The organism is Chelativorans xinjiangensis (assembly GCF_009812055.1).
Lineage (GTDB): Bacteria > Pseudomonadota > Alphaproteobacteria > Rhizobiales > Rhizobiaceae > Chelativorans > Chelativorans xinjiangense.
The window spans coordinates 112769-214446 of sequence record NZ_WQNH01000004.1 but is presented as its reverse complement, the minus strand read 5'-3'; the positions used below and the strand labels follow the sequence as shown (position 1 = coordinate 214446).

At 65.8% G+C, this 101678-nt stretch carries 98 protein-coding genes, 1 tRNA gene, 1 pseudogene and 1 riboswitch (1 of these 101 cut by a window edge); of the genes and pseudogenes, 44 read left to right on the top strand and 56 right to left on the bottom strand.

Going from position 1 to position 101678, the window contains the following annotated elements; all coding sequences use genetic code 11:
• The 6 genes and pseudogenes from GM910_RS05255 to GM910_RS05230 all read right to left on the bottom strand — a co-directional run.
• Nucleotides 1-100, bottom strand: a 100-nt coding sequence (locus GM910_RS05255; RefSeq protein ID WP_201285410.1) for an undecaprenyl diphosphate synthase family protein, incomplete at its 3' end; no start/stop codon positions are given.
• A 71-nt stretch (nucleotides 101-171) separates the two neighbouring features.
• A complete protein-coding gene (frr, locus tag GM910_RS05250; RefSeq protein ID WP_159586460.1) occupies nucleotides 172-732 on the bottom strand; it encodes a ribosome recycling factor in 561 nt (186 codons plus the stop codon).
• A gap of 11 nt (nucleotides 733-743) precedes the next feature.
• A complete protein-coding gene (gene pyrH, locus GM910_RS05245; RefSeq protein ID WP_159586459.1) occupies nucleotides 744-1493 on the bottom strand; it encodes a UMP kinase in 750 nt (249 codons plus the stop codon).
• 217 nt (nucleotides 1494-1710) lie between these two features.
• Complete coding sequence (gene tsf / locus GM910_RS05240) at nucleotides 1711-2631, bottom strand: translation elongation factor Ts (RefSeq protein ID WP_159586458.1); 921 nt, start codon at nucleotides 2629-2631, stop codon at nucleotides 1711-1713.
• Between the two features lie 266 nt (nucleotides 2632-2897).
• Nucleotides 2898-3695 (bottom strand): annotated as a pseudogene (gene rpsB, locus GM910_RS05235) (30S ribosomal protein S2); the annotation flags it as partial.
• 449 nt (nucleotides 3696-4144) lie between these two features.
• Entirely contained in the window at nucleotides 4145-4978 is an 834-nt protein-coding gene (locus GM910_RS05230) for a cell envelope integrity EipB family protein (protein WP_159586456.1), read from the bottom strand.
• 116 nt (nucleotides 4979-5094) lie between these two features.
• On the opposite strand from GM910_RS05230, the gene GM910_RS05225 reads away from it, so the two are divergent.
• The 5 genes from GM910_RS05225 (at nucleotide 5095) to GM910_RS05205 (ending at nucleotide 9418) form a co-directional block, all read left to right on the top strand.
• Complete coding sequence (locus tag GM910_RS05225; protein WP_159586455.1) at nucleotides 5095-5559, top strand: RidA family protein; 465 nt, start codon at nucleotides 5095-5097, stop codon at nucleotides 5557-5559.
• A gap of 11 nt (nucleotides 5560-5570) precedes the next feature.
• Nucleotides 5571-6281 (top strand): glycerophosphodiester phosphodiesterase, encoded by a 711-nt coding sequence (locus GM910_RS05220; RefSeq protein ID WP_159586454.1) that lies wholly within the window; start codon nucleotides 5571-5573, stop codon nucleotides 6279-6281.
• 159 nt (nucleotides 6282-6440) lie between these two features.
• Entirely contained in the window at nucleotides 6441-7625 is a 1185-nt protein-coding gene (locus tag GM910_RS05215; protein WP_159586453.1) for a GNAT family N-acetyltransferase, read from the top strand.
• Between the two features lie 72 nt (nucleotides 7626-7697).
• Nucleotides 7698-8138, top strand: coding sequence for an HIT family protein (locus GM910_RS05210; protein WP_159586452.1), 441 nt, complete (start codon nucleotides 7698-7700; stop codon nucleotides 8136-8138).
• Nucleotides 8135-9418 carry an O-antigen ligase family protein gene (locus tag GM910_RS05205; RefSeq protein ID WP_246225853.1) on the top strand — a complete coding sequence of 428 codons (1284 nt, stop codon included), beginning with the start codon at nucleotides 8135-8137 and terminating at the stop codon, nucleotides 9416-9418. Before GM910_RS05210 ends, GM910_RS05205 begins: the two co-directional genes overlap by 4 nt.
• A gap of 17 nt (nucleotides 9419-9435) precedes the next feature.
• Here GM910_RS05205 and GM910_RS05200 read toward each other — a convergent pair whose 3' ends face one another.
• From GM910_RS05200 to clpS, 4 genes are all read right to left on the bottom strand, one after another.
• Complete coding sequence (locus tag GM910_RS05200) at nucleotides 9436-9786, bottom strand: AzlD domain-containing protein (RefSeq protein WP_159586451.1); 351 nt, start codon at nucleotides 9784-9786, stop codon at nucleotides 9436-9438.
• Nucleotides 9783-10529 (bottom strand): AzlC family ABC transporter permease, encoded by a 747-nt coding sequence (locus GM910_RS05195; protein WP_159586450.1) that lies wholly within the window; start codon nucleotides 10527-10529, stop codon nucleotides 9783-9785. Before GM910_RS05195 ends, GM910_RS05200 begins: the two co-directional genes overlap by 4 nt.
• A 153-nt stretch (nucleotides 10530-10682) precedes the next feature.
• Nucleotides 10683-13121, bottom strand: coding sequence for an ATP-dependent Clp protease ATP-binding subunit ClpA (gene clpA, locus GM910_RS05190; protein WP_159586449.1), 2439 nt, complete (start codon nucleotides 13119-13121; stop codon nucleotides 10683-10685).
• 8 nt (nucleotides 13122-13129) lie between these two features.
• Nucleotides 13130-13474, bottom strand: coding sequence for an ATP-dependent Clp protease adapter ClpS (gene clpS / locus GM910_RS05185; protein WP_159586472.1), 345 nt, complete (start codon nucleotides 13472-13474; stop codon nucleotides 13130-13132).
• Between the two features lie 343 nt (nucleotides 13475-13817).
• Between clpS and GM910_RS05180 the strand changes: the two genes are divergently transcribed.
• The gene (locus GM910_RS05180) at nucleotides 13818-15149 is read left to right on the top strand and encodes a D-alanyl-D-alanine carboxypeptidase (RefSeq protein ID WP_159586448.1); all 1332 of its coding nucleotides are present in this window, start codon (nucleotides 13818-13820) and stop codon (nucleotides 15147-15149) included.
• A 34-nt stretch (nucleotides 15150-15183) separates the two neighbouring features.
• On the opposite strand, the gene GM910_RS05175 is transcribed toward GM910_RS05180, so the two are convergent.
• The 11 genes from GM910_RS05175 to GM910_RS05130 form a co-directional block, all read right to left on the bottom strand.
• Nucleotides 15184-15879 (bottom strand): DnaJ domain-containing protein, encoded by a 696-nt coding sequence (locus GM910_RS05175; protein WP_159586447.1) that lies wholly within the window; start codon nucleotides 15877-15879, stop codon nucleotides 15184-15186.
• Nucleotides 15876-16607 (bottom strand): VWA domain-containing protein, encoded by a 732-nt coding sequence (locus GM910_RS05170; RefSeq protein WP_159586446.1) that lies wholly within the window; start codon nucleotides 16605-16607, stop codon nucleotides 15876-15878. Before GM910_RS05170 ends, GM910_RS05175 begins: the two co-directional genes overlap by 4 nt.
• 48 nt (nucleotides 16608-16655) lie before the next feature.
• Nucleotides 16656-17090 (bottom strand): DUF1489 family protein, encoded by a 435-nt coding sequence (locus tag GM910_RS05165; RefSeq protein ID WP_159586445.1) that lies wholly within the window; start codon nucleotides 17088-17090, stop codon nucleotides 16656-16658.
• Between the two features lie 70 nt (nucleotides 17091-17160).
• Nucleotides 17161-17562 (bottom strand): GFA family protein, encoded by a 402-nt coding sequence (locus GM910_RS05160; protein WP_425482650.1) that lies wholly within the window; start codon nucleotides 17560-17562, stop codon nucleotides 17161-17163.
• A gap of 158 nt (nucleotides 17563-17720) precedes the next feature.
• Nucleotides 17721-19121, bottom strand: coding sequence for an L-serine ammonia-lyase (locus GM910_RS05155; protein WP_159586444.1), 1401 nt, complete (start codon nucleotides 19119-19121; stop codon nucleotides 17721-17723).
• A 159-nt stretch (nucleotides 19122-19280) separates the two neighbouring features.
• Nucleotides 19281-19409 carry a hypothetical protein gene (locus tag GM910_RS27570; protein ID WP_281354822.1) on the bottom strand — a complete coding sequence of 43 codons (129 nt, stop codon included), beginning with the start codon at nucleotides 19407-19409 and terminating at the stop codon, nucleotides 19281-19283.
• Nucleotides 19410-19661: 252 nt separating this feature from the next.
• Nucleotides 19662-20459, bottom strand: a complete 798-nt coding sequence (locus GM910_RS05150) for a YdcF family protein (RefSeq protein ID WP_159586443.1) — start codon at nucleotides 20457-20459, stop codon at nucleotides 19662-19664.
• 44 nt (nucleotides 20460-20503) lie between these two features.
• Complete coding sequence (gene gatA / locus GM910_RS05145) at nucleotides 20504-21991, bottom strand: Asp-tRNA(Asn)/Glu-tRNA(Gln) amidotransferase subunit GatA (protein WP_159586442.1); 1488 nt, start codon at nucleotides 21989-21991, stop codon at nucleotides 20504-20506.
• A complete protein-coding gene (locus GM910_RS05140; RefSeq protein ID WP_159586441.1) occupies nucleotides 21991-22473 on the bottom strand; it encodes a GNAT family N-acetyltransferase in 483 nt (160 codons plus the stop codon). The genes gatA and GM910_RS05140 overlap by 1 nt, the downstream gene beginning before the upstream one ends.
• A gap of 5 nt (nucleotides 22474-22478) precedes the next feature.
• Nucleotides 22479-22766 (bottom strand): Asp-tRNA(Asn)/Glu-tRNA(Gln) amidotransferase subunit GatC, encoded by a 288-nt coding sequence (gene gatC / locus GM910_RS05135; RefSeq protein WP_159586440.1) that lies wholly within the window; start codon nucleotides 22764-22766, stop codon nucleotides 22479-22481.
• Between the two features lie 117 nt (nucleotides 22767-22883).
• Nucleotides 22884-23591: a metal-dependent hydrolase gene (locus GM910_RS05130; protein ID WP_159586439.1), complete on the bottom strand. Its 708-nt coding sequence runs from the start codon at nucleotides 23589-23591 to the stop codon at nucleotides 22884-22886.
• 71 nt (nucleotides 23592-23662) lie between these two features.
• On the opposite strand from GM910_RS05130, the gene ruvX reads away from it, so the two are divergent.
• Nucleotides 23663-24148: a Holliday junction resolvase RuvX gene (gene ruvX, locus GM910_RS05125; RefSeq protein ID WP_159586438.1), complete on the top strand. Its 486-nt coding sequence runs from the start codon at nucleotides 23663-23665 to the stop codon at nucleotides 24146-24148.
• Here the strand turns inward: ruvX and GM910_RS05120 are convergent.
• Both GM910_RS05120 and GM910_RS05115 read right to left on the bottom strand, forming a co-directional pair.
• Entirely contained in the window at nucleotides 24115-24432 is a 318-nt protein-coding gene (locus GM910_RS05120) for a DUF6105 family protein (RefSeq protein ID WP_159586437.1), read from the bottom strand. The two genes, ruvX and GM910_RS05120, sit on opposite strands and share 34 nt — an antisense overlap.
• Nucleotides 24433-24552: 120 nt before the next feature.
• On the bottom strand, nucleotides 24553-26181 hold the full coding sequence (locus GM910_RS05115; RefSeq protein ID WP_159586436.1) for an acyl-CoA dehydrogenase family protein: 1629 nt from the start codon (nucleotides 26179-26181) through the stop codon (nucleotides 24553-24555).
• 163 nt (nucleotides 26182-26344) lie between these two features.
• On the opposite strand from GM910_RS05115, the gene GM910_RS05110 reads away from it, so the two are divergent.
• The 4 genes from GM910_RS05110 to dprA are packed head-to-tail and all read left to right on the top strand — an operon-like array spanning nucleotide 26345 to nucleotide 30346.
• The gene (locus GM910_RS05110; protein ID WP_159586435.1) at nucleotides 26345-27307 is read left to right on the top strand and encodes an aspartate carbamoyltransferase catalytic subunit; all 963 of its coding nucleotides are present in this window, start codon (nucleotides 26345-26347) and stop codon (nucleotides 27305-27307) included.
• On the top strand, nucleotides 27304-28590 hold the full coding sequence (locus tag GM910_RS05105) for a dihydroorotase (RefSeq protein ID WP_159586434.1): 1287 nt from the start codon (nucleotides 27304-27306) through the stop codon (nucleotides 28588-28590). The genes GM910_RS05110 and GM910_RS05105 overlap by 4 nt, the downstream gene beginning before the upstream one ends.
• Nucleotides 28591-28610: 20 nt before the next feature.
• Entirely contained in the window at nucleotides 28611-29225 is a 615-nt protein-coding gene (gene plsY / locus GM910_RS05100; RefSeq protein ID WP_159586433.1) for a glycerol-3-phosphate 1-O-acyltransferase PlsY, read from the top strand.
• The gene (gene dprA, locus GM910_RS05095; protein ID WP_159586432.1) at nucleotides 29222-30346 is read left to right on the top strand and encodes a DNA-processing protein DprA; all 1125 of its coding nucleotides are present in this window, start codon (nucleotides 29222-29224) and stop codon (nucleotides 30344-30346) included. The genes plsY and dprA overlap by 4 nt, the downstream gene beginning before the upstream one ends.
• Here dprA and GM910_RS05090 read toward each other — a convergent pair.
• On the bottom strand, nucleotides 30308-30538 hold the full coding sequence (locus GM910_RS05090; RefSeq protein WP_159586431.1) for a hypothetical protein: 231 nt from the start codon (nucleotides 30536-30538) through the stop codon (nucleotides 30308-30310). The two genes, dprA and GM910_RS05090, sit on opposite strands and share 39 nt — an antisense overlap.
• Before the next feature lie 302 nt (nucleotides 30539-30840).
• Between GM910_RS05090 and topA the strand changes: the two genes are divergently transcribed.
• The 5 genes from topA (at nucleotide 30841) to rpmG (ending at nucleotide 37191) form a co-directional block, all read left to right on the top strand.
• Nucleotides 30841-33387: a type I DNA topoisomerase gene (topA, locus tag GM910_RS05085; RefSeq protein ID WP_159586430.1), complete on the top strand. Its 2547-nt coding sequence runs from the start codon at nucleotides 30841-30843 to the stop codon at nucleotides 33385-33387.
• 4 nt (nucleotides 33388-33391) lie between these two features.
• Nucleotides 33392-35698 carry a ribonuclease R gene (rnr, locus tag GM910_RS05080; RefSeq protein WP_159586429.1) on the top strand — a complete coding sequence of 769 codons (2307 nt, stop codon included), beginning with the start codon at nucleotides 33392-33394 and terminating at the stop codon, nucleotides 35696-35698.
• On the top strand, nucleotides 35698-36129 hold the full coding sequence (locus GM910_RS05075; RefSeq protein WP_159586428.1) for a DUF983 domain-containing protein: 432 nt from the start codon (nucleotides 35698-35700) through the stop codon (nucleotides 36127-36129). The genes rnr and GM910_RS05075 overlap by 1 nt, the downstream gene beginning before the upstream one ends.
• Nucleotides 36130-36151: 22 nt before the next feature.
• Entirely contained in the window at nucleotides 36152-36892 is a 741-nt protein-coding gene (locus GM910_RS05070) for an NUDIX hydrolase (RefSeq protein WP_159586427.1), read from the top strand.
• A gap of 131 nt (nucleotides 36893-37023) precedes the next feature.
• Nucleotides 37024-37191, top strand: coding sequence for a 50S ribosomal protein L33 (gene rpmG / locus GM910_RS05065; RefSeq protein ID WP_159586426.1), 168 nt, complete (start codon nucleotides 37024-37026; stop codon nucleotides 37189-37191).
• 389 nt (nucleotides 37192-37580) lie between these two features.
• On the opposite strand, the gene GM910_RS05060 is transcribed toward rpmG, so the two are convergent.
• Together GM910_RS05060 and GM910_RS05055 are read right to left on the bottom strand one after the other, a co-directional pair.
• On the bottom strand, nucleotides 37581-38954 hold the full coding sequence (locus tag GM910_RS05060; RefSeq protein ID WP_159586425.1) for a PleD family two-component system response regulator: 1374 nt from the start codon (nucleotides 38952-38954) through the stop codon (nucleotides 37581-37583).
• 34 nt (nucleotides 38955-38988) lie between these two features.
• Nucleotides 38989-39360, bottom strand: coding sequence for a response regulator (locus GM910_RS05055; protein ID WP_159586424.1), 372 nt, complete (start codon nucleotides 39358-39360; stop codon nucleotides 38989-38991).
• Between the two features lie 227 nt (nucleotides 39361-39587).
• Between GM910_RS05055 and GM910_RS05050 the strand changes: the two genes are divergently transcribed.
• The gene (locus tag GM910_RS05050) at nucleotides 39588-39872 is read left to right on the top strand and encodes a DUF3572 domain-containing protein (protein ID WP_159586423.1); all 285 of its coding nucleotides are present in this window, start codon (nucleotides 39588-39590) and stop codon (nucleotides 39870-39872) included.
• Nucleotides 39873-39931: 59 nt separating this feature from the next.
• Here GM910_RS05050 and GM910_RS05045 read toward each other — a convergent pair whose 3' ends face one another.
• The gene (locus GM910_RS05045) at nucleotides 39932-40507 is read right to left on the bottom strand and encodes a GNAT family N-acetyltransferase (protein WP_159586422.1); all 576 of its coding nucleotides are present in this window, start codon (nucleotides 40505-40507) and stop codon (nucleotides 39932-39934) included.
• 75 nt (nucleotides 40508-40582) lie between these two features.
• Here GM910_RS05045 and GM910_RS05040 point away from each other — a divergent pair, with 75 nt between their 5' ends.
• On the top strand, nucleotides 40583-41893 hold the full coding sequence (locus GM910_RS05040; protein WP_159586421.1) for a DNA polymerase IV: 1311 nt from the start codon (nucleotides 40583-40585) through the stop codon (nucleotides 41891-41893).
• A gap of 187 nt (nucleotides 41894-42080) precedes the next feature.
• Here the strand turns inward: GM910_RS05040 and GM910_RS05035 are convergent, their stop codons facing one another.
• From GM910_RS05035 to GM910_RS05015, 5 genes are all read right to left on the bottom strand, one after another.
• Nucleotides 42081-42890 carry a hypothetical protein gene (locus GM910_RS05035; protein WP_159586420.1) on the bottom strand — a complete coding sequence of 270 codons (810 nt, stop codon included), beginning with the start codon at nucleotides 42888-42890 and terminating at the stop codon, nucleotides 42081-42083.
• Between the two features lie 137 nt (nucleotides 42891-43027).
• Nucleotides 43028-46546, bottom strand: coding sequence for a DNA polymerase III subunit alpha (gene dnaE / locus GM910_RS05030; RefSeq protein WP_159586419.1), 3519 nt, complete (start codon nucleotides 46544-46546; stop codon nucleotides 43028-43030).
• Between the two features lie 237 nt (nucleotides 46547-46783).
• Nucleotides 46784-47071, bottom strand: coding sequence for a GIY-YIG nuclease family protein (locus GM910_RS05025; protein WP_159586418.1), 288 nt, complete (start codon nucleotides 47069-47071; stop codon nucleotides 46784-46786).
• Between the two features lie 133 nt (nucleotides 47072-47204).
• Nucleotides 47205-47888, bottom strand: a complete 684-nt coding sequence (locus GM910_RS05020) for an HAD hydrolase-like protein (protein ID WP_159586417.1) — start codon at nucleotides 47886-47888, stop codon at nucleotides 47205-47207.
• 1 nt (nucleotide 47889) lies between these two features.
• Nucleotides 47890-49905 carry an acetyl-CoA carboxylase biotin carboxylase subunit gene (locus GM910_RS05015; RefSeq protein ID WP_159586416.1) on the bottom strand — a complete coding sequence of 672 codons (2016 nt, stop codon included), beginning with the start codon at nucleotides 49903-49905 and terminating at the stop codon, nucleotides 47890-47892.
• Nucleotides 49906-50065: 160 nt separating this feature from the next.
• On the opposite strand from GM910_RS05015, the gene GM910_RS05010 reads away from it, so the two are divergent.
• The 10 genes from GM910_RS05010 to parE all read left to right on the top strand — a co-directional run bounded on the left by GM910_RS05010 (nucleotide 50066) and on the right by parE (nucleotide 59717).
• Complete coding sequence (locus GM910_RS05010) at nucleotides 50066-50515, top strand: YaiI/YqxD family protein (RefSeq protein ID WP_159586415.1); 450 nt, start codon at nucleotides 50066-50068, stop codon at nucleotides 50513-50515.
• A 191-nt stretch (nucleotides 50516-50706) separates the two neighbouring features.
• A complete protein-coding gene (locus GM910_RS05005) occupies nucleotides 50707-51102 on the top strand; it encodes a helix-turn-helix domain-containing protein (RefSeq protein ID WP_159586414.1) in 396 nt (131 codons plus the stop codon).
• A 93-nt stretch (nucleotides 51103-51195) separates the two neighbouring features.
• Nucleotides 51196-51423, top strand: a complete 228-nt coding sequence (gene relB / locus GM910_RS05000) for a type II toxin-antitoxin system RelB family antitoxin (RefSeq protein ID WP_159586413.1) — start codon at nucleotides 51196-51198, stop codon at nucleotides 51421-51423.
• Nucleotides 51407-51676: a type II toxin-antitoxin system RelE family toxin gene (locus tag GM910_RS04995; RefSeq protein ID WP_159586412.1), complete on the top strand. Its 270-nt coding sequence runs from the start codon at nucleotides 51407-51409 to the stop codon at nucleotides 51674-51676. The genes relB and GM910_RS04995 overlap by 17 nt, the downstream gene beginning before the upstream one ends.
• A 122-nt stretch (nucleotides 51677-51798) precedes the next feature.
• Nucleotides 51799-51887: riboswitch (glycine riboswitch) on the top strand.
• 148 nt (nucleotides 51888-52035) lie between these two features.
• Entirely contained in the window at nucleotides 52036-53139 is a 1104-nt protein-coding gene (gene gcvT / locus GM910_RS04990; RefSeq protein ID WP_159586411.1) for a glycine cleavage system aminomethyltransferase GcvT, read from the top strand.
• A 5-nt stretch (nucleotides 53140-53144) separates the two neighbouring features.
• Complete coding sequence (gene gcvH / locus GM910_RS04985) at nucleotides 53145-53513, top strand: glycine cleavage system protein GcvH (protein WP_159586410.1); 369 nt, start codon at nucleotides 53145-53147, stop codon at nucleotides 53511-53513.
• Between the two features lie 17 nt (nucleotides 53514-53530).
• Nucleotides 53531-56323 carry an aminomethyl-transferring glycine dehydrogenase gene (gene gcvP, locus GM910_RS04980; protein ID WP_425482652.1) on the top strand — a complete coding sequence of 931 codons (2793 nt, stop codon included), beginning with the start codon at nucleotides 53531-53533 and terminating at the stop codon, nucleotides 56321-56323.
• Between the two features lie 149 nt (nucleotides 56324-56472).
• Nucleotides 56473-56814, top strand: coding sequence for a TfoX/Sxy family protein (locus GM910_RS04975; protein WP_159586408.1), 342 nt, complete (start codon nucleotides 56473-56475; stop codon nucleotides 56812-56814).
• Nucleotides 56815-56831: 17 nt separating this feature from the next.
• Nucleotides 56832-57497, top strand: a complete 666-nt coding sequence (locus GM910_RS04970) for a DUF2461 domain-containing protein (protein WP_159586407.1) — start codon at nucleotides 56832-56834, stop codon at nucleotides 57495-57497.
• A gap of 171 nt (nucleotides 57498-57668) precedes the next feature.
• Entirely contained in the window at nucleotides 57669-59717 is a 2049-nt protein-coding gene (gene parE / locus GM910_RS04965; RefSeq protein ID WP_159586406.1) for a DNA topoisomerase IV subunit B, read from the top strand.
• Between the two features lie 312 nt (nucleotides 59718-60029).
• Here parE and GM910_RS04960 read toward each other — a convergent pair whose 3' ends face one another.
• Nucleotides 60030-61169 (bottom strand): DUF2336 domain-containing protein, encoded by a 1140-nt coding sequence (locus GM910_RS04960; RefSeq protein WP_159586405.1) that lies wholly within the window; start codon nucleotides 61167-61169, stop codon nucleotides 60030-60032.
• 127 nt (nucleotides 61170-61296) lie between these two features.
• Here GM910_RS04960 and GM910_RS04955 point away from each other — a divergent pair, with 127 nt between their 5' ends.
• The 3 genes from GM910_RS04955 to GM910_RS04945 all read left to right on the top strand — a co-directional run bounded on the left by GM910_RS04955 (nucleotide 61297) and on the right by GM910_RS04945 (nucleotide 63796).
• Nucleotides 61297-61761: a MaoC family dehydratase gene (locus GM910_RS04955; protein WP_159586404.1), complete on the top strand. Its 465-nt coding sequence runs from the start codon at nucleotides 61297-61299 to the stop codon at nucleotides 61759-61761.
• The gene (locus GM910_RS04950; protein ID WP_159586403.1) at nucleotides 61761-62636 is read left to right on the top strand and encodes an HpcH/HpaI aldolase/citrate lyase family protein; all 876 of its coding nucleotides are present in this window, start codon (nucleotides 61761-61763) and stop codon (nucleotides 62634-62636) included. The genes GM910_RS04955 and GM910_RS04950 overlap by 1 nt, the downstream gene beginning before the upstream one ends.
• Before the next feature lie 98 nt (nucleotides 62637-62734).
• A complete protein-coding gene (locus tag GM910_RS04945) occupies nucleotides 62735-63796 on the top strand; it encodes an endonuclease/exonuclease/phosphatase family protein (protein ID WP_159586402.1) in 1062 nt (353 codons plus the stop codon).
• Nucleotides 63797-64042: 246 nt separating this feature from the next.
• Here GM910_RS04945 and GM910_RS04940 read toward each other — a convergent pair whose 3' ends face one another.
• Nucleotides 64043-64657 carry a flavin reductase family protein gene (locus tag GM910_RS04940; RefSeq protein WP_159586401.1) on the bottom strand — a complete coding sequence of 205 codons (615 nt, stop codon included), beginning with the start codon at nucleotides 64655-64657 and terminating at the stop codon, nucleotides 64043-64045.
• Nucleotides 64658-64662: 5 nt separating this feature from the next.
• A complete protein-coding gene (locus GM910_RS04935) occupies nucleotides 64663-65223 on the bottom strand; it encodes a nitroreductase family protein (protein WP_425482651.1) in 561 nt (186 codons plus the stop codon).
• Nucleotides 65224-65345: 122 nt separating this feature from the next.
• Between GM910_RS04935 and GM910_RS04930 the strand changes: the two genes are divergently transcribed.
• Nucleotides 65346-66305 carry a hypothetical protein gene (locus tag GM910_RS04930; protein WP_159586399.1) on the top strand — a complete coding sequence of 320 codons (960 nt, stop codon included), beginning with the start codon at nucleotides 65346-65348 and terminating at the stop codon, nucleotides 66303-66305.
• A 195-nt stretch (nucleotides 66306-66500) separates the two neighbouring features.
• Here GM910_RS04930 and thrS read toward each other — a convergent pair whose 3' ends face one another.
• The 4 genes from thrS to GM910_RS04910 form a co-directional block, all read right to left on the bottom strand.
• Entirely contained in the window at nucleotides 66501-68468 is a 1968-nt protein-coding gene (thrS, locus tag GM910_RS04925; RefSeq protein WP_159586470.1) for a threonine--tRNA ligase, read from the bottom strand.
• Nucleotides 68469-68655: 187 nt separating this feature from the next.
• Nucleotides 68656-68832, bottom strand: a complete 177-nt coding sequence (locus GM910_RS04920) for a YegP family protein (RefSeq protein ID WP_159586469.1) — start codon at nucleotides 68830-68832, stop codon at nucleotides 68656-68658.
• Between the two features lie 105 nt (nucleotides 68833-68937).
• Nucleotides 68938-69282, bottom strand: a complete 345-nt coding sequence (gene yidD, locus GM910_RS04915) for a membrane protein insertion efficiency factor YidD (protein ID WP_159586398.1) — start codon at nucleotides 69280-69282, stop codon at nucleotides 68938-68940.
• Between the two features lie 2 nt (nucleotides 69283-69284).
• Nucleotides 69285-69731: an iron-sulfur cluster assembly scaffold protein gene (locus GM910_RS04910; RefSeq protein WP_159586468.1), complete on the bottom strand. Its 447-nt coding sequence runs from the start codon at nucleotides 69729-69731 to the stop codon at nucleotides 69285-69287.
• Nucleotides 69732-69990: 259 nt separating this feature from the next.
• Between GM910_RS04910 and folE the strand changes: the two genes are divergently transcribed.
• The 3 genes from folE (at nucleotide 69991) to GM910_RS04895 (ending at nucleotide 72162) form a co-directional block, all read left to right on the top strand.
• Entirely contained in the window at nucleotides 69991-70656 is a 666-nt protein-coding gene (gene folE, locus GM910_RS04905) for a GTP cyclohydrolase I FolE (protein WP_159586397.1), read from the top strand.
• Nucleotides 70657-70659: 3 nt separating this feature from the next.
• Entirely contained in the window at nucleotides 70660-71073 is a 414-nt protein-coding gene (gene hisI / locus GM910_RS04900) for a phosphoribosyl-AMP cyclohydrolase (protein WP_159586396.1), read from the top strand.
• 105 nt (nucleotides 71074-71178) lie between these two features.
• A complete protein-coding gene (locus tag GM910_RS04895; RefSeq protein ID WP_159586395.1) occupies nucleotides 71179-72162 on the top strand; it encodes a patatin-like phospholipase family protein in 984 nt (327 codons plus the stop codon).
• Nucleotides 72163-72216: 54 nt separating this feature from the next.
• Here GM910_RS04895 and recJ read toward each other — a convergent pair whose 3' ends face one another.
• Nucleotides 72217-73998 (bottom strand): single-stranded-DNA-specific exonuclease RecJ, encoded by a 1782-nt coding sequence (recJ, locus tag GM910_RS04890; RefSeq protein WP_159586394.1) that lies wholly within the window; start codon nucleotides 73996-73998, stop codon nucleotides 72217-72219.
• Nucleotides 73999-74125: 127 nt separating this feature from the next.
• Nucleotides 74126-75103 carry a class II fructose-bisphosphatase gene (gene glpX / locus GM910_RS04885; RefSeq protein WP_159586467.1) on the bottom strand — a complete coding sequence of 326 codons (978 nt, stop codon included), beginning with the start codon at nucleotides 75101-75103 and terminating at the stop codon, nucleotides 74126-74128.
• A 222-nt stretch (nucleotides 75104-75325) separates the two neighbouring features.
• Here glpX and GM910_RS04880 point away from each other — a divergent pair, with 222 nt between their 5' ends.
• The gene (locus GM910_RS04880) at nucleotides 75326-75631 is read left to right on the top strand and encodes a type II toxin-antitoxin system RelE/ParE family toxin (RefSeq protein ID WP_159586393.1); all 306 of its coding nucleotides are present in this window, start codon (nucleotides 75326-75328) and stop codon (nucleotides 75629-75631) included.
• Nucleotides 75624-75911 carry an addiction module antidote protein gene (locus GM910_RS04875; protein ID WP_159586392.1) on the top strand — a complete coding sequence of 96 codons (288 nt, stop codon included), beginning with the start codon at nucleotides 75624-75626 and terminating at the stop codon, nucleotides 75909-75911. The genes GM910_RS04880 and GM910_RS04875 overlap by 8 nt, the downstream gene beginning before the upstream one ends.
• Nucleotides 75912-76194: 283 nt before the next feature.
• Here GM910_RS04875 and GM910_RS04870 read toward each other — a convergent pair whose 3' ends face one another.
• The 3 genes from GM910_RS04870 to GM910_RS04860 form a co-directional block, all read right to left on the bottom strand.
• On the bottom strand, nucleotides 76195-77505 hold the full coding sequence (locus GM910_RS04870; protein WP_159586391.1) for a homoserine dehydrogenase: 1311 nt from the start codon (nucleotides 77503-77505) through the stop codon (nucleotides 76195-76197).
• Nucleotides 77506-77550: 45 nt separating this feature from the next.
• Nucleotides 77551-78768 (bottom strand): LL-diaminopimelate aminotransferase, encoded by a 1218-nt coding sequence (locus GM910_RS04865; protein WP_159586390.1) that lies wholly within the window; start codon nucleotides 78766-78768, stop codon nucleotides 77551-77553.
• Nucleotides 78769-78894: 126 nt separating this feature from the next.
• Entirely contained in the window at nucleotides 78895-79290 is a 396-nt protein-coding gene (locus GM910_RS04860) for a hypothetical protein (protein WP_159586389.1), read from the bottom strand.
• Nucleotides 79291-79365: 75 nt separating this feature from the next.
• Between GM910_RS04860 and GM910_RS04855 the strand changes: the two genes are divergently transcribed.
• Nucleotides 79366-81198, top strand: a complete 1833-nt coding sequence (locus GM910_RS04855) for a PHA/PHB synthase family protein (protein ID WP_159586388.1) — start codon at nucleotides 79366-79368, stop codon at nucleotides 81196-81198.
• Between the two features lie 380 nt (nucleotides 81199-81578).
• Nucleotides 81579-82520, top strand: coding sequence for a YcbK family protein (locus GM910_RS04850; protein WP_159586387.1), 942 nt, complete (start codon nucleotides 81579-81581; stop codon nucleotides 82518-82520).
• A 233-nt stretch (nucleotides 82521-82753) separates the two neighbouring features.
• Here the strand turns inward: GM910_RS04850 and GM910_RS04845 are convergent.
• A tRNA-Glu gene (locus GM910_RS04845) sits at nucleotides 82754-82829 on the bottom strand.
• 159 nt (nucleotides 82830-82988) lie between these two features.
• On the opposite strand from GM910_RS04845, the gene GM910_RS04840 reads away from it, so the two are divergent.
• The 3 genes from GM910_RS04840 to sfsA all read left to right on the top strand — a co-directional run bounded on the left by GM910_RS04840 (nucleotide 82989) and on the right by sfsA (nucleotide 84621).
• Nucleotides 82989-83159, top strand: a complete 171-nt coding sequence (locus GM910_RS04840; protein WP_159586386.1) for a hypothetical protein — start codon at nucleotides 82989-82991, stop codon at nucleotides 83157-83159.
• Nucleotides 83160-83259: 100 nt separating this feature from the next.
• Entirely contained in the window at nucleotides 83260-83607 is a 348-nt protein-coding gene (locus GM910_RS04835; protein WP_159586385.1) for a hypothetical protein, read from the top strand.
• Between the two features lie 276 nt (nucleotides 83608-83883).
• Entirely contained in the window at nucleotides 83884-84621 is a 738-nt protein-coding gene (gene sfsA / locus GM910_RS04830) for a DNA/RNA nuclease SfsA (protein ID WP_159586384.1), read from the top strand.
• A 74-nt stretch (nucleotides 84622-84695) separates the two neighbouring features.
• Here the strand turns inward: sfsA and GM910_RS04825 are convergent, their stop codons facing one another.
• Entirely contained in the window at nucleotides 84696-85589 is an 894-nt protein-coding gene (locus GM910_RS04825) for a lipid kinase (protein WP_246225852.1), read from the bottom strand.
• A gap of 219 nt (nucleotides 85590-85808) precedes the next feature.
• Between GM910_RS04825 and map the strand changes: the two genes are divergently transcribed.
• The gene (gene map, locus GM910_RS04820; RefSeq protein ID WP_159586383.1) at nucleotides 85809-86636 is read left to right on the top strand and encodes a type I methionyl aminopeptidase; all 828 of its coding nucleotides are present in this window, start codon (nucleotides 85809-85811) and stop codon (nucleotides 86634-86636) included.
• 36 nt (nucleotides 86637-86672) lie between these two features.
• Nucleotides 86673-87431: a RadC family protein gene (gene radC / locus GM910_RS04815; protein WP_159586382.1), complete on the top strand. Its 759-nt coding sequence runs from the start codon at nucleotides 86673-86675 to the stop codon at nucleotides 87429-87431.
• 87 nt (nucleotides 87432-87518) lie between these two features.
• Here the strand turns inward: radC and GM910_RS04810 are convergent, their stop codons facing one another.
• The 10 genes from GM910_RS04810 to argE all read right to left on the bottom strand — a co-directional run.
• Entirely contained in the window at nucleotides 87519-90524 is a 3006-nt protein-coding gene (locus tag GM910_RS04810) for a nitrate reductase (RefSeq protein WP_159586381.1), read from the bottom strand.
• Nucleotides 90525-90533: 9 nt separating this feature from the next.
• Complete coding sequence (locus tag GM910_RS04805; protein ID WP_159586380.1) at nucleotides 90534-91385, bottom strand: formate/nitrite transporter family protein; 852 nt, start codon at nucleotides 91383-91385, stop codon at nucleotides 90534-90536.
• Between the two features lie 63 nt (nucleotides 91386-91448).
• Nucleotides 91449-91784 carry a nitrite reductase small subunit NirD gene (gene nirD, locus GM910_RS04800; RefSeq protein ID WP_159586379.1) on the bottom strand — a complete coding sequence of 112 codons (336 nt, stop codon included), beginning with the start codon at nucleotides 91782-91784 and terminating at the stop codon, nucleotides 91449-91451.
• Nucleotides 91785-91789: 5 nt separating this feature from the next.
• On the bottom strand, nucleotides 91790-94237 hold the full coding sequence (gene nirB / locus GM910_RS04795) for a nitrite reductase large subunit NirB (RefSeq protein WP_159586378.1): 2448 nt from the start codon (nucleotides 94235-94237) through the stop codon (nucleotides 91790-91792).
• Nucleotides 94238-94265: 28 nt separating this feature from the next.
• The gene (locus tag GM910_RS04790; protein ID WP_159586377.1) at nucleotides 94266-95540 is read right to left on the bottom strand and encodes an MFS transporter; all 1275 of its coding nucleotides are present in this window, start codon (nucleotides 95538-95540) and stop codon (nucleotides 94266-94268) included.
• Nucleotides 95541-96190: 650 nt separating this feature from the next.
• Complete coding sequence (locus GM910_RS04785) at nucleotides 96191-97429, bottom strand: CmpA/NrtA family ABC transporter substrate-binding protein (RefSeq protein ID WP_159586376.1); 1239 nt, start codon at nucleotides 97427-97429, stop codon at nucleotides 96191-96193.
• A gap of 8 nt (nucleotides 97430-97437) precedes the next feature.
• Nucleotides 97438-98028 (bottom strand): ANTAR domain-containing response regulator, encoded by a 591-nt coding sequence (locus GM910_RS04780; protein ID WP_159586375.1) that lies wholly within the window; start codon nucleotides 98026-98028, stop codon nucleotides 97438-97440.
• A gap of 205 nt (nucleotides 98029-98233) precedes the next feature.
• On the bottom strand, nucleotides 98234-100735 hold the full coding sequence (locus GM910_RS04775) for a heavy metal translocating P-type ATPase (RefSeq protein ID WP_159586374.1): 2502 nt from the start codon (nucleotides 100733-100735) through the stop codon (nucleotides 98234-98236).
• Between the two features lie 98 nt (nucleotides 100736-100833).
• Complete coding sequence (locus GM910_RS04770) at nucleotides 100834-101532, bottom strand: GntR family transcriptional regulator (protein WP_159586373.1); 699 nt, start codon at nucleotides 101530-101532, stop codon at nucleotides 100834-100836.
• Between the two features lie 7 nt (nucleotides 101533-101539).
• Nucleotides 101540-101678, bottom strand: the 3' end of a protein-coding gene (argE, locus tag GM910_RS04765) for an acetylornithine deacetylase (protein WP_159586372.1). 1019 nt of this gene lie beyond the right edge of the window; 139 of the gene's 1158 nt are visible here — the last part of the coding sequence; its start codon lies off the right edge, out of view — the gene reads right to left on this strand; it ends in the stop codon at nucleotides 101540-101542.

Here is a 101678-nt window from a genome sequence, read left to right as displayed (position 1 = left end):
CGGCGGCCCGCACGGTGCGGCGCAGCGCTTCGACGCCGGCGCGGTGGCCGGCCGTGCGCGGCAGGCCGCGGGCACGCGCCCAGCGGCCGTTGCCGTCCATGATGATCGCGATATGCGCCGGCTTCACCCGGTCTTCCCCCTTTTGGTTCCGATGGCCGCGCCAGGCGATCGTCAGACCTGCATGATTTCAGCTTCCTTGTCCTCCAGAAGCTTGTCGATCGTAGCGATCGTCTCGTCGGTCATCTTCTGCACGCGGTCGGACTGCGCGTGCATCTCATCCTGGCTGATGTCGCCATCCTTTTCGGCTTTTTTGAGGTGCTCCATGCCGTCGCGGCGTACATGGCGCGCCGCCACGCGCGCGCTCTCCGCATACTGATGGGCAATCTTCACCAGTTCCTTGCGCCGCTCCTCGTTGAGCTCGGGCAAGGGAATGCGCAGGGTGGTGCCCTCGACGATGGGGTTGAAGCCGAGGTTGGATTCGCGGATTGCCTTGTCCACCGCCTGCACCATCCCCTGGTCCCACACCGAGACCGAAATCATGCGCGGCTCGGGCACCGAAACCGTCGCCACCTGGTTGATCGGCATTGAGGTCCCGTACGCCTCGACCTGGACCGGATCGAGGAGATTGGCCGAGGCACGGCCGGTCCTGAGCGAGGCGATATCGTGCTTGAACGCGCTCACCGCGCCGTCCATGCGCCTGTGGAGATCCTTGAAATCAACACCCTCGGGCATAACTGCCTCCCTTACGCTTTGACCGCGTCGAGGCCTGCCGGATCGTTGTCGACGATCGTGCAGTGCCCCGCGCCCTTCAGAATGGCCGCGAACCCGCCTTCTTCGTGAATCGAGAAGACGATTATCGGTATGTTGTTCTCCCGTGCAAGGGCAATCGCCGCCGTGTCCATGATGCCGAGCCCCTCGCGCATGACGCGCTCGTGGCTCAGGCGCTCGTAGCGCACGGCGTTCTTGTCCTTGTGCGGATCGGCGGAATAGACCCCGTCGACCTGGGTTCCCTTGAAAAGCGCGTCTGCGCCGATCTCCGCCGCCCTGAGCGCTGCCGCCGAATCCGTGGTGAAGAACGGATTTCCCGTGCCGCCGGCGAAGATCACCACCTTGCCGGCGTTCATGTAGCTCGTCGCCTGGCGCTGCGAGAAGCTCTCGCACAATTCCGGCATGGCGATGGCCGATAATACCACCGCGTCGACGCCGATCTTGACCAGCGAGGTCCTGAGCGCCAGCGAGTTGATGACGGTGGCGAGCATGCCCATGTGGTCGCCGGTCACCCGGTCGCCGCCCTTGGAGGCCACCGCGACGCCGCGGAAGATGTTGCCGCCGCCGATGACGACGCCGACCTCGACACCGAGCGCGCGGGCCGCGGCGATGTCGGCGGCGATGCGGTCGACCACGGAGACGTCTATGCCGAAGCCCTGCTCTCCCATCAGGGCCTCGCCCGAGGCCTTCAGCACCACGCGGCGGTATAGGGGGGTCAAGCTCATCGTCTCCTCTTTACCATCCAGGCCGTGCCTGTCACCGGTTTCCTGTCGCCCTACACGAAGGGCACCGCGTTGTCACGCGGTGCCCTTGCAGTTCCGGACAACCGATCCCGTATCACCGGCCCGTCTGGGCGCTTGCGGAAAAGTCGCCTTCAGCGGTCAAACCCAGCGGTCAAACCCAGCGGTCAAACCCAGCGGTCAAACATTGCGACCGTCGGTATTACTTCTTCACCGCGGCCGCCACTTCGGCTGCAAAATCCGAGGTCTCGCGCTCGACGCCCTCACCCAGCGCGAAGCGCAGGAAGGCGGTGATCTTGGCGGGCGCCCCGATCTCCTTCTCCGCCTCTTTCAGCGCCTGCTCGACCGTCAGGTCGGGGTTGATGACGAAGGCCTGCTTCAGGAGGACGACCTCCTCGAAGTATTTGCGCAGCCGGCCTTCCACCATCTTCTCGATGATGTTCTCCGGCTTGCCGGACTGGCGCGCCTGGTCGGAGAAGATCTCCTTCTCGCGCGCCACCGCGGCCGGATCGACCTCGCCCTCCGTCAGCGCCGCCGGGTTGGTCGCCGCCACATGCATGGCCACCTGCCGGCCGAAGTTGCGCGCCGCCTCGGCGCTGCCCTCGGTCTCGATCGCCACGAGGACGCCGATCTTGCCGAGCCCGTCGGCCACCGCGTTGTGGACATAGGTCGCCACGGCGCCCTTGCCGACCGCAAGCTTGGCCGAACGGCGCAGCGTCATGTTCTCGCCGATGGTGGCGATGGCTTCCCTGATCGTGTCCTCCACGGATTTGCCGCCCGGATAGGCCGCCGCCGCAACCGCTTCGACGCTGCCGTCGGTACCAAGCGCCACCGTGGCGACATTGCGCACCAGGTCCTGGAAGGCGTCGTTGCGGGCCACGAAGTCCGTCTCGGAATTGACCTCGACCGCGACCGCGCTCGTGGCGTCGGAAGCGATGCCGATCAGCCCTTCGGCCGCCGTGCGGCCGGACTTCTTGTCGGCCTTGGAAATACCCTTCTTGCGCAGCCAGTCGACCGCCGCCTCGATGTCGCCGCCGGTCTCCGAGAGCGCCGTCTTGCAGTCCATCATGCCCGCGCCGGTCATCTCGCGCAATTGCTTGACCTGTGCTGCCGAAATGCTCATCGTTGCCTCTTCATATCCGAAATATGCGGCCGGGCCCGCAAAGGGCGCCGCGGCCGCCGTCACCGTCGGGGCCGACCGGCCCCAGGAATAGGAGAAGGGGTGAAGTCCCCTTCCCTCAGGATCGTCGCCCCTCAGGACTTGTCGGCGTCCTCTGCGGGCGCTTCCGCGGGCGCTTCGCTGGCCGCAGCCTCGTCCGCGGGCGCCTCCGCTGCCGGGGCCTCTTCCGCGGGCGCCTCTGCTGCCGGGGCCTCTTCCGCGGGCGCCTCTGCTGCCGGGGCCTCTTCCGCCGGGGCTTCGGGCTCGGCCGGCACCTCTTCCAGCACCCGCTCGGCCGGCGCTTCCACCGCTTCGCCGACATCCATGCCGAGCGCGCCCTGCTGGCGCTCGATGCCGTCGATGGCGGCCCTGGCGATCAGGTCGCAGTAAAGGGCGATGGCGCGCGAGGCGTCGTCATTGCCGGGGATCGGATAGTCCACCACCTCCGGGTCGCAGTTGGAATCGCTGATGGCGATCACCGGGATGCCGAGCCGGCGGGCTTCCTGCACGGCGATGGCTTCCTTGTTGGTGTCGATCACGAACATCATGTCCGGCGTCGAGCCCATGTCGCGGATGCCGCCGAGCGCGCGCTCCAGCTTGTCGCGCTCGCGCTCGAGGTTCAGCCGCTCCTTCTTGGTGAAGCCCTCGGCCTCACCCGACAGAAGCTCGTCGAGCCGGCGCAGACGCTGGATCGAGTTGGAGATCGTCTTCCAGTTGGTCAGCATGCCGCCGAGCCAGCGCGCGTTCACATAATACTGCGCGCAGCGCTTGGCCGAGTCGGCGACGATGTCGGAGGCCTGGCGCTTGGTGCCGACGAACAGCACGCGGCCGCCCTTGGCCACCGTGTCGGACACGGTCTTCAGCGCCTGATGCAGAAGCGGCACCGTCTGGCTCAAGTCGATGATGTGGATGTTGTTGCGGGCGCCGAAGATATAGGGGCCCATTTTCGGGTTCCAGCGGTGGGTCTGGTGTCCGAAGTGCACACCAGCTTCAAGAAGCTGGCGCATGCTGAAATCTGGCAGAGCCATTGTCGTTTTCCTTTCCGGTTAAGCCTCCGCGGACCGTCAGGCGGCAAGGCCGCCACCGGAGGTGTCAGCCGGATGTCTCCCGGACAGATACCTATTGGCCCGCGTGTGGAATGGGCGCGCATATAGAGGCATATGAAGACGAATGCAAGCGCCGGTGCGCCTTGGCTGCTCCTACTGGCTGTTCCTGACCGCGCGTCATCCCGGCCAAGGGAGCGTAAGCTCCCGCAGAGCCGGGATCCATTCCGGAACATGGAAGGGTCACGGAATGGGTTCCGGATAGCCTCCGCTTCGCTCCGGCTTCCGGGATGACGCACGCACCCTGGTGGCGGGATGGGATAATCGCCCCCGACGGCACACGGGCGCGTCCACCCCCACCCCTTACCCCTCCCCATCCTGAGCTTGTCGAAGGGGGGGGAGGGGAGCGCGAGCGCCGCGCCCGCCCCCGCGCCTCAATTGCCGCTTTCGCGAGCACACCCCTCATCCGGCTCGAAAAGCGCCAGATCGGCCAGCTTTGCCGTCATGGAATAATCGGCGTAGCGGATCATCATGTCGCGCTGGATGCCGCTCTCATGCAGCTTGAAGCTGACATTGTATTCGCTGACCTCCTCGCCGTCCGACGCCTCGCCGTCGAAATAGGCGGCCGTCACCGGCAAAAACGTATCCCGGGCAAGCGGCCCCAACGCCTTGCGTTCGGTATCGTCCTCGTCCACCGGTTTCGGTTCGCCGACCACGACCGAGACCATCACCGCATTGTCGGTGAATTCCGTTCCGTCGAAGACGGCGCTCTCGTAGAAGCGCTCGCCGGCCTTCGCTTTTTCCAGAAGCTCGCGCAACTGGCCTGTGGGAAAGAGCACCGGCGCGAACGACCGCTCGGTCTTTTCCGGCTGCTCGTATTCGACCACCGTGCCCGTGCCCTCCCGCCTGGCGGTGCCCTTCACTTCGTTGTCGAGCTCCTCGTCGATAAAGGACTTGGTGACGAAGCGGAAAGTCTCGCCCGCCGCGTCCTCGAAACTGGTCACCCGCTGGTCGATCAATCTCGACCCTTCCGTCATCTCAAAGCGCATGACAATACGGGACTTCAGGGTATAGCCTTCGCATGCCGATCCGGAGAATTCGAAAACCCAGCGGCCGGTAAGCGCTTCGATCTGCGCCTCATCGTCCGCCTCGGAAAGTGCGAGATCGTAGACGGCGCGATGCGGCAAAAGGGTCTGCGCGGCGGCCGCACCGGCAAAAGCGCACAGGAACGATGTGAGGAGCAGCACGGAAGCACGCGGTACACGCATGTGGAAATCTCCGTCATGGAACGGTTTTATGGTATCGCGCTTCTCAGCCACGGATGAACGCCTGTCGTGGCGAAAGAGAGGCGATTTTGCAAGGGCGAAGAGCGAGGAAAACATTCATGGCCACCACCATCGAGAAGCGGCTCCTGGAACTGGGCGTCGAACTGCCGGCGCCGGCGACGCCGGCCGCCAACTATGTGCCGTCCGTCAAGACGGGCAATCTGCTCGTGACCTCCGGCCAGCTTCCCATGAAAGACGGCAAGCTGATGGCCATGGGCCTTTTGGGCCGTGAGCTCGGCACTGAAGCCGGCAAACTGGCGGCCAAGTGGTGCGCCGTCAACGTTTTGGCCCAGGCGCGCGCCGCCCTTGGCGAATTGGAGCACATCAAGCGCATCGTCAAGATCACCGTCTTCGTCGCCTCGACGCCGGACTTCACCGAGCAGCACCTGGTCGCCAACGGCGCTTCCGATTTTCTCGTCGCCGCTCTTGGAGATGCCGGTCGCCACGCCCGCGCCGCCGTCGGCATGGCCTCCTTGCCGATGAACGCTCCGGTGGAAATCGAAGCCATTATCGAAATCGCTTGAGGCTCATCCGTATGCCCGACATCTCCTGGCTGACGGAACGGCCGATCGCCCACCGCGGTTTTCACGACATGAACGACAAGCGGTGGGAGAACACGCTTGCCGCCTTCGCGGCGGCGGCCGAGCGTGACTACGCGATCGAATGCGACGTGCACCTGGCCGCCGACGGCGTGCCGGTGATCTTCCACGACGAGGAGCTGGAACGGCTCACCGGGCAGGAAGGCAAGGTCTGGCAGCGCACGGCGGCCGAGCTTGCCGCCCTCAATATCGGCGGCACCAGTGAGCGGATGCCGACACTGGCGAAGGCGCTCGAGGCGATCGGCGGGCGCGTGCCCGTCGTCATCGAACTCAAGGGTGTCGCCGGGCATGACGCCGGTCTGGTGGAGAGCGTTCTTAACTGCCTTTCCACCTACTCCGGCCCGGCCGCCCTCATGTCCTTCAACCATTGGATCATCCGCGACCTCGGCAGGAACCCGGGGCAGTTCCCCGTCGGCCTCACCGCCTGCGGCCGGAGCACGGCCGACATGGAAGCACATTTCTCCATGCTGGCGCATGGTATCTCGTTCGCCTCCTACAGCGTGGACGATCTGCCCAACCCCTTCGTCTCCTTCCTGCGCGAGCGCCTTTCCCTGCCCGTCATCTCCTGGACGGTGCGCAACGAGGCGGGCGCGGAAAGGACCTTCCGCTACGCCGATCAAATGACCTTCGAGGGATTTGCAGCTTAGTGGTGCGATCCTGACAGATGGTACCCATCTGTCAGGACAAATCGCCCCACCCGATAAACAGCTTGTGGGCTGACTTTTCCAAACAGATGGGTACCATCTGTTTGGGTCAGACCACTAGGATCCGGTATCTATCTTGTGTGCAATGGCACGGGACACGACATGCACGACACCACCCCGGCAGCGACCCTGACCGTTGCACCCAGCCTCGATGCCTTCACGGCCGAGGAATGGGCCGGTCTTTCCGGCGCCGCGCGGGGGAACGAGGGCGTGCCCTACAATCCGTTCGTCTCCCACGCCTTCCTCAAGTCGCTGGAGGAAAGCGGCTGCACCACCCGCGAGACCGGGTGGCTCGGGCAGCACCTCAGGCTCGAAGACGCGAGCGGCGCGCTTCTGGGGGCCGTGCCGTGCTATCTGAAGTCCCACAGCCAGGGAGAATATGTCTTCGATCACGGCTGGGCCGACGCCTTCGAGCGGGCTGGCGGGCGATATTATCCGAAACTGCAGGTCTCCGTGCCCTTCACGCCCGCCACCGGGCCGCGCCTTTTGGTCGGACGAGGCGCCAATCCGCGCGCTGCGCGCCAGGCGCTGGCCGAAGGGCTGAAGACACTCACCGACCGGCTGGGCGTCTCCTCGCTCCATGTCACTTTCGCACGGGAAGAAGACGTTACCGCGCTGGAAGCGGCGGGCTTCCTGATGCGCACCGATCAGCAGTTCCACTTTTTCAACGAGGGCTACACGTCCTACGACGACTTCCTGGCCAGCCTCGCCTCGCGCAAGCGGAAGGCGCTGAGGAAGGAGCGGCGGGCAGCCTGCGAGGCGGGCATCGAGATCGACTGGCTGACGGGCAGCGACCTGACGGAGGCCGTGTGGGACGACTTCTTCGCCTTCTACATGGATACCGGCAGCCGCAAATGGGGCCGCCCCTATCTCAACCGGCGCTTCTTCTCGCTGATCGGCGAACGGATGGCCGGCGACATCCTGCTCGTCATGGCCAGGCGCGGAGGGCGCTATATCGCCGGCGCCATCAACTTCATCGGCGGGGATGCGCTTTACGGCCGCAACTGGGGCTGCGTCGAGCATCATCCCTTCCTGCATTTCGAGGTCTGCTATCATCAGGCGATCCAGTTCGCCATCGAGACGGGCCTGAAGCGCGTGGAAGCCGGCGCGCAGGGCGAGCACAAGCTGGCACGGGGTTATTTGCCGGTCATCACCCGCTCCGCCCACTATATCGCCCATCCCGGCCTGCGCCGCGCCATCGCCGACTATCTGGCGCGCGAGCGTGAGGATGTGGAGACGATGGGCGAGATTCTTGCAGAACATTCCCCATACAGAAAGGAAGCGTGAAAACCCGGGGCTTGACCGGCGCCCGCCCACGTCACAAAACATCGCGGCGGCTTAAAATAATCGAGGAACGCAATGACGACGAAGGCCTACGACGAGGACAATCCCTTCGCCAAGATCCTGCGCGGCGAGTTGCCTGCGCACAAGATCTACGAGGACGAGGAGACGTTTGCCTTCATGGATATCATGCCGCGCGGCGACGGCCATTGCCTGGCGATCCCCAAGCGCCCTGCCCGCAACATATTCGACGTCGGCCCCGACAGCCTCGCCGCCCTCATGCGCACCGTGCAGAAGGTGGCGCGCGCCGTCGTCGAGGCGCTCGGCGCCGACGGTGTGACGGTCCAGCAGTTCAACGAGCCGGCCGGCGGCCAGATCGTCTTCCACCTGCACGTCCACATCCTTCCCCGCTTCGAAGGCGTGGCGCTGCGCCCGCACACCGGTGAAATGGCGGACCAGGCGGTGCTGGCCGAGCAGGCGCAGAAGATCCGCGCCGCGCTGGAGGCCGGCGGGGCGTGAAGCTTTCCCGTGAGACGATCAGTGCAGTGTGGGCCGGAATGCGCTACCCGGTCCTCAACCGGCTTTTCACATTCGCCTGCTTCTCGGCCTCGCCGCCGCTGGGCTCGGTGGTCAGCTTCATCTGGCATGGCGGCGCGCTTTGGTGCACGTTCGAGATCGTATCCGGCCGCCGCAGGCTCAGTTCCGACCGCTATATGCTGCTGTCGGCGATCCTGCTCTATACCTATGTCGCGGCAGGCCTCCTGTCCTTCCTTCTCAACGATCCCCGCTGGGAGTATGCGCATACGCTCATTCCGCTGGCGACGTTCGTCTTCTTCCCCTTCTCCTATTCGATTTGGAGCATCTCGCATAAGGACGATCTGTCCTCCGCCGCCGCTCTTGCGGGTATGACGGCCGGCTACGGCGCCTTGGCGCTGGCGCTTATCCAGTACTTCATTCTCGGCATGCGGGTGGAAGGCGGGGCCGGCAATGCACTGGTTTTCGCCACGGTTACCTGCATGACCGGCTCCGTCAGCTTGGCCGGCGCGCTCATGCTGACGACGCGTTGGCAAATCCCCATGGCGGGGGGGTATCTGGCGGCGGTCCTGGCGGTGCTCCTGTCCGGCTCCCGATCGGTGTGGCTGGTCATGGCAGTCCTCTCGCTCGCCATCCTCTTTGTCTGCCACCGCCAACTGCGGACACTCTTGAAGGGCCATCTCGTCAAGACCATCGCTGCAATAGCCGTGATCGCTACTCTCTCCTCCGGCGTTCTTTTGAGTCGCGTCGAGAGTTTGTCCGCCAATTGGGCCGAGCTGGCGGAGAACGGGGAATACGATTCCTCCCTGGGCCTTCGCCTGGCGCTGTGGAAAGTGGGCGTGGATCGATTCTTCGAACGCCCCGTGCTGGGCAACGGGCCCCACCATACCCGTCAGCTCATCGAAGATGGGCTTGCCGACGATTTCGACCTGCGTGCCCAGTTCACCCACTTCCACAACGGCTTCCTGACGCTGCTGGTCGAAACCGGGCTCATCGGCGGAGGCGCGGTGATCGCGCTTTTCCTGCTGGTGGCATGGGTGACGGTACGCACGCTTGCCACCAGCAGTGAGGAAACCGCCCGGTTCGGGGCGATGATCCTGCTCGTCTTCTTCCTGAACTACGCTCTCGGCGGCAGCTTCAACCTGGTCATGGGGCACGACATCATCGACGCCATGTTCATGATCTTCCTGATTACCGGCTTGCTGCTGGCAAGCGGGACGTCGATGCAGGAAGGCAAGGTTATGGAAGCAGAAACAGAAGGTTAGGCGCAAAAGCGCAACGTTTACGAGAACACCAGCAAACCTATGCCGAGGGTAGCCTCGCCCACCAGGATGCCAACGATGACACGTTTGCCGGCGGCGAGATAGGCCAGAAATCCGGCTATGCCGGCACCGACGCGAAGAAGAAGCGGCGTGCCGGCGAGCGCGCCGCTGGGGAAGATCACGAGATTGGCGATGACGGCGGCCACCAGCGCCGTGGCGATGCAGCGCACCAGCACGATGAGTTCCGACTCCTCGGAAATCCGCCCGCCGAGATAGACCCCGAGAAAGCGCCAGAAATCGGTTGCCAGCCACCCGGCAACGAGGATGAAGACATAGGGCCACCACCAGGCGTCGATCGCGGTGAATGTCACGCCTGGTGCCTCCTCTTGCCGATAAGGTGAATGCCGAAGGCAGCGAGCCCCGCCACCATGCCTGCAGCAACGAGGTCGAAATCCGGCGTCAAAAGGTGGAAGACGGGACCGAGCGCGAGGCCGAGTATCATCGCCACCTGCCCTGCCCGCTCGCGCGCCGAACCCCACAGCGAAGTGAGGAAGTACATGGGCGTGAGGAAGAAAAGTGCGGCCGAGACGGCGGGCGGCAGCCGCCCGGCGATCAGGAATACCGCCGCCACCACCACCATGTTGCCGAGCACCAACGTGGAGCCCAGCCCTGCATAAAAGGAGGTGCGCATCGGCCGCGGCACATGCCGGAACCGATCCATCGCCAGTACCCAGGAGGTGACGGCGACGAAATGGGAAAGCGCGTAAAGCACCCACGTCGGCGTCCTGGCAGTGCGCATCTCCGGCGTCAGCGCCACCACCATGGGCGCCAAGCGCACCGACGACAGGGCTACGGCGAAGGCGGCCGCCGGCAGGCCGTTGCCGGCCAGAATGGCACCGACGAGCACCACCTTGCCCGGCAGCGCCCAAACGACGCCGGTCATGAAGACCGTCTCGGCCAACGTCAGCCCGGCGTCGCGCGCCAACCCGGCAAAGCCGACGAAAGCGCTTACCAGGATAAGGCCGGGAATGGAGAAGGCGGCGCGGGCACCGCGCCTGAACCAGACGGCGCGCCCTTCATGACCGCCGGATTGGGCAATTTCGAAATCGTGCATGGAACCGCCGAATAGCATAGCCGCCGGCATCATGCGACAAGCCTGCCTCGCTTCTCTTGGCTCACGGACGGCTCTCGGCTTGCACCAGCTAGGCAAACAAAAAGGCGCGGATCCAAAAGACCCGCGCCCGTTGTCCAGAAAGCCTACGCGGCGTCAGCCCTTGCGCGGCAGCTGCGGCACCAGGCTGCGCTTGGGCGGTTCCTTGCGCGCCGGCGGGCGCTTTGCCTTGGGCTTGGCTTTCGCCACGCCCGGCTTCCTCTTCTTCGCCGGCGCCGTCTCGCGTTTCGGCTTCACAGGCGCGTCGTCCGGGATCGCGTCGAGCTTCAGCGCTGCCTTGTCCTCATCCAGCGTCACGCGCACGGTACCGCCGCGCTTCAACTTGCCGAACAGAACTTCCTCGGCGAGCGGCTTCTTGATGTGCTCCTGGATGACGCGGCCGAGCGGACGGGCGCCCATGCGCTCGTCGTAGCCCTTCTCGGCAAGCCAGGCGACAGCCTCGTCGGACAGATCGAAAGTGACGCGCCGCTCGGCAAGCTGCGCCTCGAGCTGCATGACGAACTTCTGCACCACCTGATGCACCACCGGAACAGGCAGCGAACCGAACGGGATGATGGCGTCGAGCCGGTTGCGGAACTCCGGCGAGAAGAGCCGGTTGATCGCCTCCATGTCGTCGCCTTCGCGCTTCGACGAGCCGAAGCCGATGGCAGGCTTGGCCATGTCCGCCGCCCCCGCATTGGTGGTCATGATCAAGATGACGTTGCGGAAGTCGATGCGCTTGCCGTTGTGGTCGGTCAGCTTGCCATGGTCCATGACCTGCAACAGGATGTTGAACAGGTCCGGATGCGCCTTCTCGACCTCGTCGAGCAAGAGCACGCAGTGCGGGTGCTGGTCGACGCCGTCGGTCAACAGCCCGCCCTGGTCGAAGCCGACATAGCCCGGAGGCGCGCCGATCAGCCGCGAGACGGTGTGACGCTCCATGTACTCGGACATGTCGAAGCGCAGGAGCTCCACGCCGAGCGAGGCGGCGAGCTGGCGGGCAACCTCGGTCTTGCCGACGCCGGTGGGGCCGGAGAAGAGGTAGGAGCCGATCGGCTTTTCCGGCTCGCGCAGACCGGCGCGAGCGAGCTTGATCGATGAAGCGAGCGCCCCGATGGCCTCGTCCTGGCCGTAGACCACGCGCTTCAACTCAGTCTCGAGGCCCGAGAGCACCTTCTCGTCATCGGCCGAAACGGTCTTCGGCGGGATACGCGCCATGGTGGCGATGGTGTTCTCGATCTCCTTGACGCTGATCGTTTTGCGCCGCTTGGACTCGGGCAGAAGCTTCTGCGAAGCGCCGGTCTCGTCGATGACGTCGATGGCCTTGTCGGGCAGCTTGCGGTCGTTGATATAACGCGCCGAGAGCTCCACCGCCGCCTTGACGGCATCGTTGGTATATTTGACCCTGTGGAAGTCCTCGAAATAGGGTTTCAGGCCCTTCATGATCTCGATGGCATCGTTCACCGTCGGCTCGTTGACGTCGATCTTCTGGAAGCGGCGCACCAGCGCCCGGTCCTTCTCGAAGAACTGGCGGAACTCCTTATAGGTCGTCGAGCCGATGCAGCGGATGGCGCCCGCCGACAGCGCCGGCTTCAACAGGTTGGACGCGTCCATGGCGCCGCCGGAGGTGGCACCGGCGCCGATCACCGTGTGGATCTCGTCGATGAACAGGATGGCGCCGGGGAAGTCCTCCAACTCCTTGACGACCTGCTTCAGCCGCTCCTCGAAATCGCCGCGATAGCGCGTGCCGGCGAGCAGCGTTCCCATGTCGAGCGCGAAGATGGTGGAATCGAGCAGCACCTCCGGCACGTCGCCCTCGACGATGCGCTTGGCGAGCCCCTCGGCGATCGCCGTCTTGCCGACGCCGGGATCACCCACATAGAGCGGGTTGTTCTTGGAGCGGCGGCACAGGATCTGGATCGTGCGGCTGATCTCCGGCTCGCGACCGATCAGCGGGTCGATGCGTCCCGCCCGCGCCTTGGCATTGAGGTTGACACAATAGGCCGACAGCGCGTCCTGCTGCTGCTTCTTCTTCGCTCCCTCTTCGGTCTCCGCACCGGGCGCCCCCGCCTGATCCTCGTCGGCACCGCGCGGCGTGCGCGTCTCCGAAGCGCCGGGGCGCTTGGCAATGCCATGGCTGATGTAGTTGACCGCATCGTAGCGGGTCATCTGCTGTTCCTGCAGGAAATAGGCGGCATGGCTCTCGCGCTCGGCGAAGATGGCAACGAGCACATTGGCACCCGACACTTCCTCCCTGCCGGAGGACTGCACATGGATGACGGCGCGCTGGATGACGCGCTGGAAGCCCGCTGTCGGCTTTGAATCCTCGTCATAGCCGGTGACGAGATTGTCCAACTCGCCATCGATATAGTCGAGCACCGTGCGCCTCAACTCGTCGAGATCGACGCTGCAGGCCCGCATGACGGCGGCTGCATCGCCATCATCGATCAATGCCAACAGAAGATGCTCCAGCGTCGCATATTCGTGATGGCGTTCATTGGCATAGGTCAGCGCCTGATGCAGCGCGCGTTCCAGGCCTTGCGAGAAAGCCGGCATTCAATACCTCATTTCTTTTCCATCACGCACTGCAGCGGGTGCTGATGCTGACGGGCGAAATCCATGACCTGGGCCACCTTGGTCTCGGCCACTTCGAATGTATAGACGCCGCATTCACCGACGCCGTGGTTGTGAACGTGCAGCATGATCGTAGTGGCGGCTTCCCGGTCCTTCTGAAAGAAGCGCTCCAGAACATGGATGACAAACTCCATCGGCGTGTAGTCGTCATTCAAGAGCAGCACGCGATAGAGGCTCGGCTTCTTGGTCTTCGTCCGGGTCCGGGTAATGACCGCCGTGCCGCGCCCGGTGCCGTTGCCGTCCTCACGGGCCATCCGCAAAGCGTCGCCTGGCATCTTGCTCTCGCCGATCGTCACTGGTCCCATGCTTTCCGCCGCGCCTCTCCGTGAGGAGCGACATGTAAGTACTCGATCGACGATTTTAAGCCCTTCTGCCGTGCTGACAATACGGATTGCGCGCACCCTGTCGCAATTTTTCGAAACACGGCGCTTGCGGCCGCCTATAAGGGGCGCCAAGCTCCGCCTTTGAGTCTGGACCCGTTCAAATCCATTTCAAATACGTTTCGAATTGGAAAATTTTATGCAGGATTTAAGACACCATAAACGAATTGGTAACGGCCCCACCCTACCGTCGATAAAAATGGGTCGATCGGTTGAGGCCCTCAACGAAGATCATACAATGGGTGCGGTCGTGCGTCAGGCGCTTGCAGCTTTCGCGGGGGTTTTTCGGCTTTCCTCCAGTTTCGCCATAGCGGCGATCGCCGCCGCAGCATTGATGCTTGCGGCAGCTCCGCCTGCCGCTGCGAATTCGAAATATGCAGGCATCGTCATCGACACCAAGACGGGCAAGGTGCTCTACGAGGACAGTGCCGACGCTCCGCGCTACCCCGCTTCGCTCACCAAGATGATGACGCTCTACCTCGTCTTCGAGGCGCTGGAGAGCGGCAGGATCTCCAAAAACTCGCGCATCACCTTCTCGCGCAACGCCGCCGCGGAGCCGCCGACCAAGCTCGGCGTGCCGGCCGGCCAGAGCATTGTCGTGGAGCAGGCTATCCATGCGCTCGTCACGCGATCGGCCAACGACGTCTCTACGGCCGTCGCCGAATTCCTCGGCGGCTCGGAGGCGAAATTCGCTGCGATGATGACGAACAAGGCGCGCCAGTTGGGCATGTCCTCCACCACCTTCAAGAACGCCCACGGCCTGCCCAACAGCGCACAAAGGACGACGGCGCGCGACATGGCGCGGCTCGGCATCGCGCTGCGTGAGCACTTCCCGCAATATTACGACTATTTCTCCACCCGCTCGTTCACCTATGGCGGCCGCCGCATCAGCACGCACAACAACCTGCTCGGTCGCGTGAAAGGTGTCGACGGCATCAAGACCGGATATATCCGCGCTTCCGGCTTCAACCTCGTCTCATCCGTCTCGACGGGCGGAAAGAGCATCGTCGCCGTGGTGATGGGCGGCAAGACCGCGCGTTCGCGTGACGCACATATGGTCAACCTCATCCAGCGCACCCTGCCGAAAGCCTCGGGAGGCGGCGACCGCATCCTGATCGCCAGGGGCGCAGCCACACAGACCGTCGCCGCGGCCATGCTGCCGCGCAGCGCGCCCGTGCCGGTGGACCGCCCCGAGGAAATCCCCGTCACGGCTTATGCCGAGGAACAGGGTTCGGCGACCGCCGCTGCCGCCGCCTTCCCGGAGGCCGTCGCCCCCAGGCCGCGGGCCGAAGTCGATCCGGTGTCGACAGCTTCGACCGCCATGCAAGGATGGGTGATCCAGGTTGCCTCGATGCCCAGCGAAGACGAGGCCAAGCGCCGCCTTGCCGAGACGAGCCAGCATGCATCGACCGTGCTGGCCGACGCCACGCCCTTCACCGAGGTCTTCCAGAAGGATGGCAGGACCTATTACCGCGCCCGCTTCGGCGGCTTTTCGGGCAAGTCGGACGCGTGGCGCGCCTGCGAAACGCTCAAGAAGAGGAACGTCGCCTGTTACGCGGTGGAAAACTGATCGCTCTGCTTGGTAGGTATCTGCGTCCAGGGAGTTACTCGTGATCGGACAGGAGAACATCTCGCGCTTCGTTGATGCGCGCAGCAAGAAAGGACGAGCCGCCCATATCGGGATGCAGACGTTGCATCAGGCGGCGATGAGCCTTGCGGATTTCCGCCGCGGGCGCACCAGCCTCAAGACCAAGGACCTCGTAGGCCTCCTCCTTGGTCATGCGGCCCGCACCGCGCGCGCCTCCATGCCGCCCGCCCTCGTGCGCATCCGCGCCTTCGCGCCAGACGGGAAAGCGGCTGTCAAGATACGTTTCCAATAGCTGCAGGCTCTCGCCGTCGCCGCCAAGCTCGGCCCTGAGCGCCAAAAGCTCCTCAAGCCTCATATCGGCAAGACGCCGCCCCTCGTAGCGGCCGGCGAGCACCGTTCCCTCAAGGGCGCCCGTGTCATGGTCGAGCTCCATTTCGAGCGCGGCTGAACGGACGGTCGAGCGCTGCCCTCCCGCCCGTCTGATGTTGCCGCGCAGCCGGCTGGAGCCGAGCCACGCAGCCGCCCCGGAAAGAAGCATGCCGCCGAGCCCTGCCCTGCCGGTAAACAGCATCACCAGCCCCGCAATGCCGAGCGCGAGGGGCCCAGCCAGCCGCAGCGCGCCGGCAATCGCCGTCGGGCTGGCGCGCGTAAAGGCGAGTGCGGCCAGAAGCAGCACCAGCAAGAGCGCAAACGCAACGAAGGGAACGGTCATCGCCTCCTGCCGCTCAGATGCTCGATCATGAGCCGGTCTTCCGCGCTGCCGCGTGCTTCGAGCGCGGCAAGGCCCCCGGTGGCGAAAACAGCAACCGAGGAGAGCAGCCTGGCCAGCGTGTCGGCAGCGCTGCGGTCGAAGCGGAACCAAGCCCCCTTGGACAGCCGGGCGATCTCGCGGAAAGCGCCGGTAGCCGCCGGATCGGACCCTTCCTGGAACAGGAAGACCGGCACGCCCTTCAACCCCAACTGCCCCGCCCGCTCGGCCAACTCGTCGACATTCTCCTCCATCGCATCGCCGATGAAGACCAGCGCGTTCACCTTGCCGCGCTCGTGCTCCTTCAAGGCATGCGATAGCACCTTGCCGATCTGCGTGCGGCCGCCGCGGCAGTCGATGCGCGTCATCAGCCTCTTGAGCGCAGCCGTATCGGTCACGAAACGCGAGGCGGCGCACTCGCCGAAGCCGCGGTAATAGACGAGCTGCACGTTGAGCGCACCCGCCTTGCCCACGGCGTCGAACATCTTCGCCTGTATCTCGCAGGCAAGGTCCCAGGTGGGTTGGCGGCTCATGGTGGCATCGAGTGCGAGGATGAGGCGCCCGGCTCCTTTGCCCGGCATGGCGAGCGCCCTTGCCTGGCGCACGAAGGCCTCGACCGCGCCTGTATCCGAGCGCGGCTTTGAGACGTCCGCCCTTCGGCCGGTTTCGACCGGCGTCTTCTTGTCGCTCATGAGAACAAGATGTGGTGAGCGAGCGCCGCTGGCAAGCCCTTCGCCGCCTTACAGGAGACCAAGCTCGGTCAGTTCGCGGCGCAGGTGGTCCGGCATCTCGTCCGCACGCTCTCCGGAGCGGATGTCCAGCGGCGCATCCTCGGGCTTGAGATAGCGCCAGCCCTGGAACGGACGTTTCGGCTGCCATTCCGTGCGCACGACTTGCCGATCCAGCACGAGACGGCAGCGCGAAATCCCCTCCCCATCCGTGAAGGGGCGGATATCGAGAAGCGGCTGCCGGCACTGCACCATGCCCTTGACCACCCAGTAGAGCGATCCGCCGTCGGTAAGCTCCGCCATGCGCTTGGGCATCATGCGCGTGGTGTGGAAATGCTCGACCGGCTCACCGCGCCGCCTCTTCTCCTCAAGGCGCATTGCGATCCATGCCTCCAGGTCTTCCGGGCTGTCGCAGCCGACACAGAGTTTTATGAGATGAAGCGCCATAGGGCGTTTTAGGACGGCAGATTGGCGGAAGGAAGGCTTATCGGGAAGCGTTCCACAGCTCCGGCCCCGATCAGCCGATGGGATCCTCGACCCACGGATGCCGGTGCTCGGCATAGACGGCCTGCACTGGCGCCGGGAAAGCCGGATCGGCGAACGCGCCGACGGCGACGGCGATCAGCTCCGGCTTGCGCTGTGGCTCCCAGAAAACCGTCGAACCGCACGAGGGGCAGAAATGAAACCTCACCGGAAAACCGCTGTCGGACGGGCGCGTGTAACATCGGCTCGACCCCTCCACCCGAACAGCTTCCCGATGGAAGAAGGCGGCGATACCAAAGACGCTGCCTGTCCGCCGTTGGCAGGCGAAACAGTGGCACAGCGACACTTTTTGGGGCTCGTCCGCGCAGGTTGCGCGGAGGTTACCGCAAATGCAGGTCGCAATTCTTGCCACGCCTATTCCCTTCTGCTTCGACACGCTGCATCCCGCCCTCGCCCTTCGACAAGCTCAGGATGAGGGCTGGTGTTTGCACCCTTCCGCCTTCATCGAAGCTTGCGGTGACGTGGCCTTGCCTTCACCCTCATCCTGAGCTTGTCGAAGGGCGAGGGTGAAGGCACTCGCAGCCGTTTCCTCCGCTAGCATTCCACCACATTCACCGCCAGACCGCCAAGGCTGGTCTCCTTGTAGCGCTCGTTCATGTCGAGCCCGGTCTGGCGCATGGTCTCCACCGCCGCGTCCAGTGAGACGAAGTGCTTGCCGTCTCCCTTCACCGCAAGCGAGGCGGCGGTGACGGCCTTCACCGCGCCCAGCGCGTTGCGCTCGATGCAGGGCACCTGCACGAGGCCGGCCACCGGGTCGCAGGTCATGCCCAGATGGTGCTCCAGCGCGATCTCGGCGGCGTTTTCCACCTGCTCGGGCGTGCCGCCCAGGACCGCGGCCAGCCCGGCAGCCGCCATGGCCGAGGCCGAGCCCACCTCGCCCTGGCAGCCGACCTCGGCGCCGGAGATGGAGGCATTGTGCTTTACGATGCCGCCGACGGCCGCCGCCGTCAGCAGGAAGTCGCGGATGCCCCTTTGGTCGGCATCGACGTGGAAGCGCAGCCAGTAGCGCAGCACTGCCGGCACGACGCCGGCTGCACCATTGGTCGGCGCGGTGACGACGCGCCCGCCGCCGGCATTCTCCTCGTTCACCGCCATGGCGTAGACGGACAGCCAGTCGTTGGCGGCAAGCGGGTTGGGCCGGTTCTGCCGCCATTCCTCCTCCAGCTTCTCGTGAAGCTGACGCGCGCGGCGGCGCACCTTCAGCCCGCCCGGCATGACGCCGTCCTGCGACAGCCCGCGCTCGATGCAGCCGTGCATGGCCTGCCAGATGCGGTCGAGGCCGGCATCGAGCTCCGCGGCGTCCATGCGCGTTTCCTCGTTCGCGCGCTTCATCTCGGCTATGGAGAGCCCGCTCTTCGCCGCCATCTCCAGCATCTCGCGCGCATTGGCGAAGGGATATGGCACATTTCGGTCGACCGCCGGCTTCTTCTCGGCCTTCAGCGCCTGCAGTTCCTCTTCGGAGACCACAAAGCCGCCGCCCACCGAGTAATAGATGCGCCTGAGCAGCAGCCGGTCGTCGGCGTCGAAGGCATTGAAGGCCATGCCGTTGGCGTGGCCGGGCAACGGCGCCTTCCTGTCGAAGATGACGTCGCTCTCGGGATCGAACCGGTATTCGGGATGGCCCGGCGGGCTGAGGTGCCGCGTCTGCCTGATCTTGCCCAGAACCTCGTCCGCCTTGTCCGGGTCCACCGTCAGCGGCGTCAGGCCTTCCAGCCCGAGGATCACCGCCCTGTCCGTTGCATGCCCGACGCCCGTGAAGGCAAGCGAGCCGTGCAGGCTGACCGACAGTCGCGCAACTTGCGCGCCCACCGGCCGCGGCCACTCGCCTTCCGCGATCTCGTGCAGGAAACGCTCCGCCGCCACCATAGGCCCCATGGTGTGGGAACTCGACGGGCCGATGCCGATCTTGAAGAGATCGAACACGGAAAGAAACATGCTCCAACTCCGGGCTGCACGGGAACGCTGCACTCTTCCATGCGCGTACCCGCCTGTATATGCGTGTCAGGAAATGACATGGTAAGGCAAGCTCAAAAACGAAAGGGCGCAGCCGAACGGCTGCGCCCTGTTGTTCGAAGTGAACCGGTTCTGTTGCTCTCAGCTCGCCGCGATTACGGCAAGAGATTCGCTTCCTGCGAAGAGCCAAGCCAGCAGGATGATGCCGGCAAGTCCAATCACTGCCTTGGCGGTGACGCCCCAGCAGGATTTCTGAACGCTTTCGTCCATTTAATTCCCGTTTAGCCGTTGTTCTTGCGTCGGCCCAAACGCCCCCGTGGCCGACCGCTTCAGCCGGGAGATACTCCGCTCGATGCTGCGATGCAACCGGAAAAGCGGCAAGATGTGGGCGCCGGACCATCACCCACCGCTGTGGCGCGTGTACCAATACAGTTATTTCAACAGCTTATGCGGATGGCGGCGTTCGCAAATTTTCAATAAATAAGGCGAAACACAGGCGCTATCCACAGGCCCCAAACGGTCTCAGCCCGGCGCGGGCAACAGGCGGTCGATTCGTCCCGTCAACCGATAGGCCAGAAGCCCCACCCATTCGCGCATTGCCGTTGTCGTGTTGCGCAGCGAATCGAGCACGTTGTCGGCGGCGAGGCCGAAACGCTCCGTGCCCGATGTCTTGTAGTCGACCGGCCAGGGCAGAACAGGGAAATCCGCTTGTCGGAAAGCGCCTACAGCGCGCGGCATGTGAAACGCGGAGGTCACGAGCAGCCAGGTCTCGCCGGGCCGTGGTGCGACGAGCCGTTTCGAGAACTGCGCGTTCTCGTAGGTATCGCGCGAGCGGTTCTCCATCTCGATCCGCCCCGGCGCCACGCCGAGCGCGGTGAGAAGCCGCGGCGCCGTGTCGGCATCGCCCTCGCCCGCCAGGAAGACCGAGCCGGAGCCGCCGGAGACGACGAGGCGGGCATCCGGATACCGGAGCGCCAGGATCGCCGCCTCGACAAAACGGTCGCCGCTGGCGTTCAACTCGTAGCCGCCGCGCGCCAGGTTGATCGCGCCCTCGAAACCGCCACCCAGCACAATGATGCCGTCAACATCCTCAAGCGGCCCGGCCGGCTGCTGGAAGCGGTTCTCCAAAGGATGCAGGAAGAGCGCCCCGAGCGTCGTCCAGCCCGACAGGCCAAGCACCAACAGACCCAATAAGCCGAAGGAGATCGACAGCCGGCGCCACCGCAGAAACGCTGCCGTCAGCGACGCCGCGACCAGCAGCCCCGTCAGATTGACCGGCTGGATCAGCGTCCAGAAGACGGCCGAAGCGAGATGGAACATGGCGTCCGCCTCCCTGCCATCAGACGCGGCGGCGGACCATCATCCTACCACCAGCGCTTCGGCGCGAACCTGCCCGCCGCCTGCTCGATGACGTGGCCGGTGCGGAAGAGGGTTTCTTCGTCGAAGGGCCGGCCGATGAGCTGCAGGCCGAGCGGCAGACCCTTGCCGTCGAGCCCGGCCGGCACGGCAATACCCGGCAGGCCGGCCATGTTCACCGTGACGGTGAAGATGTCGTTGAGGTACATCTTCACGGGGTCGGCATCCATATCCTGCTCGGCGATGCCGAAGGCGGCCGACGGCGTGGCCGGTGTCAGGATGGCATCCACCCCGGCGGCGAACGCTTCCTCGAAATCCCGCTTGATGAGCGTGCGCACCTTTTGCGCCCTGAGATAGTAGGCATCGTAGTAGCCGGCCGACAGCACATAGGTGCCGATCATGACGCGCCGCTTCACCTCGCGGCCGAAGCCTTCGGCACGCGTCTTCTCGTACATCTGCGTCACGTCGCCGCCGGGAACGCGCAGGCCGTAGCGCACGCCGTCATAGCGGGCAAGGTTGGACGATGCCTCCGCCGGCGCGACGATGTAATAGGCAGGCAGCGCATATTTCGTGTGCGGCAGGGAGATGTCGACGATCTCGGCGCCGGCTTCGCGCATCCATTCGACGCCCTTCTGCCACAACGCCTCGATCTCGTCGGGCATACCGTCGATGCGGTATTCCTTGGGAATGCCGATCTTGAGCCCCTTGACCGACTGGCCGACCGCCGCCTCGTAGTCCGGCACCGGCCGGTCGACGGAGGTGGTGTCCCTGGGATCGACCGAGGCCATGGATTTCAGAAGGATCGCCGCGTCGCGCACGTCGCGGGCGATCGGCCCGGCCTGGTCGAGCGAGGAGGCAAAGGCCACAATCCCCCAGCGCGAGCAGCGGCCGTAAGTAGGCTTGATGCCGACGGTGGCGGTGAAGGCGGCGGGCTGGCGGATGGAGCCGCCCGTGTCTGTCGCCGTCGCGCCCGCGCACAGCCATGCGGCGACCGCGGCAGCCGAGCCGCCGGACGAGCCGCCCGGCACCAGCGCCTTGTTGTCGCCTTCGGCGCGCCAGGGATTGACCACCGGGCCGTAGTAGGACGTCTCGTTGGACGAGCCCATGGCGAACTCGTCCATGTTGAGCTTACCCAGCATCACCGCGCCGTCCGCCCACAGATTGGCGGTGACGGTGGATTCGTAGCGCGGCTCGAAGCCGTCGAGGATATGGCTGGCCGCCTGGGTGTGCACGCCTTCTGTCGCGAACAGGTCCTTGACGCCGAGCGGAATGCCCTCCAACGCGCCGGCCTCGCCCTTGGCGATGCGGGCGTCGGACGCCCTGGCCATCTCGCGCGCCTTGTCCGGCGTCACCACGATATAAGCGTTGAGCGCTTCATTCGCCGCCTCGATGGCCGCCAGATAGGCCTCGGTCAGCTCAAGCGCGGAAACCTCGCGCGCCGCAAGTTTCTCGCGGGCTTGGGCGATGGTCAGTTGGGTCAGGCTGGGATCGGTCATCAGGCCGCTTTTTCTTCAATAAGGAGTTTCTCGTAGAACCGGGAATATTCCGTGTCCGGGTAGTCCAGGAACGCGCCGCAACGGCGGAACCCGCCCGCCTCGTAGAACCGCCAGACGGCGGTGAAGCCATCCGTCCCGCCGGTCTCGAGCGCCAGGCGATGGATCCCCTTCTCCCGCCCAAGGGCTTCCACCGCTTGCAGCAAGAACCGGCCCACCCCGCTGCCGCGCACCGCAGGCCGCGTCCACATGCGTTTCACTTCGGCCAACCCCGCGTTGTGCACCTTGAGGGAACCCATGCCCATGGCCGCACTGTCCTCGCCGCGCGCTACGAAAACTGTGGTATGCGGCTCCGCCATCTGCTCGGCCGTCATCTGGAACTGATATTCGGGCGGCGACAGCGGGCAGAGGTGTGTATTCAACTCCTCCACCATCGACCGAACGTCGTCCTGCAACGGGGTTTCGACGGCGATCGCGATTGCCATCGCCGCTACTCCACCACCTTCGGCACGACGAAGAAATTGTCGTCGCCGGCTGGCGCGTTGGCGACGACATCCTCGGCCTTGCTGCCGTCCGTCACTTCGTCCTGGCGCATCTTTATTGCCGTGGGGATGACGGAGGTCATCGGCTCCACGTCGGCGACATCCACCCCGCCCAACTGCTCCACGAAGCCGAGAATGGCGTTGAGCTCGCCGGTCATGCGGGCCGCCTCCTCGTCGTCGACGGCAATTCTGGCAAGCTTTGCCACGCGCTTCACGGTCTCGATATCGACGGACATGCTGCTCTTCCTTGCCAGGGGAAACAATGGCACAGGCCTATAGTCGCGCCCGGCGCGGGGCGCAACAACCATCGCCGAAAAAGCCGCAGTCTAAAGCTTCCTGGCTAAAGCTCCTGCCTAAAGCTCCACCGGCTTGCCGCGCTCTGGCGTCAGCACCTTGGTCTCTGTCCCCTTCATGCCCTCGATAATCTTTTCAGCCGACTGGTCGATGATGGGGAAGGAGGCGTAGTGGCACGGAATGACCGTCTCGAACTGGAAGAAGCGCCGGCAGGCGAGCGCGGCCACCGCACCGCCCATGGTGAAGCGGTCGCCGATGGGCACGATGCCGATATCCGGCCGGTGCAGTTCCTGAATCAGCGCCATGTCGCCGAAAATGTCCGTGTCGCCCATGTGGTAGAGCGTCTTTTCTTGGCGGAAGTGCAGGACGAGGCCGGCGGGATTGCCGAGATAGACGTTGGTCCCATCATCCATGGAAAAGGACGAGGAATGATGCGCCTGCACGAATGTGGTGGTGAAGCCGCCGCAATCGACCGTGCCGCCAAGATTGCCGGGGTTGATCCTCTCCTGACTGACGCCCTGCCCGACGAGATACATGCACACCTCGAAATTGGCGACCAGCATGGCGCCCGTCTTCTCCAGGATGGCAAGCGAATCGCCCAGATGGTCGCTGTGCCCATGGGTAAGCAGCACATGGGTGATGCCCTTTGCCGGGTCCTCCCAGCCGCCGTCCCACGACGGATTGCCGCTCAGGAAGGGGTCGATCAGGATTTTCGCGCCACCCGCCTCGACCCTGAAGGCTGAATGGCCGTACCAGGTGATTTTCATTCCACGCTCCTCGCTTGATTTGGCTTTGAAGGATAGAACGGGGAGAAGGCAAGTCAAAGACAGGGTTACGCGTGGGCGTCGTTTCGATTGAAGAGTTCGAGAAAGTCAGAGCCATTGGTCGGCCGCTGGCCGGGCTTGACCTCGGCACCAAGACCATCGGCGTGGCCATCTCCGATCTCGGCCTGTCCTTCGCTACTCCGCGGGAGGTGATCAGGCGGAAGAAGTTCTCGCAGGACGCCCAAGCCCTGCTCCATCTGCTCTCGCGCGAAAATGTCGGCGGCGTGATCATCGGGCTGCCGATCAACATGGACGGCAGCGAGGGGCCGCGCGCGCAGTCGACGCGTGCCTTCGCGCGCAACCTGTCGGCGATGACAGACCTGCCCTTCGCCTTCTGGGACGAGCGGCTGTCGACGGTGGCCGCCGAGCGGGCGCTGATCGAGATGGACGTCTCGCGGGCGAAGCGCGCCGGCCGTATCGATTCGGCGGCAGCCGCCTTCATCCTGCAAGGGGCGCTGGACCGGCTTCAGACGCTGCGGGCGGCGTCCTCGCGCGAATAGCCTGGCCGCCCCCGCCGCTCGGCAATCCACGCGCGGATGGCGCGGCGGCGGCGGAAAGCGAGAATCGCCATGAGAATGACCGTATCGACCACGCAGGCCCGCACGAGCAGCGGCGGCAGGGCCGATGGCTCGATGCCCAGGATCTGCCCGTAGATCTCGAAGACGAGATCGTGCACCTGCCGGGTGAGCATCACGAAGCCGAAATTGATGTCGTTGAGGGACAGGAAATACCAACCCCAGATAAGGCTCATCGGCAGCGCCCAGAAAATCAGGATGTAGCGCATAAAGCCCCTCCGTTGCCGCATTCCGGCGTGGAATCGACACTGGCCCCCCGGCACGCCGAGCGCAACGCTTACCATTCGTTAGGGTTAATACCGGCAGCACTGAGGCTCTACCGGCGGGCTCTACCCCGCATCCGGATACAGCATCTCCACGATCGCCGCTGCATCATGGCGCGCGTCGAGCATGCCGTAGGTGCCGCGCCATTGGCCGGCGAGGCGCGTTTCGATGAAAGCGTCAGCCACCCGCCCCGCCCCCAGCCGCCTCAACTCCGCGGCGGCGGCGGCAAGTGCCAGCTGCTCGGTCAGGATGCGAGCCGAGCCCTCGTCCGACTGGCATACCCGGATCGCCGCCTTGAGCACCTCCACGGTGCCGCGGCCGGTTTCGCCCAGGTCGCTGCGGATGCCCGCCAGCACCTCGTCGAGGAGACCGGCATTGCGCGAGAGCACGCGCAGCACGTCGAGCGCCATGACGTTGCCCGAGCCCTCCCAGATGGCATTGACCGGCGCCTCGCGATAATAGCGGGCAAGCGGCGCCTCCTCGACATAGCCGTTGCCGCCGAGGCACTCCATCGCCTCGTAGGTGACGGCGGGCGCGATCTTGCAGACCCAGTATTTCACCACCGGTGTCATCACCCGCGCGAAGGCGGCGTCGGCACGGTTTGCCGCGGCCTCGTCGAAGGAGCGGGCAAGGCGGAAGGAAAGCGCGGTGGCCGCCGCCACGTCGAGCGCGAGATCGGCCAGCACGCGCTGCATCAGCGGCTGCCCGACAAGCGTCCTGCCGAAGACCTGCCGGTGGCGCGCGTGGTGCACGGCCTCGGCCAAGGAAGCGCGCATCAACCCGGCGGAGCCCAGCGCACAGTCGAGCCGCGTCAGCGTCACCATGTCCATGATGGTGCGGATGCCATGCCCCACCTCGCCGACGGGAAAGCCCAGCGCGCCCTCGAACTCGACCTCCAAAGAAGCATTGGAGCGGTTGCCGAGCTTGTCCTTCAGCCGCTGGAAGCGGAAGCCGTTGGCCGACCCGTCTTCGCTGAGGCGCGGCAGGAGGAAGCAGGAAAGCCCCTCCTTGGCCTGCGCCAGCACCAGAAACGCGTCGCTCATGGGCGCGGACATGAACCATTTGTGCCCGGTGATGCGGAAAAGCCCGTCGCCGGCAGGCTCGGCGACGGTCGTGTTGGCACGTACGTCGGTGCCGCCCTGCTTCTCCGTCATGCCCATGCCGAGCGTCACGCCCTGCTTCTGGGCGGCGGGCCGGTTGGAATGGTCGTATTTGCGGGCAATCACGCGCGGTGCCCAGACGCGGAAGAGATCCGGGCTGGCCATCAGCGCCGCCAGCGAGGCGCTGGTCATCGTGAGCGGGCAGAGATGGCCGAGCTCGAGCTGCGAGGTGAGATAGAAGCGTGTCGCTCGCGCCTGATGGCGCTGCCCCTTCTCCGTCTCGTTCTCCTCCCAGATGGAGGAGTGGATGCCGGCGCCCACCGAACGGCGCATCAGCGCGTGGTAGGCGGGATGGTACTCGACGATATCCGCGCGGTGTCCGTAGCGGTCATGGGTTCTAAGCGTCGGCACTGCCACATTCGCCAGCCGCGCCAGGTCTTGCGCCTCCTGGTTGCGCACGAAGCGTCCCAGCGTCTCCAGTTCCTTGCGTACCGGCTCGGAAAAATTCTCGCCCAGCTGAACGAGAAGCGGGTCGGACCGCCACGCATTCGTTCCGCTGATGGGCGGTGGCTGGTTCGTTACCTCGTGATTCACGCAAGATTTCCTTCGCCGTTCCGGCTTTGCGGATCATTCCGCATTTTTTGTGATATGAGCCTAACCCCTTTCCATTTCCATTGAAAATTATCGGGTGAAACGCCCCACAGGCTTTTCTCCAGCTTGCGAGAACTCCTGCGCGCGCCTATAGCAACGCCTTGAGATGACAGACGCGCCGGCCTTTCCGCTCTTCCCGCACCGCCACCTGCTTGGCATCAAGAGCCTGTCGCCCGCCGACATCGAGATGCTGCTCGACCGGGCCGACGCCGCGGTCGCCGTTTCGCGCCAGCCGCAGAAGAAGCTCGCCACCCTGCGAGGACGCACGCAGATCAACCTCTTCTACGAGGCCTCGACGCGTACCCAGTCCTCCTTCGAGCTGGCGGGCAAGCGGATGGGCGCCGACGTCATGAACATGTCGGTGGCGAGCTCGTCGACCAAGAAGGGCGAAACCCTGCTCGACACCGCGGCCACGCTCAACGCCATGCGCCCCGACATTCTCGTCATCCGCCATTCGGCGGCGGGGGCGGCCGCGCTCCTGGCACAGAAGGTCGGCTGCTCCGTCGTCAATGCCGGCGACGGGGCGCATGAACACCCCACCCAGGCGCTTCTCGATGCCCTCACCATCCGCCGCACCAAAGGCCGGCTCGCCGGCCTTACGGTCGCCATCTGCGGCGACATCGTGCACTCGCGCGTTGCCCGCTCCAACATCATTCTGCTCAATGCCGTGGGCGCGCGGGTGCGCGTCGTCGCTCCCTCCACGCTGCTGCCGGCGGGCGTCGAGCAGATGGGCGTCGAACCTTTCACCACCATGGAGGACGGGCTGAAGGGCGCCGACGTGGTGATGATGCTGAGGCTGCAGCGCGAGCGCATGGCCGGCAGCTTCGTGCCCTCGGTGCGCGAATATTTCCGCTTCTTCGGCCTCGACGCGCAGAAGCTCAAGGCCGCGAAGAAAGATGCGATGGTCATGCATCCGGGCCCCATGAACCGCGGCGTCGAGATCGCCTCGGAAGTGGCCGACGGCCCGCAGAGCGTGATCCAGGAGCAGGTGGAGATGGGGGTTGCCGTGCGCATGGCGGTGATGGAAGCCCTGCTCGACCCGCGCCGCAACGCGGGAGGCGGGGCATGAGCGCAACCGTCTTCACCAATGCCCGTATCGTCGACCCCTCGCGCGGGCTGGACGAGACCGGAACGGTGGTCGTCGAAGGCGGTGTCATCCGCGCTGCCGGTGCCGGGGCGCTGAACCAGGGCGCGCCCGAAGGCGCCAAGACGATCGACTGTGCCGGGAAGGCGATCCTTCCCGGCCTCGTCGACGCCCGTGTCTTCGTCGGCGAGCCGGGGGCCGAGCACCGCGAGACCATCGCCTCGGCCAGCCAGGCGGCCGCGGCGGGCGGCGTCACCTCTTTCATCATGATGCCGGACACGTCTCCGGTCATCGATGACGTGGCACTGGTCGAATTCGTCCTGCGCACGGCGCGCGAGACGGCGCTGGTCAACGTCTTCCCCGCCGCCGCCATCACCAAGGGTCTCGCCGGCAGCGACTTGAGCGAGTTCGGCCTTCTGCACCAGGCCGGCGCGGTGGCGCTGACCGAAGGCCGCCGCACCATCGCCAGCGCGCTCGTCATGCGTCGCGCGCTGACCTACGCGCGCGACATGGGCATCGTCGTCTCCCATTCCACGCAGGACCCCTGCCTTGCCTCATCCGGCGTCATGAACGAGGGCCTTCTGGCAAGTTGGCTGGGACTGCCCGGTGTTCCGCGCGAGGCCGAAGCCATCCCGCTCACGCGCGACCTGATGCTGGCGGGGCTGACCGGCGGGCGCTACCATGCGGCCGAAATCTCCACCGCCATGTCCGCCGCCGCTATCGGCCGCGCCAAGAACGACGGCCTGCCCGTCACCGCCGGCATCAACATCAACAATCTCTGCCTCAACGAGAACGACGTCGGCGAATACCGCACCTTCTTCCGCCTCTCGCCGCCGCTGCGCGGCGAAGAGGACCGGCTTGCCATGGTCGAGGCACTGAAGGAGGGAACGGTGGACGTCATCGTCTCCTCGCACGATCCGCAAGACGTCGACACGAAGCGCCTGCCTTTCGCCGAGGCGGAGGCCGGCGCCATCGGCCTTGAAACCCTGCTTGCCGCGGCCCTTCGGCTCTACCACTCCGGCGACGTGCCCCTCCTGCGCATCATCGAGGCGCTGTCGACCGCGCCGGCGCGGCTTTTCGGCCTGCCCGGCGGTACCTTGAGGCCCGGCGCGCCGGGCGACCTCGTGCTGGTCGACCTCGACGCCCCGTGGCTGGTGCGCGAGGCGGATATACGCTCGCTGTCGAAAAACACCGCCTTCGAGGGCGCGCGCATGCAGGGCCGGGTCTTGCAAACCATGGTTGCAGGCGGCACAGTGTTTTCAGCTTAAGGGGAGCGGGAGAAACAAAGATGCCGGATCCGACAGACTGGCAGACAGCCTTGCCCTATCTGCTCGCCGCGCTTGGCGTCGGCTATCTTCTCGGTTCCATACCCTTCGGCCTTCTCATCACGCGCATGGCGGGGCTGGGCGACGTGCGCAACATCGGCTCCGGCAACATCGGCGCGACGAATGTGCTGCGCACGGGACACAAGGGGCTGGCGGCGCTCACCTTGGCTCTCGATGCGCTGAAGGGCACCGCCGCCGTGCTACTGGCCCGTACCTACGGCCTGGACTATGCGCTCGTCGCCGGCTTCGGCGCCTTCATCGGCCATCTCTTCCCGGTCTGGCTCGGCTTCAAGGGCGGCAAGGGCGTGGCGACATATCTCGGCGTTCTTGCGGCCCTTGCATGGCAAGGTGCGGCCGTGTTCGCCGCCGCCTGGCTCGCGGTTGCCTTTATCACGCGCTATTCCTCGCTTGCCGCCCTCGTGGCGGCGGTGTGCGTTCCCGTCGCGCTTTATCTCCTCGGGCTTGTCCAGCCGGCTCAGTTGTTCGTCGTCCTCAGCCTGCTGGTCTTTCTCAAGCACCGGGCCAACATCATCCGCCTTCTTCAGGGTCGCGAGTCGCGCATCGGGGCGGAGGGTTGAGCGCCGGCGCCGAACGCCGGCTCGACGACCGTCAGCGCCGCGCCTGGTTGCGCCTCATCCGTACGGAAAACGTCGGCCCCGCCACCTTCCGCGACCTCATAAACCGCTTCGGCTCGGCCGAGGCTGCCCTCGCCGAGCTCCCGGAGCTTGCCCACAAGGGCGGCGCCCAGCGGATCAGAATCCCGTCCGAGGCGGAAATCGACGCGGAGCTGGACGCCGCGCGTCGGATGGATGCCCGTTTCGTCGCCATCGGGGAGGCGCACTATCCACCGCTTTTGGCGCGCGCCGACAATCCGCCGCCACTGATCGCCGCAAAAGGCCGGCTCGACCTTCTGCGCGCGCCGACCATCGCCATCGTCGGGGCGCGCAACGCCTCGCTCGCCGGTGTCAAGCTGGCGCAGCGCCTCGCCGTGGAGCTTGGGCGTCAAGGTTACCTTGTCGCCTCCGGTCTGGCGCGTGGCATCGACGCCGCCGCCCACAGGGGCAGCATTGAAACCGGCACCGCGGCGGCAATGGCAGGCGGGCTCGACCGGCCCTATCCGCCGGAGAACGACGCGCTGTTCGCCGAGATCGCCGAGCGCGGCGTGGTGCTTTCGGAAATGCCCTTCGGCTGGACGCCGCGCGCCAGGGACTTTCCGCGCCGCAACCGCATCGTCGCCGGAATGGCCTACGGGCTCGTGGTGGTCGAGGCGGCCGGTCGCTCCGGCTCGCTCATCAGCGCCCGGCTGGCCAACGAGATGGGGCGGCTCGTCTTCGCCATACCCGGTTCGCCCCTCGACCCGCGCGCGGCAGGCACCAACAGGCTCCTCAAGGATGGCGCCATCCTGACGACCGGCGCGGACGACATTCTCGAGGCCATCGCTCCGCTCCTCGGCCAAGCGCCGCCGGAGCGCGAGATGGAGGAGCCGTCGGATTCGCTCGCCGCTCCACCGCCGGGCGACGACGAGCGCGCCCGCGTGCTGGAGGCGCTCGGCCCGACGCCCGTCGGCATCGACGAGATCATCCGTCACACAAGGCTTCACCCGGCACAGGTATCCCTGATTCTGCTGGAGCTCGACCTCGCGGGCCGGCTGGAGCGGCACTCAGGTGGAAGCGTTTCGCTGCTCATGGGTGGCCTGTGAGGCCTCCTCCGACTGGATATGGGGCGGACGCTGGCCGCGGAGGATATCGCTAACCTCCACATAGGCCATCTCGATCAGGTAGGTGAGCATGTCGCAGCCCTCCCCCCTTGCCATCAGCGAAAGCTGACCGAGCATTGCCTGTATGTAATCCAAAGTCTCATTGCGTTGCCGTCCAAACGATATCTCGGCCATCCGGCCATACTCCCCTCGCCTCTTGCCCCTGGTATCGCCCTCCTGTCCGCCCCATTTTCACCCTTGCATAGGTGCCGTTCGCTTCCCCGATGCCCTTTGTCCATGGAAGAAAGCATATATACAAATAAATGAAAAAGCGCCGCACCGCACCCAGGAGTTGCATATCCTGCCAACAGCGTGAAATGCGATTGGGGCCTTGACCGCAGAGGAAAGCGCGGCCATGTCACGTGCTGGCCGGGCCTGTGAGGCTTGGAAACGCAATAACGGCACCGCGTTGGTGCCGAACAAGGTAACACCCGTCTATGGATGTCGTCATCGTCGAGTCGCCGGCCAAGGCGAAAACAATCAACAAATACTTGGGTAAGGATTTTAAGGTCCTGGCCTCCTTCGGCCATGTGCGCGACCTGCCCGCCAAGGACGGCTCGGTACGCCCGGACGAGGACTTCGCCATGTCCTGGGCTGTCGACAGCCCGTCCGCGAAGCGCCTCTCCGACATCGCCAAGGCGATGAAGGACGCCGATGGCCTGGTTCTTGCCACCGACCCCGATCGCGAGGGCGAAGCGATCTCCTGGCACGTTCTCGAGGTGCTGCGCCAGAAGCGGGCGCTCAAGGACAAACCCGTGCGCCGCGTCGTCTTCAACGCCATCACCAAGAAGGCCGTTCTCGACGCCATGGCCGAACCGCGCGAGGTGGACGCCTCGCTGGTGGACGCCTATCTGGCGCGCCGCGCGCTCGACTATCTCGTCGGCTTCACGCTGTCGCCCGTCTTGTGGCGCAAATTGCCCGGCGCCCGCTCGGCCGGCCGCGTCCAATCCGTCGCGCTCAGGCTCGTCTGCGACCGCGAGGCCGAGATCGAGCGCTTCATCCGTGAAGACTACTGGCAGATCGCCGCTGCTCTCGACACGCCGCGCAAGGAGACCTTCGAGGCGCGGCTGACGGTTCTCGACGGCAAGAAGCTGCAGAAACTCGACATCAAGAGCCAGGAGGAAGCCGACGGCATCAAGGCCATGCTGGACGGCGCTTCCTACAAGGTGCTCTCCGTCGAGGCCAAACCGACGCGCCGCAATCCCGGCCCGCCCTTCACCACCTCGACCCTGCAGCAGGCCGCTTCCTCGCAGCTCGGCTTTTCCGCCTCGCGCACCATGCAGGTGGCCCAGCGCCTCTACGAGGGCGTGGATATCGGCGGCGAGACCACCGGCCTCATCACCTATATGCGAACCGACGGCGTGCAGATGGCACCCGAGGCGCTGGACCAGGCGCGTGCCGCCGTCGGCAAGACCTTCGGCGAGCGCTACCTGCCGGAGAAGCCGCGGTTCTACTCCGTGAAGGCCAAGAACGCGCAGGAAGCGCACGAGGCCATCCGCCCCACCGACTTCTCGCGCACGCCCGACCAGGTCCGCAAATATGTCGATGCCGACCAGGCGCGCCTCTACGAGATGGTCTGGAAGCGCGCCATCGCCAGCCAGATGCAGGCAGCCGAGATCGAGCGTACGACCGTGGAGATCGAGGCGAAGGGCGATGGTCGCTCGGCCGGCCTGCGCGCTGTCGGCTCCGTCGTCCGCTTCGACGGCTTCCTTGCCGCTTATTCAGAAGTCAAGGAGGACGACAAGGAGGACGAGGAGAACCGCCGCCTGCCGGAGATCAATTCCGGCGAGGTGCTGCAGCGCAACAAGATCGACGTCACCAAGCACACGACGGAGCCGCCGCCGCGCTATTCGGAAGCTTCCCTCATCAAGAAGATGGAGGAACTCGGCATCGGCCGCCCGTCGACCTACGCCGCCACGCTCAAGACCCTGGAAGACCGCGATTATGTGACGATCGACAAGCGCCGGCTGGTGCCGCAGGCCAAGGGCCGCATCGTCACCGCCTTCCTGGAGAACTTTTTCCGGCGCTACGTCGAATACGACTTCACCGCCGACCTTGAGGAAAAGCTCGACGAGATTTCCGATGGCAAGCTTTCCTGGAAGGAGGTGCTGCGCGATTTCTGGCAGGACTTCTCCCGCGCCGTCGGCGATATCAAGGAGTTGCGCGTGACCGACGTGCTCGACGCGCTCAACGAGGAACTGGCCCCGCTGGTCTTCCCGCCGCGCGAGGACGGCGGCGACCCGCGCCTGTGCCCCAAATGCGGTGCCGGCAAATTGTCCCTGAAGCTCGGCCGCTATGGCGCCTTCGTCGGCTGCTCCAACTATCCCGAGTGCGACTATACGCGCCAGCTCGGCGAGAATGGCGAGAACGGCGGCGCGGAAGCCGGCATGGACGGCAACAAGGTGCTGGGCAACGACCCCTATACGGGCGAGGAGATCACGCTGCGATCCGGCCGCTTCGGGCCTTACGTGCAGCGTGGCGAGGGCAAGGAGGCCAAGCGCGCGAGCCTGCCCAAGGGCTGGACGCCCGAAAGCCTCGACCACGAGCGCGCCCTGGCGCTGCTTTCGCTGCCGCGCGACGTCGGCCCGCACCCCGAGACCGGCAAGATGATCTCGGCCGGCATCGGCCGCTACGGTCCCTTCCTCCTGCATGACGGCACCTACGCCAATCTGGAGTCGGTGGAGGAGGTCTTCTCCGTCGGCCTCAACCGTGCCGTCTCGCTCCTCGCGGAGAAGAAGGCGAAAGGCAACGGGCGCGCCACGCCGGCGGCCCTCAAGGACCTCGGGGAACATCCCGACGGCGGCGGCATCATCACCGTGCGCGATGGCCGCTACGGGCCCTATGTCAATTTCGGCAAGGTCAATGCCACCCTGCCCAAGGGGAAGGATCCCATGTCCGTCACCAAGGAAGAAGCACTGGAACTGATCGCCGCCAAGGCAGGCAAGGGCGGCAAGAAACCGGCAGGCCGCAAGGGCCGGAGCTGATCGGTTGGCACGCGGGACCTCACGGCGAGGCAAGACGGCCGCCAAGGTGGAGAGCGGCAATGCGCACCTGCCGTCGCGCGAGGAGGTCCTGCGCTTCATCACCGAAAATCCCGACCGCTCGGGAAAACGCGAGATCGCCAAGGCCTTCAACATCAAGGGCGGCGACCGTATCTGGCTGAAGGACATGCTGCGCGGGCTGCAGGACGAGGGACTGGTGAAAAAGCGGCGCAAGAAGATCCTGCGTCCCGGCGCCCTGCCCCACGTGGTCGTGCTCGACATCTTCTCGCGCGACGCCGAAGGCGGCCTCCTCGCCCGCCCAGCCGAGCCCGACGAGGAGCACGAAGGACCGGCGCCCCTCGTCGCCATCCGCGCCCAGAAGGGCGCCAGGACCGCAGCAGCCGGCATCGGCGACCGGGTGCTTGCCCGCGTCTTTCCCACCGAGGACGAGACCGGGCCGGCCTATACCGGCCGTGTGATGAAGGTGTTCGAGAAGCGCCGGCGCGCCGTGCTCGGCGTCTTCCGCGAACTCCCCGACGGTTCCCTGCGCATCGAGCCGGTGGAGCGGCGACAGCCGGAACTTCTGGTGGACGAGGACTTTCGCAAGGGCGCCAAACACGGCGACCTCGTCGAGGTGGAACCGGTCACGCGCGGCCGCTACGGACTGCCGAAGGCCAAGGTGCTGGAGGTGGTGGGCTCGATCGCCACCGAAAAGGCCGTGTCGCTCATCGCCATCCATGCCCACGAAATCCCGCACATCTTCCCCGACAGCGTGCTGGAAGAGGCCGAAGCCGCCGAGCCTGCTACGACCAAGGGCCGCGAGGACTGGCGCAAGCTGCCGCTCGTCACCATCGATCCGGCCGACGCCAAGGACCATGACGATGCCGTCTTCGCCGAACCCGACCCGGACGAGAAGAACCGCGGCGGCGCGATCGTCACTGTCGCCATCGCCGACGTGGCGCACTATGTGCGGCCGGGCTCCGCCCTCGACCGCGAGGCCTTGAGGCGCGGCAACTCGGTCTATTTCCCCGACCGCGTCGTGCCCATGCTGCCCGAGCGCATCTCCAACGACCTGTGCTCGCTGCGCGAAGGCGAAGCGCGGCCGGCGCTTGCCGTGCGCATGCGCTTTGCGTCCGACGGCCGCAAGATCGGCCACAGCTTCCACCGGGTTATCATGCGCTCCGCCGCCCGTCTCTCCTACAGCCAAACGCAGGCGGCGATCGACGGCCAGCCGGACGACAAGACGGGCCCCCTTCTCGATACGGTTCTGCGCCCTCTGTGGGGCGCCTACGCCATCCTCAAGCGCGGGCGCTCGGCGCGCGAGCCGCTGGAGCTCGACCTGCCTGAACGCAAGATCCTCCTCAAGCCCGACGGCACGGTCGACCGCGTCATAGTGCCGCCGCGCCTCGATGCACACAAGCTCATCGAGGAGTTCATGATCCAGGCCAACGTGGCCGCCGCCGAGACGCTCGAGGCGGCCCGTCAGTCGCTCGTCTACCGCGTTCACGACGAGCCCTCGCTCGCCAAGCAGGAATCCTTGCGGGAGTTCCTTGCCTCTCTCGGCATGTCGCTGGCGCGCGGCGCGGCGTTGCGGCCCGCTCAATTCAACAACATCCTTGCCCGCGTGGAGGGCACCGAGCAGGAGCAACTGGTCAACGAGGTGGTTCTGCGCAGCCAGAGCCAGGCCATCTACACCCCGGAAAACATTGGCCATTTCGGCTTGAATCTGCGCCGCTACGCACATTTCACCTCGCCCATCCGGCGCTATGCCGACCTGATCGTTCACCGGGCGCTGATCGCGGCCAAGGGCTTCGGCGCGGATGGTTTGCGGCCGGAGGACGAGGCGCGCCTGGAGGAGGTTTCAGCCCTCATCTCGGCCACCGAGCGACGCGCCATGGCGGCCGAGCGCGAGACGGTGGACCGGCTCGTGGCCGAGCACCTGGCCCATCGCATCGACGAGGCGTTCTCCGCCCGCATCTCCGGCGTGACCAAGGCCGGCATCTTCGTGCTCCTGCCCGAATACGGCGCCGACGGTTTCATTCCGGTCTCGTCTCTCGGCGATGACTACTATATCTACGACGAGCCACGCCATGCGCTGGTCGGCCAGAGAAGCGGACGAGGATACCAGCTCGGCGACGGCGTCGACGTCCGCCTTGTCGAGGTGGCACCCTTGGCCGGCACCATGCGCTTCGAAATGATCAGCGAGCCCGAGCACCTTCCCGGCTCCTCGAAGTCGCTGCACAAGGCGAAGCGCGGCACGACAAGGACTGCCAGGCGCGCGGCCCAGCGTCCGCCAAAGGCCAGGAGACGATGATGGAAGAACGGGTGTTCGGAGCCAAGGAAGCGGCAGCGCCGGCGCGGCCTGTCTACGAGGCGATGCGGCGCGGCTTCTTCGGCAAGTGCCCCCATTGCGGGCGCGGCCGGCTCTTCCGCGCCTTCCTGAAGACGGTTGACGAGTGCCCGGCCTGCGGCGAGGAGATCAGCCACCACCGCGCCGACGACCTGCCCGCCTATCTGGTGATCGTCATCGTCGGCCATGTGGTGGTCGGCGCCTTCATGGGCGTGCAGGCGATGACGGACTGGCCGACCTGGCTACATATGGCCATCTGGGCGCCGCTGACGCTCTTGATGTCGCTCGCCCTCATCGGCCCCGTGAAGGGCGCCGTCGTCGGCCTGCAATGGGCGTTGCGCATGCACGGCTTCGGCGGCGAGGACGATATCGTCGAAACCCATCCCGAGCGCTGACATGGCCTCCGGGAGGGCGCGCATGGAGGGGATGACGCGAGCCGAGGTCGACGCCGCCGAATCGCGCGATTTCTCCCTTGGCGGCCGGCCCATGCGGCCGCGCGACGCCGCCACGCTCATCGTCATCGAGCGGCGCGCGGGTAAGCCTTTCGTGCTGATGGGCCGCCGGCACCGCCGCCACGCCTTCATGCCCGGCCGCTTCGTCTTCCCCGGTGGCCGCACGGACCCGACGGACAGCCGCGTTCCCGTCGCCCGGCCGCTGCACCCGGACGAAGAGGCCAAGCTGATCGGCCTCGGGGCCCGCGCTACCGCCGCGCGCGCCCGTGCCATCGCGCTCTCGGCCCTGCGCGAGACGTTTGAGGAAGCGGGCCTCCTCATCGGGCGCAAGGGGGCCTTCTCGACAAAAAACCGGCACTGGCAGGGTTTCGCCGACCACGGCATAAAACCCTCGCTCGACGGGTTGCGCTACATCGCCCGCGCCATCACCCCGCCCGGCCGCGTGCGCCGCTTCGACACGCGGTTCCTCGCCGCCTGGCGCGATGAGGTTGCAGTGGAGCTTGCCGACGGCGGGCCGACGGACGAGTTGGAGGAGATCGTCTGGCTGCCGATCGGCGAAGCCATGCAGGCCGAGGTCCCCACCATCACCCGCACCGTGCTCGATGACCTGGACAAGCGCCTTGCCGCCGACCCCGGGCTTTCACCGGGCGGCCCGGTGCCTTTCTATTTCATGCGGGCGAACCGGTTCGTGCGCGTGATGCTGTAGGAACGGCGGCCCTCTCTCCCTGCGCACTTGACATTCCGGGCATTGTCTTTATGTGTCCGGCGAGTTTTCCGCGCGCCCTGCCGCGACCGTCGACGGGCCGCCATCTTCATCACCAGAAACGGACGAATGCCATGGCCAAGGCCACGACCATCAAGATCAAACTCCAGTCGACGGCAGACACGGGCTACTTCTACGTCGCCAAGAAGAACAGCCGCACGATGACGGAGAAGATGACCAAGCGCAAATACGACCCGGTGGCGCGTAAGCACGTCGAATTCAAGGAAGCGAAGATCAAGTAGCTTCCGCTGCCCTCCATGCATGCAGGCGGCGCCCATCGGGCGCCGTTTTTCATTGTGCAGATTTTGTATGGAGGCATGGCCCGTGCATGAGCCGGCTGACAATCGATTACCCGTATCCGTTGTAGGGAAATGGGGGCCGGTCGGCGATCTGGCAGCGGTACGAGGAGGCCACTTACGCCAGCGCCGGCCGGCCAACCCCACGGACCCAGGAGATGCGGCGGACCTGAGCATCATGGGGTATCAGAAGGACGTAACCGCCTGTCCCCACGAGCGGTTCGTCCACCATCGGTTGCGACACTCGCGCAAGTACTCAAGAAAATCAACACTTACTTAACCATCGTGATCGATTGATTCTCGTTAGGGTAAACGCGTAACCATACGGGACGGGTTCAGGCTGCCGGCGCGACCACGCGGTTGCGCCCCCGTGTCTTGGCTTCGTAGAGCGCGAGATCGGCCCGCTTCATCAGCGCCCCCACCGTGTCTCCCGGCATCCTCGTGGAGGCGACGCCGAGGCTTGCGGTGACGTCGATCGCGTGATCGCCCTGGCCGCTCGGGAACGGTCCGCTGGCAATCTCGGCGCGGATACGCTCGGCCACCTTCTCCGCCACGACGAGTTCGGTGTCCGGCATGACGACGACGAACTCCTCACCACCGTAACGGCAAACGAGGTCGATGCCGCGCAGGTTCTTGCGCAGCCGCCCGGCAAACGCCTTGAGGATAGTGTCTCCGGCATCGTGCCCAAAGGTGTCGTTGATGGATTTGAAGCGGTCGATGTCGGCCATCATGATGGAAAGCGGCCGCTTGCGCGCCGTCGAGCGGTCGAACAGGCTCTGCAGATGGCTGTCGAGATAGCGCCGGTTGTGCAGGCCCGTCAGCGGATCGGTGACCGCCATTTCCACCGTTTGCGCGACACTGGAGCGCAAGCTGTCGTTGTAGCGCTTGCGCCGGATCTGGGTGCGCAGGCGGGCGATCAGTTCCTGGCGCTCGACCGGGCGCAGAACGTAGTCGTTCACCGCGAGCTCCAGCCCGCGGACGATGCGCTCCTCATCGCCCTCGCCCGCCAAAAGAACGATGGGCACCAGGCGCGTCGATTCGATCGCGCGGAGCTGCGAGCAAAGCCGCAGCGGGTCGTAGTCGGCAAAGCCCGTGGACACCATGATGCACTCATAGGCGCCCTCGACCGCCCGGCGGAGACCGGCCTGCGGCTCCTCCGCCACGTCGACGTCGAAAGTGCCCTGCAAGAGCCGCTTGATGCGCCGCCCGGTGGCGGCATCGTCATCCAACAGGAGCACGCTCGGCGTCTCCTCGGCGTCGCCGCTCTTCTTCTCGAGGAGCTGCTCGATGCCGATGTTGCGCGTCGTGGCGGCGCGCAGGCGCAATTCGTCCGTCAGCGCCTTCAGCCGGACCAGGCTTTTCACCCTTGTGAGAAGCTGCAGGTCTTTCGCCGGTTTGGTAAGAAAGTCGTCGGCGCCGGCCTCAAGCCCGCGGACGCGGTCGGCCGGCTGGCCGAGCGCCGTGACCATGATAACGGGAATATGCGTGGTCGCCGGATCGGATTTCAGGCGGCGGCAGACCTCGAAGCCATCCATACCCGGCATCATGACGTCGAGCAGCACCACGTCGACCTTGCTGCACTCGCAGATCTCGATGGCGTCCTGGCCGGAGCGCGCCGTCACCACCTCGTAGTACTCGGCCAGAAGCCGCGCTTCGAGCAGCCGCAGATTTGCGGCGATGTCGTCGACGACGAGGATGCGGGCTGTCATGGCCGCCTCCGACTGTACTTTCCCGCCGCATTCATCACGCGTCACCGAGGTAGGATTTGATGGTGTCGATAAAATTGGTCACCGAGATCGGCTTCGAGATATAGGCCTCGCAGCCGCCCTGGCGGATGCGCTCCTCATCCCCCTTCATGGCAAAGGCCGTGACGGCGATGACGGGAATGGAATGCAGTTCGTCGTCCTCCTTCAGCCATTTGGTGACTTCCAGGCCCGAGACTTCGGGAAGCTGAATGTCCATGAGAATGAGGTCGGGGCGGTGATCGCGCGCCAGATCCAGCGCCTGCAGGCCGTTGCGCGTGCGCACGGTCTCGTAGCCGCTGGCCTCAATAAGGTCGCGGAAGAGCTTCATGTTGAGCTCGTTGTCCTCGACGATCATGACCTTTTTCGGCATTGGACCCCCATACCGCTGGCACGCCCCTTCCCGCCAAGGCTGGTGCGGGCGCTTTTGCCGGTGTCCCCACCGCTTTATGGCATGATTTGCTTTACGAAAAGAAAAAGTATCCTTTCTGAATTGATCGGTTCAAGCGGGAATGCCCGCTTTTCGTCGCCGCTTGCGCCGCTCCGTCTTTGCCATTATCGCATCGGCGAACCTTTCAAGAAGATCGAGGACGCGCTCCCATGCACCACGAACAGGCCGAAGCGATCGCCATTCAGGCGCTCTCCTTCATCGCTTCCGATGCGGAGCTTCTGCCCCGCTTCCTGGCGCTGACGGGCATCGAGGTCGGGCAAATCCGGCAGGCGGCGAACGAGCCGGGCTTCCTCGCCGGGGTGCTGCAGTTCGTGCTCGCGCACGAGCCCACGCTCCTCGCCTTCAGCGAGCAAGGCGGCGTGCCGCCGCAGGACGTGGCGGCCGCGCACAGGCAACTTCCCCTCGGCGAGGGGGACTGGGATATCCAGCCCTGACCGCGGTCTAGATCCGTTCATCTCCGCTTTTCCTGGAATTGTTCTGGCAACGGCCGCGCTCACAGCGCCAGCCGCATCAGGGGCCGGCCTATCTTGCGTTCGATCACCTCGCTGAACCCCGCCTTGTCGAAAACGCGGCGCGAGCCGACGAAAAGGCCGATGGAGCGCGAATCCCTGGATTGCGTCATCGGGCAGGCTTCGAGAACGCGCGCGCCTTCCGCGCGGGCGAAATCGATGCCGGCGCGCACCAGCGCGTGGGTGTGTCCGCGTCCGCGGGCGCTCGTGCGGATGAAGAAGCAGGAGATGGCCCATACGGCCGGGTCGTCCGCCGGCGCGTCGTCCACAGGCGCGGAGACGCGGCCGCGATTGTTCCACTCCGGCACGTCGAGGCGCGGGCCGATCTGCATCCAGCCGTCCGCTCTCTCGTGATCGAGCAGCAAAAGCCCCGGCGGCGGCCCCGCCTCCACCCGCTCACGGATATGGTCCTTGTTGCGCTGGCGGTCGTTTTCCCGCCGCACCGCCGGCGGCAGGCGGAAATGGGTGCACCAGCAGCCGTAGCAGGCACCATGCTTGCCGAACAAATCCTCGAAAGCCGGCCAAAGCTCCGGCGTCAACGGGACGATGGAAACCGTCACGCTCCCTCTCCTCTGCTTGTGCTGGCGTGCGCGTTGCTCTATTATTCTGTTCCCTTTGTGTTCTCATAAGCTGCCATGGCTGTCAACGCTTCCGTGCACGGCATTTGCCGCGACTGCCTCTCCCGTGCCGGTTCGGGGGAACGCCGCTGTGGGGCGTGCGCCAGCCCGCGCGTGCTCCATCACGAGGAACTCGGCGCCCTTCCGCTCGCCCATATCGACTGCGACGCCTTCTATGCGGCGGTGGAAAAGCGCGACAACCCGGCCCTGCGCGACAAGCCGGTGATCATCGGCGGGGGCAAGCGCGGCGTCGTCTCCACCTGCTGCTACATCGCCCGCATCAACGGCGTGCGCTCGGCGATGCCCATGTTCAAGGCGCTGGAGGCCTGTCCCGAGGCCATCGTCATCAAGCCGGACATGGAGAAATACGCACGCGTCGGGCGCCAGGTGCGGGAGATGATGCTGGCGCTGACCCCGCTGGTGGAGCCTCTGTCCATCGACGAGGCCTTCCTGGACCTTTCCGGTACGGAGCGGCTGCACGGGGCGGAGCCGGCCTTCGTGCTTGCCCGCTTCGCAAGACAGGTCGAGGACGAGATCGGGATCACCGTCTCCGTCGGCCTCTCCTACTGCAAGTTTCTCGCCAAGGTGGCCTCCGATATGAACAAGCCGCGCGGCTTCTCCGTCATCGGCCGCGCCGAGGCGCTCTCCTTCCTGGCCGCGCAGCCCGTGACGATCATCTGGGGCGTCGGCAAGGCCTTCGCGGCGACGCTGGCCAATGACGGCATCCGCACCATCGACCAGCTGCAGCGCATGGAGCGCGCCGACCTCATGCGCCGTTACGGCACGATGGGCGACCGGCTCTACCGGCTGTCGCGCGGCATGGACACACGCACCGTGGAGCCGCGCGGCGAGGCGAAGAGCGTGTCGTCGGAGACCACCTTCGACAAGGACATCGCCGCCTTCGAGGAGCTGGTGCCGGTGCTGAGGGCTTTGTCGGAGCGTGTCTCGGCGCGGCTGAAGAAGGCGGAGATCGCCGGGCGCACCGTGGTCCTGAAGCTGAAGACCGCGGACTTCCGCATCCGCACGCGCAACCGGCAACTGGGCGACCCGACGCGGCTTGCCGACCGCATCTTCCACACCGGCCTCGACATGCTGAAGCGCGAGGCCGACGGCACCCGCTTCCGCCTCATCGGCATCGGCGTCGCCGACCTGACCGAGGCGGCCAAGGCCGACCCGCCGGATCTCGTCGACCATCTGTCGCACAAGCGGGCGCTCGCCGAAGGGGCGATCGACAGCCTGCGGGAGAAATACGGGCGCGAGGCGGTGGAGACGGGCTATACGTTCGGCCGGGCGAAAAGGGCGCGGCCGCAGCGGGATGGGGGCGAGTAGCGCGGGGAACGGCGAAGCCTGCAAAAATGCCCATATGCGACTGCCCGGCAGGGCATGGCGATTGCTCCTCTCTGCGCTTCCAGGAAAGTGAGGGCGCGTTTCATCCTTACCACGCCCGGTTTTTCACGCCGTCTGGCCTCTAAGCTCGTTGAAATGCTCCGCCGAAAGCCGGCGCGCGGCCCACGCGTCATGAGGTATCGGGGCTCTCCAGCGCATAGAGGGCCAGCGAATGGGCGTGCGCGAGGATCTCGTCGACCTCGCGGATGTTGCGAGGGCGGATTTCGGACGGGTCGAAGCGGGACAGCCGGCCGCCGGGCGGCCGGCCGCCGCGCAGCGGTGCGGTGCGGCGCGTAAGCCCCAGATCGCGGCGCGCCTTCCAGCGGGCAAAGCGCCTGGCCTGCCCCGGCAGATCGTCAAGGGCAGCAAGCAGTGCCGCGAGGCGCTGGCCAAGACGCGCGGCGCTGACGGGATCATCGCGGGAGGGCGGCTGCGGGAGGGCAGACGGCTCGATGACGCCGGGAAACAGGATGCGCGGGACGGCGCGCGCCGGCCCATGGCGGCCCTGCGTCGGGGTATGCGGCAACGGGTCGAAGAGCGGCAGGCTCAAGCTTCGCGGACGGGCGGGAGCGGCGGCCCGCCTCGCTTCCGCCCTCGCTCTGCGCGCTGCGGCGGACAGGTCGGCGGGCGAGGCCATCACGGCGATGCCGAGGCTGCGCAGGAGCGGCGCCGGGCTTGCGGGTTTCGGCTTGCGCGGGGGCGGCAGACAGACGACCAGACCGCGCGCGGCGGCGATGACCAGCCGCCGCGCGGCGGCCTCAGTCGGGCGCAGCAGGCTGAGGATGGCGCGCCAGAGATGGCGGGGCAGGGTCTTTCGCGGCTCGCCCTCGGCCCGCGCCTCGGGATGAGGACCCACGGCCGGCCCGGCCATGGCCACGAGGGAAGCGACGATGCGCTTCAGCGCCTCGCGATCTTGCTCGATTGCTGCCCGTCCGTCCATCGCCGCCTCCATTCTTCAGGCGGCGGATTATCGCATGGGTCGGGAGGGGCGTGAATGGAGATAGGAAAACATTCCTGACAGATGCTGACAAGCATGCAACACCCGCCGGGACATTTCCCGCCGCTCCCGCGCCGGTCTCAGACCAGCTCCACGTCCACCACCCCCGGCACGGCGCGCATGGCGGCGGCGAGTTGGGGGGAGATGCGGTAGCGGTCGGGCAGGCCGATCTCGACCTCGCCCTGCCCGCCTTCCTTGATGACGATGAGGCTTACCTGGCCCTCGCCGCGGCCCTTGAGCTGGGAGGAGATGGCACTGAGGGGGGCGGCGTCGCGCAGGTAGACGCGCAGCGCCTTCTGCATGCGGCTTGCCTCTTCCTCCAGCGACTGGACGGTCTGGATGCGCAGGTTCACGCCCTCCGGGCGGTCCTCGGCGGAGACCATGATGACGACCGAACTGCCCGGCTCCAGAAGGTCGCGGTACTGGTGGAGGGTTTCGGAGAAGAGCACGGCCTCGTACTGGCCGGTGGCATCGGAGAACTGGACGATGCCCATCTTGTTGCCGGTGCGGGTCTTGCGCTCCTGCCTGGTCGTCACCGTGCCGGCGAGGCGGCCGGCGGTGGCGCCGTGCTTGACGGCGGCCTGGAAGGCGGACCAGCTCTGCACCCGCATCTTCTCGAGCGTCGGCAGATAGTCGTCCAGCGGATGGGCGGAGAGGTAGCAGCCGACGACCTGGAACTCGCGGTGCAGTTTTTCGGCCGGCAGCCAGGGCTCGCAGGCCGGCAGGTGAAGCTTCTGCGGCTCCATCGCGGCGAGGCCGAAGATATCCCCCTGCCCCATCGCCGCGTCCTCGGCCGCCCGCGCCGCCATGCCCATCAGGCGGTCGACGCCGGAAAAGAGGGCGGCGCGGTCGTGGCCGAAACAATCGAAGGCGCCGGCGCAAATGAGGCTTTCCAGAACGCGCTTGCCGACGATGCGGGGATCGACGCGGGCGCAGAAATCCTCGAGGTTTTCGAAGGGTTTCTCGTTGCGCTTCTCGACGATGTGCTCCACGGCGGCATCGCCGGCGCCCTTGATGGCGGCAAGCGAATAGTAGATGCGGTTCTCGCCCACCTCGAAATCGCGGTAGCTGGTCAAGACCGAGGGCAGCACGACCTCGATGCCGAGGCGCATGGCGTCGCGCCGGAAATCGTTGAGCTTGTCCGAGTTGGCCATGTCGTAGGTCATGGACGCGGCCAGGAACTCGACCGGGTAATGCGCCTTCAGATAGGCCGTCTGGTAGGAGACGATGGCGTAGGCGGCGGCGTGCGACTTGTTGAAGCCGTAGTCGGCGAACTTGGCGAGAAGATCGAAGATGAAATCGGCCTGCGCCTTCTCCAGGCCGCGCTCGACGGCGCCCTCGACGAAGCGCACGCGCTGCTGGTCCATCTCGGCGCGGATCTTCTTGCCCATGGCGCGGCGCAGGAGGTCGGCTTCGCCGAGGGAGTAGCCCGAAAGCTCCTGGGCGATCTGCATCACCTGCTCCTGGTAGACGATGACGCCTTGCGTCTCCTTCACCAGGTGGTCGATCTTCGGGTGGATGGAGGCGGTCTCCTCCTCGCCGTGCTTGCGGGCGTTGTAGGTGGGGATGTTCTCCATCGGGCCGGGGCGGTACAGCGCAACAAGGGCGATGATGTCCTCGATGCGGTCGGGCTTCATGCCGATCAGCGCCTTGCGCATGCCCGCACTTTCAACCTGGAAGACGCCGACCGTCTCGCCGCGCGACAGCATGGCGTAGGTTTCCGCATCGTCGAGGGGGATCTTCGACAGGTCGATCTCGATACCGCGGCGACGGATGAGCTTTACCGCCTTTTCGAGCACCGTGAGCGTTTTCAGGCCGAGGAAGTCGAACTTGACGAGGCCCGCATCCTCGACCTTCTTCATGTTGAATTGGGTGACCGGCATGTCGGAGCGCGGGTCGCGGTACATGGGCACCAGTTCCCAGAGCGGCCGGTCGCCGATGACGATGCCGGCGGCGTGGGTGGAGGCGTGGCGGTAGAGGCCTTCGAGCTTCTGGGCGATCTCCAGCAACTGGCCGACGATCGGCTCCTTCTCCACCTCCTCGGCGAAGCGCGGCTCGTCCTCGATCGCCTTGCCGAGCGGCGTCGGGTTGGCCGGGTTGGAGGGCACCATCTTGCACAGGCGGTCGACCTGGCCGTAGGGCATTTGTAATACGCGACCTACGTCGCGGAGGACGGCGCGGGCCTGCAGCGTTCCGAAGGTGATGATCTGGGCCACCTGGTCGCGGCCGTATTTCTCCTGCACGTAGCGGATCACCTCGTCGCGGCGGTCCTGGCAGAAGTCGATGTCGAAGTCGGGCATCGACACGCGGTCGGGGTTCAGGAAGCGCTCGAAGAGCAGGGAGAAGCGAAGCGGGTCGACGTCGGTGATGGTGAGGGCGTAGGCGACGAGGGAGCCGGCGCCCGAACCGCGGCCGGGGCCGACGGGGATACTTTTAGCCTTGGCCCACTTGATGAAGTCGGCAACGATGAGGAAGTAGCCGGGATACTTCATGCGCTCGATGATGCCGAGCTCGTGTTCCAGGCGCTCGACATATTCCTCGCGGGCGTGGCCTTCGGCCAGCCCTTGCGTGGCGAGCCGCATCTCCAGGCCTTCGCGCGCCTGGCGGCGCAGCTCGTCGGCCTCCGCCTTCAGCGCGGCCTCGGCATCCTCGGTGTCGCCGCCGGCAAAGCGCGGCAGGATGGGGTCGCGGGTCTTCGGGTAGTAGGAGCAGCGCAGCGCGATCTCGACCGTGTTGTCGACCGCTTCGGGCAGATCGGCGAAGAGCCTTGCCATCTCGGCCTGGCCCTTCAGGTGATTGTCGGGCGTGAGGCGGCGGCGGTCGTCCATGGCGATGACGGCGCCCTCGGCGATGGCGATCAGCGCGTCGTGGGCCTCGAAATCGTCGCGCGCGGGGAAGAAGGCCTCGTTGGTGGCGACCAGCGGCAGGTCGCGCCGAAAGGCAAGTTCGACGGTTGCCGCTTCAAGCGCGCGGTCGTAGCCTTCGAGGCGCTCCAATTCGACGTAGAGCCGGTCGCCGTAGGTCTCCTTCAGGAAGGAAAGACGCGCCTCGGCCACCTCCGGGCGCTCGGCCTTGAACGCCGCCCCCACCGGGCCGCGCGGGCCGCCGGTGAGGCAGATGATGCCGTCGCTATGCTCGGCAAGCCAGTCGGCGGCCACATGGACGGCGGTGCCCGCCTCGTTGTCGAGATAGGCGCGGCTGACGAGGCGGACGAGGTTCGTATAGCCGGTCTCGTTCGCCGCGATCAGCACCAGCGGCTCGTATTCGGCGACGGCCTTGCGGCCGTTCGCGCGCCGCGCCTCGCTGAGCGCATCCTCGAAGGCGACGGCGAGCTGGCAGCCGATGATCGGCTGCACGCCCTCCTTCACCGCCTTCTGGGCGAACTCCAGGGCGCCGAAGAGGTTGTTGGTGTCGGTGACGGCGATGGCCGGCGCCTCGTCGTCGACGGCATGGCCGATGATCTTGCCGAGCGGCAGGGCGCCTTCGAGCAGCGAATAGGCCGAATGCACGCGCAGATGGATGAACGGACGCTCCGGCCGTCGCTTCTCGCGCTCCGCTTCCAGCAGGATCGGGTCGCGCTGTCGCCTGTCGGTTGCCATGTCGCTCCGCACCGGTGGGACTCAGTTTCTCTCGCGGGGGCATTCTTTCGGATCGTGTTGCGGAGGTCGAGTCGAAGATGCGGTTGGTCACAGGAGGGGTGTTGGATGGTCGGGGTCTGCGGCAAGGCTCCGGAATGGGTCCCGGACAGCCTCCGCTTCGCTCCGGCTTCCGGGATGACGCGCGTGTTAGTTATTTGCCAGTTGCGAAAGGCACAGCAGTCGTCACTGCCAATTTTACTACCAGCCCATTCCGACGTAGAGTTCGCGCCAATCAGGATTCATCTCCTCAATTAGCCTTATCTTCCAGGCGCGTCGCCACTTCTTGATCCTCTTTTCAAAGATTATGGCATCACCGATCTCAAAGAACGCCTGATACCATACTAGCCGCACGACGCCGTAACGCGAGGTGAAACCTCTTGTCAGCCCTTGCTTGTGCTCCCAAACCCGCCGGCCGAGATCTGCCGTAACACCGGTATACAAGGTGCCATTCTTCTTCGACGCAAGGATGTAGACATAACCGCTCATCAGCCCCCAGAAGCGAGTATGCAGCGAAAACAATCCCGCATCATCCCGGAAGCCGGAGCGGAGCGGAGGCTGTCCGGGACCCATTCCGGAACGCAATCGCGCATGCCCAACGGCTGCGGCTTGCGCCTCGGTTCTATGCCGGCAGCGGCGTAAGCAGGTTGCCGATTGCGCCCGACAGCTCGTGCGGGTGCGTGACGATCTCGGCGGCGCCGGCGTCGGTCAGCTCGGCGCGTTCGCCGAAGCCCCACAGGACGCCGATCGCCGGGAGGGCGTTGGCCTTTGCGCCGACGATGTCGTGGGAGCGGTCGCCGATCATGACGGTGCGGGTGGGGTCCACCGGCTCGACATCGAGGATGTGGCGGATCAGGTCGGCCTTTTCGGCGTTGGTGCCGTCGAGGGCGGAGCCGTGCACGGCGTCGAAGAAGCGGGCAAGATCGAAGTGGTCGAGGATGTCGCCGGTGTAGGTTTCCACCTTGGAGGTGGCCACGGATAGGAAGAAGCCGGCGTCCACGCAGCGCGCCAGCGCCTCGGGAATACCGGGGATGACCTTGTTCTCGAACTTGCCGACTTCGCCGTAGCGCTGCCGGTAGTGGCCGACGGCCGCCCACACAAGGGCCTCGTCGGCGGTCTCAAGGAGCCTTGCGAAGGTGTCCTGGATGGGCGGGCCGATGCAGGCGCGCAGATCCTCGGCGGCGGGGGCGGTGCGGCCCATCTTCTCCATCACGTGGCGCAGAGAGCCGGTGATGCCGACAAACGGGTCCGTCAGCGTCCCGTCGAGGTCGAACAGGACCGCCGGGCGTTCTTGTCGGGATTGCATGTCAGGCAAACTCCATGATGACGGCATCGACGGCGAGGCTGTCGCCGGGCGCGGCGTTGACCGAGGCGACGGTGCAGTCGCGCTCGGCGCGCAGCACGTTTTCCATCTTCATCGCCTCGACGACGGCCAGGATCTCCCCCGCCTTCACCTCCTGGCCCTCGCTCACGGCGATGGAGACGACGAGGCCGGGCATCGGGCAAAGAAGCATTTTCGAGGTGTCGGGCGCCTTGCGCACGGGCATCAGACGGTCGAGCTCGGCAATGCGCGGCGGCATGACATGCGCGGTCGCCGCCACGCCCTGCCAGGAAAGCCGGACGCCGCCCAGCACGGGACGCACCTGGACGGCGACCTCGCGCCCACTGATGCTGCCGCGCCAGATGGGCTCGCCGGGCCGCCAGGAGGAGAGGACATCGAGGATTGCCCCCTCCCCGATACTCACCTTCAGCTCCGTCGGGACGGCGATGGCGCCTTCCGCGATGGCAACGGGCACATAGTCGTCTTCGCCAAGCCGCACCATCCACTGGCGCGCGATCTTGCCGGAATGGGGGCGGAGGCGGCCGGGCAGCCGGTCGAGCCGGTCGCGGCGCAGGAGCTCGACCGCCAATGCCACGGCGCACAGGACCGCGCGCTCGTCCTCCGACGGCGGGGGCGGCGCGAAGCCTTGCGGATATTCCTCGGCGATGAAGCCGGTGGAAAGCCGCCCCTCGCGCCAGCGCGGATGGCGCATGATGGCGGCCAGAAAAGGGATGTTGTGCTCGATGCCGTCGATCACGAAGCGGTCGAGCGCGTCGGACATGGCATCGATCGCGGCCAATCGGTCCGGCGCCCATGTGACGAGCTTGGCGATCATCGGGTCGTAGAACATGGAGATTTCCAGGCCTTCGGCGACGCCCGTGTCGTTGCGCACGACGATATCGCCCCGCCGCTGCTCCTCGGGCGGGCGGTAGCGCGCGAGACGGCCGATGGAGGGCAGGAAATTGCGCACCGGGTCTTCCGCGTAGAGCCGGCTTTCGACGGCCCAGCCGGTGAGCTTCACCTCGCCTTGCGCGATGCGCAGCTTTTCGCCGGCGGCGATGCGGATCATCTCCTCCACGAGATCGATGCCGGTGACGAGCTCGGTCACCGGATGCTCGACCTGAAGGCGCGTGTTCATCTCCAGGAAGTAGAAGTTGCGGTCCTTGTCGACGATGAATTCCACGGTGCCGGCGCCCTGGTAGTCGACGGCCTTGGCCAGCGCCACGGCCTCGGCGCCCATCGCCTGGCGCGTCGCCTCGTCGAGAAAGGGCGACGGCGCCTCCTCGATGATCTTCTGGTTGCGCCGCTGGATGGAGCACTCGCGCTCGCCGAGATGGATTGAGTGGCCGAACGCATCGCCCAGGACCTGGATCTCGATGTGGCGCGGCTCCTCGATGAATTTTTCGATGAAGATGCGGTCGTCGCCGAAGGAGCTTGCGGCTTCCGACTTGGCGCGCGCGAAGCCGTCGCGCGCTTCCTGCTCGTTAAAGGCGACGCGCATGCCCTTGCCGCCGCCGCCGGCAGACGCCTTGAGCATTACCGGGTAGCCGATACCGGCGGCGATCTTCGCCGCGTGGTCGGCGTCCTCGATCAGCCCCATGAAGCCGGGGACGGTGGAGACGCCGGCCTCCGCGGCTATTTTCTTGGACGTGATCTTGTCGCCCATGGCGCGGATCGCCTTGGGCTTCGGGCCGATGAAGACGAACCCCGCCGCCTCCAGCGTCTCGCAGAAATCGGCGTTCTCCGACAGGAAGCCGTAGCCCGGATGCACGGCTTCGGCCCCCGTCTCACGGCAGGCGGCGAGAATGCGCTCGGTGGAGAGATAGCTTTGGCTGGCCGCCGCCGGGCCGATGGCCACCGCCTCGTCCGCCATCTCCACATGCACCGCGTCGGCATCTGCTTCCGAATAGACGGCGACGGTGGCGATGCCCATCCTTTGCGCCGTCCTCATGACGCGGCAGGCGATCTCCCCCCGGTTGGCGATCAGTATCTTCTTGAACATGCGGACGTTTCCCCCGGCAATCTTTTCCTTGTATGAGGTTGTGCGGGAGGGCTCAAGGCATGGTTCGCCGAAGCCTGTGGGCCGTATGGGCAGACTTGCATGGCTGTGCGATTCCTGAAAAACGTTCGGCCAAGCGTGATGCTCTTTTGAGGTTGAACGATTGCCCGCGATCTATGTCGATGCCGATGCCTGCCCGGTGAAGGCGGAGGTGACGCGTGTGGCGGAGCGGCACGGCGTTGCCGTGGTCTTCGTCTCCAATGGCGGCCTGCGCCCCTCGCGCGACCCGATGATCCGCCACGTGGTGGTGCCGGGCAAGGCCGACGCGGCGGACGACTGGATCGCCGAGAATGCCGCCGCCGGCGATATCGGGATCACCGCCGACGTGCCGCTGGCCGCCCGGCTGGTGGAGAGGGGCCTGCAGGTGCTCGGACCGACGGGCCGCGCCTTCACGCGGCAGACCATCGGCATGGACGTGGCCATGCGCAACCTGAAGCAGGATCTGCGCGAGGCAGGCGAGATCAAAGGCTATAACGCCGGTTTCACGGCAAGGGACCGCTCGGCCTTCCTGCAGGCGCTGGATATGGCCGTGCGGCGGGCGCTGAATCGTTAGGCGCCGGCGCGCTTATCGCGCGCTGGACTTCAGGATTCAGGCGCAGGATATTGATATAAAATGCCTTTTTATGCTCATGGAAGAATTTGCCGTGCCCGGTTGTTATCGCCGGCTGCCTCCTTCATGCTTTAAGCCTCCCTCGCCCGCATCCCCTGCGGCGTGATCCAGTTCACACAAGGAGGAACGCCCCGGTGTCCGACACCGCACATATCTATTCCGAGGCCCGCGACCTCGACACGATGGGCGGGCGCCTGTCGCGCGCTCGCGATGCCGCCGGCCTCACGGTGGCCGAACTCGCCCGCCGCCTCGGCGTGAAGACGTCGACCATCCAGGCGTGGGAGACCGACCGTTCGCAACCGCGCGCCAACCGGCTGGCCATGCTGGCGGGCGTCCTCAATGTCAGCCTGTCCTGGCTCCTGCACGGCGTCGGCACCTCGCCAGCGGACGAGAGCCGCTCGGAGCTGGTGCAGGCGGTTGCCGCGAATCTCAAGCGCCTGCGCCGCCTGCATACCGAATCGGCCCGCGTCATCACGCAGATCGAGGAAGACCTGACGCGGGCTTTGTCCGGCCCAGCGGCCGAGAAATGACAGGGTGTTTCGCCGGAAACCGCTGAATGCATTGGATTCCGGGGCCGAAAACACTTATATGGGATACACGCATCCCCAGCCAAGGCGGCGACGATGAGCAAGCAGACAGCGGTCAGGCTTCCCGACGAAACCTATGAACGGTTGCGGGCGCTTTCGGAAAGAACGGGCCGCACGGCGGCCTACTACATACGCGAGGCCATCGAGCAGCATATAGAGGATATGGAAGATATCTATCTGGCCGAGCAGGCGCTGGAGCGCCTGAGACGGGGAGAGTCCAGGATCGCAAGCGCAGAAGAGTTCTGGCGTGAACTGGACGATTGAGTACGATATTGCCGTACGCAAAGTCGTAAGAAAGTTCGACTCGCAGACCCGCCACCGCATAAGGAATTTCTTGGAAGAGCGCGTTGCACAGCTCGATGATCCACGGAAATTGGGAACTGCATTGCAAGGCTCGAAGCTTGGCAGTTTCTGGCGCTACCGGGTGGGCGACCACCGAATCATCTGCGACATTCAGGACCATCGGCTCGTGGTGCTCGTCCTGCAGATCGGGCATCGCCGGGATGTTTATCGGTAGAATCTGTTCGCAGCCGGGCGAGAGAGTTCTGTTCTGCACAGCTATGCTGACGCCGCCGATCCCAGCACGTGACAAGGCGCCACGCTTGCGCTAGGTATAGCGTCGTCGAGGGCCAATGGCCCTGCCAGTCTGCGGGAGAGAGCAGCGCGTTGCTGCCGCCGAAGGGGAAATCGCCCGAAATCTCTCAGGCATAAAGAACCGTAGACGGGTCAGACACTCTGGAAAGTCGGGGCATATGCGCCCCGCGCCGAAGGTGTAAGCGTTGCCGACAGAGTTCCGGCCGCGCGAGTCTCTCAGGCTTCCGACAGAGGGGCACGGACATGCCGCGCGAGCGGCATGCGTGCAGCTTTGGAGGAATGATGAGCGTCGGCGATACCCAGAAGCACCTGCCCCTTGAAGCGATGCATGAAGAAGCCGGAGCGCGCTTCGGCGCCTTTGCCGGCTGGCATATGCCGCTCACCTATCCCACGGGCGTGATGAAGGAGCATCTTCACACGCGGGAGAAGGCGGGGCTGTTCGACATCTCCCACATGCAGCTCTTTACGGTCGAGGGCGCTGAGGCGGCCGCCTTCCTGTCGCGTGCCTGCCCGCTGGATGCGGCGGGGCTTGGCGAGGGCAAGTCGAAATACACCGTGCTCCTCAACGAAAGGGCCGGCATCATCGACGACCTGATCGTCACCCGCCTCGGCGCCGAGCGCTTCATGGTGGTGGCGAACGCTGGCAACGCGGCGAAAGACGAAGCGCGTCTCATCTCCGTTGCCGATGGTTTCGCAGTCACGGTGACGCCGCTCGAGCGCGTGTTCCTGGCGCTGCAGGGGCCCGAGGCGGAGGGCGTTCTCATCGGTGCGGGGCTGGACCTCAGCGATCTCACCTTCATGACCGCCGCAGAGCCGCGCCAGGACTGGTTTGCCACCCGTTCGGGCTATACGGGCGAGGACGGATTCGAGATCGCGCTGCCGCTCGGGGAGGCGCAAGCCTTTGCCGAAAAGATCCTCGCCGACGAGCGCGCCCAGTGGATCGGCCTTGCGGCGCGCGACAGCCTGCGGCTGGAGGCCGGGCTCTGCCTTCACGGACAGGACATCGACGAGACGACGGATCCGGCGAGCGCGGCGATCCTGTGGGCGATCCCGAAGCGCCTGCGCGAGGAAGGCGGCTTTATCGGCGCCGACGCCCTGCGCCGCATCATCGCCGAGGGTGCGAAGGAAAGGCGCGTCGGGCTGAAGCCCGAGGGCCGCCAACCCGTACGCTCCGGCGTGCGGCTTATGAACGAGGAAGGGAAAACCGTCGGCCGCGTGACGTCCGGCGGTTTCGGCCCCTCGGCCGGCCATCCCGTCGCCATGGGCTACGTCACAACGGCCCTCACCGATGCCGGGACACCGCTTCTTGCCGAGGTGCGCGGAAACCGCGTGCCCGTTCACGTCCATTCCCTGCCCTTCACGCCGCATCGCTACCGCAAAGGATAACAGGTATGAGCAAGACCTATTTCACCGAAGACCACGAATGGATCCGCGTCGAGGGCGGCACGGCCACGGTCGGCATTACCGACTATGCGCAGGAGCAGCTTGGCGATCTGGTGTTCGTCGAACTGCCGGAGACGGGCAAGGCCCTTGCCAAGGGCGAGACGGCGGTGGTGGTCGAATCGGTGAAGGCCGCTTCCGACGTCTACGCGCCCGCCGACGGCGAGGTGGCGGAGGTCAACGAGGCGCTTTCCAGCGATCCCTCCCTTGTCAACACCGCACCCATGGGCGACGGCTGGCTGTGGAAGATGAAGCTTTCCGACGAAAGCCAGCTCGACGGCCTGATGGACGAGGCCGCCTACAAGAAAAGCGTTGCTTAGGAACATATATGTCCGAGATGACACAACCTTTCTTTGCCCGCCACATCGGCCCGCGCGAGGACGAGACGAAGACCATGCTGGCCGCCCTCGGCGTGCCTTCCGTGGCGACACTGATTGCCCAAGCGGTGCCGAAGTCGATCCGCCTCGACCGGCCGCTCGCCCTGCCGGGTGCGGCGAGCGAGGCCGAGGCGCTGGCCGAGCTTTCCGCGCATATGCGCGAGAACAGGGTGCTGAAGAGCTTCATCGGCACCGGCTATCACGGCTGCCACGTGCCGCCCGTCATCCAGCGCAACATGTTCGAGAACCCCGCCTGGTATACCGCCTATACGCCCTACCAGTCGGAGATCAGCCAGGGGCGGCTGGAGATGCTGTTCCACTTTCAGACGCTGGTGACGGAGCTGACGGGCCTGCCGGTCGCCTCGGCTTCGCTGCTCGACGAGGCTTCCGCCGTGGCCGAGGCCGTCGGCATCGCCTGGCGCCACCACCGCGGCAAGCGCAACAAGGTCTCGATCGCCGGGGCGCTCAACCCGCAGACCCGCGACGTGGTGGAAACCCGCGCCGAGCCGCTCGGCCTTGAGATCGGCAACGGCACGGTGGACGAGGAGACCTCAGCGCTGATCGTGCCGTGGGCCGACACCTACGGCGTCTACGAGGATCATTCGGCCATCATCGCCGAGGCCAAGGCGAAGGACGTCATCGTCGTCTTCGTCGCCGATCCGCTGGGCCTCGTCATGAGCGACACGCCGGCGGCACTCGGCGCCGAGATCGCCGTCGGCTCCATGCAGCGCTTCGGCGTTCCGATGGGTTTCGGCGGGCCGCACGCGGCCTATTGCGCCGTCTCCGACCGGCTGACGCGGCTGATGCCGGGGCGGCTGGTCGGCCAGTCGACGGACGCCCACGGCCGCCCCGGCTACCGGCTGGCCTTGCAGACGCGCGAGCAGCACATCCGCCGCGACAAGGCGACCTCCAACATCTGCACCGCGCAGGCGCTGCTTGCGAATATGGCGGCGGCCTATGCGATCTGGCATGGGCCGGAGGGGCTGAAGGCGGTGGCAGGGCATGTCCACGGCCTGGCTTCACGGCTTCATGCGGGGCTTAAGAAAGCTGGCGCAACTGTTTCTGGTGAAAGAGTTTTTGACACGGTAACGGTTGTCGTAAAGGGCAAGGCCGGGGCGATCGCGGCAGAGGCGGAGAAAGGCGGCCGGCTGCTGCGGGTGATCGACGCGGACCGGCTGGGCATCACCTTCGACGAGACGTCGACCGAGGCCGATCTCAAGGCGGTTGCCGCGCTCTTCGGCGCGTCCGTGCCAGATAAGGCGGAGGCCATCGCGCCTGCCGCGCCGCGCGGCAAGACGTTTCTGACGCAGCCGGTTTTCCACGAGAACCGCTCGGAAACGCAGATGATGCGCTTCCTGCGGCGGCTGGCCGACAAGGACCTGGCGCTCGACCGGGCGATGATCCCGCTCGGCTCCTGCACCATGAAGCTGAACGCGGCCGCCGAGATGATGCCGGTGAGCTGGCCGGAGGTGGCGGGGCTGCACCCCTTCGCGCCCGAGAGCTTTACTGCGGGCTACCGCCGCATGATCGAGGAACTGGAGGGGTGGCTGGGCGAGATCACCGGCTTCGACGCCGTCTCGCTGCAGCCCAACGCCGGCAGCCAGGGCGAATATGCCGGGCTCCTGGCCATCCGCCGCTACCATGCCGAACGGGGCGAAGGGGGACGCGACGTCTGCCTCATCCCCTCCTCCGCTCATGGCACCAACCCGGCTTCCGCCTCGATGGCCGGCATGCGGGTCATCGTCGTGCGCTGCACGGAGAACGGCGATATCGATGTGGAGGATCTGAAGGCAAAGGCGGAAGTGCATGCCGAAAAGCTGGCCGCGCTGATGATCACCTACCCCTCCACCCATGGCGTCTTCGAGGAAGGCGTGCGCGACATGTGCGCGGTGATCCACGAACACGGCGGGCAGGTCTATCTCGACGGGGCCAACCTCAACGCGCTGGTGGGCCTTGCAAGGCCGGGGGATCTGGGTGCCGACGTCTGCCACATGAACCTGCACAAGACCTTCTGCATCCCGCATGGCGGCGGCGGCCCGGGCATCGGCCCCATCGGCGTGAAGGCGCATCTGCAGCCCTATCTCCCGGGGCATGCGGCGCTGGGCACCGGAAACGCGGTGGCGGCCGCGCCCTTCGGCAGCGCGTCGATCCTGCCGATCACCTGGATGTATATCCGCATGATGGGCGCCGACGGGCTGAAGCGGGCGACGGAGATCGCCATCCTCAACGCCAACTATGTGGCAGAGCGGCTCAAGGCGCACTATCCCGTGCTCTACAAGGGCCGCAACGGCCGCGTGGCGCATGAATGCATCCTCGATACGCGCGTCCTGAAGGAGCGCGCCGGCATCACCGTCGAGGACATCGCCAAGCGCCTCATCGATTACGGCTTCCATGCGCCCACCATGTCGTGGCCGGTGGCCGGCACGCTGATGGTGGAGCCGACGGAATCGGAACCCAAGAGCGAGCTCGACCGCTTCTGCGAGGCGATGATCGCCATGGCCGGGGAAGCGGCCCGCGTGGAAAAGGGCGAATGGCCGAAGGAGGACAACCCGCTCGTCAACGCCCCGCACACGGCAAGCGAATTGATGGCGGATCGCTGGACGCATCCCTACAGCCGCGCCGAGGCGGCCTTCCCGGCGGGTTCCATGGACGCCGCATCCAAATACTGGCCGCCCGTCAGCCGTGTCGACAACGTGGCCGGCGACCGCAACCTGGTGTGCGCCTGCCCGCCTATGGAGGCGCTGGCGAGCTGAGGCCTTTCGCGTCAGGAGAAATGGCAGGAGCCTGCGGCAACCGTCTATGCAGGTCACGGCCGGCCGTGGCACGATGGCTGGCCGGGCGCATCCGTTGACGGCGTTTGGAATCCATGGCGCCCGATCCGCTTGCAGAAGGAGTGGGTCCCATGGCCTATGACGAACAGCTTGCCGACCGCATGCGCGGCGCGTTGGAAGGCCTGCAAGGGCTCTCGGAAAAGCGCATGATGGGCGGTGTCTGCTTCATGCTCGACGGCAACATGATCGGCGGTGCCGACCGCACCAAGGCGGGCGAAGGCCGGTTTCTCTTCCGCGTCGGCAAGGAAAACCAGGCTGAAGCCCTTGCCCGCTCCGGCGCGCAGCCGATGGAGATGGGCGGAAAGCGCATGAGCGGCTTCATCTTCGTCGACGCGGAGGCTTGCGACGATTATGCGCTGAAGGCGTGGGTTTCGCTGGCGCTCGGTTTCGTCAGCACCCTGCCGGCGAAGTAAAGGCGGGGAGCGGGGAGATGGATGGAGGTGGATTTTCGCATTTTCCGGGAGAGGCGCTGGATTTCCTGACCGCCTTGCGCGCCAACAACAATCGTGACTGGTTCACCGAGAACAAGGCCGTCTACGAGCGCGCGGTGAAGGCTCCCGCCGAGGACTTCTGCCGCGTCGTGACCGGACGGCTGGAGGAGATGACCGGACTGCCGCACCGCCCGAAAATCTTCCGTATCCACAGGGATGTGCGCTTCTCCAGGGACAAAACGCCCTACAACGCGCATTTGCACATCTCCTTCATGGCTGAAACAGGCAGCACATCGCAGCCCGGATGGTATTTCGGCCTGGAACCGGAGCGGCTGACGGCGGGAACCGGCGTGTTCGAGCTTTACAAAGGCGACCTCGACGCATTTCGCGCCCGTGTGGCGGGAAAGGACGGAGAGAGGCTTGCGCGGTTGATCGGGCAACTGCCGGCCGATGTCCGGGTCAGCAAGCCGGAGTTGAAACGCGTGCCGCAGCCCTATGCTGCCGACCATCCTCGCGCGGATCTCCTGCGCCGCAAATCGCTGACAGGCTGGATGGACTTCGCCAATCCACGCGAGGCCTGCGAAAGCCGTTTTATGGACCGCTGTCTCGCCGCGTTCATCGGGCTGAAGCCAGTTTTCGATTGGCTGAGCACCGCGCCGCGTTGAAGGCGGCGGCGTCTTCCCCTATGACACAATCCATGTCGAGTTCGATATTCACGCGCATACGGCCCGGTGGACGGTCGTCTTAACTGAACGGAACCGGAACAAGCCTTAGCTTTGCCATGGAAAGCATGGCAAGATCGCCGATGATTCGCGGGGTATGGGAAGAGCTATTTGATGGACGATACCAACGACCTCTTTGCCGGGCTGGGGACCAGCGCCGAACGCGTGAAGCAGCCGGAAGCGCCGGCGGCGCCGCAGCGCAAGGCGCCGCGCGCGGCCGCGCCGCGGGACACCGGCGAGGGCTACAACGCGGCCGATATCGAGGTGCTGGAGGGGCTGGAGCCGGTGCGCCGGCGGCCGGGCATGTATATCGGCGGCACGGACGACAAGGCGCTGCATCACCTCTTCGCCGAGGTCATCGACAATTCCATGGACGAGGCGGTGGCCGGCCACGCCACTTTCATCGAGGTGGAGGTGGGCGCCGACGGTTTCCTCACCGTCACCGACAACGGCCGCGGCATCCCGGTCGACCCGCATCCGAAGTTCAAGGACAAGTCGGCGCTCGAGGTCATCATGACGACGCTGCATGCCGGCGGCAAATTCGATTCCAAGGTCTACGAGACCTCGGGCGGCTTGCACGGCGTGGGCGTATCGGTGGTCAACGCGCTCTCCGAGATGCTGGAAGTGGAGGTGGCGCGGGGCCGCAAGCTCTACCGCCAGCGCTTTTCGCGCGGGGCGCCGCTGGGCAAGCTGGAGGCGCTCGGAGACGCACCCAACCGGCGTGGCACGCGCGTGCGCTTCAGGCCGGACGAGGAGATTTTCGGGGCCGGCGCGAAGTTCCAGCCCGCCCGCCTCTACCGCATGGCCCGCTCCAAGGCCTATCTCTTCGGTGGCGTGGAAATCCGCTGGGCCTGCGCCCCTTCCCTGCTCGGCGAGAAGGACGAGACGCCGGAAAAGGCCAGCTTCCACTTCCCCGGCGGGCTCAAGGATTTTCTTGCGGCCTCGCTCGACGGCGAGTTCCAGGTCACGCGCGAAGCCTTTTCCGGACGCAGCGAGAAGCGCGGCGGGCATGGGGCGGTGGAATGGGCCGTCACGTGGTATGGGGGCGATGCCTTCCTGAACTCCTACTGCAACACCATCCCGACACCCGAGGGCGGCACGCACGAACTGGGCTTCCGGTCCGCCCTCCTGAAGGGCCTGCGCAGCTATGCCGAGCTGACGGGGAACAAGCGTGCTTCGATCGTCACCGCCGAGGACGTGATGATCTCGGCCGCCGGCATGCTGTCGGTCTTCGTGCGCGAGCCGGAGTTCGTCGGCCAGACCAAGGACAAGCTGGCCACGGCCGCCGCCATGCGCATGGTCGAGAACGCGGTGCGCGACCCCTTCGACCATTGGCTGGCCGACAACCCGCAGGAAGCCTCGAAGCTGCTCGACTGGGTAATCGCGCGCGCCGACGAGCGCCTCAAGCGCAGGCAGGAGCGCGAGGTGAGCCGCAAGAGCGCGGTGCGCAAGCTGCGCCTGCCCGGCAAGCTCGCCGACTGCACGGTGGGCGCGGCAGCGGGCGCCGAGATCTTCATCGTCGAGGGCGATTCGGCCGGCGGGTCGGCCAAGCAGGCGCGCAACCGTGCCACCCAGGCCGTGCTGCCGCTGCGCGGCAAGATCCTGAACGTGGCCAGCGCCGGCCATGGCAAGCTTGCCGCCAACCAGCAGATTTCCGACCTGGTACAGGCGCTCGGCTGCGGCACGCGCTCGAAATACCGCGAGGACGACCTGCGCTACGAGCGCGTCATCATCATGACCGACGCGGACGTCGACGGCGCCCACATCGCCTCGCTTCTGATCACCTTCTTCTATCAGGAGATGCCCCAGCTCATCGAGGGCGGGCACCTGTTCCTCGCCGTGCCGCCGCTCTACAAGATCAGCCAGGGCGGCAAGACCATGTATGCGCGCGACGATGCGCACAAGGAGGAGCTGCTGCGCGAAGAGTTCACCGGCCGCGGCAAGGTGGAGATCGGCCGCTTCAAGGGGCTGGGCGAAATGATGCCGAAGCAGCTCAAGGACACCACCATGGACCCCGCCCAGCGCATGCTGCTGCGCATCGACGTGCTGGACAGCGTGGAGGCGACGAAGATGGCCATCGACGCGCTGATGGGAACGAAGCCCGAGGCACGCTTCCGCTTTATCCAGGAGAACGCGGAGTTCGTGGAGGAGCTGGATATTTAGCCCCTTTCCTTCCCCCTTGAGGGGAAGGTGGCCAGCCGCCGAAGGCGGGTGGACGGATGGGGGTGGCCGAGCACGCGTGCCGACGATTGAAATTCGGTAGGTGCGCTATTTAGACCAGTTCATCGTTTCACAGAATCGATGAGCTGGTCTAACTCCTTGTTTTGTCGCAATCCCGGACGGAAAGCCGGTTTCCACTTTTCCTGGAATTGCTCTTGCTGAATTTTGAAACGCCGGCACGCGGGCGCGGCCACCCCCATCCGAGCCCGCCGGCAAGCCGGCGGGCCCACCTTCCCCGCAAGGGGGAAGGAAAGGCTACGCCGCGGCCAGCGCAAGCGCCTGCAGGCGGGCGTTTTCGCGCAGGACGTCGAGGTGGATGCGCTTCAGGAGGGTGGCGAGGGCGGTGCGGTCGGATTGCGTTCCCGCCGTCGACGTTTCCAGCGCCTTCAGCATGTGCCAGGAGACCTCCTGCGGGCCTGCCGTGCGCTTGCCGCACGCCACCTCGCGCCAGATCTGCAGCGCCGTGAGGATCGGCGCGTGGGCGGCCGGCTTCAGGCCGGCGCCGGAAAGGAGGGCGGTAAGCGCGGTGCTGCGGGCGCGAGACAGGAGCGCCTGCACGCGGGGGCTGCCCTGGCCCGCCAGCGCGACCAGTGCCGCGCCGAAGAAATCCACCTTGCCGTGCGCCACCGTGCGCACCAGGAAGCCCGAGGTGAGGTCGCCGCGCAGGCGCAGATGCTCAACCAGGGCGGCGTGTTCGCGGGGTTCGGTGCGGTCGATGAGGGTGATCGAGGCGCGGATACAGGCTTCGCGTGCCAGCTTTTCGGCGCGCGCGGCGCCCATCAGCGCCTGCACGAGGGGGGCGGCCGAGAGCGCCTCGCCTACCCGCACGACAAGCATATGCCGGCAATCCGGCGGCAGGCGCCGGTCGGCGGCAAGGGCGGCGCGCAGCACCGCGCTGCCGCCGTGGCGCTCGATCATGCGGCGGAAGCTGACGGCGGCGATCTCCGCGCCGTCGTTCTCCACCAGCGCCGTGCAGGCCTCGACCGTGCCGACCTCGGCGAGTGCGGCCGATAGCGCCATGGGGACCCGCGGCCGGCAGGCCAGCAGACACTGAATTTCCGCTTCGCCCGTCGCCGCGCGGTCGACAAGATCGCTGTCGGAAAGAAGCGGCGAGCGCACGAGGATGGGAGCGGCGACCTCGGGCTGGTCGTCGGCAAGTGCGGCGACCACCTGGGCGGGCGCGTGGCGGCTCAGCGAAAGCGTTTCGGACAGCGCCAGCCGCACCTTGGCCGACGGATCGTCCAGAAGCAGTGTCAACGCGGCCTCGGCCGCCATACGGTTGTCGAAGGAAAGGTCGTTCCGGATATAGGCGCGCGCCAGCGCGGCCGCCGCCTCCGCCCGCTCGGCGACCTTCGCCGTCTCGACCCATTTCAGGAAATGCCGGATTGTATTCAACTGCCTGCCCCCGCCTGGAGATCAGGCTAGCGGCAATTCGTATAGGAATCGTTTACCATAATGCGCGCCTTGCGGGCCGGTTCGCCGGCGCCTATCAAAAGCGTGTCGGAAGCCGGGAGAAGCAGAGATGGCGGGACTTTATCTGGAGGATTTCACGCCCGGGCACGTCTTCAGGCATACGCTGCGCAAGACGGTCACGGAGAGCGACAACGTGCTCTTCTCCGTCATGACGCTGAACCCGCAGCCGCTGCACATCGACTTCGACTTCGCGGAGAAGACCGAATGGGGGAAACCGCTCGTCAATTCGCTCTTCACGCTCGGGCTGATGATCGGCATTTCCGTGCACGACACCACGCTCGGCACGACCATCGCCAATCTGGGGATGACGGAGACCACCTTCCCGCACCCCCTCTTCCACGGCGATACCGTGCGCGTGGAGACGGAGGTGAAAAGCGTGCGCGCATCGAAATCGAAGCCGGACCGCGGCATCGTGGAATTCGAGCACCGCGCCTATAACCAGAACGACGTGCTGGTGGCCCGCTCTCTGCGCCAGGCGATGATCGTCAAGAGGCCGACGGAGGGCAGGTCCTGATGCGCTCGCTGCTGTTCGTTCCGGGCGATTCGGAGAGGAAGCTGGAAAAGGCGCTCTCGGTGGGCGCGGACGTGCTTATCCTCGATCTGGAGGATTCGGTGGCGCCGGGGCGCAAGGAGGCGGCGCGGCGGATCACGGCCGATTTCCTGGCAGAGAACGGGGACGCCCCTGCCCTCCTCTATGTGCGCGTGAATGCCCTGTCGACGGGGCTCGCGGACGACGATCTGGCCGCCGTCATGCCCGTGCGGCCGGCCGGCATCATGCTGCCCAAGGCGGAGGGCGGGCAGGATGTGACGCGGCTTGCGGTGAAACTGCGCGTCCACGAGGCGGAAAACGGCATCGAGGACGGAGCGACCGCCATCCTGCCCCTCGTCACGGAAACGGCCAGGGCCGTCTTCGCGGCCGGCACCTATGCCGGCGCCAGCGCGCGCCTTTGCGGCCTCACCTGGGGGGCGGAGGATCTTTCGGCCGAGGTCGGTGCGCGCACGGCACGCGACGATGAGGGGCGCTTCACCGGCGTCTTCGCGCTCGCCCGCGCCATGGCGCTGCTCGGTGCGAGTGCGGCGGGCGTGCCCGCGGTCGACACGGTTTTCCCGAATTTCCGCGACGAGGCGGGGTTTACCCGGGAGTGCCTTGAGGCAGAGCGCGACGGGTTTACCGCCAAGATGGCGATCCACCCGGCGCAGGTGCCGATCATCAACGATGCTTTCACGCCGTCCGAGGAAGCGGTTGCGCACGCGCGCCGCATCGTCGCCGCCTTGGAGGAGGCCGGCGAGGCGGGCGTCGTGAGCATCGACGGCGAGATGGTCGACCGGCCGCATCTCATCCGCGCCGAGCGCATCCTGAAACGGGCGCGGCTGGCCGGGCGTGGCTAACGACTGAAGGTGGTACGGCCCTACCCGTCTTGTCATCTCCTTATCGTGCGACTTCTGCTATCCTGCCGCCTCGCGCCGGCAAGATGCAGGAGGGCGATATGAACCTGAAACGGCTGAGCATCGGCACCTTCAATCTCTACAACCTCAACGAACCGGGCCTGCCCATCTACACGGACGCCGATGGCTGGTCTGACGAGCAGTACGAGCGCAAGATCGACTGGACGCAGCGCGCGCTCCGCCAGTTGCGGCCGGATGTCTTCGGATTCCAGGAGCTTTGGCATGCGGCTTCGGTCACCCGGGCGCTGGAGGCCTCGGGGCTGACTGACGACTACGACCTCTTGGCGCCCGAAAACGCCAACGGCACCCGCATCGTCTGCGCGGCGATCGTCCGCAAGGGGCTTCTGACGGGGGAAGCGGAGTGGATCGAGGCATTCCCGGAAAAGCTCGTCCTGAGAAGTACCGGCGACGACCCGCAGACGCCGGCGATCGGCGTCAACATCGGCAGCTTCTCGCGGCCGGTCCTGCACTTCCACATCAGCCCGCGCGAGGACCACGAGCCCGTGCATGTCTATGTCTGCCACCTGAAATCGAAGGCGCCGACGAAAGTGTTCCGCGAGGACTGGTTCAACGCCGATCAGGAAACCTACAAGAAGCACCAGATAAACCTGGGGGCAGCCATCTCCACCATCCGGCGCACGGCGGAAGCCGCGGCCCTGCGCTTCATGCTGACGGAGAGAATGAAGGGCACGCGCACGCCGGTGATCGTTCTGGGCGACATCAACGACGGGCAGCAGAGCAACACGGCGAACATCCTGACCGAGCAGCCGCGCTATCTCGTCGGCGATTCCATGGGCGGCGGCGACGTGAGCCTCTACACCGCGCAGACGCTGCAGGAATACCGCAGCACGCGCGACGTCTATTACACCCACATCCACCAGGACATGATGGAGTCGCTCGACCATATCCTCGTCAGCGAGGAATTTTACGACAACAGCAGGCGGCGCCTGTGGATGTTCGACGGGATGACGGTCAACAACGACCATCTTCACTTCGACGACCACAAGGAGAGCGGCACCAACGACCACGGCGTCGTCTGTGCCACGTTCAAGCACAGGCCGATCAAGACCGAGGCGCGGGAGATCGCGGAGGATGTGGGCTGAGGGTGTCGAGAGGCGTGGGTGGATTCACCCGTCGTCATACCGGCCGAACCCCCGGGTCTCGCCTTCGGCGAGCCCGAGGACAGGCTCCGTGAGGGCCGGGATCCATTCCGTGACATCGACGTTCCGGAATGGGTCCCGGACAGCCTCCGCTTCGCTGCGGCTTCCGGGATGACGCGCGTCGGGTGGTCCGGCTTCAACTCATCCCGCACCAAGCCCTGGAAAATCGCAAGTGAGGAGTAAATCCGCCTACGACTCACGGTCCTTCCAGCGCGGGCGGCGCATGGCGAAGGTTTCGGTCACTGCCGCGTAGTCCATGTAGCCGAGGCGGGCGAGGTTCTGGGCCTTGGTGACGTCGAAGAGGCCGTCGGTGAGCATGGCGTCGTCGATGTGAACGCCCACCACTTCGCCGGTGACCACGAACACGCCGGCGTGGTTTCCCTGAAGATCGCGCGGCTCCAGCACCTCCGTCACCTTGCATTCGAGAACGGCAGGGGCCTCGGCGACGCGCGGACAGGATATAAACCGGCAGGGGGCGGGTGTGAGCCCGGCGAGCGCGAATTCATCGATGCCGGGCGGCGCGTCGATGGCGGTCTCGTTCATCTTCCCGGCCAGAGCGAGGCTCACCAGGTTGACGGCGAACTCGCCCGTCTGGCGGGCGATCGAGGCGCTGTCCTTCTCGCCCTCGGAGGAGAACCAGACGAGGTGCGGGTTCGAGGAGAAGGCGTTGAAGAAGGAATAGGGCGCCAGGTTCAGCCCGCCATCCGGCCGGCGGGTGGAAATCCAGCCGATGGGCCTGGGCGCGACGATGGCCTTGAAGGGATCGTGCGGCAGGCCGTGGCCGTTGCGCGGCTCGTAGAACATGGTCTTCAGCCTTCAAAGGGACCGGCATAGTCGCCGACGAGCCCGGTGACATCGGGGCGCGGCCGGTCCGGCGTGCCGCCGGGATGGCGGCCGATATGGACGAAGCCCACAACGCGCTCATGGGGGCTGAGGCCGAGGATGCGGCGGCCGTCCTCGACGTTGGAATACCAGTTGGTGATCATGTTGGCGTGATAGCCGAGCGCGCCGGCCGCATGGATGAGGTTCATGGCCGCCATGCCGCCGGACAGGAACATCTCCCACTCGGGGATCTTGGGGCTCTCCCTGGGGCTGGAGATGACGCCGATCACCAGCGGCGCGCGGGAAAAGCGCGTCAGCTCCTGCGTGCGCCGTGCCTCGTTCAGCGGTCCTTCGCGCGCCTCCGCCAGGTTTGCCAGCATCTGCCCTACCCTTTCGCGCGCCTCGCCGCGATAGAGGATGAAGCGCCAGGGCGTGAGCATCCCGTGGTCGGGAACCCGCGTGGCGACCTTGAGCATTGTCTCCACCTCGCCGTCGGAGGGCGCCGGGCCGGCAAGCTCGTGAATGGGCGGGGAACGGCGGGCGAGCATGAAGTCGATGACCTGCTGGTTCAAAAGTGAGGCTCCTTTTTGGGTGGGGACGCGGCGGAAGCAGCGGGCACATTGGCACCGGAGCCTTGAAATTGCCACCGCGTTGGGCTTCAAAGCAAGTCATGAGGGTTTTTGCCGGGCGATTCATCACAATTGTTGCAGCAGCTTTTGCCGGGTCGGCGGCCGACGCCGTCGCCCAGGACGACGCATTTCCCGTGGAGGATATGCGCGTGCCGGGCCTGAGCGAATACGCGGCGCCGCAAAGAACAGGGCCGCTGGCGCTGGCCGAGACCGGAGAAGTGACCGTTTCGGCGCAATTGACGGAGGGGACCGAAGACATTCCGCGCGGCCTCGTCTGGCGCGTGTTCTCGCCGGAGCCGGGACAGGACGGCACGCTGCCGCTGGTGGCGACCGCCCAGGGAGGGACGAGCACCTTCATGCTGCCGCCCGGCGGCTATCTCGTACACGCCGCCTACGGCCGCGCCGGCGCGACGAAGCGCATCACCGTCGGCGACGCGCCGAAAAGCGAGCGTCTGGTGCTCGACGCGGGCGGGTTGAAGCTCGACGCGGTGCTTTCCGGCGGGGTGCGCATTCCGCCCAAGAAGCTGCGCTTCTCCGTCTATGAGCACGAGCCGAACGCGACGGGCGAGCGCTCGCTCATCGTGCCCAATGTGCAGCCGAACGCCGTGGTGCGGCTCAACGCCGGCACCTATCACATCGTCTCCAACTACGGCGCCATCAATGCGGTCATCCGTGCCGACATCCGCGTGGAGGCAGGCGAACTGACGGAGGCGACGGTGGAGCACCGCGCCGCGCAGCTTACCATGAAGCTGGTGCGCGAGCCGGGCGGCGAGGCGATCGCCGACACGGCGTGGTCCATCCTCTCGGAGACCGGCGAAATCGTCGCCGAGACCGTCGGCGCCTTCGCCTCCATGGTGCTGGCGGAGGGCGAATATACGATCGTGGCGAAAAACCGCGACCGCATCTACCAGCGCGATTTCACCGTGACGCCCGGCCGCAACCAGGACGTCGAGCTTTTGCCCGACGACCTGGTGGAGCAGGTGAGCAAAGTTACGGAATAGGCCGCCACGCTAGATCGGATCATCCATTCCGTGAAACGATGATCCGATCCGACCCTTTTTCTGGAATTGCTCTAGATCGTGATGCCTCTTCGTGGAATCGGCATCACGATCTATCTCTTTGTTTTAGCATGATCTTATCCGAAAACCGGTACCCACTTTTCGGGATCATGCTCTAATCGCGCAGCGGCCATCGGTTCAGCTCTTCGCGCGACGGATATCCGGCGGCGTCGCCTCCTCGGCGAGGCTGGCGACGGCCTCGCCCAGCGGCAGCGAGGTCTGGTCGCGGCTGCCCAGCCGGCGGACGTTCACCGTGCCCTCCTCCGCCTCGCGCTTGCCGCAGACGAGGATGACCGGCACCTTGGCGAGCGAGTGTTCGCGCACCTTGTAGTTGATCTTCTCGTTGCGCAGGTCCGTTTCCACGACGAGCCCAACGCCTTTGAGCCGGCGCGCCACCTGCTGGGCATAGTCGTCGGCGTCCGAGGTGATGGTGGCGACGACCACCTGCAGCGGCGCGAACCAGAGCGGGAAATGGCCGGCGAAATTCTCGATGAGGATGCCCAGGAAACGCTCCATCGAGCCGCAGATGGCGCGGTGGATCATCACCGGCTGCTTCTTCTCCGAATCGGAATCAATGTAGAAGGCACCGAAACGCTCCGGCAGGTTGAAGTCGAGCTGCGTGGTGCCGCACTGCCATTCGCGGCCGATGGCATCCTTCAGGTAATAGTCGAACTTCGGGCCGTAGAAGGCGCCGTCGCCGGGATTGATACCCGTCGTGATGCGGTTGTCGGAGCGCTGGATCTTTTCCAGAACGCCGGTCATGATCTCCTCGGCGTGGTCCCACAGCGCGTCGGAGCCAACCCGCTTCTCCGGCCGGGTGGACAGGAAAACCCTGATCTCCTCGAAGCCGAAATCGGCGTAGGCCGAGAGGATCAGGTCGTTGATCTTCAGGCACTCCTCGGCAAGCTGCTCTTCCGTGCAGAAGATGTGCGCGTCGTCCTGGGTGAAGCCGCGCACACGCATCAGCCCGTGCAGCGCGCCGGACGGCTCGTAGCGGTGCACGGTACCGAACTCGGCAAGGCGGATCGGCAGGTCGCGGTAGGACTTGAGGCCGTGCTTGAATATCTGCACGTGGCCCGGGCAGTTCATGGGCTTCAGCGCGAAGACGCGCTTGTCCTCCGCTTCTTCATCGGCGCACTCGACCTTGAACATGTTCTCCTTGTACCAGCCCCAGTGGCCCGAGGTCTGCCAGAGCGAATGGTCGAGCACCTGCGGCGCGTTGACCTCCTCATAGGTGCCATCGAGCCGGCGGCGCATATAGGAGACCAGGTTCTGGAACATGCGCCAGCCCTTCGAATGCCAGAAGACGACGCCCGGTCCCTCCTCCTGGAAGTGGAACAGGTCCATCTCGCGGCCAAGCCGGCGGTGGTCGCGCTTTTCCGCCTCCTCCAGCATGGTGAGATACTGGTCGAGCTGCTCCTGGGTAGCCCAGGCCGTGCCGTAGATACGGGTGAGCATGGCGTTGTCGGAATCGCCGCGCCAATAGGCGCCCGCCACCTTCATCAGCTTGAAGGCATTGCCGATCTGCCCGGTCGAGGCCATGTGCGGGCCGCGGCACAGGTCGAACCATGCTCCTTGAGCGTAGATCTTCAGGTCCTCGCCCTCGGGGATCGCGTCGATGAGCTCGACCTTGTACATCTCCCCCTTGTCGCGGAAGACCTCTTTCGCCTTCTCCCGCGACCAGACCTCCTTGGTGAAAGGTTCGTTGCGGGCGATGATCTCGCGCATCTTCTTCTCGATCGCCGGCAGATCATCCGGCGTGAAGGGCTCGTTGCGGGCGAAATCGTAGTAGAAGCCGTTCTCGATCACCGGGCCGATGGTGACCTGCGTGCCGGGATAGAGTTCCTGCACGGCCTCGGCCATCACATGGGCGGCGTCGTGGCGGATAAGCTCCAGCGCGCGCGGGTCGTCGCGGGTGACGATCTCGATCCGCCCGCCCTGCCCCACCGGGTCGGCCAGATCGCGCAACGCGCCATCGAGCGCGTAGGCGACCGCCTTCTTGGCCAGCGATCTGGAGATCGATTCGGCAAGCTCGGCGCCGGTGATAGCGGCGTCGTATTCTCGTGATGAACCATCGGGAAAAACAAGGGGAATGGCGTGAGCCATGTTCATGTCCTTTCTATCCAGTCCCGCATACGAGCGCGGGTGGTGTGGTCTATGGTCGGCGATGGCAAGCAAGCATGCTCGGCATGCCGCAGGCACGCGCGCTACATAATGGCAGAGCCGGCGCACGTAAAGGCTACGCTGCGCCGGCTCCCGATGCTTTGGAATTCAGGGTGGAAACCCGAAGGGCCTAGCTGTTGTCCTCGGTCGGTGCGTTCGGCCCGTTTTTCTTGATCGAGTCGATCGCGTTCTGCGCGCTCGCCTTGGAGGTGTATCCTTCCGTCGCGAAAATCACCTCGCTGTTGTATTTGAAGCGCACGCGAAATTCGCCGGCCTTGTCCTTATAAATTTCGAACTTATGAGCCATCTCGGTCAATCCCTCTCCTAAGCTGCTGAACTCAACGAGTCGTAACTTGCCAGCAGCAGGCGGGCGGAACAAGAAGAAGATGGTCGTTTAACCGGGTATCGAGCGTCAATCGCTCCGCGGCCTTGCCGACACGCGCCAGAAGCGCCACGGCGTGTACCAGCGCAAATCCGCTTCCAGCGCCTCGGGCACAGGATCGATCCCGTGGGTGCCGCCTGGCCCGCAACGCATGAAGCGAAAAAGCCCCATCCAGCCGCCGGACCAAAGCCCGTGGCGGGCGATCGCCTCATAGGCGTATTCCGAGCAGGTGGGAAAATGGCGGCAGGAATTGCCGACGAAACCCGACAGGGTGAGCTGGTAAAAGCGCACGAGAGCCGTGCCGAACACGCGCCCGGGCGTTTTCGGCCAATGGCCTTTCCAGTTGCGGGACAGTCTTGCAGGTGGCGCAGTCAACGCTACGCGGCCTTCTCCGCTCGCTTCTTCTCGATCTGGTCTATGCAGTCGACCACCGCGTCGAAGGTCAGCATGGTGGAGGCGTGGCGGGCCTTGTAGTCGCGCACGGGCTCCAGATATTTGAGGTCGGCGAAGCGGCCGTCGGGCGGCGAGCCGTTCTCCTTCAGCATGCGCCGCATGGTCTCGCGCACGGCCCTCAGCTCCTCGGCGCTGGCGCCGACGACGTTCTGCGCCATGATCGAGGAGGATGCCTGGCCGAGCGCGCAGGCGCGCACCTCATGGGCGAAGTCGCTCACCACGCCGTCGGCCATCTTCAGGTCGACCGTCACCGTGGAGCCGCAGAGCCTCGAATGGGCGGTGGCGCTTGCATCCGGCTCCGCCAAACGGCCGATACGGCCGATATTGCCGGCAAAGCCAAGAATTTTCGCGTTATAGACGTCGTCGATCATGAATTTCCGCCTGAGGGCGCAGACCAGGCATGGCTTGTCGCGCATATGCCTTTCATTCGCGCCCGAACAAACTATATAATGATCGTATCCGGTTGAGGGCAAGAAGGGGTGAAGACGCCTGAAAGGGTGAAGATGCCTGGCCCACCGGTGCCGCGAGCCGCTTTCGGGCGGGACTGTGTACAGTTCCCAGAAAACCCGCGAAGGCTGTGAACCGTTCAACTCGTCCCTGCGCGACAGGGGCTACGGGAGACGCCTCGTCATGGACGCAATTATCAAAAGCTTCCCGCCCCGTCCCGAATCGGACGCCGAGCAGGCCGCGGAGCACTATCTGGACAAGCCGGTCACCGACCGGCCGAGCCGCGAGGAGGCGGAGGCCGCCGTGCGCACGCTTTTGCGCTGGGCGGGCGACGACCCCGAACGCGAGGGGCTGAAGGAGACGCCCGAGCGCGTGGTGAAGGCCTATCAGGAGCTGTTCTCCGGCTATGACCGGTCTCCCGCCGAGGAACTCGGCCGCACCTTCGAGGAGGTTGCCGGCTTCGACGACATGGTGCTCTTGAAGGATATCTCCTTCCACTCCCATTGCGAGCACCACATGGTGCCGATCATCGGCAAGGCCCATGTCGCCTACCTGCCCAAGGGCAAGGTCGTCGGCCTGTCGAAGATCGCCCGCGTGGTCGACATCTACGCCCGCCGCCTGCAGACGCAGGAGGCCATGACGGCGCAGATCGCCGCGGCGATCCAGGATGTGCTCAAGCCGCGCGGCGTGGCCGTGATGATCGAGGCGGAGCACATGTGCATGTCCATGCGCGGCATCCAGAAGCAGGGCTCGACGACACTCACCTCCACCTTTACCGGCGTCTTCAAGGAAAAGCCGGAAGAGCAGGTGCGGTTCGTCACGATGGTCCGCGACAGCCGGAACGGCTGATCCATGCCGGGAATCACTTTTTCACCACCCTCCTCCGACAAAGGTGAACTCGAAGAAGGCGCGGCGTTCACGCCGCGCTTCGATGCCGATGGGCTGATAACGGCCGTCGTCACCGATGCCGGCGACGGCGGGCTGCTCATGGTCGCGCATATGAATGCCGAGGCACTCTCCAAAACGCTTAAGACCGGCATTGCCCACTACTGGTCGCGCTCGCGCCGCACTTTGTGGAAGAAGGGCGAGACGTCGGGCAACGTCCAGTACGTCGAAAGTGTAAGCACCGATTGCGACCAGGACGCCGTGCATCTCATCGTGCGGGTCGCCGGCGACGGTGCAACTTGTCACACGGGACGGCGTTCCTGCTTCTACAGGAATGTGAGTCTCGATCGCGGTCATCCCGTCCTCGTAGCAAAAAGTTGATGCTACTCATCCAACTTGCGGGGTGGCTTCGAATCGCAGCCGTGCTCATATTCATAAATTAGATACGACCCTGCGCCAGAATGGGGCCGGGACGAGGAGATGACGATGCTCGATCGCATACAGCATCGCGCGAAGCAGGAAGGGCTGGAGCCGGCCGCGCCTCCGCCGCTTGCTTCGACGCCCGTGCCGCAGCCCGAGAAGCTGCCGTCGATCGCGCTCGCGCTGGGCGGGGGTGCGGCGCGCGGCTGGGCCCATATCGGCGTCTTGAGGGCGCTGGACGAGGCGGCCATCCCCATCGGCATGATCGCCGGCACCTCCATCGGCGCGCTTGTCGGCGGCTGCTATCTGGCCGGCAAGCTGGACGAGCTGGAGGAGTTCGCCCGTTCCCTGACGCGCCGGCGCATCTTCGGCCTGCTCGACCTCAGTTTCGGCGGCAGCGGCCTGTTCGGCGGCATGAAGCTGACCAGCCGCATGGAAGAGCACCTGAAGGACGTGACCTTCACCGAATTGGCAAACCCCTTCGTGTGCGTGGCCGCGGAAATCCGCACCGGCCACGAGGTGTGGCTGTCCAACGGCTCGCTGATCACCGCCATGCGCGCCTCCTACGCACTGCCCGGCGTGTTCGAGCCGGTGGTCTGCAACGGCCGCGTTCTGGTCGACGGCGCGCTGGTGAACCCGGTGCCGGTGTCCGTATGCCGCGCGTACGAGCAGCCGCTGGTGGTGGCTGTCAACCTGCACTACGACCTTTTCGGCCGCGCCGCGGTCATCAAGCATTCGGCCGACCTGCCGGATATGGAAGACAAGCAGCTGAACGTCAGGAAGACGCCGCTGCTGGTGGACAAGGGGCCGCGCCAGCGCGAGTCGCGCCTGGGGATCACCGGCGTCATGGTCGAGGCGTTCAATATCATCCAGGACCGCATCTCGCGGGCCCGCATGGCCGGCGACCCGCCCGACATGTCGCTGCAGCCGAAGCTCGGCCATATCGGGCTTACCGAGTTCTACCGCGCGGACGAGGCCATCAAGCTGGGATATGACGCAACGAAGGCGCAGCTTCCGGAGCTGCAACGGGTCTTGAGCGTGCTTGCCTAGGCCAGTTCATCGTACGGGAAACCGGTTTTCACTTTTCCTGGAATTGCTCTGAAATCAATCGCTGGCCGCATCGGTGATGCGGAATTGCACGGAGCGCGCGCCGTTCCAGTGATTGGCGGCGAGCGAGCCGGCGACGTGGATCGTGGCGCCGCGGCGCGAAAGCAGGAACTCACCCAGCTCGCTCTCGGCGGCACGGAAGGCGATGGCCTGCAGCCGCGCGCCCGAATGGGTGCGCAGATCGGCGCGCACATGGCCGTGGCCGACAACGCTGGCATCGGCAAGGCGGTGGCGCGGCAGCGCCAGTATCGGCGCGGGATGGCCCGAGCCGTAGGGCCCGGCGGCCTCAAGCGTGTCGAGAAGCGCGAAGGTCGCGCCCTCGGCGGAAAGTGCGGCGTCGATGCGCAGGCTCTCTGCGGCGCGCAGCGCCGTCACGGCCGATCCCGCCTTTTCCTCGAAGAACGCGCGCAAGCGCCCGAGATTCTTGCGCTCGACGGTGATGCCGGCGGCCATGGCGTGCCCGCCGCCTTTCACCAGAAGCCCTTCGGAGACCGCCTCGCGCACCAGCTTGCCCAGATCGAAGCCGGGAATTGAGCGGCCGGAACCGGTGCCCATGCCGTTGCCGTCGAAGGCGATGGCGAAAGTGGGCCGGCGGGCGTGGTCCTTCAGACGCGAGGCGATCAGGCCGACGATACCGGCGTGCCAGCCTTCGCTCGCCGTCACCAGCACGGCCGGCCCGTCGCCGGCCGCCAGCTCCGCGTCGGCCTCGGCGCGCGCCTCGGCCAGCATGGCGACCTCCATCGCCTGGCGCTCCTGATTCAGCCGGTCGAGCGTGGCGGCGATCGTCTCCGCCTCACCCGGGTCCGATGTCGCCAGAAGATTGCTGCCGAGCGCGGCATTGCCGATACGACCGCCGGCATTGATGCGCGGGCCGATGAGAAAGCCGAAATGATAGGGGTTGAGCGGCTCGCCAATGCGCGCGAGGCGGGCGAGCGCCGCAAGCCCCGGCGTCTGCATCTGTCTTGCCGCCGCCAGCCCCTTGACGACGAAGGCGCGGTTGACGCCGATGAGCGGCACCACGTCGCAGATGGTCGCCAGCGCCACGAGATCGAGCAGCATGAGCAGGTCGAACGGCGGCGTGGCGGGCAGCTTCTCCCGCAGGATGCGGCTCGTGCGCACCAGCGTCAGGAAGACGACACCCGCCGCGCACAGATGCCCCTGACCGGAAAGATCGTCCTCGCGGTTGGGATTGACGACGGCTACCGCATCGGGAAGCGCCCCGCCCACCTGGTGGTGATCCAGCACCACGACGTCGGCTCCCGCCTCTTCTGCCGCGGCGATGGCCTCGGCGCTGTTGGTGCCGCAGTCGACGGTGACGATGAGCCTGGCGCGCCCGGCAAGCTCGCGCATGGCGGCCGGGTTGGGGCCGTAGCCTTCGAAGATGCGGTCGGGGATGTAGATCTCGGCTTCAACGCCGTAATGGGCGAGGAAGCGCTTCATCATGGCCGAGGAGGCCGCGCCGTCGACGTCGTAATCGCCGAAGATGGCCACGCGCTCGCGCCGCCTTGCCGCCTCGGCAATGCGCGCTGCAGCCTTGTCCATATCGGTCAGGGACGCCGGATCGGGCAGGAGGTCGCGGATGGAGGGGGCGAGAAAAGACGCCGCCTCGTTAAGGCCCACGCCGCGCCCCGCCAGAACGCGGGCGACGATCTCCGGCATTCCATGGCTTTGCGCCATGCCGAGCGCCAGGTTCTCGCCGCGCGCATCCAGCCGATGCTCCCACGAGACCCCGCGCGCCGACTTCCTGACGTCGAGAAAATACCGCCTTTCGCCGCTCAACCCTTATCTCCCGTCCTTGAAAGGACGATAGAGGGATGGTGGCTGCGATGAAAGGATCATGACACCGCGAACACCGGCATCAGGGCTTTCGTCCACGAAATCCCCAGAGGAATTGTGTCGGCGCTCCTCAGAACTTGTCCAAATCCTGATGCTGCGCCTTGATCTCGCGCACCGTGCGCGAGGAGGAGCGCATGACGATGGTGTGGGTGTCGATCGACCCGCGGCCGAACTTCACGCCCGCAAGCATGTTGCCGTCCGTCACCCCGGTGGCGGCGAAGAGGACGTCGCCGCGTGCCATCTCGTCCATGCGGTAGACCTTCTTCGGGTCGGAGATGCCCATCTTGACGGCGCGCGCCAGCTTCTCCCCCGTGTTGAGCTGCAGGCGCCCCTGCATCTGGCCGCCGATGCAGCGCAAGGCGGCGGCGGCCAGGACGCCCTCGGGCGCGCCGCCGATGCCCATGTAGATGTCGATGCCGGTCTCGTCCGGATCGGTCGTGTGGATGACGCCTGCGACGTCGCCATCGCCGATCAGGCGTATCGCCGCGCCCGTCGCCCGCACGGCCTCGACGAGGCGCGCATGGCGCGGACGGTCGAGGATGCAGGCGGTGATCTCGGAGACGGGCACGCCCTTGGCCTTGGCGAGGTTCTCGACGTTCTCGACCGCCGGCGCGTCGAGATCGACGATGCCTTCGGGATAACCGGGGCCGATGGCGATCTTCTCCATGTAGACGTCCGGCGCGTAGAGCAGGCTGCCACGCTCGGCGATGGCGATGACGGCCAGCGCGTTGGGCAGGTTCTTGGCGCAGATGGTGGTGCCTTCGAGCGGGTCGAGCGCGATGTCGACCGCCGGCCCCTCGCCGACGCCCACCTCTTCGCCGATATAGAGCATCGGCGCCTCGTCGCGCTCGCCCTCGCCGATGACCACCGTGCCGGAGATCGGCAGGCGGTTCAGCTCCGTGCGCATGGCATCGACGGCCGCCTGATCGGCCGCTTTCTCGTCGCCGCGCCCGCGCAGCCTTGCCGCGGCCACAGCCGCGCGCTCGGTGACGCGGACAAGCTCGAGCGTTAGGATCCGGTCGAGACCGGTCTGCGGGTTTTTCGGCATGAAGGTCATCCCTGTACTCCGGAAAAGGCGCGGCTGGGGCGCGGGTCGCGGATGTTCATCCACCCCTTGTGGCAAAGAGACGGAGGGACGGCAAGAGCCGTCCTGCCCTTCTACTAACTTGAATCGATTGAATAAATGTGACGCGCCTGTCTTCGTTTCTGGCGAAACGGACCGGCAAGGACACGATTGAACAATTGTAGTTTATAGATTACAGAACCATATATGGCGGTGCTGAAGCAAACGGAGACGTTCAGAAAGTGGAGAGAGCGTCTCAAGGACCGCCGGGCACGTACATTGATCGCGTCACGGCTGGACCGGCTTGCCTATGGTCACACCGGAGACGTTTCTCCCGTGGGAAACGGCGTTAGCGAACTGCGCATCCACTATGGCCCCGGCTACCGCATCTACTTCACACAGCGTGGGGACAAAATCATCGTCCTCTTGTGTGGTGGCGACAAGAGCACACAGACCAAGGACATAAAGGCAGCCAAGCGCCTAGCGACCGAATGGAGCGAACAAGATGGCTGAAAAACTGACAACCTATGACCCCGCCGAAGATTTGGATTCAGAGGAGGCGATCGCCACCTTCATAGCCGCAGCCTTCGAGACCCATGATGCGGGATATATCGCTCACGCCCTCGGGGTTGCCGCACGCGCAAAGGGCATGACCGAAATCGCGAGGGAAACGGGACTTTCCCGGGAACAGCTCTATCGTTCATTCAGCGCGCGCGGCAATCCGACCTTGAAAACCACGCTCGCCGTCATGCGCGCGCTCGGCGTCGACGTGACCGCCAAGCCGCACGTTTGATGCGCAAGGGTTATTGGCGGCTTTCGACGAGGGCGAGAAACGGTCTCTATATCTGAACGAGTTTGAGGAACCTCGTTCCGCCGATAATGAGAAAAATTATAGAGGCGGCAACACCCCCGGCAGCGACCAAGCCGGGTGCTCGCATTCCAGCATTGGCATAGGACTGAAGCTGAGCGGTAGGTCTTTGGCCCACTCAATCCGCGCGTCGTGCGCTTTCTCCGCAGCATTAATGCGGATCTCGTATTCTTCGCGCATTTCGCCCATCTTCATAAATTCTCTGAGTTCAAGCCGCCCGCTCGATCCGTATCACTTGCGGCTTGGTCGTCAGGTGGCCGTCCTTGGTGATGCCTTCGACGGCCTTGCGGACGGAGGCTTCCATGGTTTCGTGGGTGACGAGGATCACGGTCTTGTGCGCCTCCTCGCTCGCATCGCCGTGCTGGACGATGGATTCGAGCGAGATGTCGTTGTCGGCCATGCGCCTGGCAATGGCCGCGAAGACGCCGGTGCGGTCGTGGACCGTCAGGCGGATGAAATAACCGCCTGCATGGGCGCGCATGCGGGCGCGCTTGTAGGGCGCCAGCTCCTTGGCAGGCCGGCCGAAGACGGGGCCGTGCTGGAAACCGGGCCGGCTCTTGGCGATGTCGGCGATATCGCCGATGACGGCGGATGCGGTGGCATCGCCGCCGGCACCCGGGCCGGACAGGAGAAGCTCGCCCAGCATGTCGGTCTCGATGGCCACCGCGTTGGTGACGCCGTGGACCTGGGCGATGACGGAGCTTACCGGCACCATGGTCGGGTGCACGCGCTGCTCTATGCCGCTGTCGGTCTTCTGCGCGACGCCCAGGAGCTTGATGCGGTAGCCGAGCTCGGCGGCGGCGCGGATGTCGGCCTGGGTGATGTTGGAGATGCCCTCCATATAGATGTCGTCGGCGGAAATGCGGCAGCCGAAGGCGAGGCTCGTCAGGATGGAGAGCTTATGGGCGGTGTCGTGGCCCTCGATGTCGAAGGTGGGGTCGGCCTCCGCATAGCCAAGCCTCTGCGCGTCCTTGAGGCAGTCCTCGAAGCTCAGGCCCTCGGCTTCCATGCGGGTGAGGATGTAGTTGCAGGTGCCGTTCATGATGCCGAAGACGCGGCTGACATGGTTGCCGGCCAGCGCCTCGCGCATGGTCTTGATGACGGGGATGCCGCCGGCCACCGCCGCTTCGTAGTTGAGCAGCACGCCCTTCTTCTCGGCGATCGCGGCAAGCGCGACGCCGTGCTTGGAAAGCAGCGCCTTGTTGGCCGTCACCACGTGGCGGCCGGCCTCGAGGGCAGCGCGCACCGATTCGAGCGCGATACCGTCCTCGCCGCCGATCAACTCGACGAACACCTCGACCTCGGAAGAACGCGCCAGCGCCACCGGGTCGTCGAACCATTGCGCGTTGCCGAGGTCGATGCCGCGGTCGCGGGTGCGGTCGCGCGCCGACACGGCGACCGGGGCGATCTGGCGGCCGCACTGCCGGGTGAGCTCCGACGCCTTGTTCTGGAGCATGCGAACGACACTGGCACCCACGGTGCCCAGACCGGCAATTCCTACGCGCAAGGCTTCGGCCATATCGGGCGTGTTCCTCCGATTGTCTTTTCAGGTGATGGATAAGGGTTAGCGCCTTGCGGCAAGCGGGATGACGTTGTCGAGCGTCTTCTCGGCGCTCACGAGGAAGCGCTTGATCGAGCGCGCGGCCTGGCGGATGCGGTGCTCGTTCTCCACCAGCGCGATGCGCACGTAGTCATCGCCGTGCTCGCCGAAGCCGACACCAGGGGCGACGGCGACCTCCGCCTTCTCGACCAGGAGCTTGGAGAACTCCAGCGAGCCGAGCGGCCGGAAAGGCTCGGGGATCGGCGCCCAGGCGAACATGGTCGCCGGCGGCGGGGGCACGTGCCAGCCGGCGCGACCGAAGGCCTCCACCAGCACGTCGCGGCGGCGGTGATAGACGCTGCGCACCTCCTCGATCTCCGCGCCGTCCGAGTTGAGCGCGGCGGCGGCGGCCACCTGGATGGGCGTGAAGGCGCCGTAGTCGAGATAGGATTTGACGCGCGCGAGAGCGGCGACCAGCCGCTCGTTGCCGACGGCGAAGCCCATGCGCCAGCCGGGCATGGAGAAGGTCTTCGACATGGAGGTGAACTCGACCGCGACGTCCATCGCTCCCGGCACTTCGAGCACGGAGGGCGGCGGGTTGCCGTCGAAATAGATCTCCGCGTAGGCAAGGTCCGACAGGATGATGATGTCGTTCTTGCGGGCGAAGGCGACGACGTCCTTGTAGAAGTCGAGCGAAGCCACGCAAGCCGTTGGATTGGAGGGGTAATTCAGGATCAGCGCCAGGGGCTTGGGGATCGAGTGACGCACCGCGCGCTCGAGCGCGGGAATGAAGCCGTCGTCGGGCTCGGCCTGCATGGAGCGGATGACGCCGCCGGACATGATGAAGCCGAAGGCGTGGATCGGATAGGTCGGGTTGGGGCACATGACCACGTCGCCCGGCGCGGTGATGGCCTGCGCCATGTTGGCGAAGCCCTCCTTGGAGCCGAGGGTGGCGACGACCTGCGTCTCCGGATCGAGCTTGACGCCGAAGCGGCGTGCGTAATAGGCGGCTTGCGCCCGGCGGAGACCCGGGATGCCGCGGGAGGCCGAATAGCGGTGCGTGCGCGGATCGCGCACCACGTCGCACAGTTTGTCGACGATCGCCTGCGGGGTCGGAAGGTCCGGATTGCCCATGCCAAGGTCGACGATATCGGCGCCGCGCGAGCGGGCGCTGGCCTTCAGCCGGTTGACCTGCTCAAACACATAGGGCGGCAGCCTGCGGACCTTGTGAAACTCTTCCATGGTACCTTTTCCGGTGAAGATGCACCCCGCGCCTATACACCTGTTCGCGGGGGCGGTCGATAGGCTGTGCGGTGCAAGCAAGGCCGCAGTGTGGCCTTCAGAGACCGTTTGAAAATTCGCTGCGGCCTATTGCGGGGTTTCGATCCCCTCCAGCGCGCGTTCGCCGTGGGAGCGGCCGAGGCGGCGTAGCCGCTCGGCCTCCGAGAGGGCCTGCGTCGAATCCTCTCCCGCCGCATGTCTTTCGCGCAGGGTGGTCAGTTCCTCCACGAGCTGCCGCTGTTCGTCCGCCTCGAACTGCGGCGATGCCCTCTCGACCGGCACGTTCAAATTGGGGTAGCCATCGGGCTGGGTCGGGCGCTGGGGTGCGGCGGCATCGGCCTGCGCGGTGGCGACAGGTTGCGACACCGGGGCCGGCGCAACGTCTTGGAGAGAAAGCGAGGAGCAGGATCCGGGCATAGCGAGAAGCGGCAGCACAAGGAGGCTCGTGCGCAGACAGGAGGAAGGCGGGCTGCCAATTTTCATATTGTTTTTCCGATCATCCGCTACGCTAAGTGCTAATATGGCAATAAGGCGTTCAGAGGAGGTCAAGCCTGAAGAATGAAGCAGTCCGGCAATCAGAACAAGCGGGAAACGGACGGCGGCACATCGCTCGAATCCTATATGGTGAGAGATCCGGAGCGCTTTGCCCTCAACCTCGCCCGCGCGCTGGAGGAGGCCGGCAAGGCCGCCGCCGCCTGGTCACAGCCGCGCGAGGCCGGGGAAAAGCGCGATACGATGGCCGAACCGCTGGCCGACATGGTCAAGACCTTCTCCAAGCTGACCGAGTACTGGATGTCGGACCCCGCCCGCGCGCTGGAAGCGCAGACGCGGCTGTTCTCCAGCTACATGGGCATATGGGCGAACTCCATCCGCCGCATGAGCGGCGAGCCCGCCGAGGGCGAGCGGATCGAGCCGGAGGCCGGCGACAAGCGCTTCCAGGACCCGGACTGGGCGAGGAACGCCTTCTTCGACTTCCTGAAGCAGGCCTATCTGGTGACCTCGCGCTGGGCGTCGGACCTTGTGGAGAACGCCGAGGGGCTGGACGAGCAGTCGCGCCACAAGGCGCGCTTCTACGTGCGCCAGGTGAGCGATGCGCTGTCGCCAACGAACTTCATCATGACCAACCCGCAGCTCCTGCGCGAGACCTTCGAATCGGACGGCGAGAACCTGGTGCGCGGCATGCGCATGCTGGCCGAGGATATCGCCGCCGGAAAGGGCGAACTGAGATTGCGCCAGTCGGACTATTCCAAGTTCGAGCTCGGCCGCAACCTGGCGACGACGCCCGGCAAGGTGGTGGCGCGCAGCGACCTGGCCGAGATCATCCAATATGCGCCGGCGACCGATAAGGTGCTGCGCAGGCCGCTGATGATCGTGCCGCCGTGGATAAACAAGTTCTACGTGCTCGACCTCAACCCGGAACGCTCCTTCATCCGCTGGGCGGTGGAAAAGGGCCACACCGTCTTCGTCGTCTCCTGGGTGAACCCGGACGAGCGGCACGGCGCCAAGGGCTGGGACGAGTATTTCCGCGAGGGGATCGCGTTCGGTCTTAAGACGATCGCCGAGCGGACCGGGGAAGAAAAGGTCAACGTTCTTGGCTATTGCGTCGGCGGCACGCTGCTCGCCGCAAGCCTCGCCCTGATGGCGCAGGAGAAGGACGAGCGCATCGCCTCGGCCACCTTCCTCACCACGCAGGTCGACTTCACCCACGCAGGGGACCTCAAGGTCTTCGCCGACGAGGAGCAGGTGGAGGCCATCGACAGGGCCATGAAGGAGAAGGGCTATCTGGAAGGCAGCCGCATGGCCACCGCCTTCAACATGCTCAGGGCGCGGGATCTCATCTGGCCCTACGTGGTCAACAACTATCTGCGCGGGAAAGACCCCCTGCCCTTCGACCTCCTCTACTGGAACGCCGATTCGACGCGCATGGCCGCCGCCAACCATTCCTACTACCTGCGCAACTGCTATCTGGAGAACAACCTGGCCAGGGGCCGGGCAACGCTGTGCGGCAAACGGCTTTCGCTCGCCGACATCAAGGTGCCGGTCTACAATCTTGCGACGATCGAGGATCACATCGCGCCGGCGAAATCGGTGTTCACAGGCAGCCGGCTGTTCGGCGGGCCGGTCGAGTTCGTGCTGGCCGGCTCCGGCCACATCGCCGGGGTCGTCAACCCGCCGGGCCTCAACAAATACCAGCACTGGACCGGCGGGACGGCGGGGGAAAGCCTGGAGGAATGGCTGGAGACGGCGCGGGCTGCCGCCGGTTCCTGGTGGCCCCACTGGCAGGCCTGGATCGAGAAGCTCGACGACACGCGCCTGCCGGCCCGTAAGCTCGACCGGCGCAAGAAGATGCTGGGCGAGGCGCCGGGCGACTATGTGCGGGCGCGGGTGTGACGACAGGGGCAGGTATTCGCCACGCCGGCCTTGATCGTCATTAAGCATAACATGTTGCAAAGGGGGCACTATTTCGCTACCACTCGCATATTGTCAGGGTGCGTCGGGGGAGTTTGAGCGACGCATGCGGCGCCTGGTCCGCAGAACCGCTTGCCGGAGAGGAAAGCTTTTTGTTTGCCAGTGATCCGGCTTCGGCTGGAAAAAATAAATTTGCCGATTCGGTGAGGTGGCACGCTCTGGGGGTGGTGATCGCCTGTGCGCTTGCGGCTTCGTGCTCGGCATCCTCCGATGCGCCTTTGGGCCTGGCCCCCGGCTCCTACGAAACATCATCCGGCGAAACATCATCCGGCGAAGACAGCGTCAGCCCGCTGCAGGCGGCCATGGAAGCGAGCACGGCGGCCGTGCGCCCCTCGCCGCGGCCGGGAACGGAGGCCGCGGCCAAGGAGGAAGCGGAAACGGCGGCGGCAGCCGAAGCGGAAGCTCAGCCCGAAGAGCAGCAGGCGGCAGCGGAGGAGACCGAGCAGCCGGAGGTGGCCGAAGCCGGGGAGACGCCCGGCGAGCAGCAGGAAGAACAGGTAGCCGAAACGCCGGCGGCGACCGAGGACGATACGGCCGCCAAGAGGCGCGGCTTCCTCTCCGCCTTCTTCTCGCCCGCCGAGGCGGCACCGGCCAAGAAGAGCCCGATCGCGGCGGCGATGGCGCAGAGCGACGAAAAAGCCGCTACCGAGACGGCCGAGACCAATGAGCCGGACGCGAAGGAAGAAAAACCGATCATCAACCTTGCCTCCAACACCGAGGCGACCCCTGTGCGCGCCTCATTCAGCATGGACGCGCTGCCCGGCGTGCGCGAGAGAGAAGAGCTTTTCGAGATCGTCCGCAAATCCAATATCGACGACACCAGCGACCTCGACCTCTATGAGCAGGTAGGCACCTACGAGGTGGCCTCGGCCGCGGGACTTGCCCGCCTGGCGCCGAACGGGCTTCTGAAGCAGCGCGAGAGCGTGGACGTCTCCTGCTTCAAGCCAGGGTTGATGCGCATGCTGAAGACCATCGAGAGCCATTACGGCAAGCGCGTCCTCGTCACCTCCGGCTACCGCAGCCGGGAGTACAACAGGCGCGTGCGCGGCGCGCGCAACTCCATGCACATGTATTGCGCCGCTGCCGACATCCAGGTCGAGGGCATCAGCAAATGGGAGCTGGCGCGCTTCACCCGCGCGCTGCCGGGCCGTGGCGGCGTGGGCACCTATTGCCACACAAAGTCTGTTCACGTGGATGTCGGGCCGGAGCGCGACTGGAACTGGAACTGCCGGGGCAAGAAGTAGGCGAAAGGTTGCTAGTGGTCTGACCCAAACAGATGGTACCCATCCGTTTGGAAAAGTCAGCCCACAAGCTATTGGTCTGGTGGGGCGATTTGTCCTGACAGATGGGTACCATCTGTCAGGATCGCACCACTAGACGTAAGCTTCCAGCATGGTGGTCCTTGACCACCATGCCGTCCGGCTGCAGCTCCTTGAACTGCTCTAAGTCGCTGAATTTCCAGGAAAAATGGAATGCATGGCACGCCCAACGGGACTCGAACCCGTGTTTCCGCCGTGAAAGGGCGGCGTCCTAGACCGCTAGACGATGGGCGCAGGCAAGACGAGGCGCCTTATAGAGAGCTTCGCCCGCTCCGGCAAGCCGTGTTCTTGGGCACCCGGGGACTTTTTCGCTCCGGGCGCGATATGCGTTCAGGCCTCATATAGGAAGCACTTCACGCTGCGCCCATCTGCGTCGAAGGAAGGCGGCACCTCGTGGCGGCAACGGTCCATCACGGCGGGACAGCGTGCGGCGAACTTGCAGCCGCCGGTGAAGGAGTGGAGAAGGCGGCGCCCGAGGGTATCGACGGCTTCGGCGAGGACGCGCTGAAGGCCCAGCGCATCAAGCTGCCGAAACACGACCTAAACATTTCGGCTGCCGCCTGAATTACTTATCACATAATTTTTCTGCTTGTAACTTTCCGTGTTAAGATGAGTGAGTGGCCAGCGAATAGGCGTCGGCCTAGGATTCAAGATTGGAACTATCATGAACATCCCCGAGTGGACAAAACCGGCACTCTATGGAGCGGTCGTCGGCGCTGTCGCCCTTGCTGTTGTCGGTTTCACCTGGGGTGGGTGGGTTACCGGAGGTACCGCCCGCGAAATGGCCAGCGAGGCCTCGATTACGGCAGTCGCTTCGACCCTTACGCCATACTGCGTCAACCGCTCGCAGAACGACCCGCAAGCCACCGCTGTGCTCGCCGAACTGGAGAAAGCGAGTTCCTATAGCCGCCGCTCGATTATCGAGAAGGCTGGATGGGCAACGCCACTTGGTGCCGAAAAGCCGAACCGCGAGCTGGCGCAGGCTTGCCAGCTGGCGCTCGCTTCCAACTAGGATCCGGTAGGGATCACACTTTCCCGACGTCGACTGAGCAAGGGTTGCAATAGGAGCCCGGAGGAAACGGAAAACTCGGAGGAGTTTTCCGTTTTTCCGGAACGCGTTTTTCCCAGCCCCATTGCAAACGCGCTTTCGCCTTCTTGGCAGGAGGAAAGCCGAAGGAGCCTGCGGGCACTCGACGCGGCCGGCATGGGCCGTTATGAAAACCCCGTATTATGCGGGTCGCGATTGCGGTCGTGCATCCACCCAACTCCGCCGGACGGTCGCTGGCCCATGAACTTCCCCTCCCCCCTGATCGAGGCGCGTCTGGTGCGGCGCTACAAGCGCTTCCTGGCGGACGTCACGCTGGCCGATGGCACGGCGCTTACCGTGGCCGTGCCCAACACCGGTTCCATGCTCGGCCTGACCGATCCCGGTTCGCGCATCCTGCTTTCGAAATCCGCCAACCCGAAGCGCAAATACGCGCATACGCTGGAGGTGGTGGAGGCGGACGGAACGCTGGTGGGCATCAACACCGGCCTGCCCAACAAGCTGGCTGTCGAGGCGATCGGCGCCGGGCTGATCGACGACCTTGGCACCTATCCCGTCATCCGGCCCGAGCAGCGCTACGGCGAGCGCTCGCGCATCGACTTCCTCCTGGAGCATCCCGAGCGCCCGCCGGCCTATGTGGAGGTGAAGAACGTCCATTTTATGCGCGAGGAGGGGCTGGCGGAGTTTCCCGACACGGCGACGGCGCGCGGCACGCGCCATCTCGAGGAGCTGGCGGCGATGCGGGCGGCCGGCGCCCGCGCGATCATGGTTTATGTGGTGCAGCGGGGCGACTGCCACCGCTTCCGCCTGTGCGACGACCTCGACCCCGCTTATGCGGCCGCATTCGCCATGGCGCATAGCGCCGGGGTCGAAGCGTTCGTGATCGGGTGCCGCGTCAGCGCGGAGGCGATCGTGCCCGATCGACTGATGAAGATGGAAGCCCTTGGATCAGTTCTTCGTTTCAAGGAATCGATAACCTGATCCAACTCGGCGTTTTTCGCAATTGCGGACGGAAAACCGGTATCCACTTTTCGGGATACAGTGACGCCGTGCCGTCACGCCGCGACGAAGACCGATATCGCCTTGGGGTGGACCTTGAAATGCGCCGGCGTCGCGGTGACGATCTCGCCGTCGGCGTTCACCGGCAGCGACTTCTTCGTCTCGATGTCGAACTCCACGCAGCGCGCCGTGCGCACCTCCTGCCAGGCGCCATGCCTGCCGGAGCGGAAGGAGCGCAGCATCAGCGCCAGCTTCCACAGGTTGGACATCTCCAGGCTGTAGAGGTCGAGATGGCCGTCGTCGATCTCCGCCGTCTCCTCCACCACGTTGCCGCCGCCATAATGCCGGCCGTTGCCGACGGCTATCTGGTAGGTTTCGACCTCCGTCATCATGCCCTTCTCGGTGATCCGGGCACGGAAGCGGGAGGCTTTCGTCAGCACCCTGATCGCCGCCAGCGCATAGCCCAGCCGGCCGAAGCGCCGCTTCAGCGCCGGATCGAGGCCTTGGGCAAGCTCGGTGCTGAGGCCGATGCTGGCGACGTTGAAGAAAGCGTGGCCGTTGACTGTGCCGACGTCGATCGGGCGCGCATGGCCTTCGGCGATGACATCGGCCGCCCTTAACAGGTCCAGGGGGATTTCCAGCGTGCGGGCGAGGTCGTTGGCCGTGCCCATGGGGATGATGCCCATCGGCAGGCCGCTTTCCATGACCGCCATCGCCGCCGAGGATACGGAGCCGTCGCCGCCGCACACGACCACGAGATCGGCCATGGTGCGCAGGCGCACGATGTCGCGGGCGATCTCGGGCAGCGCTTCGAAAGGCTCCACCGTCACCGCCAGCCCCCCGGTTTGAAGCCGTTCGATGACCGGTTCGACCGATTCCCGCCCGCGCCTTGCCTTGGCGTTGACAAGCAGAAGTGCGCGCCGGGTGGTGATCTTCTTCTTCATCTTCATCGGGAAACTCTGCGGCAAGAGGTTCAGGTTGCGCAGATAGGACCCCTAGCCGCGGATTTCGACAGCCTCGGCGCGTGCTTGAGCACGTTCCTCCATTAAATCTTCGTAACAAGGTGAGCCCCTCACCCAAAGCCGGTGCCGGGGTTGAAGCTTTCGTGATAGGGTGCCACATCATTGCGGACGCGATCGCGCCCGATCGCCTGATCGAGATGGAAGCTGATGGTCACTTACCTTGACGCCGACGCGGCACCCCTGCGCAACACCGGCCAGATTCGCCTCTACGGCGAAGAGGGCTTCGAAGGCATGCGCAAGGCCTGCCGGCTCACCGCCCGCTGCCTCGACGCGCTCGCCGACATCGTCGAGCCGGGGGCGACGACGGACGCACTCGACCGTTTCATCTTCGAATACGGCATGGACCACGGCGCCATTCCCGCCACGCTCAACTACCGCGGCTATACGAAGTCCTCCTGCACGTCGGTCAACCACGTGGTCTGCCACGGCATCCCCGACGCCAAGCCGCTCAAGGAAGGCGATATCGTCAATATCGACGTGACCTATGTGCTCGACGGCTGGCACGGCGATTCGAGCCGCATGTACCCGGTCGGCCGGATCAAGCGTGCCGCCGAGCGGCTTCTGGAGGTCACGCACGAGTGCCTGATGCGCGGCGTGGCGGCGGTGAAGCCGGGCGCGCGCACCGGCGCCATAGGCGCTGCCATCCAGTCCTACGCGGAGAGCCAGCGCTGCTCGGTGGTGCGCGACTTCTGCGGCCATGGCGTCGGGCGGCTCTTCCACGACGCCCCCAACATCCTGCACTACGGCAGCCCCAACGAGGGGGTGGAGATGCGGCCCGGCATGATCTTCACAATCGAGCCGATGATCAACCTCGGCCGGCCGCATGTGAAAGTGCTGTCGGACGGCTGGACGGCGGTCACCCGCGACCGCTCGCTTTCGGCGCAATACGAGCATTCGGTCGGCGTCACCGAAAACGGCTGCGAGATCTTCACGTTGTCGCCGACAGGGCTGGACCGGCCGGGCCTCGCCTCGTAGACTTCTGCCCGAGGGACTGGGGCAGAGGCGGCTATCATGGGGGAAGACGAACGGGGTTTCTTCGGCGAGGGCGCGTTTCAGCCCGCGGGCAAAGAGGCGAAGGCGGGCAAGGCGGCCGGGCAGAAAAAGCACTATGAGGGCCACCGCGAGCGCTTGCGTCAGCGCTTCGCCGAGGCCGGCAGCGACGCGCTATCGGACTACGAGCTTCTGGAGATGATGCTGTTCCGCTCGGTGCCGCGCGCCGACACCAAGGGGCCGGCCAAGGCGCTTCTCGAACGGTTCGGCTCGATCGGCGAGGTTTTGGGCGCGCCCGAGCACCGCCTGAAGGAAGTCTCCGGCATCGGCGAGGCGGCGGCGCGCGACCTGAAGCTGATCGCCGCCCTCACCCAGCGCATGCTTCGCGCCGAGGTGCGCGGCAGGGAGGTGCTTTCCTCCTGGGCACAGGTGCTCGACTATTGCCGCGCGGCCATGGCCTACGAGGCCCGCGAGGAATTCCGCATCCTCTTCCTCGACAAGAAGAACCTGCTCATCCGCGATGAGCGCCAGCAGACAGGCACGGTCGACCACACGCCGGTCTATCCGCGCGAGGTGGTGCGCCGGGCGCTGGAGCTTTCCGCCAGCGCCATCATCCTCGTCCACAACCACCCCTCCGGCGATCCGACGCCCTCGCGTGCCGACATCGAGATGACGCGGACGATCATCGCCACGGCCGAGCCGCTGGGAATCACCGTTCATGACCACATCATCATCGGCAAGGACGGGCATGCCAGCATGAAGGGGCTGCAGTTGATATGAGTGAATAGTGAATAGTGAATGGTGAGTAGTGAGTAGCGACGGGCAATTTCGCCCACCCACTACTCTCTATTCACTATTCACCACTCACTATTCCGCCGCGACCGCCCGGTTCGCCTCCACGATCCCCCTGATCTCCGCCCGGCAGGAGCCGCAGTTGGTGCCGGCTTGCAGGGCCTCGCCGACGGCCGCCACGCTTGTGCAGCCGGCGCGGGCGGCGGCGGCGATCTGGTTGGCGCCGACGCCGAAGCAGGAGCAGACGATGGCGCCGGGGTCCGGCCGGTCGGCCCCTGCCCTGCCGGCGATGACGCGGTAGCGGGAGCGCGGGTCGGGGTGCGGCTCACCGAGCTGCACGACGGCGAAGCCGCGCGAGGCGGCGACAGGCGTCCTTGAGAGGTAGAGGGCGCCGAGGAGCCGTTCGCCGTCGAAGGCGGCCATGCGGTGGCTGCCCTGGCGCGCATCGTGATAGGCGATGATCTCCACGCCGTGCTGGGCAAGGGACAGGAGCCGGCGCAGGAGGGCCTCGGGTGCCTCCAGCGGCTTGCCATCGGCAAGCTCCAGGCGCCAGCCGCCCTTGCTGCGCGCCAGCGCCCAATAGTCGAGCCCGTCGGTGGCGGGAGGCGAGGCGGAGACGGCAAAGCCGTAGTATTCGGCTTCGAAGCGGGCGATGCGGACGGCGACGTTTTTCGAGGCGGGCTGGCCGGAATGAGGGTCGGTGACGGACGGCACCAGCGCGTCGACGCGGCCCATGGCGGAGAACTGGTCTGTCCAGTGCATGGGCACGAAGACGGAGCCCCGGCGCTGCCTCGACGAGACGAGCGCGCGCACGAGGACGGCCCCGTGGCGGCTTGCCACCCGCACCAATGCTGCCTCACCGATGCCGAGGCGCGCGGCGTCTTCGGGGTGAATCTCGGCATAGGGCTCGGCCATATGGCCGGAAAGCCGGGCGCTCCTGGCCGTGCGGGTCATGGTGTGCCAGTGGTCGCGGACGCGGCCGGTGTTGAGAACCATGGGGTAGTCGGCGTCGGTCACCCGTCGTGCCTGCGGCGCGACGGCGATGAAGCGGGCGCGGCGGTCGGGGGTGTAGAAGTTGCCGTTGGCGAAGAAGCGCGAGGTAACCCCCTCTGCCCTGCCGGGCATCTCCCCCTCAAGGGGCGGGGCTATCGCATATGAGTCGTCTTTGCCGGCTTCGCCGGAACCCCCACCCTCAATCCCTCCCCTCAAGGGGGAGGGAGGCAGGTCGAGTACGGCTTCGCCCCCCTCCCCCTTGAGGGGAGGGGTGAGGGGTGGGGGTACCATCAAGGACTCAGAATCCATATGCGATAGCCCTCCCTCAACGGGGGAGACTGGCAGCTTCGCGCTTCCCGCCATTTCTGCGACGTCTGTGATTGGCGAAGGTCGTAGTGACAGCCGATCTCCCCCCTTGTGGGGGAGATGTCCGGCAGGGCAGAGGGGGGTGGTGGCGACGGGCGCCGGCCATTGAAACGGCTGCAAGTCCTCGTATTCCGCCGCATCGACCCTCGCACAGGCGCCGATGTCGAAGTCGCGCGTGCCATCGTTTTCCAGTGCCGAAAGCGCCGCATGCTCGCGGAAGATCTCGGCCGTGTCCGCATAGGCGAAGGCTTGCCCAAAACCCATGCGCCTCGCCACTTCGACAACCTGCCACCAATCCGGCCGCGCTTCGCCCGGCGACGGCAGGAAGGCGCGCTGGCGGGAGATGCGGCGCTCGGAGTTCGTCACCGTGCCGTCCTTTTCGCCCCAGCCCGTGGACGGCAGCTTCACATGGGCGTGGCGCAGCGTATCGGTCTCGGCCGCTATATCGGAGACAACGAGGAAGGGGCAGGCCTTCAGTGCCGCTTCCACGGCGTCCGCGTCGGGCAGCGAATCTGCGGGGTTGGTGGCCATGATCCACAGCGCCTTGATGCGCCCGTCGGCCACGGCCTCGAACATTTCCACGGCCTTGAGGCCGGGCTTTTCCGCCATGCGCGGGGCGCGCCAGAAGCGCTGCACCAGGTCGCGGTGAGAGCCGTTCTCGAGGTCCATATGGGCGGCCAGCATGTTGGCGAGCCCGCCGACCTCGCGCCCGCCCATGGCGTTGGGCTGGCCCGTGACGGAGAACGGGCCCATGCCCGGACGGCCGATGCGGCCGGTGGCCAGATGGCAGTTGAGGATGGCGTTCACCTTGTCCGTGCCGGAAGCGGACTGGTTGACGCCCTGGCTGTAGACGGTGACCGTGCGCTCGCGTTCGATGAAGAGCCGGTAGAACGCTTCGATCTCGGACGGCTGGAGGCCGGTGGACGCGGCCACTTCGTCTATCGTCAGGTGCCCGGCAGCAGTCAATGCCTGGTTGAAGCCGGTTGTATGCTTTTCGACGTAATCTCCTCGAACAACTCCCTTTTCGGCGATGTAGCGCAGCAGGCCGGCGAAGAGCGCCACGTCGCCATCCGGCGCGATTGCCAGATGCTGGTCGGCGATGTCGGCGGTCATGGTGCGGCGCGGGTCGATGAGCACCACCTTCATCCCGGGGCGCTTTTCCTTGGCGGCGGCCAGCCGCTGATAGAGCACGGGATGGCACCAGGCGAGGTTGGAGCCGGTGAGCACGACGAGGTCGGCCAGTTCCAGGTCCTCGTAGGTTCCCGGCACCGTGTCGGAACCGAAGGCGCGGCGATGGCCGGCGACCGAGGAGGCCATGCAGAGCCGCGAGTTTGTGTCGATGTTGGCCGAGCCGACAAAACCCTTCATCAGCTTGTTGGCGACGTAATAGTCCTCCGTGAGAAGCTGGCCAGAGACATAGAAGGCGACGGAATCGGGGCCGTGCCCGGCGATCGCCGCCGCGAACTCCTGCGCCACCAGATCGAGAGCGGCGTTCCAGCCGGCGCGGCGGCCGCCGATCTCCGGGTAAAGCAGCCGCTCCTCATGGCCGAGGGTTTCGGCAAGGGCGGAGCCCTTCGAGCAGAGCCGGCCGAGATTGGCCGGGTGATCGGGATCGCCCTTGATCGACACCGAGCCGTCGGGCTGGGGAGCCGCCAGGACGCCGCAGCCGACCCCGCAATACGGACAAGTGGTTCTCGTGGCGAGGCCGGCTGTCTGCGTCATCGCGCCGTCCTATTCCGCCGGAACGCGGGCGGAAGCGACCATGTCGCCCGCCGGTGCGGCGCGTTTGGCACCGGTGCGGGCGTGGGTGGAGTAGAGCGTCAGGCCGACGAACGCCAGGCCGCCCACGAGGTTGCCGACCACCGTCGGGATCTCGTTCCAGATGAAATAGTCCATGAGCGAGAAGTTGCCGCCGAGCATGAGGCCCGAGGGGAACAGGAACATGTTCACGATGGAATGCTCGAAGCCCATGTAGAAGAACAGCATGATGGGCATCCACATGCCGATGACCTTGCCCGAGACGGAGGTCGACATCATCGCCGCCACGACGCCGGTCGAGACCATCCAGTTGCACAAGACCCCGCGGATGAAGAGGGTGAGCATGCCGGCCGCGCCGTAAGCCGCGTAGCCGATCGTGCGGCCTTCGCCGATGGTGCCGATCTTCTGGCCGACGACGTTCGGCTCCGTCGTGAAGCCGTAGGTGAAGGTGATCGCCATCATCAGGGCGACGAGCAGCGCGCCGGCGAAGTTGCCGACGAAAACGAGGCTCCAGTTGCGCAGCACCCCATTCAAAGTAACGCCCGGGCGCTTGTCGATCAGCGCGAGGGGCACGAGGGTGAAGACGCCCGTCAGAAGGTCGAAGCCCAGGAGGTAGAGCAGGCAGAAGCCCACCGGGAAGAGGATGGCGCCCGCCAGCGGCTCTCCGGTCTGGACCGAGATGGTGATGGCGAAGGCGGCGGCGAGCGCCAGGATGGCGCCGGCCATGAAGGCGCGGATCAGGGTATCGCGCGTCGACATGAAGACCTTCGCCTCGCCGGCATCGATCATCTTGGTGACGAATTCCGTGGGTACGACATAGGCCATTGTCGGTCTCCTGGGTTGGCTGGGGGTGGGATGCCGGCAGCGCGGCGGGAATCGGGCGGGCGCCTACTCGGCCGCGATCGCCATCATCATCGTTGCGTCCATGAAAATGCGGCTCCCGTCGCGCTTGAGCGCGAAGGTGCGCACGGCACCTTCGTCGGCGCCCTGGGCAAGGCCGGTTTCCAGCGAAAACACCCAGTTGTGCAGCGGGCACGTGACTTCCGCACCGTGCACGATGCCCTGGCTCAAGGGGCCGCCCCTGTGCGGGCAGCGGTCCTCGATGGCGTAGACGTCGTCGGTGGCGGTGCGGAAGACGGCGATCCGCCCGATGGGTGTGTTGACGCAGCGCGCGCCGCGCTGCGGGATGTCGTCGAGCCTGCCGATCTCGATCCAGTCGCTCATTCCGCTCACTCCGCTGCCTGTGGGAAGCCCAGTTCGGCCATGGGCTTGAACTCGTGCTTGTCCTTGCCCGAGACGCGCTCGGACCAGGGGTCCACCTGGGCGAATTTCTGGGAGAAGACGAAGCGGTCGAAATAGGCCTTGCGCTTGTCAGCGTCCTCCATGATCTGGCGGCGGATCTCCTCGATGCCGACGCGCTTGGCCCATTTGTAGATGCGTTCCAGATAGCGTCCCTGCTCGCGGTACATCTGGACGAGCGCCACGATATGCTCCAGCGCCTCGTCTTCCGATCTGACGAGGCCCAGCACCTCTGTGCCCTTGATGTCGAGGCCGGCCGCCCCCGCGAAGTGGATCTCGAAGCCCGAATCCACGCAGATGACGCCGACGTCCTTGCAGGTTGCCTCGGCGCAGTTTCGCGGACAGCCGGAGACGGCCATCTTCACCTTCGCCGGCGTCCACGAGCCCCACATGAATTTTTCGATGCGGATGCCCAAGCCCGTCGAATCCTGCGTGCCGAAGCGGCACCAGTCGGAGCCGACGCAGGTCTTCACCGTTCTGAGGCCCTTCGCATAGGCGTGGCCCGAGACGAAGCCGGCCTTGCCGAGATCGGCCCAGACGGCCGGCAGGTCCTCCTTCTGGATGCCCAGCATATCGATGCGCTGGCCGCCGGTGACCTTGACGGTGGGGATGTTGAACTTGTCGACCACATCGGCGATGGCACGCAGCTCCTTCGAACTCGTCACCCCGCCCCACATGCGCGGGACCACCGAGTACGTACCGTCCTTCTGGATGTTGGCGTGCACACGCTCGTTGACGAAGCGCGACTGGTAGTCGTCGGCATATTCGTCCGGCCAGTCGGCCACAAGGTAGTAGTTGAGCGCGGGGCGGCACTTGGCGCAGCCGCAGGAGGTCTTCCATTCCAGCTCCTGCATGACGGCGGGGATGGTCTTCAGCCCCTTCGCCTTGATGAGGCGACGCACGTCGTCATGGCCGAGGTCTGTGCAGCCGCACATGGGCTGCACTGCGGCCGGGTTGTAGGTGTCCCCCAGGGTGAGCCGCATCAGCTGCTCGACGAGCCCGGTGCAGGTGCCGCAGGAATTGGAGGCCTTGGTGTGGGCGCGCACGGCGTCGAGCGTCGTCAGGCCCTTCTCGGTGATCGTGCCGACGATCTTTCCCTTGCACACGCCGTTGCAGCCGCAGATCTCCGCATCATCCGGCAAGGCTGCAACGGCCGCCATAGGGTCCAGCTGACCCCCTCCCTGATAGGCCTGGCCGAAAATGAGGGTGTCGCGCATCTCGGCGACGTCGGTGCCCTTCTTGAGCATGTCGAAGAACCAGGAGCCGTCGGCCGTCTCGCCGTAGAGGACGGCGCCGAGGATGCGGTTCTCCTTCAAGACCAGGCGCTTGTAGATGCCCGCACTGGCGTCGCGCAGCACGATCTCCTCGCGGTCGTCGCCATCGGCGAAGTCGCCGGCGGAATAAAGGCTGACACCGGTGACCTTGAGCTGCGTCGCCGTCTCCACGGGGCGGAAGGCGGCGTCCTGCTTGACAAGCGTCCTGGCCGCCACCTTGGCCATATCGTAGAGCGGGGCGACGAGGCCGTAGCAGATGTTCTCGTGCTCCACGCATTCGCCGATGGCCAGGATGTCGGGGTCGGAGGAGACCATCTGGTCGTTGACGACGATGCCGCGCTCCACATAGAGCCCGGCATCGACGGCGATGCGGGTCTCCGGCCGGATGCCGACGGCCATGACAACAATGTCGGCGGGGTAGATCGTGCCGTCTTCAAGGAGCACGGCTTCGGCATGGCTGTCGCCGAGGACGGCCTTGGTCTGCGCCTTGCAGTGGATCTTTATCCCCCTGCCCTCCAGTTCCTTCTGCAGGAGATAGCCGGCGGCGGGGTCGAGCTGGCGCTCCATGAGATGGCCCATCAGATGCAGCACCACCACCTCCATGCCGCGCGAGCGCAGGGCGGCGGCCGCCTCAAGGCCCAGGAGGCCGCCGCCGATGACGACTGCCCTGGCATTCGGCTTCCCGGCCGCCGCAACCATGGCGTTGACGTCGTCGAGGTCGCGAAAGGCCATGACGCCCGGCAGATCCCTGCCGGCGACGGGGATGATGAAGGGGGCGGAGCCGGTGGCGACCACCAGCTTGTCGTACGGCGTCTCGCGATCGCCGGAGACGATGAGCTTGGCCTTGCGGTCGATCCTGGTGACGGTCCCGCCGAAGCGGCAGTCGACGTTGTTCGCCGCATACCAGCCCGCATCGTGGGTGACGATCTCCTCATAGGTCTTCTCGCCCGCCAGCACCGGGGAGAGCATGATGCGGTTGTAGTTGCCGCGCGGCTCGGCACCGAAGAGGGTTACGTCGAAGGCGCCCGGATCGGCCTCGAACAGGTGCTCGAGCATGCGCCCGGAGGCCATTCCGGCGCCGACGACGACGAGTTTCTCAGTCATGGATATCCTTTCCCTTTCGCGGGCGGTTTCAGGCCGGCTGCATCTGGGTAGCCCGCTCCATCCGGCGGATGGCGAGGTGCATCCAGGCGAGCGACACGGCAATGATGACAAACAGCGCCATGAAGCAGCTCGTCCACAGGCCGGTGAGGTCGTTGAGGTAGCCGAACAGAAGCGGCAGGACGAAACCGCCGAGCCCGCCGATCATGCCGACGAGACCGCCCACCGCGCCGACATTTTGCGGATAGTAGACGGGGATGTGCTTGTAGACGGCGGCCTTGCCGAGGCTCATGAAGAAGCCGAGCACGAAGATGAGGACAACGAAGCCCCAGGGGCCGATCTCGAAATGGAAGGTCTTGGGGCCGTCGATGCCCTGCACCATGTAGTCGGCCGCCGGGATCGACAGGAGAGCCGTGCAGACGGCCGAGACGGCGAAGGTCCAGTACATGACCGTGCGCGCGCCTGCCTTGTCGGACAGGGCGCCGCCATAGGCGCGGAAGACCGAGGCGGGGATGGAATAGGCGGCGCCGATCATGCCGGCGGTCTTGATGTCGAAGCCGTAGGCGCCGATCAGGTAGCGCGGCAGCCACAGGGCAAGCGCTACGAAGGCGCCGAAGACGAAGAAGTAGTAGAGCGCGAAGCGCCAGACCTGAAGGTTTCTGAGCGGCTCGAACTCCGAGGCGAAGCTGCGGGGACGAAGCTGGCCGGCGCGCTGGGCGCGGATCACCGGATCGTCGCCGGTGGTGAACCAGAAGACCACGGCCATCACGAGCAGCACCAGAGCCCAGACCTGCGCGACGGCCGCCCAGCCCCAGGCGATGAGCACGAAGGGGGCGAGGAACTTGGTCACCGCAGCGCCCACGTTGCCGACACCGAAGATGCCGAGCGCGGTGCCCTGCTTCTGTGCCGGATAGAAGCGCGAGACATAGGCGACGCCGACGGCGAAGGAACCGCCGGCGATGCCGACCCCGAGGGCCGCGACGAGCATCATCGTGTAGGTGTGGGCGAAGGAGAGCAGGAAGGTGGCAAGGGCCGAGGCCAGCATGGTGGCGGTGTAGACGAGGCGGCCGCCGTAGCGGTCGGTCCAGATGCCGAGCATCATGCGCACGAGCGAGCCGGTGAGGATCGGCGTGCCGACGAGCAGGCCGAACTGGGTCTCGGAGAGCCCCAGATCGTCCTTGATGCGCACGCCGATGATGGAAAAGATCGTCCACACGGCGAAACAGACCGTGAAGGCGACGGTGGACATGGTAAGGGCGCGGCCCGGCGTGGTGTCAATTGGTGCGGCTGGCGTTGATGCGGTCATCGGCTGTTCCAATCCAACTGCTCGTGCCTCTGCTGAGGTTTTCGTTGCTGCAAAAAAGAAAAGCTGCCGGCCAGCAATCGCCTGCCCGCGGTCACGGCGGCGATCTCTGATCGGCAGCTTTGCCTCAGCGCCCTTCATTGGACGCTTGTTTTTGGTGTCCCCTCTGGACCCGCCTTTAGCTATGCACGAGGCGTGCCAACTCGGAAGCGGAAATAAGAATCGTTTATTTTCAATGGGCTGCTTTGTGGAACCGTGTACGGCGTTTTGCTGGAGCCGCAGGCAGTGGTGAATAATGCTGCAGCGCAGCGATCAAATTTTAGGCATGGGTGCTGGATGCCTATGAATTAGGCGAAGGCCTTTTTGCTCAACCATTTTTGTAGCTGCGGCCGTTCAGGCATGGATCCTCGGTTCAAGCCCCATAGGCGCTAAATCAAGGCTTTGGGGCGCGTAATTTCCCTACGCCGTCATCCCGGAAGCCGAAGCCCGCAGGGCGCAGGCTGTCCGGGATCCATTCCGGAACGTCGACGTCACGGAATGGATCCCGGCTCTCACTTCGTTCGGCCGGGATGACGAGGCTTATGTTTGCGCCTATGGGGCTTGAGCCGAGGACACATGCCTGAGCGTCGACACGCCACCACCATGGTCAAAAATCAAGGCCGTTGGCGGGCGCCAGCAGACCTCTGCCCGGAGATATAGCCGTCCAGTTCTGCCGGGTCGAACACCGCCCCGTCGAAGAAGCCGTCGGGGCCGAGGATCAGCCGGCCGGAGGTTGCGCCGACGGGTGTCGGGGCCGTCAACGCGCCCTCCACCTTCATGCTGGCGGCGGGCAGTGCCGCGCCGAGGGGGCCGAGGGCGGCGCGGTAGATGTCGGGGCGGAAGGAGGCCCGCGCCTTCTCCGCGTTCGTCTCGCCGTGAGGGACCTGACCCCAGCGGACCATCTGCGAATAGAACCACAGCGCATGGCTCTGCCAGGGAAAGGTCGCCGCCTTCTCCATCGGCAGGAAAAAATCGGCAAAGCGGTGGATGCCGCCACCCGTCTCCAGCCGCCCGTCGAGGGCGCCGAGGAGGAGCTTCGCCGGCTGGCCGAGATAGGCTTCGCCGGAAAGGATCGCCGCCAGTTCCTCGTGGTTCTCCGCCTCACCGCACCAGGCGGCGGCGCGGTAGAGCGCGCGCAAGAGGCGGGCGAGCGTATCGCTGTGCGCGACGGCCCAGTCGGCCCGCACGCCAAGCACCTTTTCCGGGCTCGACCTCCAGATGGCCGCCTTGACCGTGGCGATGCGGGCATGGCCGGCCGCCACGGCGACGCTGTTCCACGGCTCGCCGACGCAGAAGCCGTCGATGCGGCCGGCGGCCATGGCGTCTGCCGTCAGCGGCGGCGGCACGACGGTGATGTCGACGTCGCGCTCGGGATCGATGCCACAGGCGGCGAGCCAGTAGCGCAGCTCGAAATTGTGCCCCGAATGGGGGTGGACGACGCCGAAGCGCAGCCTGTCGCTCCCCTGCCCTCGCCGGTCTTCGATCACCTTCCTGAGCGCGGCCCCAACCGCCGCCGGGTCGTCCGGGCCGGCAGCACCGGCTTCCTCCATCGCTCGCCACAGGGCGTTGCTGACGGTGACGGCGTTGCCGCCAAGGCCGAGCGCCAGCGGGGCAATGAGGTCGAGACGCATCGGCGTCAGGCCGAGATTGGCGGCGATCGGCATGGGCGCCAGCATGTGCGCCACCTCGAAATGGCCGACGGCGATGCGGTCGCGGATGCTGGCCCAGGAGGTCTCGCGCACCAGCGTCAGGTCGACGCCCTCGCTTGCTGCAAAACCCTTCTCGCGCGCCGCCACCAGGATGGCGCTGTCGAGGAGCGGCAGGAACCCGGCGGTGATGTGGTGTTCGCTCATTACGCGCCTCACTCGTCGAGCAGCCCGGAGGCCAGGATCAGGCTCTGGGCGATTTCCGATATCTTGCGGTTCTGGTTCATCGCCGCGCGGCGGAGCAGCGTGTAGGCCTCCTCCTCGGAAATCCCCTTGGAGCGCATGAGAATGCCCTTGGCACGGTCGACCAGCTTGCGGTTTTCGAGCGCGCTCTTGGCCTCCTCCAATTCGCGCGCAAGCTTCGAATAGGCGTTGAAGCGGCTGATGGCCATGTCGACGATAGGCTTCACCCGCTCCTGCCTCAGCCCGTCCACCACATAGGCCGAGACACCGGCATCCACCGCCGCCTCGATGGCGCTCTGATCGGACTGGTCGACGAACATGGCGATCGGCCGCCTGACGGCGCGCGACAGGTTGAACATGTTCTCCAGCATGTCGCGGTTGGGGTTTTCCAGGTCGATGACGATGACGTCGGGCTCAATCTCGGCGATGCGCTGGGCGATGCCGTTGACGTCGTGCACGATGGTGACGTGCTCATGCCCGGCCTCGCGCAGCCCAGCCTCGATGATGGCGGCGCGCAGGGTGTTTTCGTCGATGACCAGGACGGAGAGCGAACGGGGCGGCATGCCTCTATTTTGCGCATGCACAATGATTGTGCAATGCCGAAAATTAGGCGCATGCATTTCCGGCGGTCAGCCCCACCAATATCCGCCGTCATCCCGGAAAGCCGAAGGCTTGTCCGGGATCCATTCCGTGAGTCTTCCACATTCCGGAATGGGTCCCGGACAGTCTCCGCTTCGCTCCGACTTCCGGGATGACGCGGGTCGGGGCTTAAAGGCGCAGGCGTCTCAGCCTCAGCGCGTTGCCGATGACGGAGACCGACGACAGGCTCATGGCTGCCGCCGCGATCATCGGCGACAAGAGCGTGCCGAAGACCGGGTAGAGGATGCCGGCGGCGATGGGCACGCCGGCGGCGTTGTAGACAAAGGCGAAGAAGAGGTTCTGCTTGATGTTGCGGATCGTCGCGCGGGCGAGCTTGCGCGCCCTGACGATGCCCGTCAGATCTCCCTTCACCAGCGTGATGCCGGCGCTTTCCATGGCGACGTCTGCGCCGGTGCCCATGGCGATGCCGACTTCCGCAGCGGCGAGCGCCGGCGCGTCGTTGACGCCGTCGCCGGCCATGGCAACCTTGGCGCCGCGCGCGTGGAACTCGTCGACGAGGGCCTTCTTGTCTTCCGGCAGGACGTCGGCGCGCACATCGTCGATGCCGAGCTTTTCGGCCACGGCGCGGGCGGTGCGCTCGTTGTCGCCCGTCGCCATGATGATGGTGAGGCCCAGATCGTGCAGGGCGCGGATGGCCCCGGCCGTCGTCTCCTTGATGGGGTCGGCGACGGCGACGATGCCGGCCGCCTTGCCGTCGAGGGCGACGAACATGGCCGTCTTGCCCTCGGCCTGCAGGCTCTCGGCACGGCCCGCGAGCGGCCCGAGATCGAGGCCGAGTTCCTTCATCATGGCCGCGTTGCCGAGCGCCACGCGCTTGCCGGACACCACGCCCGAGACGCCCTTGCCGGTGACGGCCTCGAAGTCGACGGCGTTTGCAAGCGTGGCGCCCTCGGCTTCCGCCCCCTCGACGATGGCTTCGGCAAGCGGATGCTCCGAACCGCGCTCAAGGCTGGCGGCCAGCGACAGAAGCTCGGCGCGCCCGATGCCCTCGGCCGTCACCACGTCGGTCAGCTTCGGCCGGCCCTCGGTCAGCGTGCCGGTCTTGTCGACGACCAGCGTGTCGACGCGCGCAAAACGCTCCAGCGCCTCCGCGTCGCGGATCAGCACGCCGCCCTGGGCGCCGCGGCCGGTGGCCGTCATGATCGACATGGGCGTGGCCAGCCCCAGCGCACAGGGGCAGGCGATGATGAGCACGGAGACCGCCGAGACGATGGCGAAGATCATGCTCGGGTGCGGCCCGAAGATCGCCCAGACGATGAAGGCGACGATGGCGACCAGCACCACCGTGGGCACGAACCAGGCCGCCACCCGGTCGGCCAGCCCCTGGATCGGCGCGCGCGAACGCTGGGCGGCGGCCACCATGTCGACGATCTTGGAAAGCATGGTCTCGCTGCCCACCCGCTCGGCGCGCATGACCAGCGTGCCGTTCTTGTTGAGCGTGCCGCCGGTGAGCGGGTCGCCGGCTTCTTTCTCCACCGGAAGGGGCTCGCCGGAGATCATGGATTCGTCGAGGGATGAGCGGCCCTCCTCCACCACGCCGTCGACCGGCACGGAATCGCCCGGCCGCACGCGCAGGAGGTCGCCCACCTGCACCTCATCGAGCGGCACGTCCGCCTCCTTGCCGTCGGCGCCGATCAGCCGCGCGGTCTTGGGCGACAGGTCGAGGAGCGCGCGGATGGCCGAGCCTGTGCGTTCGCGGGCCTTCAGCTCCAGCACCTGGCCGACGAAGATGAGCGTGACGATCACCGCCGCGGCCTCGAAATAGACGGGCACGGTGCCTTCATGCGTGCGGAAGGAATGCGGGAAGACTTCCGGGAAAAGCGTTGCAACGACGCTGTAGCCATAGGCGGCGCCGACGCCGATGGAGATCAGCGTCCACATGTTGGGACTGCGGTTGACGATCGACTGCCAGCCGCGGTGGAAGAAGGGCGCGGCCGCCCACAACACCACCGGCGTCGCCAGCAGGAGCTCGAGCCAGCCGGCCACCGGCTCGCCGATCCATTGCCGCGCGGGCAAGCCCAGCATCGGCCCCATGGCGATGACCACCAGCGGCATGGTCAGGATGGCGCTGACCCAAAGCCGGCGGGTGAAGTCGATCAGTTCCGGATTGGGGCCCTCCTCGCCGGTGGGCACGCCCATGGGCTCCAGCGCCATGCCGCAGAGGGGGCAGCTTCCCGGCTGGTCGGTGACGATTTCCGGGTGCATCGGGCAGGTGTATTTCGTGCCCTTGGGCATCGGCTCCGGCGCCGGCCTGTCGCCCAGATAGCGCTTTGGCTCGGCGGTGAATTTCTCCGCACAGCCGGAGGAACAGAAGTAATAGCCCTCGCCCTCGTGGCGGTGGAAATGGCGCGCCGTCGCGCGCTCCACATCCATGCCGCACACCGGATCCTTGGCCGTCAGGTAGGCCTCGGGATCGGCGGCAAAGCGGTTGCGGCAGGATTCGCTGCAGAAATGGTAGATATGTCCGGCATGCTCCAGGCTGGGCTTGCCCTTCGACGGATCGACCGTCATGCCGCAAACCGGGTCGCGGACGACCTCCGCCTGGTTGGACCCCGTGTGGTCGTGTCCCGTCTGGTCGGCAAGTGCGGTGTCGTGTGTTTTTTGTTCCATTGGGCTCTCCGGAATCGCATCGCGCCGCTCAGATAGGGCTTCCAGTTACTGGAAGGTCAAGCCTGAAACGACCTCGGCGGCAAAACGGTCCGCCAGGCCTAGCGTTCCCCCTCCTGGAGGGCAGGATGGGCTTCCGCGTAGAGCCGGGCGAAGCTCATCGCCACATGGGAGCGCCTGATGTGGCCGACGACGCGCAGATCGCCGATCTCGATGGCCGCCACCGTGTCGGTCATCTCGCGCTGGAAGAAGAAGATCTCGTTCATCAGCATTTCCCGGTACTGGGCAAGCCGCGAGGCGGTCTTCAGCCAGTTGCGCGTCGTCTGATAGTAGAGCCGCTCGGAAATCTCGCGCAGCGGCTCGTTGGCGGTGAGATCCATCAGGAGGTGGAAGAACTCCATGTTGAGGCGGGCGAACTCGCGCGCGTCGGGCCGGGCGACCAGTGCCTCGCCTCGCGCCATGAGCTGGCGGAACTCCTCCAGCTTCCGCCGGTCCGGCGGCACCGGCGACAGCTTGCCGACGAGTTCGGCGAGTTCCACGCGGAGCTGGTAGACCTGCTGCAGGTCATCGATATGGATGTCGGTGACGATGGTGCCGACGCCATGGACGGAGCGCAGGAGCCCCTCGTCCTCCAGCCGTGCCAGGACGCGGCGGATAGGCGTGCGGCTGGTCTTGAACTCCTCCGCCAGATCCTCCTCGCGCAGGCGGCGGTCAGGGGGATAATCGAGCAGGCAGATACGCTGGCGCAGCGTCCGGTAGATGCGCTCGAAACGGGCACGCGCCTCGCCGCCTCTGCTCATCGCTCCCTCACGTCAGCCTGGGCCTCAGCCGTTCCAGCATGCCGAGGCAGGCGGCAAGCTGCTCGACGGACACGAACTCGTCCGGCTTGTGCGCCTCTTCGATCGAGCCTGGGCCGCAGATGACGGCGGAAATGCCGGCGCTCTGG

Excerpts from the sequence above, each read along its gene's own strand:
- frr (WP_159586460.1), bottom strand. The coding sequence starts at position 732 with ATGCCCGAGGGTGTTGATTTCAAGGATCTCCACAGGCGCATGGACGGC.
- pyrH (WP_159586459.1), bottom strand. The coding sequence starts at position 1,493 with ATGAGCTTGACCCCCCTATACCGCCGCGTGGTGCTGAAGGCCTCGGGC.
- tsf (WP_159586458.1), bottom strand. The coding sequence starts at position 2,631 with ATGAGCATTTCGGCAGCACAGGTCAAGCAATTGCGCGAGATGACCGGC.
- GM910_RS05230 (WP_159586456.1), bottom strand. The coding sequence starts at position 4,978 with ATGCGTGTACCGCGTGCTTCCGTGCTGCTCCTCACATCGTTCCTGTGC.
- GM910_RS05225 (WP_159586455.1), top strand. The coding sequence starts at position 5,095 with ATGGCCACCACCATCGAGAAGCGGCTCCTGGAACTGGGCGTCGAACTG.
- GM910_RS05220 (WP_159586454.1), top strand. The coding sequence starts at position 5,571 with ATGCCCGACATCTCCTGGCTGACGGAACGGCCGATCGCCCACCGCGGT.
- GM910_RS05215 (WP_159586453.1), top strand. The coding sequence starts at position 6,441 with ATGCACGACACCACCCCGGCAGCGACCCTGACCGTTGCACCCAGCCTC.
- GM910_RS05210 (WP_159586452.1), top strand. The coding sequence starts at position 7,698 with ATGACGACGAAGGCCTACGACGAGGACAATCCCTTCGCCAAGATCCTG.
- GM910_RS05195 (WP_159586450.1), bottom strand. The coding sequence starts at position 10,529 with ATGCACGATTTCGAAATTGCCCAATCCGGCGGTCATGAAGGGCGCGCC.
- clpA (WP_159586449.1), bottom strand. The coding sequence starts at position 13,121 with ATGCCGGCTTTCTCGCAAGGCCTGGAACGCGCGCTGCATCAGGCGCTG.
- clpS (WP_159586472.1), bottom strand. The coding sequence starts at position 13,474 with ATGCCAGGCGACGCTTTGCGGATGGCCCGTGAGGACGGCAACGGCACC.
- GM910_RS05180 (WP_159586448.1), top strand. The coding sequence starts at position 13,818 with ATGGGTGCGGTCGTGCGTCAGGCGCTTGCAGCTTTCGCGGGGGTTTTT.
- GM910_RS05175 (WP_159586447.1), bottom strand. The coding sequence starts at position 15,879 with ATGACCGTTCCCTTCGTTGCGTTTGCGCTCTTGCTGGTGCTGCTTCTG.
- GM910_RS05170 (WP_159586446.1), bottom strand. The coding sequence starts at position 16,607 with ATGAGCGACAAGAAGACGCCGGTCGAAACCGGCCGAAGGGCGGACGTC.
- GM910_RS05165 (WP_159586445.1), bottom strand. The coding sequence starts at position 17,090 with ATGGCGCTTCATCTCATAAAACTCTGTGTCGGCTGCGACAGCCCGGAA.
- GM910_RS05155 (WP_159586444.1), bottom strand. The coding sequence starts at position 19,121 with ATGTTTCTTTCCGTGTTCGATCTCTTCAAGATCGGCATCGGCCCGTCG.
- GM910_RS27570 (WP_281354822.1), bottom strand. The coding sequence starts at position 19,409 with ATGGACGAAAGCGTTCAGAAATCCTGCTGGGGCGTCACCGCCAAGGCA.
- GM910_RS05150 (WP_159586443.1), bottom strand. The coding sequence starts at position 20,459 with ATGTTCCATCTCGCTTCGGCCGTCTTCTGGACGCTGATCCAGCCGGTC.
- gatA (WP_159586442.1), bottom strand. The coding sequence starts at position 21,991 with ATGACCGATCCCAGCCTGACCCAACTGACCATCGCCCAAGCCCGCGAG.
- GM910_RS05140 (WP_159586441.1), bottom strand. The coding sequence starts at position 22,473 with ATGGCAATCGCGATCGCCGTCGAAACCCCGTTGCAGGACGACGTTCGG.
- gatC (WP_159586440.1), bottom strand. The coding sequence starts at position 22,766 with ATGTCCGTCGATATCGAGACCGTGAAGCGCGTGGCAAAGCTTGCCAGA.
- GM910_RS05130 (WP_159586439.1), bottom strand. The coding sequence starts at position 23,591 with ATGAAAATCACCTGGTACGGCCATTCAGCCTTCAGGGTCGAGGCGGGT.
- GM910_RS05120 (WP_159586437.1), bottom strand. The coding sequence starts at position 24,432 with ATGCGCTACATCCTGATTTTCTGGGCGCTGCCGATGAGCCTTATCTGG.
- GM910_RS05110 (WP_159586435.1), top strand. The coding sequence starts at position 26,345 with ATGACAGACGCGCCGGCCTTTCCGCTCTTCCCGCACCGCCACCTGCTT.
- GM910_RS05105 (WP_159586434.1), top strand. The coding sequence starts at position 27,304 with ATGAGCGCAACCGTCTTCACCAATGCCCGTATCGTCGACCCCTCGCGC.
- plsY (WP_159586433.1), top strand. The coding sequence starts at position 28,611 with ATGCCGGATCCGACAGACTGGCAGACAGCCTTGCCCTATCTGCTCGCC.
- GM910_RS05090 (WP_159586431.1), bottom strand. The coding sequence starts at position 30,538 with ATGGCCGAGATATCGTTTGGACGGCAACGCAATGAGACTTTGGATTAC.
- topA (WP_159586430.1), top strand. The coding sequence starts at position 30,841 with ATGGATGTCGTCATCGTCGAGTCGCCGGCCAAGGCGAAAACAATCAAC.
- GM910_RS05075 (WP_159586428.1), top strand. The coding sequence starts at position 35,698 with ATGGAAGAACGGGTGTTCGGAGCCAAGGAAGCGGCAGCGCCGGCGCGG.
- GM910_RS05070 (WP_159586427.1), top strand. The coding sequence starts at position 36,152 with ATGGAGGGGATGACGCGAGCCGAGGTCGACGCCGCCGAATCGCGCGAT.
- rpmG (WP_159586426.1), top strand. The coding sequence starts at position 37,024 with ATGGCCAAGGCCACGACCATCAAGATCAAACTCCAGTCGACGGCAGAC.
- GM910_RS05060 (WP_159586425.1), bottom strand. The coding sequence starts at position 38,954 with ATGACAGCCCGCATCCTCGTCGTCGACGACATCGCCGCAAATCTGCGG.
- GM910_RS05055 (WP_159586424.1), bottom strand. The coding sequence starts at position 39,360 with ATGCCGAAAAAGGTCATGATCGTCGAGGACAACGAGCTCAACATGAAG.
- GM910_RS05050 (WP_159586423.1), top strand. The coding sequence starts at position 39,588 with ATGCACCACGAACAGGCCGAAGCGATCGCCATTCAGGCGCTCTCCTTC.
- GM910_RS05040 (WP_159586421.1), top strand. The coding sequence starts at position 40,583 with ATGGCTGTCAACGCTTCCGTGCACGGCATTTGCCGCGACTGCCTCTCC.
- GM910_RS05035 (WP_159586420.1), bottom strand. The coding sequence starts at position 42,890 with ATGGACGGACGGGCAGCAATCGAGCAAGATCGCGAGGCGCTGAAGCGC.
- dnaE (WP_159586419.1), bottom strand. The coding sequence starts at position 46,546 with ATGGCAACCGACAGGCGACAGCGCGACCCGATCCTGCTGGAAGCGGAG.
- GM910_RS05025 (WP_159586418.1), bottom strand. The coding sequence starts at position 47,071 with ATGAGCGGTTATGTCTACATCCTTGCGTCGAAGAAGAATGGCACCTTG.
- GM910_RS05020 (WP_159586417.1), bottom strand. The coding sequence starts at position 47,888 with ATGCAATCCCGACAAGAACGCCCGGCGGTCCTGTTCGACCTCGACGGG.
- GM910_RS05015 (WP_159586416.1), bottom strand. The coding sequence starts at position 49,905 with ATGTTCAAGAAGATACTGATCGCCAACCGGGGGGAGATCGCCTGCCGC.
- relB (WP_159586413.1), top strand. The coding sequence starts at position 51,196 with ATGAGCAAGCAGACAGCGGTCAGGCTTCCCGACGAAACCTATGAACGG.
- gcvT (WP_159586411.1), top strand. The coding sequence starts at position 52,036 with ATGAGCGTCGGCGATACCCAGAAGCACCTGCCCCTTGAAGCGATGCAT.
- gcvH (WP_159586410.1), top strand. The coding sequence starts at position 53,145 with ATGAGCAAGACCTATTTCACCGAAGACCACGAATGGATCCGCGTCGAG.
- gcvP (WP_425482652.1), top strand. The coding sequence starts at position 53,531 with ATGACACAACCTTTCTTTGCCCGCCACATCGGCCCGCGCGAGGACGAG.
- GM910_RS04975 (WP_159586408.1), top strand. The coding sequence starts at position 56,473 with ATGGCCTATGACGAACAGCTTGCCGACCGCATGCGCGGCGCGTTGGAA.
- GM910_RS04970 (WP_159586407.1), top strand. The coding sequence starts at position 56,832 with ATGGATGGAGGTGGATTTTCGCATTTTCCGGGAGAGGCGCTGGATTTC.
- parE (WP_159586406.1), top strand. The coding sequence starts at position 57,669 with ATGGACGATACCAACGACCTCTTTGCCGGGCTGGGGACCAGCGCCGAA.
- GM910_RS04955 (WP_159586404.1), top strand. The coding sequence starts at position 61,297 with ATGGCGGGACTTTATCTGGAGGATTTCACGCCCGGGCACGTCTTCAGG.
- GM910_RS04950 (WP_159586403.1), top strand. The coding sequence starts at position 61,761 with ATGCGCTCGCTGCTGTTCGTTCCGGGCGATTCGGAGAGGAAGCTGGAA.
- GM910_RS04945 (WP_159586402.1), top strand. The coding sequence starts at position 62,735 with ATGAACCTGAAACGGCTGAGCATCGGCACCTTCAATCTCTACAACCTC.
- GM910_RS04940 (WP_159586401.1), bottom strand. The coding sequence starts at position 64,657 with ATGTTCTACGAGCCGCGCAACGGCCACGGCCTGCCGCACGATCCCTTC.
- GM910_RS04935 (WP_425482651.1), bottom strand. The coding sequence starts at position 65,223 with ATGCTCGCCCGCCGTTCCCCGCCCATTCACGAGCTTGCCGGCCCGGCG.
- GM910_RS04930 (WP_159586399.1), top strand. The coding sequence starts at position 65,346 with ATGAGGGTTTTTGCCGGGCGATTCATCACAATTGTTGCAGCAGCTTTT.
- thrS (WP_159586470.1), bottom strand. The coding sequence starts at position 68,468 with ATGGCTCACGCCATTCCCCTTGTTTTTCCCGATGGTTCATCACGAGAA.
- GM910_RS04920 (WP_159586469.1), bottom strand. The coding sequence starts at position 68,832 with ATGGCTCATAAGTTCGAAATTTATAAGGACAAGGCCGGCGAATTTCGC.
- GM910_RS04910 (WP_159586468.1), bottom strand. The coding sequence starts at position 69,731 with ATGATCGACGACGTCTATAACGCGAAAATTCTTGGCTTTGCCGGCAAT.
- folE (WP_159586397.1), top strand. The coding sequence starts at position 69,991 with ATGGACGCAATTATCAAAAGCTTCCCGCCCCGTCCCGAATCGGACGCC.
- hisI (WP_159586396.1), top strand. The coding sequence starts at position 70,660 with ATGCCGGGAATCACTTTTTCACCACCCTCCTCCGACAAAGGTGAACTC.
- GM910_RS04895 (WP_159586395.1), top strand. The coding sequence starts at position 71,179 with ATGCTCGATCGCATACAGCATCGCGCGAAGCAGGAAGGGCTGGAGCCG.
- glpX (WP_159586467.1), bottom strand. The coding sequence starts at position 75,103 with ATGCCGAAAAACCCGCAGACCGGTCTCGACCGGATCCTAACGCTCGAG.
- GM910_RS04880 (WP_159586393.1), top strand. The coding sequence starts at position 75,326 with ATGGCGGTGCTGAAGCAAACGGAGACGTTCAGAAAGTGGAGAGAGCGT.
- GM910_RS04875 (WP_159586392.1), top strand. The coding sequence starts at position 75,624 with ATGGCTGAAAAACTGACAACCTATGACCCCGCCGAAGATTTGGATTCA.
- GM910_RS04870 (WP_159586391.1), bottom strand. The coding sequence starts at position 77,505 with ATGGCCGAAGCCTTGCGCGTAGGAATTGCCGGTCTGGGCACCGTGGGT.
- GM910_RS04865 (WP_159586390.1), bottom strand. The coding sequence starts at position 78,768 with ATGGAAGAGTTTCACAAGGTCCGCAGGCTGCCGCCCTATGTGTTTGAG.
- GM910_RS04860 (WP_159586389.1), bottom strand. The coding sequence starts at position 79,290 with ATGAAAATTGGCAGCCCGCCTTCCTCCTGTCTGCGCACGAGCCTCCTT.
- GM910_RS04855 (WP_159586388.1), top strand. The coding sequence starts at position 79,366 with ATGAAGCAGTCCGGCAATCAGAACAAGCGGGAAACGGACGGCGGCACA.
- GM910_RS04850 (WP_159586387.1), top strand. The coding sequence starts at position 81,579 with ATGGAAGCGAGCACGGCGGCCGTGCGCCCCTCGCCGCGGCCGGGAACG.
- GM910_RS04835 (WP_159586385.1), top strand. The coding sequence starts at position 83,260 with ATGAACATCCCCGAGTGGACAAAACCGGCACTCTATGGAGCGGTCGTC.
- sfsA (WP_159586384.1), top strand. The coding sequence starts at position 83,884 with ATGAACTTCCCCTCCCCCCTGATCGAGGCGCGTCTGGTGCGGCGCTAC.
- GM910_RS04825 (WP_246225852.1), bottom strand. The coding sequence starts at position 85,589 with ATGAAGATGAAGAAGAAGATCACCACCCGGCGCGCACTTCTGCTTGTC.
- map (WP_159586383.1), top strand. The coding sequence starts at position 85,809 with ATGGTCACTTACCTTGACGCCGACGCGGCACCCCTGCGCAACACCGGC.
- radC (WP_159586382.1), top strand. The coding sequence starts at position 86,673 with ATGGGGGAAGACGAACGGGGTTTCTTCGGCGAGGGCGCGTTTCAGCCC.
- GM910_RS04810 (WP_159586381.1), bottom strand. The coding sequence starts at position 90,524 with ATGACGCAGACAGCCGGCCTCGCCACGAGAACCACTTGTCCGTATTGC.
- GM910_RS04805 (WP_159586380.1), bottom strand. The coding sequence starts at position 91,385 with ATGGCCTATGTCGTACCCACGGAATTCGTCACCAAGATGATCGATGCC.
- nirD (WP_159586379.1), bottom strand. The coding sequence starts at position 91,784 with ATGAGCGACTGGATCGAGATCGGCAGGCTCGACGACATCCCGCAGCGC.
- nirB (WP_159586378.1), bottom strand. The coding sequence starts at position 94,237 with ATGACTGAGAAACTCGTCGTCGTCGGCGCCGGAATGGCCTCCGGGCGC.
- GM910_RS04790 (WP_159586377.1), bottom strand. The coding sequence starts at position 95,540 with ATGACCGCATCAACGCCAGCCGCACCAATTGACACCACGCCGGGCCGC.
- GM910_RS04785 (WP_159586376.1), bottom strand. The coding sequence starts at position 97,429 with ATGAGCGAACACCACATCACCGCCGGGTTCCTGCCGCTCCTCGACAGC.
- GM910_RS04780 (WP_159586375.1), bottom strand. The coding sequence starts at position 98,028 with ATGCCGCCCCGTTCGCTCTCCGTCCTGGTCATCGACGAAAACACCCTG.
- GM910_RS04775 (WP_159586374.1), bottom strand. The coding sequence starts at position 100,735 with ATGGAACAAAAAACACACGACACCGCACTTGCCGACCAGACGGGACAC.
- GM910_RS04770 (WP_159586373.1), bottom strand. The coding sequence starts at position 101,532 with ATGAGCAGAGGCGGCGAGGCGCGTGCCCGTTTCGAGCGCATCTACCGG.